This is a genomic window from Desulfobacterales bacterium (assembly GCA_028704555.1).
Lineage (GTDB): Bacteria > Desulfobacterota > Desulfobacteria > Desulfobacterales > JAQWFD01 > JAQWFD01.
The window spans coordinates 1-115343 of the sequence record JAQWFD010000002.1 but is presented as its reverse complement, the minus strand read 5'-3'; the positions used below and the strand labels follow the sequence as shown (position 1 = coordinate 115343).

At 49.9% G+C, this 115343-nt stretch carries 100 protein-coding genes and 1 pseudogene (1 of these 101 running past the window's edge); 43 read left to right on the top strand and 58 right to left on the bottom strand.

Annotated elements, in window-relative coordinates; all coding sequences use genetic code 11:
- A protein-coding gene (locus tag PHQ97_01575) for a PAS domain S-box protein (protein ID MDD4391422.1) crosses the window boundary here: on the top strand, positions 1-299 show its end. Its footprint begins 1810 nt before the window's first position; the window shows 299 of its 2109 coding nt (coding positions 1811-2109); its start codon lies off the left edge, out of view; it ends in the stop codon at positions 297-299.
- Between the two features lie 349 nt (positions 300-648).
- Here PHQ97_01575 and PHQ97_01570 read toward each other — a convergent pair whose 3' ends face one another.
- The 3 genes from PHQ97_01570 to PHQ97_01560 all read right to left on the bottom strand — a co-directional run bounded on the left by PHQ97_01570 (position 649) and on the right by PHQ97_01560 (position 4347).
- Positions 649-2295, bottom strand: coding sequence for an AMP-binding protein (locus tag PHQ97_01570; GenBank protein ID MDD4391421.1), 1647 nt, complete (start codon positions 2293-2295; stop codon positions 649-651).
- Between the two features lie 22 nt (positions 2296-2317).
- Complete coding sequence (locus PHQ97_01565) at positions 2318-2887, bottom strand: cupin domain-containing protein (GenBank protein ID MDD4391420.1); 570 nt, start codon at positions 2885-2887, stop codon at positions 2318-2320.
- Positions 2888-3627: 740 nt separating this feature from the next.
- A complete protein-coding gene (locus PHQ97_01560; GenBank protein ID MDD4391419.1) occupies positions 3628-4347 on the bottom strand; it encodes a single-stranded DNA-binding protein in 720 nt (239 codons plus the stop codon).
- Between the two features lie 377 nt (positions 4348-4724).
- On the opposite strand from PHQ97_01560, the gene PHQ97_01555 reads away from it, so the two are divergent.
- Positions 4725-5075: a response regulator gene (locus tag PHQ97_01555; GenBank protein ID MDD4391418.1), complete on the top strand. Its 351-nt coding sequence runs from the start codon at positions 4725-4727 to the stop codon at positions 5073-5075.
- Between the two features lie 17 nt (positions 5076-5092).
- On the opposite strand, the gene PHQ97_01550 is transcribed toward PHQ97_01555, so the two are convergent.
- From PHQ97_01550 to PHQ97_01530, 5 genes are all read right to left on the bottom strand, one after another.
- Positions 5093-5335 (bottom strand): hypothetical protein, encoded by a 243-nt coding sequence (locus PHQ97_01550; GenBank protein ID MDD4391417.1) that lies wholly within the window; start codon positions 5333-5335, stop codon positions 5093-5095.
- 172 nt (positions 5336-5507) lie between these two features.
- Positions 5508-5804 carry a hypothetical protein gene (locus PHQ97_01545; protein MDD4391416.1) on the bottom strand — a complete coding sequence of 99 codons (297 nt, stop codon included), beginning with the start codon at positions 5802-5804 and terminating at the stop codon, positions 5508-5510.
- Positions 5779-7101, bottom strand: a complete 1323-nt coding sequence (locus PHQ97_01540; protein MDD4391415.1) for a (Fe-S)-binding protein — start codon at positions 7099-7101, stop codon at positions 5779-5781. The genes PHQ97_01545 and PHQ97_01540 overlap by 26 nt, the downstream gene beginning before the upstream one ends.
- 20 nt (positions 7102-7121) lie before the next feature.
- Positions 7122-7763, bottom strand: a complete 642-nt coding sequence (locus tag PHQ97_01535) for an FAD-linked oxidase C-terminal domain-containing protein (protein MDD4391414.1) — start codon at positions 7761-7763, stop codon at positions 7122-7124.
- Positions 7681-8250: an FAD-binding oxidoreductase gene (locus PHQ97_01530; protein MDD4391413.1), complete on the bottom strand. Its 570-nt coding sequence runs from the start codon at positions 8248-8250 to the stop codon at positions 7681-7683. Before PHQ97_01530 ends, PHQ97_01535 begins: the two co-directional genes overlap by 83 nt.
- Positions 8251-8355: 105 nt before the next feature.
- On the opposite strand from PHQ97_01530, the gene PHQ97_01525 reads away from it, so the two are divergent.
- A complete protein-coding gene (locus PHQ97_01525) occupies positions 8356-8622 on the top strand; it encodes a hypothetical protein (protein MDD4391412.1) in 267 nt (88 codons plus the stop codon).
- Positions 8623-9233: 611 nt separating this feature from the next.
- Here the strand turns inward: PHQ97_01525 and PHQ97_01520 are convergent.
- From PHQ97_01520 to PHQ97_01500, 5 genes are all read right to left on the bottom strand, one after another.
- A complete protein-coding gene (locus PHQ97_01520; protein MDD4391411.1) occupies positions 9234-10220 on the bottom strand; it encodes a divergent polysaccharide deacetylase family protein in 987 nt (328 codons plus the stop codon).
- A gap of 95 nt (positions 10221-10315) precedes the next feature.
- Complete coding sequence (locus PHQ97_01515) at positions 10316-11698, bottom strand: S41 family peptidase (GenBank protein ID MDD4391410.1); 1383 nt, start codon at positions 11696-11698, stop codon at positions 10316-10318.
- 310 nt (positions 11699-12008) lie between these two features.
- Positions 12009-13433, bottom strand: a complete 1425-nt coding sequence (locus tag PHQ97_01510) for a peptidoglycan DD-metalloendopeptidase family protein (GenBank protein ID MDD4391409.1) — start codon at positions 13431-13433, stop codon at positions 12009-12011.
- Positions 13397-14278: a permease-like cell division protein FtsX gene (gene ftsX / locus PHQ97_01505; GenBank protein MDD4391408.1), complete on the bottom strand. Its 882-nt coding sequence runs from the start codon at positions 14276-14278 to the stop codon at positions 13397-13399. The genes PHQ97_01510 and ftsX overlap by 37 nt, the downstream gene beginning before the upstream one ends.
- Positions 14279-14287: 9 nt before the next feature.
- Positions 14288-14977 carry an ATP-binding cassette domain-containing protein gene (locus PHQ97_01500; protein ID MDD4391407.1) on the bottom strand — a complete coding sequence of 230 codons (690 nt, stop codon included), beginning with the start codon at positions 14975-14977 and terminating at the stop codon, positions 14288-14290.
- A 537-nt stretch (positions 14978-15514) separates the two neighbouring features.
- On the opposite strand from PHQ97_01500, the gene pyrE reads away from it, so the two are divergent.
- A complete protein-coding gene (gene pyrE / locus PHQ97_01495) occupies positions 15515-16096 on the top strand; it encodes an orotate phosphoribosyltransferase (protein ID MDD4391406.1) in 582 nt (193 codons plus the stop codon).
- A gap of 49 nt (positions 16097-16145) precedes the next feature.
- Here pyrE and queD read toward each other — a convergent pair whose 3' ends face one another.
- Complete coding sequence (gene queD / locus PHQ97_01490) at positions 16146-16517, bottom strand: 6-carboxytetrahydropterin synthase QueD (protein ID MDD4391405.1); 372 nt, start codon at positions 16515-16517, stop codon at positions 16146-16148.
- A gap of 40 nt (positions 16518-16557) precedes the next feature.
- Positions 16558-17673 carry a molecular chaperone DnaJ gene (gene dnaJ / locus PHQ97_01485; protein MDD4391404.1) on the bottom strand — a complete coding sequence of 372 codons (1116 nt, stop codon included), beginning with the start codon at positions 17671-17673 and terminating at the stop codon, positions 16558-16560.
- Positions 17674-17858: 185 nt separating this feature from the next.
- Between dnaJ and ubiE the strand changes: the two genes are divergently transcribed.
- Complete coding sequence (gene ubiE, locus PHQ97_01480; protein ID MDD4391403.1) at positions 17859-18554, top strand: bifunctional demethylmenaquinone methyltransferase/2-methoxy-6-polyprenyl-1,4-benzoquinol methylase UbiE; 696 nt, start codon at positions 17859-17861, stop codon at positions 18552-18554.
- A gap of 14 nt (positions 18555-18568) precedes the next feature.
- Here the strand turns inward: ubiE and nadB are convergent, their stop codons facing one another.
- Positions 18569-20212: an L-aspartate oxidase gene (gene nadB / locus PHQ97_01475; protein ID MDD4391402.1), complete on the bottom strand. Its 1644-nt coding sequence runs from the start codon at positions 20210-20212 to the stop codon at positions 18569-18571.
- A 227-nt stretch (positions 20213-20439) separates the two neighbouring features.
- Positions 20440-21087, bottom strand: a complete 648-nt coding sequence (locus PHQ97_01470; GenBank protein ID MDD4391401.1) for a TIGR04211 family SH3 domain-containing protein — start codon at positions 21085-21087, stop codon at positions 20440-20442.
- Positions 21088-21630: 543 nt separating this feature from the next.
- Here PHQ97_01470 and PHQ97_01465 point away from each other — a divergent pair.
- A complete protein-coding gene (locus PHQ97_01465) occupies positions 21631-22044 on the top strand; it encodes a DUF1178 family protein (GenBank protein MDD4391400.1) in 414 nt (137 codons plus the stop codon).
- A 112-nt stretch (positions 22045-22156) separates the two neighbouring features.
- On the opposite strand, the gene PHQ97_01460 is transcribed toward PHQ97_01465, so the two are convergent.
- The 11 genes from PHQ97_01460 to tkt form a co-directional block, all read right to left on the bottom strand.
- Complete coding sequence (locus tag PHQ97_01460) at positions 22157-23284, bottom strand: sodium ion-translocating decarboxylase subunit beta (protein ID MDD4391399.1); 1128 nt, start codon at positions 23282-23284, stop codon at positions 22157-22159.
- Positions 23285-23320: 36 nt separating this feature from the next.
- Complete coding sequence (locus PHQ97_01455) at positions 23321-23758, bottom strand: OadG family protein (GenBank protein ID MDD4391398.1); 438 nt, start codon at positions 23756-23758, stop codon at positions 23321-23323.
- A gap of 66 nt (positions 23759-23824) precedes the next feature.
- Positions 23825-24286 (bottom strand): cyclic nucleotide-binding domain-containing protein, encoded by a 462-nt coding sequence (locus PHQ97_01450; protein MDD4391397.1) that lies wholly within the window; start codon positions 24284-24286, stop codon positions 23825-23827.
- A 913-nt stretch (positions 24287-25199) separates the two neighbouring features.
- Positions 25200-25505 (bottom strand): HNH endonuclease, encoded by a 306-nt coding sequence (locus PHQ97_01445; GenBank protein MDD4391396.1) that lies wholly within the window; start codon positions 25503-25505, stop codon positions 25200-25202.
- A gap of 79 nt (positions 25506-25584) precedes the next feature.
- Positions 25585-26493 carry a GTPase Era gene (gene era, locus PHQ97_01440; GenBank protein ID MDD4391395.1) on the bottom strand — a complete coding sequence of 303 codons (909 nt, stop codon included), beginning with the start codon at positions 26491-26493 and terminating at the stop codon, positions 25585-25587.
- Between the two features lie 2 nt (positions 26494-26495).
- Positions 26496-27101 carry a ribosome biogenesis GTP-binding protein YihA/YsxC gene (gene yihA / locus PHQ97_01435; GenBank protein ID MDD4391394.1) on the bottom strand — a complete coding sequence of 202 codons (606 nt, stop codon included), beginning with the start codon at positions 27099-27101 and terminating at the stop codon, positions 26496-26498.
- Positions 27102-27261: 160 nt separating this feature from the next.
- Positions 27262-28413 (bottom strand): pyridoxal phosphate-dependent aminotransferase, encoded by a 1152-nt coding sequence (locus PHQ97_01430; protein MDD4391393.1) that lies wholly within the window; start codon positions 28411-28413, stop codon positions 27262-27264.
- Positions 28414-28457: 44 nt separating this feature from the next.
- Positions 28458-29333 (bottom strand): ATP phosphoribosyltransferase, encoded by an 876-nt coding sequence (gene hisG / locus PHQ97_01425; GenBank protein ID MDD4391392.1) that lies wholly within the window; start codon positions 29331-29333, stop codon positions 28458-28460.
- A complete protein-coding gene (gene hisI / locus PHQ97_01420; GenBank protein ID MDD4391391.1) occupies positions 29330-29710 on the bottom strand; it encodes a phosphoribosyl-AMP cyclohydrolase in 381 nt (126 codons plus the stop codon). Before hisI ends, hisG begins: the two co-directional genes overlap by 4 nt.
- Before the next feature lie 452 nt (positions 29711-30162).
- Positions 30163-30453, bottom strand: coding sequence for a TMEM165/GDT1 family protein (locus tag PHQ97_01415; GenBank protein ID MDD4391390.1), 291 nt, complete (start codon positions 30451-30453; stop codon positions 30163-30165).
- A gap of 61 nt (positions 30454-30514) precedes the next feature.
- Positions 30515-32539 (bottom strand): transketolase, encoded by a 2025-nt coding sequence (gene tkt, locus PHQ97_01410; GenBank protein ID MDD4391389.1) that lies wholly within the window; start codon positions 32537-32539, stop codon positions 30515-30517.
- Between the two features lie 544 nt (positions 32540-33083).
- Between tkt and PHQ97_01405 the strand changes: the two genes are divergently transcribed.
- Positions 33084-33266 carry a hypothetical protein gene (locus tag PHQ97_01405; protein MDD4391388.1) on the top strand — a complete coding sequence of 61 codons (183 nt, stop codon included), beginning with the start codon at positions 33084-33086 and terminating at the stop codon, positions 33264-33266.
- A 371-nt stretch (positions 33267-33637) separates the two neighbouring features.
- Positions 33638-34093, top strand: coding sequence for a CBS domain-containing protein (locus PHQ97_01400; GenBank protein MDD4391387.1), 456 nt, complete (start codon positions 33638-33640; stop codon positions 34091-34093).
- Positions 34094-34116: 23 nt separating this feature from the next.
- Here the strand turns inward: PHQ97_01400 and gmhB are convergent, their stop codons facing one another.
- The 4 genes from gmhB to PHQ97_01380 all read right to left on the bottom strand — a co-directional run bounded on the left by gmhB (position 34117) and on the right by PHQ97_01380 (position 38478).
- On the bottom strand, positions 34117-34683 hold the full coding sequence (gmhB, locus tag PHQ97_01395; protein MDD4391386.1) for a D-glycero-beta-D-manno-heptose 1,7-bisphosphate 7-phosphatase: 567 nt from the start codon (positions 34681-34683) through the stop codon (positions 34117-34119).
- A 24-nt stretch (positions 34684-34707) separates the two neighbouring features.
- Entirely contained in the window at positions 34708-35478 is a 771-nt protein-coding gene (locus PHQ97_01390) for a septal ring lytic transglycosylase RlpA family protein (protein MDD4391385.1), read from the bottom strand.
- A 103-nt stretch (positions 35479-35581) separates the two neighbouring features.
- Positions 35582-37927: an endopeptidase La gene (gene lon, locus PHQ97_01385; protein MDD4391384.1), complete on the bottom strand. Its 2346-nt coding sequence runs from the start codon at positions 37925-37927 to the stop codon at positions 35582-35584.
- A 104-nt stretch (positions 37928-38031) separates the two neighbouring features.
- Positions 38032-38478: an Hsp20/alpha crystallin family protein gene (locus PHQ97_01380; protein ID MDD4391383.1), complete on the bottom strand. Its 447-nt coding sequence runs from the start codon at positions 38476-38478 to the stop codon at positions 38032-38034.
- A 297-nt stretch (positions 38479-38775) separates the two neighbouring features.
- Between PHQ97_01380 and PHQ97_01375 the strand changes: the two genes are divergently transcribed.
- The 5 genes from PHQ97_01375 (at position 38776) to PHQ97_01355 (ending at position 43596) form a co-directional block, all read left to right on the top strand.
- Positions 38776-39228, top strand: coding sequence for an Hsp20/alpha crystallin family protein (locus PHQ97_01375; protein MDD4391382.1), 453 nt, complete (start codon positions 38776-38778; stop codon positions 39226-39228).
- 259 nt (positions 39229-39487) lie between these two features.
- Complete coding sequence (locus tag PHQ97_01370) at positions 39488-40678, top strand: major facilitator superfamily domain-containing protein 6 (protein MDD4391381.1); 1191 nt, start codon at positions 39488-39490, stop codon at positions 40676-40678.
- Between the two features lie 35 nt (positions 40679-40713).
- Positions 40714-40935 (top strand): hypothetical protein, encoded by a 222-nt coding sequence (locus tag PHQ97_01365; GenBank protein MDD4391380.1) that lies wholly within the window; start codon positions 40714-40716, stop codon positions 40933-40935.
- Between the two features lie 514 nt (positions 40936-41449).
- Positions 41450-42412: a DMT family transporter gene (locus tag PHQ97_01360; protein ID MDD4391379.1), complete on the top strand. Its 963-nt coding sequence runs from the start codon at positions 41450-41452 to the stop codon at positions 42410-42412.
- Positions 42409-43596: a hypothetical protein gene (locus PHQ97_01355; protein MDD4391378.1), complete on the top strand. Its 1188-nt coding sequence runs from the start codon at positions 42409-42411 to the stop codon at positions 43594-43596. Before PHQ97_01360 ends, PHQ97_01355 begins: the two co-directional genes overlap by 4 nt.
- A gap of 50 nt (positions 43597-43646) precedes the next feature.
- Here PHQ97_01355 and PHQ97_01350 read toward each other — a convergent pair whose 3' ends face one another.
- Together PHQ97_01350 and PHQ97_01345 are read right to left on the bottom strand one after the other, a co-directional pair.
- Complete coding sequence (locus PHQ97_01350; protein MDD4391377.1) at positions 43647-45128, bottom strand: leucyl aminopeptidase; 1482 nt, start codon at positions 45126-45128, stop codon at positions 43647-43649.
- 75 nt (positions 45129-45203) lie between these two features.
- Complete coding sequence (locus PHQ97_01345) at positions 45204-46853, bottom strand: radical SAM protein (protein MDD4391376.1); 1650 nt, start codon at positions 46851-46853, stop codon at positions 45204-45206.
- Between the two features lie 634 nt (positions 46854-47487).
- Here PHQ97_01345 and fdnG point away from each other — a divergent pair.
- From fdnG to PHQ97_01310, 7 genes are all read left to right on the top strand, one after another.
- Complete coding sequence (fdnG, locus tag PHQ97_01340; protein ID MDD4391375.1) at positions 47488-50565, top strand: formate dehydrogenase-N subunit alpha; 3078 nt, start codon at positions 47488-47490, stop codon at positions 50563-50565.
- A gap of 15 nt (positions 50566-50580) precedes the next feature.
- Positions 50581-51300 (top strand): 4Fe-4S dicluster domain-containing protein, encoded by a 720-nt coding sequence (locus tag PHQ97_01335; protein ID MDD4391374.1) that lies wholly within the window; start codon positions 50581-50583, stop codon positions 51298-51300.
- A gap of 100 nt (positions 51301-51400) precedes the next feature.
- A complete protein-coding gene (locus tag PHQ97_01330) occupies positions 51401-52279 on the top strand; it encodes a formate dehydrogenase accessory protein FdhE (GenBank protein ID MDD4391373.1) in 879 nt (292 codons plus the stop codon).
- Positions 52280-52649: 370 nt separating this feature from the next.
- Entirely contained in the window at positions 52650-54896 is a 2247-nt protein-coding gene (locus PHQ97_01325; GenBank protein MDD4391372.1) for an adenylate/guanylate cyclase domain-containing protein, read from the top strand.
- 22 nt (positions 54897-54918) lie between these two features.
- Positions 54919-56502 carry a SpoIID/LytB domain-containing protein gene (locus PHQ97_01320; protein MDD4391371.1) on the top strand — a complete coding sequence of 528 codons (1584 nt, stop codon included), beginning with the start codon at positions 54919-54921 and terminating at the stop codon, positions 56500-56502.
- 84 nt (positions 56503-56586) lie between these two features.
- Positions 56587-57492, top strand: a complete 906-nt coding sequence (locus PHQ97_01315; protein ID MDD4391370.1) for a hypothetical protein — start codon at positions 56587-56589, stop codon at positions 57490-57492.
- Between the two features lie 28 nt (positions 57493-57520).
- A complete protein-coding gene (locus PHQ97_01310) occupies positions 57521-58288 on the top strand; it encodes a FecR family protein (GenBank protein MDD4391369.1) in 768 nt (255 codons plus the stop codon).
- Positions 58289-58511: 223 nt separating this feature from the next.
- Here PHQ97_01310 and ahcY read toward each other — a convergent pair whose 3' ends face one another.
- The 3 genes from ahcY to panC are packed head-to-tail and all read right to left on the bottom strand — an operon-like array spanning position 58512 to position 61885.
- Positions 58512-59768 carry an adenosylhomocysteinase gene (gene ahcY, locus PHQ97_01305; GenBank protein ID MDD4391368.1) on the bottom strand — a complete coding sequence of 419 codons (1257 nt, stop codon included), beginning with the start codon at positions 59766-59768 and terminating at the stop codon, positions 58512-58514.
- 34 nt (positions 59769-59802) lie between these two features.
- The gene (gene metK / locus PHQ97_01300) at positions 59803-60972 is read right to left on the bottom strand and encodes a methionine adenosyltransferase (protein MDD4391367.1); all 1170 of its coding nucleotides are present in this window, start codon (positions 60970-60972) and stop codon (positions 59803-59805) included.
- Between the two features lie 58 nt (positions 60973-61030).
- A complete protein-coding gene (gene panC / locus PHQ97_01295; protein MDD4391366.1) occupies positions 61031-61885 on the bottom strand; it encodes a pantoate--beta-alanine ligase in 855 nt (284 codons plus the stop codon).
- A 280-nt stretch (positions 61886-62165) separates the two neighbouring features.
- Between panC and clpB the strand changes: the two genes are divergently transcribed.
- Positions 62166-64748 carry an ATP-dependent chaperone ClpB gene (gene clpB / locus PHQ97_01290; protein MDD4391365.1) on the top strand — a complete coding sequence of 861 codons (2583 nt, stop codon included), beginning with the start codon at positions 62166-62168 and terminating at the stop codon, positions 64746-64748.
- 110 nt (positions 64749-64858) lie between these two features.
- Here the strand turns inward: clpB and PHQ97_01285 are convergent, their stop codons facing one another.
- Positions 64859-65284 (bottom strand): hypothetical protein, encoded by a 426-nt coding sequence (locus tag PHQ97_01285; protein MDD4391364.1) that lies wholly within the window; start codon positions 65282-65284, stop codon positions 64859-64861.
- Between the two features lie 264 nt (positions 65285-65548).
- Here PHQ97_01285 and PHQ97_01280 point away from each other — a divergent pair, with 264 nt between their 5' ends.
- Positions 65549-67294, top strand: a complete 1746-nt coding sequence (locus tag PHQ97_01280; GenBank protein MDD4391363.1) for an ArsB/NhaD family transporter — start codon at positions 65549-65551, stop codon at positions 67292-67294.
- Positions 67295-67418: 124 nt separating this feature from the next.
- On the opposite strand, the gene PHQ97_01275 is transcribed toward PHQ97_01280, so the two are convergent.
- Positions 67419-67853 carry a hypothetical protein gene (locus PHQ97_01275; protein ID MDD4391362.1) on the bottom strand — a complete coding sequence of 145 codons (435 nt, stop codon included), beginning with the start codon at positions 67851-67853 and terminating at the stop codon, positions 67419-67421.
- 399 nt (positions 67854-68252) lie between these two features.
- Here PHQ97_01275 and PHQ97_01270 point away from each other — a divergent pair, with 399 nt between their 5' ends.
- Together PHQ97_01270 and cysK are read left to right on the top strand one after the other, a co-directional pair.
- Positions 68253-69200 carry a serine acetyltransferase gene (locus PHQ97_01270; protein ID MDD4391361.1) on the top strand — a complete coding sequence of 316 codons (948 nt, stop codon included), beginning with the start codon at positions 68253-68255 and terminating at the stop codon, positions 69198-69200.
- Between the two features lie 56 nt (positions 69201-69256).
- On the top strand, positions 69257-70177 hold the full coding sequence (gene cysK, locus PHQ97_01265; GenBank protein MDD4391360.1) for a cysteine synthase A: 921 nt from the start codon (positions 69257-69259) through the stop codon (positions 70175-70177).
- 14 nt (positions 70178-70191) lie between these two features.
- Here the strand turns inward: cysK and PHQ97_01260 are convergent, their stop codons facing one another.
- The 8 genes from PHQ97_01260 to PHQ97_01225 form a co-directional block, all read right to left on the bottom strand.
- Entirely contained in the window at positions 70192-73440 is a 3249-nt protein-coding gene (locus PHQ97_01260) for an efflux RND transporter permease subunit (GenBank protein ID MDD4391359.1), read from the bottom strand.
- A gap of 1 nt (position 73441) precedes the next feature.
- Positions 73442-74596, bottom strand: coding sequence for an efflux RND transporter periplasmic adaptor subunit (locus PHQ97_01255; GenBank protein MDD4391358.1), 1155 nt, complete (start codon positions 74594-74596; stop codon positions 73442-73444).
- The gene (locus PHQ97_01250) at positions 74596-76161 is read right to left on the bottom strand and encodes a TolC family protein (GenBank protein ID MDD4391357.1); all 1566 of its coding nucleotides are present in this window, start codon (positions 76159-76161) and stop codon (positions 74596-74598) included. Before PHQ97_01250 ends, PHQ97_01255 begins: the two co-directional genes overlap by 1 nt.
- A gap of 12 nt (positions 76162-76173) precedes the next feature.
- Positions 76174-77358: a flavodoxin domain-containing protein gene (locus PHQ97_01245; GenBank protein ID MDD4391356.1), complete on the bottom strand. Its 1185-nt coding sequence runs from the start codon at positions 77356-77358 to the stop codon at positions 76174-76176.
- 105 nt (positions 77359-77463) lie between these two features.
- On the bottom strand, positions 77464-77625 hold the full coding sequence (locus PHQ97_01240) for a rubredoxin (protein MDD4391355.1): 162 nt from the start codon (positions 77623-77625) through the stop codon (positions 77464-77466).
- A 227-nt stretch (positions 77626-77852) separates the two neighbouring features.
- A complete protein-coding gene (locus tag PHQ97_01235) occupies positions 77853-78233 on the bottom strand; it encodes a desulfoferrodoxin (protein ID MDD4391354.1) in 381 nt (126 codons plus the stop codon).
- A gap of 413 nt (positions 78234-78646) precedes the next feature.
- On the bottom strand, positions 78647-79486 hold the full coding sequence (locus PHQ97_01230; GenBank protein MDD4391353.1) for a protein-glutamate O-methyltransferase CheR: 840 nt from the start codon (positions 79484-79486) through the stop codon (positions 78647-78649).
- Positions 79487-79891: 405 nt separating this feature from the next.
- Positions 79892-80749: an amidohydrolase family protein gene (locus PHQ97_01225; protein ID MDD4391352.1), complete on the bottom strand. Its 858-nt coding sequence runs from the start codon at positions 80747-80749 to the stop codon at positions 79892-79894.
- A 336-nt stretch (positions 80750-81085) separates the two neighbouring features.
- On the opposite strand from PHQ97_01225, the gene PHQ97_01220 reads away from it, so the two are divergent.
- The 4 genes from PHQ97_01220 to PHQ97_01205 all read left to right on the top strand — a co-directional run bounded on the left by PHQ97_01220 (position 81086) and on the right by PHQ97_01205 (position 83028).
- Positions 81086-81634 carry a pyruvate kinase alpha/beta domain-containing protein gene (locus tag PHQ97_01220; protein MDD4391351.1) on the top strand — a complete coding sequence of 183 codons (549 nt, stop codon included), beginning with the start codon at positions 81086-81088 and terminating at the stop codon, positions 81632-81634.
- A gap of 43 nt (positions 81635-81677) precedes the next feature.
- A complete protein-coding gene (locus tag PHQ97_01215; protein MDD4391350.1) occupies positions 81678-81899 on the top strand; it encodes a hypothetical protein in 222 nt (73 codons plus the stop codon).
- A gap of 114 nt (positions 81900-82013) precedes the next feature.
- Positions 82014-82403, top strand: a complete 390-nt coding sequence (locus tag PHQ97_01210; GenBank protein MDD4391349.1) for a hypothetical protein — start codon at positions 82014-82016, stop codon at positions 82401-82403.
- Positions 82404-82410: 7 nt separating this feature from the next.
- Entirely contained in the window at positions 82411-83028 is a 618-nt protein-coding gene (locus tag PHQ97_01205; protein MDD4391348.1) for an HAD family hydrolase, read from the top strand.
- Between the two features lie 80 nt (positions 83029-83108).
- Here PHQ97_01205 and fdhD read toward each other — a convergent pair whose 3' ends face one another.
- Positions 83109-83897, bottom strand: coding sequence for a formate dehydrogenase accessory sulfurtransferase FdhD (gene fdhD / locus PHQ97_01200; protein MDD4391347.1), 789 nt, complete (start codon positions 83895-83897; stop codon positions 83109-83111).
- 725 nt (positions 83898-84622) lie between these two features.
- On the opposite strand from fdhD, the gene rplU reads away from it, so the two are divergent.
- The 15 genes and pseudogenes from rplU to PHQ97_01125 all read left to right on the top strand — a co-directional run bounded on the left by rplU (position 84623) and on the right by PHQ97_01125 (position 99674).
- Complete coding sequence (gene rplU / locus PHQ97_01195) at positions 84623-84946, top strand: 50S ribosomal protein L21 (protein MDD4391346.1); 324 nt, start codon at positions 84623-84625, stop codon at positions 84944-84946.
- A gap of 206 nt (positions 84947-85152) precedes the next feature.
- On the top strand, positions 85153-85407 hold the full coding sequence (gene rpmA, locus PHQ97_01190) for a 50S ribosomal protein L27 (GenBank protein MDD4391345.1): 255 nt from the start codon (positions 85153-85155) through the stop codon (positions 85405-85407).
- The gene (gene obgE, locus PHQ97_01185) at positions 85404-86405 is read left to right on the top strand and encodes a GTPase ObgE (protein ID MDD4391344.1); all 1002 of its coding nucleotides are present in this window, start codon (positions 85404-85406) and stop codon (positions 86403-86405) included. Before rpmA ends, obgE begins: the two co-directional genes overlap by 4 nt.
- Entirely contained in the window at positions 86398-87543 is a 1146-nt protein-coding gene (gene proB / locus PHQ97_01180) for a glutamate 5-kinase (GenBank protein ID MDD4391343.1), read from the top strand. The genes obgE and proB overlap by 8 nt, the downstream gene beginning before the upstream one ends.
- Before the next feature lie 93 nt (positions 87544-87636).
- A pseudogene (locus PHQ97_01175) lies at positions 87637-88893 on the top strand (glutamate-5-semialdehyde dehydrogenase).
- A gap of 27 nt (positions 88894-88920) precedes the next feature.
- Positions 88921-89586 (top strand): nicotinate-nucleotide adenylyltransferase, encoded by a 666-nt coding sequence (nadD, locus tag PHQ97_01170; protein MDD4391342.1) that lies wholly within the window; start codon positions 88921-88923, stop codon positions 89584-89586.
- Positions 89583-89981 (top strand): ribosome silencing factor, encoded by a 399-nt coding sequence (gene rsfS / locus PHQ97_01165; GenBank protein MDD4391341.1) that lies wholly within the window; start codon positions 89583-89585, stop codon positions 89979-89981. Before nadD ends, rsfS begins: the two co-directional genes overlap by 4 nt.
- Positions 89974-91518, top strand: coding sequence for a 2,3-bisphosphoglycerate-independent phosphoglycerate mutase (gene gpmI, locus PHQ97_01160; protein MDD4391340.1), 1545 nt, complete (start codon positions 89974-89976; stop codon positions 91516-91518). The genes rsfS and gpmI overlap by 8 nt, the downstream gene beginning before the upstream one ends.
- Before the next feature lie 396 nt (positions 91519-91914).
- Positions 91915-93603 carry a hydantoinase/oxoprolinase family protein gene (locus PHQ97_01155; GenBank protein MDD4391339.1) on the top strand — a complete coding sequence of 563 codons (1689 nt, stop codon included), beginning with the start codon at positions 91915-91917 and terminating at the stop codon, positions 93601-93603.
- Between the two features lie 30 nt (positions 93604-93633).
- The gene (locus tag PHQ97_01150; GenBank protein MDD4391338.1) at positions 93634-94956 is read left to right on the top strand and encodes a histone deacetylase; all 1323 of its coding nucleotides are present in this window, start codon (positions 93634-93636) and stop codon (positions 94954-94956) included.
- Complete coding sequence (gene epmA / locus PHQ97_01145) at positions 94953-95888, top strand: EF-P lysine aminoacylase EpmA (protein MDD4391337.1); 936 nt, start codon at positions 94953-94955, stop codon at positions 95886-95888. The genes PHQ97_01150 and epmA overlap by 4 nt, the downstream gene beginning before the upstream one ends.
- 238 nt (positions 95889-96126) lie before the next feature.
- Positions 96127-97548: a sigma-54 dependent transcriptional regulator gene (locus PHQ97_01140; GenBank protein ID MDD4391336.1), complete on the top strand. Its 1422-nt coding sequence runs from the start codon at positions 96127-96129 to the stop codon at positions 97546-97548.
- 817 nt (positions 97549-98365) lie between these two features.
- Positions 98366-98572: a zinc-ribbon domain containing protein gene (locus PHQ97_01135; protein MDD4391335.1), complete on the top strand. Its 207-nt coding sequence runs from the start codon at positions 98366-98368 to the stop codon at positions 98570-98572.
- A 101-nt stretch (positions 98573-98673) separates the two neighbouring features.
- On the top strand, positions 98674-98832 hold the full coding sequence (locus PHQ97_01130; protein ID MDD4391334.1) for a hypothetical protein: 159 nt from the start codon (positions 98674-98676) through the stop codon (positions 98830-98832).
- Between the two features lie 236 nt (positions 98833-99068).
- Positions 99069-99674, top strand: coding sequence for a DUF2179 domain-containing protein (locus tag PHQ97_01125; GenBank protein ID MDD4391333.1), 606 nt, complete (start codon positions 99069-99071; stop codon positions 99672-99674).
- A 48-nt stretch (positions 99675-99722) separates the two neighbouring features.
- Here the strand turns inward: PHQ97_01125 and PHQ97_01120 are convergent, their stop codons facing one another.
- From PHQ97_01120 to PHQ97_01075, 10 genes are all read right to left on the bottom strand, one after another.
- Positions 99723-100913 (bottom strand): MFS transporter, encoded by a 1191-nt coding sequence (locus tag PHQ97_01120; GenBank protein ID MDD4391332.1) that lies wholly within the window; start codon positions 100911-100913, stop codon positions 99723-99725.
- Between the two features lie 333 nt (positions 100914-101246).
- Entirely contained in the window at positions 101247-103658 is a 2412-nt protein-coding gene (gene hdrA2, locus PHQ97_01115; protein MDD4391331.1) for a CoB-CoM heterodisulfide reductase HdrA2, read from the bottom strand.
- Between the two features lie 72 nt (positions 103659-103730).
- Positions 103731-105329: a hydrogenase iron-sulfur subunit gene (locus PHQ97_01110; protein ID MDD4391330.1), complete on the bottom strand. Its 1599-nt coding sequence runs from the start codon at positions 105327-105329 to the stop codon at positions 103731-103733.
- Positions 105330-105478: 149 nt separating this feature from the next.
- Entirely contained in the window at positions 105479-108880 is a 3402-nt protein-coding gene (locus PHQ97_01105; GenBank protein ID MDD4391329.1) for an FAD-dependent oxidoreductase, read from the bottom strand.
- On the bottom strand, positions 108877-109452 hold the full coding sequence (locus PHQ97_01100) for a 2-oxoacid:acceptor oxidoreductase family protein (GenBank protein ID MDD4391328.1): 576 nt from the start codon (positions 109450-109452) through the stop codon (positions 108877-108879). Before PHQ97_01100 ends, PHQ97_01105 begins: the two co-directional genes overlap by 4 nt.
- 49 nt (positions 109453-109501) lie before the next feature.
- The gene (locus PHQ97_01095; protein MDD4391327.1) at positions 109502-110353 is read right to left on the bottom strand and encodes a 2-oxoacid:ferredoxin oxidoreductase subunit beta; all 852 of its coding nucleotides are present in this window, start codon (positions 110351-110353) and stop codon (positions 109502-109504) included.
- A 3-nt stretch (positions 110354-110356) separates the two neighbouring features.
- On the bottom strand, positions 110357-111502 hold the full coding sequence (locus tag PHQ97_01090; protein MDD4391326.1) for a 2-oxoacid:acceptor oxidoreductase subunit alpha: 1146 nt from the start codon (positions 111500-111502) through the stop codon (positions 110357-110359).
- 71 nt (positions 111503-111573) lie between these two features.
- Positions 111574-111831 (bottom strand): ferredoxin family protein, encoded by a 258-nt coding sequence (locus PHQ97_01085; protein ID MDD4391325.1) that lies wholly within the window; start codon positions 111829-111831, stop codon positions 111574-111576.
- 479 nt (positions 111832-112310) lie between these two features.
- Positions 112311-114698, bottom strand: coding sequence for an ABC transporter substrate binding protein (locus tag PHQ97_01080; protein MDD4391324.1), 2388 nt, complete (start codon positions 114696-114698; stop codon positions 112311-112313).
- A gap of 421 nt (positions 114699-115119) precedes the next feature.
- A partial coding sequence (locus tag PHQ97_01075) for a heterodisulfide reductase subunit F (GenBank protein ID MDD4391323.1) occupies positions 115120-115343 on the bottom strand: 224 nt, incomplete at its 5' end.

Sequence of the window (115343 nt, the reverse complement as noted above, 5' to 3'; positions counted from 1 at the left end):
TGAAGGATGTGGAGTCTCCCTGGCCGTTGGCGGAGATCGTCTATCAGCATCATGAGCGGATGGATGGTTCCGGCTACCCGAGACATCTGAAGGGGGAAGAAATTCTCATCGAGGCCCGGATACTGGCTGTAGCCGACGTGGTGGAAGCCATGGCTTCGCATCGACCTTACCGACCTGCTATCGGATTAAATGCGGCGCTGGCAGAGATCGAGAACAATAAGGGAAAGCTTTATGACGCAGATGCGGTCAATGCCTGTCTGAAACTATTCAACGAGAAGGGTTATCAGATGCTCGGTTAACAAAATATTGTAAGATGTATATGATCAAAAAGGAGCATACCCCATTAGTACTCGGTTCAATTGACGATGAAGAAACGGCTCTAACGGTCTGGAAAGGTCATTATGGAAGAGACTGAGCATAAGGGGCCGTAACGAAATGGTTAGAAATGTAATGGTTATTTCGTAACGGCCCCGAAGATCGGTCTGTTTCATGGCCATTGTCATGCTTTTTACCACAGAGTTCACAGAGAATCAGAGCGTTAAACGCTGAATTCCGTCGATCAGTTGCTTGAAGTTGATCAGCAGGCCCGTTTCAATCTCCATCCTCTGCGCCTCTGCGGTGAATTTTCCCGTTTCGAACAATGTAATTTTAAGCCTCCGGAAAAAGCCGGCCGCCCATCTGCCTCAACTGGTATTTTTGAACCTTGCCGCTTGCGGTCAGTGGGTATGACTCGACAAAGACAATATATTTTGGGATTTTGTACCGGCTGATCTTGCCTCGACAGAAGTCTTTTATATCGCTTTCGGTCAGATCGAATCCTTTTTTAGGGATGATAAAGGCGCCGACCTCTTCCCCGAATTTTTTACTGGGGACACCTGCCACCTGTACATCCGCAACCCCTTTCATTTGATAGATAAATTCCTCGATTTCCCGTGGTGAAATGTTTTCACCTCCCCGGATGATCATGTCTTTATGGCGGCCCGTGATGGAAATATAACTGTCTTCACCCATGACGCCCAGATCGCCGGAATGCAGCCATCCGTCTTTATCTATGGCTTTGGCGGTTTCTTCGGGCATGTTGTAGTAGCCTTTCATGACATTGTATCCCCTGCAGCAGATTTCGCCGACCTGACCTGCCGGTACCTCTTCGTTGGTTTCGGGGTCAACGAGTTTCACCTCGATTTCGGGCATGGGGCGGCCCACCGTGCGGACTCTCAATTCCAGAGAATCGGTGGTTTTGCTCTGTGTAATTCCGGGGGATGATTCGGTCAGGCCGTATACAATCGTTATTTCCCGGGCGTTCATTTTTTCAGCTACCGCCTTCATGATTTCGATGGGGCAGGGGGAGCCGGCCATGATGCCGGTTCGAAGCGTGCTGAAATCAAACTTGCTGAAAAGCGGATGTTCCAGAATGGCGATAAACATGGTCGGCACCCCGTAAACGGCCGTGCAGCGCTCCTGTTCGATGGATGACATGACCATGACCGGATCATAGCCTTCCAGAATCACCATGGTGCTGCCATGGCTGACCGCGGCGGTGCTTCCCAGCACACAGCCGAAACAGTGGAACAGCGGGACGGGAATGCACACCCTGTCGTTTGACGTGAATTTTTGATTCTCGCCGATCCAGAAGCCATTGTTGGCGACATTATAGTGAGTCAGCATGACGCCTTTCGGGAAGCCTGTCGTTCCGGAGGTGTATTGCATGTTGACCACATCATGGCAATCAATCTGCGCCTGTCGGCTCTGGTAGGCTTCATCGCTGGTCATGGCGCTCAAGGCCATGACTTCCGGAAGGGAATACATGCCGCGGTGCTTTTCCTGGCCGAGGAAAAATACCCGTTTGAGATAAGGAAAATTTTTGCTTTTCAGATGGCCCCGTTCCTGGGTTTTGAGTTCCGGCACCAGGTCGTAAACTGTTTGAACATAATCGGTATCGCGAAATCCGTCGATAATGAACAGATTTTCGGTATCCGATTGTTTGAGCAGATAAGAAAGTTCCGTGATTTTATAATTGGTATTGACCGTCACCAGGATGGCTCCCATTTTGGCCGTGGCGAACTGCAATGCAACCCAGTAGGGAATATTGGTTGCCCAGACTGCGACTTTTTCGCCCTTCCCAATGCCCAAGGCCATCAGCCCCTTTGCCAGCGTGTCGACCACCTGCCCAAATTCACGATATGTCAGACGAAAATCCCTGTCCACATATATCAGGGCATCATTGTCCGGGAATTTTTCAATGGTTTCGTCGAGCATCCGGCCGAAAGTGTACGATCTTATATTTGTTTCCGTCATTTATATTCCTCCCGTTGATCTGTTATTCCGGAAAATACAGGACCGCGTATATGGATGCTTTTTGCTCTCCCTTACAGCTGACACAATGCGGCACGATGGAATTGTAGTAAATGCTGTCCCCTTCTTTCAGTGAAAGCATTTTCTGCCCGTAAAGAACTTCGACTTCTCCTGAAAGCACCACGATGAATTCTTCGCCCTCATGGGAGGAGAGAGATTTTTCTTTTGCCGACTCCGGCAGAATCTCGACATAAAACGGTTCCATATGCCGGTCGCTTTTGCCTTTACCGAGAGAGTAGAAGTTCAGTGCCGCGGGTTTGCCCTTGCCGGAAAGCATGCTCAACTCTTTTTGCCGCTCATGACTGCGGATCACCAGAGGGTCCTGAGTGATCTGGTCATCTAGAAACGTTCCAAGCCGGACGCCCAGCGCCCTGGCTATTTTCAGCAGGGGGCCAAGAGACGGGTATATGTCGTCTTCCTGAACCGACAAGATAAACTCTTTGCTTAGACCTGTCTGCCCTGCAAGCTCATCAATGGTCAGTCCTCTTTTTTCGATTAAATTTTTAACACGTTGGCCGACCTTTTCGATTTTCATCTTTCCTCCTTTATAGCGGTTTTCGGATTGGGGCTCCGGCAAAAATAAATTGTACTGTTTTGACTGTTTTTTGTCCGCCCTCCTCGGTGTCTGAAAGGGCATATACCACAATTATGCACTCTTTCACACGCCTTGAAGACGAACACAAATCCCGGTTTATTTTTGACGATGCCCGAAAGTGAGTATCAACGGATTCGGTGATGCATATATCAAGTCATCGCGTCATGGCTTTTTTGGAAAAAGTAAACGCATGTCTTGAGCATGAAAAAGTAACGTCAGGAGCATATTGCGCTGACAGGTAAACAAGATCGCCCGGATGCCAGAACTCATGACGGTCTGCTGCTGTTTTGTCAACTGATGATAACACTGAAATATGACGAATGAGAGCCTTCCTGCGCTATTGTGGCGCTGGATACGGCTTTGCCGTTTATGCGCTCGCACCGTTTATTCATTCATGCCCACGCGATTTGACTGCAGTATCACTATCCGGCACACTGGTTTGTGGGCGAAGGTATTTATCCTTAAGCGCGTTGAACGGAGAAAGTGACTTAGTCTGTCGACAGAACTTGTCCGAATATTTTGGCATTGATTTTAAAGGAACAGCAAAAAAATCCGGCTGATTTTATAGTCGATATGAGGAGGTCACGATAATCAACCAACGCCTGACGATATGTTTCATATATGGCTGAGTTTGACTTCCTATCTGTCTTTGAGATAAAAATCAACTAGTTTTTTATCGATTACAGGTATATGCCTAACCGGGACAGCTCCGTGTCAATTAGCGTTTCCCATCCCCTGTTGGCTTTGGGGTTTGCCGGGCTCGGATGTGTGATGCGGCCAATGGGAATGCCGAGTCCGGCCAGCGCTCTTGCGGCCCGTTGTTCGGCAAACGCCCCGATTCCGATAACATATTCGGGAGAGATGACCTGGATGGTCCGGCGCAGTGCGCGGTCACAGATGTCGATCACTTTGGCCCGCTCAACGATACGAAGTGAATTCGGGGTTTTGTTTCGGCCGCTTGCTTCGATGAAAAGCAGGGGGCAGTAATTGAGGACTAAAAACCGGGCAAAGAACCGGTCAGGGCGGTTAAATTTTTTTTGTGCCCAGCCCCACAACCGTTTTCCGCTGATTTCGGAGCGGTGGCAGGAAAAGCCGGTTACCGGCCGTTTGGGATGGATGTGTTTCGGAGATCCAACGGCAGCTTCAATTTTCAGCCAGTCTCTGACTGCGTTGACCTCGCCGAAAGGGATGCCTGTCTGGGCCATTCCCCAGGGGCCCGGATTCATTCCGATGAAAACAGCTTCCTTTGGAGGCGTTGCAAAGCGTTTCAGATAGAGGCGATAGGGCTCTCTGGCATATTCAAGCGGGTTGTACACATGTGAGACCGGAGGGGTAAACGCCAGGGTGTTGAGTTCGGCAATCAAATCATCGGTGATGGTGTTCAGTTCGTTGAGACACATCGTGTTTAACCCGGTATTTTTATTGTTTTGGATGAGTGAAAAACGCAAGCGCACTGGCGTGCGGTAAATGTTGTTGCGTCTGGCGCAGAAAATGTGGAAAGCAGTGCCACCGGACGCTACCATAACAGTCGGCAGGGTTGTTCGCAAGAATTAAGATGCACGTGTGGCATGAACGGTGTGTGAGAAGTTCAAATCGGGTGTACGCCTGTTTTTTCAATTACTTTATGGTATGCTTATAATGGCTTGAAACAGATGGCTGTCGTCAGATGGTTTTTCTTTTGATTTTTTCAATAAAAACTGATATTTCGACCTGATATCGATAACGCTTTGAACGGGTGAATTTTCCGGCATGATATGAACGGCTTGCAGAGGGTGTAATGAAAATACTCCTGGTTGAAGATGAAGAAAGTATACGGTTTTTTATTTCTTACTACTTCAGGAAAAAAGGCCAGTCCATCGTTGCCGTAAACGATGCGGAAAGCGCTTTGGGCTTTGTGTGCAGGGAGATCTGGGATGTCGTGATTTGCGATTATGACCTTCCGCGAATGAATGGGATTGATTTTTTAAGGAAAGTCAGCCGGACACAACCCGGGAGTGTTAAAATCCTCATTTCGGGATATTCAGAAGCCGAGCTGGGGTATGACTCCGACGAAGCGGGGATCGATAAAATGATTCGGAAGCCTTTTAATGCAAAGGAGCTGGTAGATTGTATCAAGGCGCTGAAATGAGGCCTGATGGCCGGATGTTATTTTTTTGATTCGAGAATGTTTTCCACTTCATTGAGCATATCGTATATCCGTGAAAGTTCTTTAGAGAAGGCATGGCCCAATCGTTGGCGCAATACGCTGTCTCTGAATCCGGTCAGCTGTCGCGCAAACCAGATGAACGGATAAGTTTTTTCATCGATGGTGCGTTTTTCCGCATACAAGTCGTCCATTTTGTCCAGCAGTTCGGTAAATTCGGGGGAAAAATCCGCCAGCATTCTCATAGTAGTTCTCATTTTCCTCAGTCATTAGATCAAATCTGAGATGCTGCCCGGCATAAAGAGGCGTTATAACAGGTTTCATACTATTGTTTATTCAAGATCAGGGTTAAACATGGATTTTTGAAAAATTATGTCCGTTCGTTGAAAAAAGCCATGACACATTGGATGTGCGTCGTCATGGCGTCAAGGGCCCCCGGGGGTCATGCCGTTTGATGGCGTTGAAAATGTCGATGTGATGAGCCAGGCTTTTTTCAAGACATTCCAGATCCGTGTCCACGGCTCTGCGTGCCGCCCAGGCAGCGGCATTGCATTCAAGCCCCAGACGAACCTCAAGCAGATCTTTGAGGCTGACATCGCCGGGCATGAGTTTTTCCCCGGCCTTGAGCTGACCGCGGAAAATCAGCTCCCGGAGCTGATCAAATACCTGGTCGGCAACCAGTTTGGGTTTAATTGGATTCAGAGACAGTGTCATGATGTTTCAACATCTCCGCATAGATTTCTATGGGGTGCTTGACGGCGATCCGGTCCCCTGCCTGAGACAGCATATCTGAGATCTGGAGCATGCAGGCCGGGCATCCGGTTGCCACAACCGACGCACCGGTTGCCGAGATGCTATCCCGTTTTCGTTTTCCGATCGATGATGACAGGCCGTAATAGAGCAGGTTAAAGCTTCCTCCCATGCCGCAGCAACGGTCCGATTCGGACATCTCTTTCAGACAGTAATCGGGATTGGCCTGAATCAGCTGCCTGGGCTCGGACGATACCCCCAGAGATTTTTTTAAATGACACGGATCGTGGTACGTGAGGATCTGAGGATTCCGGGATGAATCATCGGCAGCACGCTCAAGTTTTAACTGGGTTACCATAAACTGGTTGATATCCAAAGTTTTTTCTGCAATCAGCGCAATTTTTTTACGAATATCGTCACTGTCCTGATTCGCCATTTTGGGCCACAGGTTTTTGATCGTCGATGTGCAGGTGGCGCATGCGGTAACCAGATAATCGAATTTCTCGGGGTCGAACCGCTCAAGATTGTGACGCACCAGTTTGTTGAACGTGGCGGTATCTCCGGAAGACAGGGCGGGAATCCCGCAGCATCCCTCGTCTCTGGCGATATAGACCCCGACCCCGTGATGGTTGAATACTTCCAGGGCGGCTTGGCCGATATGGGGAAAAATCTTGTCAATCAGACAGCCGACAAAAAAGGCGATTTTAATACCCGATGAACCGGGGGCCGTATCCAGCGCCGGTATGCTCCGGTGAAACGGGGTATCTGAAAGTGCTTTGAAGTGCCGGTCTCCCAACGGCGATACAAACCGGCTGCACGATGTCCCTGTCAGATCATCGACCGGTCTGGTAAATATGTGTTGAAATTTTGCGCCCCATTCCATCAGGTGATCAAACCGTTCGGGGTGGGCCAGCATGCCTCTCAGGATCATTTTCTTGGCAGCGGAAAGTCCCATGAAGCCGGTCAGAATGGCGCGGGCCTTCAGAAAAATCTCTATCACGTTGACACCGCTGGGACAGTTGGCGCTACAGCTTCCGCAAAGCAGACATTTGTTCAGGCGGTCGTTCACGCCCTTGGGGTTCTCGAACATTTTTTTCATCAGTCCGTCCAGCAGCGCGAGCTTTCCGCGGGCCACATCCGATTCAAGGCCGGTTTCCGCAAACAGGGGGCAGACGCCCTGGCACATCCCGCAGCGCATGCACACGGAAAGGCTGTCTTCCAGTTCTTTCATCAGTCTGGTGAGCTCTATCATACGATTCATATGGGTTATCCTTCCAATGGTTATCCAATAATTTTTCCGGGATTGAGAATGCCTTCAGGATCCAGTGCCTTTCGGATTTTTCGTGAACAGGTTATCGTGGCGGCCGTGGTTTCTTTTTCCATAAATCCGGATTTGGCAATTCCGATGCCGTGTTCACCCGATAAGGGGCCGCCCAGCTTCAGGGCGTTGTGAAAAATATCCTCAATAGCGGCTTTCACCCGTTTCCATTCGGTTCTGTCCCGGCGATCGGTCAGTATGGTGGGGTGAAGGTTCCCGTCTCCCGCATGGGTGTAATCCTCGACGGCCCGGATGGTGAAATTGCCCATGAATTCGAGGGTTGCCGGAATGATACGGATGGCGACAATACCGGCAACGGTTTCCGATGCATCCGCCATGCTGTCAGAGATGGCGACCATGGACTTTCTGCTCTGCGGCGGCGGGATAAGCTTGAGAATGATGCCGCTGAACACGCCCGATGTGCCTTCAGAGCCTGTCACCAGTCCGGCCAGATTGTATCCGGTTGCACACTTTACGGTTCTGGAACCGGTTTTTACGATCTCTCCGCCTGTGTCGAAAAATTCAAGTCGCATCGCACAATCCCGGGTCACTCCGTATTTGAGCCCCCTGAGTCCGCCCGCGTTTTCCGCTACATTGCCCCCGATAGTTGATACGGCCTGACTGCCGGGGTCCGGGGGGATAAAAGAGCCCTTTTTTTTCGGCGGCTGCAGCCAGTTTTGCCGTGATCACCCCGGGTTCGACTACGGCATACATGTCATCGGCATTGATATCAAGGATTCGATTGAGCGCATGGGTCAGTACCACCACAGCGTTTTGTGCCGGAATGGTGCCGCCGCTCAGGTTCGTGCCGGCCCCGCGGATCGTAACGGGCAGCCGGTTCTCATTGCACAGCCGGATGACGTTTCCCAGCGTCCCGCAGGTGACGGGTCGTACCTCCAGAGAGGGTACAACGGATTCCAGTACGGCAGCATCGTAAGAGTAAGTCACTCTGTCGGTATATTCAAGAAGGATATTTTCTGAACCGGCGAGGGGTGAAAATTCTTTGATCAGTACGTTGTTCATGATCTGATCGGACGTGCCTCCCCTGCTCCGGCTTCTGACCGGATCGGCTACCGGCCAGCTGATCACCACCTATGTGAACATGGTTACCTCTCCCCGGAAAAACGGGGAAAAGGCCGGTCCCGCGGTTTGCAAAAAAGAGCCGGCATGAACTGGCTCAAAAGGAAGGAATAGCAGATGAATAAGACAGACCGGGATCGAATTTTCTCAAATCTGGTTTCAGCGCTCGGAGACGGCGCCAGTGAGATTTCCGAAGCGGCCCCTGTTCCGGTGAAAGTCCTGGGACAGGACGAAAAGATCAAACAGCTTACGCACCTGCTGGAGGCGGTTCGTTCGGAAGTGTATTGGGTGCGGGCCGATACCTGGATGGATCAGTTCAAACAGATTCTGGTTAAAAAGGGGGTAAAGAGCCTCCTGTATGCCCCCTGGACCGGGCGGGATTGAACTGACGCTTGCCTTTGGCGTTCATGGTCCCAGACAGCTGCTCGTACGGGTGGTGGCGTTGGAATGACAATCTTTCTCAAAGGGGGTACGGGCTATAGCCGCCGCCTGTCGTCCCGGATAACCAGCAGACGCATATTCATGGCCATTTCATGAAGTAATCAAAACCAGACCCGGTTAGGAGTTCAAGTCGTTAAACTAATGCGGTCCGTGCCCGCAACCCGATTTCCATGGAATTGCCGTTACAAAAAACGCTTTAATTTTCTACCGTCCGTTCGCTTCGCTTTCTTGAGGCACAGAGCTCGCAGAGACCAAAACCGCTGTTTCGAGGCTCTGCGTTCTTCGCGTCTCGAGCGAAGCGGGCGGTAACTATAACGGGAAAAATTTTGTTTTTTTTGACAGCGTTTGAGGGATAAGACACCAATTGCAAAAACAGGACTACCCCTGCGATTGTAAAAAAAGGCGCTCATGATTTAATATACAGGGCAACGGGGGTTGATCTCTCCGGGAGGTGAAGATGATAAAGCTCAGGTCGTATGTCAAGCGCAGGCGTTTGGGTTGACGAAATTAAAGACTTGAAGGCGGTTCCTGTTCCGGATGAAATGATTGCCCGTCTATTCGATAATACGAGTGAGCGTTGATGCCGAAACGATCGTAAGATGCTTTTTCAGTTCAGGCAGACTTTCCCGGAGAACGGTGTAGGTTATGGAATGGGGATGAGCAATAGCGACGGCCGTACCGTTTTTCTGCGCGATATGAATCAGTTGATTGATTTGATTGCGGATGAAAGTCGCATCCTGTTTGTGATCCAGAAATACGTCTCTCTGGGCAAACGGAATCTGGAGCAGTCGTGCCGATGGATTGCAAAGTGAAAGCGACGTGGTACGGCTGTCAATAAAATACAGGTTCTGCTTTTTCAGTATCGTAAAAATCTGGTACATTTGAGTCGATACAGAAGTCATTTTAGATCCCATATGATTATTAACACCTTTGATTCCGTTTACGGCATGAATATCCTTGAGGAGCTGGTCGATGAGTTCATCCGGATTCATAGAAGTCAGAAGTGCTCCCGGGCCCGGATCAATCCGCGGATATTCGGTCGGTTCCATGGGCAGGTGAAGCATTATTTCCGTGCCTTTCGCATGGGCGGAACGAACAATACCCTTTTGAAACGGGCTGAATGGCAATATGGAGATCGTTAACGGGATATCAAGTTTTAGAAACTTTTCCGCGATGGCTTTGTCATAACCGATATCGTCTATAATAATGGCAACTTGAGGTTTCATTGAAACGCGTGACGGCTTGGATTCGGGTATGAGATTATTCGGACGTGCGTTATCCTGTGGATAGATTTTATATGCCGGAGGCTGGGGCGTTTTATGCGCCTGATGGATCGGTGCAGCCGGAGAAGTCTGCGGTGCAGGGCGCTTGGGAGAGGGCGCCTGCCGGATAAAATGACGGATCGCGATGGCAGATACAGCCACAACAAGGATTAGAATCCCTATCGCCATCATAATCTGTTTTATCTGATCGGTGAATGATCTCGAGACTGACGGGGAATCGCGTTTTTTGGATTTTTTCTTTTGGATTTTTTTTGCCATGGGTAATCCATGCAACACGTGACTGATTCGGTTGCCCGCCGGAAAAATTGCCGGATCACTTCCGGCAGGCAACCGGGATTGAAGCGTATGATGAATCAGTTGTTCATATGTTTCAATATGTCATAACTTTTCAATATTTCAAGCGCTCTTATGACCTGATTGTCCGTCTGAAGGTTCTCAACATCGATCGGTCCGTTTCGGAATTGATGTCCGGGGCCGGGCGTTTTTGGGTCTGCGTCGTCTTCCGGAGTGGTTTCCGGGGGCTTTTCGCTCTTTTTTTCGGGCTTGATGACTTCAAGATGATTTTTTAAATCCTTTTCCTTCAGCATGTGTGCTTCGGTGTCTGATGAATCAGCCTCGTCTTTGTCCAGGACGCGATTTTTTACTGTAATGTCCGGCGTGATTCCCTGTGCCTGGATGGACCGCCCGCTGGGGGTATAGTATCTGGCAACGGTTAATTTCAGCCCGTAGCCGTCCCGAAGGGTTTCAACGGTTTGTACCGATCCTTTACCAAATGAGGTGGTTCCCAGAATCAGGGCACGGTGATTGTCCTGCAGCGCGCCGGCAACGATTTCGGATGCGCTGGCACTGCCGCCGTTAATCAGTATGACAATCGGATAGGTTCTTCTGTCGGTGTCCGGATGGGCCCTGAAAATTTTTGTATTACGATTATCCCGGCCTTTGATGGAGACCACAATGCCATCTTCAAGGAATAAATCCGACACCTTGATGGATTGATCCAGCAGTCCGCCCGGATTGTCGCGAAGATCCAGAATAAGACCTTTTAAGGGGGGCGCTTCGGATTCCATCTGCATGAGGGCGTTTTCAAGATCCTCAGTGGTGTTGTCCCTGAAATTAGTAATCCAGATGTATCCGTATCCGGGCTCTATCATTTTGGCTCTGACGCTCTCGATGGGTATCAGATCACGAACGAGCTTAAATTCCAAGGGCTTCTGCTCGCCTTCTCGGACAATGGTAATTACGACACTTGTGCCTTTCGGCCCTCGCATTTTCTTCACGGCTTCCCACAGCATCATGTCCTTGGTGGGGGTATCGTCTACCTTTATGATAATGTCGCCGGCTTTTATTCCCTCACGGTATGCCGGTGTGCCTTCAATGGGTGAAATAACCGTCAGCACTCCTTTTTGCAGGGTGATGACAATCCCAATCCCGCCGAACTCGCCGTGAGTATCAAACCGGAGTTCATCGAACGCTTCTGGCGGCAGAAATGATGAATGCGGATCCAGGCTGGTTACCATGCCCTGAATCGCTTTTTGAATCAGGTCCCTGCTTTCCACATCATCGACGTAGTTTTTTTCGATGATGTCGATGACATCCGAAAACAGTTTTAATCCTTTATACGTTTCTTCATTATTTGCGGACGAATCATGAAAAAAACCGGTTCCCACCGTCCAGAAAATAACGGCGATGGTCATGACCAGCCACAGCCTGGTATGGCGCTGTTTTTTATATGTCATTGTCGGTTAGCCCCCCCTATGTGTTGAAAAAAATGGCGGATATGGTCCTTTGTTTATTTTGCGGTTTGTCCGGATATGAATAAACCTTATGGCGGTGAGGTGCAGAGTCGTTTCCGGATTGCTCCGATTGTCATTGATGGTTAAGGGCGTTTGCAAAAATAATTTCACATTATAAGCGCCGGTGCATCCTGCGGCGCTGAGTTGAAAAAGCTCGGAATATGCCGGATTGTGAGGTTTCGTGTCCTGCCGGCCGGCCGTTTCACAACTTAAAATTGTGAACAGGATGTTCAATGCTTTTTCATGGCCCTGATCAATGATGGGCGCTGGTTATCTCCGGAAAATCTTCATGGCGGATCCATTTCAGAGGATCCAAGGCTTTCCCGTGATGGCGAATTTCAAAATATAACTTCGCTCCGTCGATAGAACCGGAATCACCAACTGTTGCGATCACTTCCCCGGCGTCCACCCGGTCGCCAGTGGCTTTAAACATTTCTTCAGTATGCGCATAAACGGTATAATAATGATCCCCATGATCAATTACGATCATATTACCATAATTTTTAAGCCAGCTGGAATAAATAATTCGACCGGCGCTTACAGCGGTAACCGGTTCGCCTCTTTCAGCCTGTATATCAATTCCGGATCGGAAAAGGTTGCTGTTTAATGACGAATGTTTATACGGTCCGAACAAATTTTTGTTTTTACCCCTTACGGGTGTTTTAAGCAACCCCCTAAAAGAGGAAAACCGATCAATTGAAGGGGTGTTCTGTTGAACCGACGTGTTGAAGGACTCAATTATCTGCTCAAGTTTCAATGCTGCCTGCTTTCGCGATTCGACCGCCGCCAGTTCCAGAGACCTCCGGGTTTTGATTTCAGATAAAATATCTTCCCGCCGAGCTTTTTCCCGGCTCAGTGTCTCCAGCCGGCAGTTATATTCTTTCTGCATTATCAGCTCGTTTTTTTTTCCTGATTCAAGTTCAAGTAAAAAATTTGCAAAATTTTTCTTATCAGCAATCAGTTTGGTCCTGATCCGGTCGTCATGGGTGAGAATACGTTTCATGTATGTTTTCTGCTGAAAAAGCGTCGTAAGGTTGCCGGTCGCAGCCAGTGCATTCATGCTGCCCAGGCGGGTGATGGCGTACAGGGCTTTCAATCGGTTGGATGCATAGCGCTCGTTGTCCGTGATTTGCTGTTTCAGTGCCTGGCAGATGGTTTCGGTTTCGTTGATCCGTTGTCCGATGTTTTGGATTTTTTTGTCGATGTCTCGGAGCTGATTTCGGGTATCAGCAAGCGTAAGCTCAATTTTGTTCAGATTTTGAATCATATCGGATTCCGTTTGGGTATACGAACGAATTTTTTCTTTTGAGGCGCTGATCTGCTGATGGAGACTGTCAGCCTTCTGCCTGAGCGCGGCAGGATCCCGGGGGAATTTTTCCACCTCTGAAATATTTACATACCGTTTCCGGTTAATGATATAGCCAATCGTATCTCCATCGGTGACTTTGATCCATTCATCGTCGGGTGAAGACAGGACCGTCAGGGAGGTGCCTTTTTCCAGGACACTGAGAGGTGTTGCTGTGGTTCCGGGCCCTGTCCGAAGCGTCAGTCGGTCTGCTGAAATAACGGCCGTCAATTTTTTCTCTTCCCCGAAGGTGCGCATGGGCATCAGGCTCAGTGCCATGACCGTTGCGATGAAGACTATGCGTTTAAAAACTGTTTCAGTGAAAAATAACACCCCAGCCATCCTGCACCCATGCTGCCCGTAAATATGGCAATGATATGGTTCAATGGTAGAAAGCGGATATGGAAAAGACCTGCGGACAAGTTGCTGTCGATCTGGCCCGTCAAGTATCCATATACGGCGTACAAGGCGCAAACCCCTAAAACGGCTCCCCCCGCGCCATGGATAACGGCCTGAATATAAAAAGGGGTTTTGATGAACCGGTCTGTGGCCCCGACCAATCGCATGATTTCTATTTCCCCGGCTTTGGAATAAAGCCCCAGGCGCATGGTGTTGGCTACGATAAATGCGGCGGCCATAAAAAAAAGACCCCCCATGGCATAACCGGCCAGACGCACCAGATGAAATACATGAAATACTCGTTCGATCCACTCCCTCCCGTATTCAACTTTTTCCACCGGATCAAAGGATTCGATTAATGTTGCGATGGTTTCCACCGGATGATCCGATTGTAATGCGTCGCTGATGTGAATTTCGAAAGCATCGGGCAAAGGGTTTTCAGTTAAACCGTCAAAAAAAGACGCCTGATGAATCATCTGCTCTTTCATCTGTACAAGCGCTGCTTCTTTAGATATGAACCGCACGGAATTCACCCCTCCAATGGCTTCAATTGAACTCTGCGCAGCGCTGATATTCGCCTCGGTTACGGCCGGTTTTAAATAAACCATCATGTGAAATCCCTGTTTCCATGAATTCATGAACCCCTGTGCATTGACGGAAAACAGGGTGAACGCGCTGATGATCAGAATGGAAAATGCAATCGTGGTAACGGTGATGGCGTTAAGAAAGGGATTTTGAATCATGTCACGGAAGGCCCGTTTTATAAACAGAATCATCATGTGCCGCTTTCAGAAATTCATGTGCTGAATACATCCGTTGTTGAGTTGAATTTCCCGCCCGCCGGTTTTACGGATCAGCCCCTTGTCGTGAGTTGAAATAATTACAGTGGCCCCGCGCATATGAAACCGGTGTAACAGATCCATTATCATATCGGCTGATTCACAATCCAGACTCCCGGTAGGCTCATCGGCAAGGATGATCTGGGGATTTCCGGCAACGGCTCTGGCAACGGCTACTTTTTGCTGCTCTCCGCCCGAGAGGTATGGGGGGTAGGCATAATGCCTGTCTTCCATGCCGATAATCCTCAGGAGAGTGGTTACTTTTTTACGTATTAAACGGTTGTTGGTCTCGCCGGAGGCTTCAAGAACCAATGCGATGTTTTCAAATACGGTTTTCGTCGGTATCAGCTGATAATTTTGAAAAATAATTCCGAATTTGCGTCTGAGAAAGGGGATCCGTTTCCGGGAAATTCTGGACAGGTTTATTCCGTCAACCAAAATCTGGCCTTCGGAGGTCGGCTCCCCGAGATAGAGCAGTTTTAGAAGGGTGGATTTTCCGGCGCCACTGGGGCCGCTGATAAAAAAAAGTTCATTTTTCGCTATGTCCAGGGAGATATCCATCAAGACGTGTTTTGATCCATACCGTTTGTGGACATGAAACATACGGATAATGGAACTGAGGTCGCTGCCGGTTGTCATGGTCATAGTTTCCATTGTCTGATGATGCAGAATTTGGCGTCGCTCCGGGTGCCTGGCGAATTTACTGGCGGGCATAAGCTGTTTGTGCCCCAAGTAATAAAAACTTATCCCGATAGGGTGCAAAAGTCAAGGAAGCTGAAAATTCATGGCATTATGGGCAATGTTTCAGCGATTGGCCGCAAGTCGTTTACCGTGTTGGCGATTTATTTTTCACCATTTTGTTTATGCAACGACGGGGTTTATTTTGGTTTGACCCTGTTACGTATAGCTGTTATACATCGGTTGAGTTCAGGGAGGGCTGGCAACAGTTTTTCCTGCTTAAGCCTCCACGGGTTCCCAAAATGCTTCTTCCATCCATGTGGAGGCTTTTTTATATGATTAGACGGCTAAAATCAACAGATTGTTAACTCCGGTTCGGGGAAGATGCATGTTCACTGGTTATCAACTGCCTTTCGTTCCGGGTACACCGTCATCTCCTCCTTGTGTTTGATGTGTTAACCTTTGAAGCCAGCCGTATGGCAGATTCTGGTGATGGAAATGACAACAGAAGGTAATATGAAACAGCGCATGAAAGAAGAATTGATTAGTATCCTCTGCAAAAAATCGTTTAAATACAGCCCGGATTCCATATTTAAACTGGTTTCCGGGAAGACGAGTTGTTTTTACGTAAACTGTAAACCGACCACATTAAGTCCAAGAGGAATGTATCTGGTGGGGCATCTGGTCTTTGATTCCATTGCACATTTGCACGTTGACGGTGTGGGCGGCCTTACGTTTGGTGCCGATCCGATTGCCATTGCGACGGCCTTTGCATCGGAGTTGAACGGCAAGCCGGTCAACGCGTTTTCCATACGAAAAGATCGGAAGGATCACGGAATTTCCAAATGGATTGAAGGCGACATGCTGCCGGGCCAGCGGGCGGTTATTATCGACGATGTTGCAACGACCGGGGGATCCACCATCAAGGCGATCGAGCGGGCACGATCAGAAGGCATAGACGTTGTCAAGGCGGTGATACTGGTGGACCGTCAGGAAGGTGGCATCGAAAATATCCGTCACCATGTGGATGATGTCACTGCGATAATCACTAAAGATGATTTGATCCGGCACTGCAAATAGAAGCAAACCGGTTAAGCTACCGTGTCGAAATTATAACTTAACCGGTTTATCAGTCAACGATATATGTGGCACAGGCATCCTCGGATTCCCAGGTGGCTACACGGCTGACACGAATGGATGGATCATCGATGGCCTTCTGAAGCGTTTGGGCGATATATTGCGAGATGATTTCCGAAGACGGATTTTTTTCCTGAAAGTAATTCAGCTCATTGAGAAATTTATGATCGAGCTGTTCCATGATCGATGAGACATGCTTTTTGAGTTGTCCAAAATCGATCAGTACACCGGCCGAATTCAGCGTTTTACCGGTTATATATACCTCGACTTTCCAGTTATGCCCATGAAGATTTTCGCATTTTTTTGATACCATTTTCAGCTGATGGGCCGCGGCAAAATGGGTAACGACTTTTAATTCAAACATGTAAAGCGGTTTTTCCTTTCGTAGTCAAAGCGATCAGTCGCTATTTGGCCGCTTTTGCCGGCTGGGTGTGGAGAATATTTTTTAACTTGGTGGACAGTTTTTTCGATTCAAGCTTCGCAAATTCTTTCAGCAGAGCTTCCTGCTTTTTATTCAGGTTGGTCGGCGTTTTAATCATGATCTGAATAATCTGATCGCCACATTTTTCATTTCTAAGGGAAGGAATGCCTTCGCCGGTAAAATGAAAAAGGTCTCCGGGTTGTGTCCCTTTCGGAATTTCGAGCTGCTTTTCACCTTTAAGGGTGGGTACGGCGATGCTGTCTCCCAGAGCTGCCTGAACAAAGGAAATCGGTATCTGGCAGATGACATCGGTATCGCGACGGTGAAAAAAATCATGCGGCTCAACATGGATGAATACATACAGATCCCCATGGGCTCCGCCATACACCCCCGCTTCACCCTCTCCGGACAGGCGAAGCCGTGATCCGGAATCAACCCCTGCCGGAATTTTTACGCTGACTTTTTTGGTGCGTTTTACCTGGCCGCGTCCTTTGCAGGTTTTGCAGGGATGGGAGATGGCCTGGCCATTTCCGTGGCACTGCGGACATGTGGTCCGGACGGTAAAAAATCCCTGCGAGCGGGACACCTGGCCCGTCCCTTTGCAATATGAACATGTTTCAGGCTTTGTGCCCGGCTCACAGCCGCTGCCGTGGCAGTCCGGGCATGCTTCCATTTTTTCAATATCCAGATCGGTTTCGGTGCCAAAGGCGGCATCCATAAAGCTGAGTGCCAGATCGTAGCGCAAATCAGCTCCTTGTTGCGCCCGGCTTCTCGGTCGTTTTCCCGAACTGAATCCAAAAACATCTTCAAAAATGTCCCCAAAGCTTGAAAATATATCCTCAAAACCTCCGAATCCGGAAAAGCCGGAACCCTCGAGTCCCTGATGGCCATATTGATCATAGAGTCTTCGCTTCTGCGGGTCTCTGAGTGCATCATAAGCCTCGGCGGCTTCCTTGAAATTTTCTTCCGCCTCCTTGTTGCCCGGATTCCGGTCCGGATGATGTTTCAGTGCAAGCTTGCGGTAAGCCGCCTTTAATTCAGGGTCTGAGGCATTTTGGCTCACACCGAGAATTTCGTAATAGTCGCGTTTGGTAGCCATTTAACTCCCTGCTTCATTGTTCATGCATATTGCTATGACAGGTTTGATGTGATAATAAAATAAAAATCTTTTCTAAACATCTTAAACAGTTGAATGCCGGTCCGGTCCGTTTTGATGCAGCCGGTTCCGGGCAATAGTCAAAACCAACTCAATATTGCAATTTAATACAAAAATCAGGGTTGTCAATGAAGAATGTGGAATTGCCTTTTATAAAAGATATGTTTGATACCATAGCGCCGACCTACGACTTTCTAAATCGGTTGCTGAGCTTGAGGCAGGATGTGTACTGGAGGAAAAAACTGGTATCTTCTCTGGCGCTTCCCGATGGGGCATGTGTGCTGGACGTTGCCTGCGGCACAGGGGATGTGATGATGGAGATTGCAAGGCAGAGGCAAAATGCATGGGTTGTCGGTGTGGATTTTGCATCGAACATGCTCGAGCTGGCCGGGAAAAAAATTTATCCTTCCGTTTCGGCCGGTCTGGCGGCAGCCAATGCGCTGCATCTTCCGTTTGGAAGCCGTACGTTCGATGCCGTCACCATAGCGTTCGGCATCCGGAATATCGGGGATAAACTTACAGCTCTCCAAGAATTTTATTCGTGTTTGAAGCCGGGCGGATGTCTGGGGGTGCTTGAGCTGGCGACCCCTGAAAACCGCCTGTTGCTGTCCGCTTATCTGACGTATTTTCAAAAAATTCTTCCGGCTATCGGTGGTTTTTTTTCCAGACAGATCAAGGCCTACCGGTATCTGCCCGAATCGGTTGTGAATTTTCCCAAACCTGCTGTCTTTGCCGGCCTGATGCGTCAGGCCGGCTTTATGCACATTCGCTGGCAACCCATGACGATGGGTATTGTCAATCTGTATATCGGCTACAAGGCCTGAGGCGAATGTGTCCGTTATCCTAAAAATGCCCTTCGAATTATCGTGTCTTTTTTCCACCATTTATCGTCCCGTTCCGGATATTCGATGGTGTAATGAAGTCCGCGGCTTTCTTTTCTGTGCATGGCGCATTTTATGATCAATTCGGAGACAATGGCAATATTTCTCAACTCGATCAGATCTGCTGAAATTTTAATGTCCCAGTAGTATTCCTCGATTTCTTTTTGAATGTTTTCTATACGCCGCTTTGCTCTGTCCAGACGTTTGTTGGATCGAACGATGCCAACGTAATTCCACATGAATCTGCGGATTTCATCCCAGTTATGAGATACCATGATGGCTTCATCGCTCTGGGTGGTTCCGGTTTCGTCCCAGGGCGGCGCCTTTATAGGTGTTTCAAAATCCATGGTAGATATGTCTTTGACCGATTGTTTGAAAGCCGTGTCCGCATAAACCAGAGCTTCGATCAGGGAGTTGCTGGCCAGTCGGTTGGCCCCGTGAAGACCGGTGCATGCAGTTTCTCCGATTGCGTAAAGTCTCCGGATGTCCGTGCGGCCGTGAATATCCGTTGTGATTCCTCCACACATATAGTGAGCGGCAGGCACGACGGGAATCGGATCTTTTGTCATGTCTATGCCAAAGGAGAGACATTTTTTGTAAAGGTTTGGAAAACGACGTTTGATAAATTCAGAATTCTGATGGGAAATATCCAGGAAAACCGAATCATCCCCGCTTTTTTTCATTTCCGTATCAATGGCGCGGGCAACTTTGTCCCGGCACGCCAGATCCTTCATGACGGGCTCATATTTTTCCATGAACGCGTGTCCAGCTGAATCGATCAGGATTGCGCCTTCTCCCCGGACCGCTTCAGAAATCAGAAAGTTCTTTGCGTCCGGGTGAAACAGACAGGTCGGGTGAAACTGGACAAATTCAAGGTTGGCGACCGAAGCTCCGGCTCTGTAGCCCATTGCGATACCATCGCCGGTGGCTATATCCGGGTTGCTGGTGTATAAATACACTTTGCCGGCTCCTCCCGTGGCAAGCAATGTGATTTTTGATGTGAAGGTATGAACTTTATCCGTTGTTCGGTCAAGAACGTAGGCGCCGCCACAAAATCCCTTGAGTGTCGTAGTCACCATTCCGCGGTTCAGGCGGGTGGAGTAGGTAATCAGGTCGATGGCGATATGATTGTTATAGACGGTTATGTTTTTATTCCGCTGAACCTGATCAGCTAAAACGCTTGCAACCGCAAGACCGGTCATGTCCTGAGCATGAACAATGCGTTTATGAGAATGGCCTCCTTCCCGTCCAAGGTCCAGAGACGGTGATCCGGAGTCATTTTCCTGGGTTTCGCTCAGGTTGAAGTTGACCCCCATGGCAATCAGTTCCCGGATTCTTTCCGGTCCCTGTTTGACAACCATTTCAACGACTTCATTTTTGCAGAGTCCTGCTCCGGATTCGTGCGTATCATGGATGTGATTGTCAAATGAATCCAGGCTGCTGAAGACAGAGGCAATTCCTCCCTGAGCCTGTGTGCTGTTACTGTCCATGAGCTCTTTTTTTGTGATCAGGACAACTGTACCGAAATCGGCCGCTTTTAAAGCAAAGGAAAGTCCTGCAACGCCACTGCCGATAACTAGAAAATCACTTTGTATCTCCATAAAAGATCTCTTTCATGTAATCAATTAGATTGATCAGCGCCTGACCGGGATTCCGATAATTTTTTCAGATTCAAGTCAGGCCTGCATTTTAACCGAAGGTATGCCCCTGGTATGTTGAGGTTTAAAGTTCCGACCCGGCACATAAATCCGGAAAATTATCAGTTGTCTGTCAGGTACGGTGTGGCGGCTGTTCAAATTCGACACAGCCTGTTCATCAAGCCCTCGGATTATAGTAATGAGCTTGAACGTCGACGTTTAGAGCTGACGCCGATGATAAAGCCTGCCAGTAAAACACCGGCCCCGGTTAAAAACCATTTGATATTGCGGCTGAGTTTTAACTTGATCAGTTCGGATTCATATGTTTCCACTTTCTGAGATTGTTCGGAAAGCTGTATGGTTGTCTGTTCATGTTCTGATTTGAGCTCAAGAAATTGAGCGGATTCCTTTTTCAGCGCTTCATAGTCGGTGCGGGTTTGATCCAGCTCTTTTCCGATTTTCGACAAATCGTCGATCAATGTTTTGTTTGCTTGTTTGAGTTCAGTGTTTTCACTTGCCAGTACCGAAGCCCTGGATTGCAAACCGGCATGTTTTTCCTGAAGGTTTTTCAGGGTAAGGCTGTCGGGGATTTCCGACGAAAGATAACGGCTCAGGACCCACCCCTCATTTCCCGTACCGAGACTGACTTTGGACCAGTCCTTCCCGGATTCAATCAGGTCAACCTGCTGACCGGATTTCAGTAAGGCAATAATCTTGTGGTCAAGCCCCCGCCCCGTTCTCATGGTAATCTCCCTGATGTCGGAAATATACATGGTGTCCGCGTGGGCATGAGAAATGAATGCTGTCAGAAAGCACATGGCTAAAAGAAAATATTTCATAGAAGAACACTCCTGCAGTGAATCAGGTTATGATATTAAGTTCCATCGCTTTTCGATGGTTAGTTCAGATGCCCGGTTTGTCCGGTTCCATCCATAACGTGGTTATTTCCCGGAATTTGCCTGTCGGGCCTGAGGACAAAATTCCTCGATTCGGAGATCTGTTCAGGGGTTTAATCCTTCGCGCTGTGACCATACGTAGACGATTTCATCTCTGTATCGTTACCTGTTTCGAATAGGTCAATATTATTTTTAATGTCAAATAAAAAAAGCGGTTTCGTAAGTTTTTGGCAACTAATTTTTAGTTTGAGTTTAAAAAAAAACTGTTGTCAATAATTTCTTTTAAATTTTATTATCCTATGATAATTTAAAAAAGTTGTTTGTCAATGTAAAGCCACCGCTGGCGACCGCCTTGAGTTGAAAGCTTCTACACGGGCCGGATCTATTGTGTCCAATGATTAGCGGATATGGCTTCAGGGGGGGATGTCCCGTGGTAATGAATTCTGTCCCCCGGAAAATGCAGGCAAAAGGAAAAAAATTACAGATATGATAGCGCTTGATTTGCAATGCAACAACGGACATAGATTTGAGGGATGGTTTGAGGACAGCCAGGCCTTTGAAGAACAAAAAGAAAAAGGGCTGATAGGCTGCCCGGTATGCAGCAGCACCGATATTGCCAGAATTCCTTCGGTGTTTGCGATTAAGTCTGCTCATCCGGAATCGAAGGATTATCTCGATCAAAAAAAACAGTCCGAAATTATCACCAGAAGCATTGCCATGTATATTGATAAAAATTTTGAGAATGTGGGCTGTGATTTTGCCAAAGAAGCATTGAAGATGCATTATGGGGTTTCGGAGAAAAAAAATATCCGGGGTACCAGCTCTGATGAAGATGAAAAAATGCTTCGGGAAGAAGGTGTGGAAATTTATAAAATTCCTCTGCCCGACACCGAATCTTAGTCAAGTCCCCCGTTTTAATACGATCTGGTAACCGAACGCGAAAGCCCATCCTGTCGCACTGTCCCAGCTGGCAGCGTCTGACAGGATGGGCTTTTTTACAGAAGATAATCTGTTACTGCATAAAACTCCACAAAATGCCAGCCCCAATGGCAGACCCGATCACTCCGGAAATGTTCGGGGCCATGGCATGCATCAGCAGAAAATTGGTCGGATCTTCGGATTGTCCCACGATCTGAACGACCCGGGCGGAGTCGGGTACCGCCGAAACACCAGCCGCTCCGATCAGTGGATTAATTTTATGTCGCAGGAACAGGTTCATGATTTTGGCAAAAATGACTCCGCTCGCTGTTGCAATGGCAAAAGACACGGCGCCTAAGCAGAAAATGCCTATAGATTGAGCCGTCAGGAAAACATCGGCCTGAGTGCTGGCCCCGACCGTTATTCCGAGCAATATGGTTACCGTATCGATAATGGTTGATCGGGCGGCCTGGGCAAGGCGCTCGGCGACGACACATTCTTTCAGCAGATTGCCGAAAAACAGCATGCCGAGCAGTGGCAGGGCCGCCGGAGCCAGAAAGCAGCAAAGAAGGAAGGCGATGATGGGAAAGATGATTTTTTCGCGTTGGGAGACGGTACGGGGCTCTTCCATTTTTATCAGTCGTTCTTTGCGTGTGGTCAGCAGTCTCATGATCGGCGGTTGAATAACCGGAACCAGTGCCATGTAGGAGTATGCCGCAACGGCAATCGGGCCGATGAGTTTCGGGGCCAGTTTGGCGGTCAGAAATATGGCGGTTGGTCCGTCCGCTCCCCCGATAATCCCGATAGAGGCAGCTTCATTCGGAGCGAAGCCCAGGGCCAGCGCGCAGAGAAATGTTAAAAAAATTCCCATTTGCGCGGCGGCTCCCAGCAGCATCAGAAGGGGCCTGGCCAGCATCGTGGAAAAGTCGGTCATCGCACCGATCCCCAGGAAAATCAGCGGGGGGTAAATGCCGGAAGTAACGCCGAAATACAGATAATGCAGCACGCTGTTGTTCTCATAAATGCCAAGGCCGAGTCCTTTGAAAACCGGAATGTTGCCGACCAGGATTCCAAACCCGATAGGTACCAGAAGCAGTGGTTCATAGTGCTTTGCAATGCCGAGATATATAAAGATTATGCCGATAACGATCATGATGCAGTGCCGGTAATCCGCCAGCGCAAAACCGGTGTTGGATAAAAATTGCAGTACAAGATTTTCCATTTTACAGTTCCAGCTCCTCTATTCGTATAACGACCGTTATTTTTTGGTTTTTAAACGAGTCGGTTCTTCCCAGAAAAAATACCCCTCTCCGTCCGGTTTGATGATACCTTTCTGAATCAGGCTGTTAATGGCGGCAAAGGGATGATCCAGACCGCGATTTTTTGCCAGTTCAAGAAGTTTTGGAAGCGGGAAAGGTTCTTCAAGTGTATCAATCAGCATTTTGTACTGTCGGATGATTTCCTGATGAATTTCAGCCGGAGATCGTTCAGTAACTATCGGGGACCGCGTATCTGACGATAAAAAATGCGTTTTGATCCGTTGAAGAAATTTCGCTTTTTTATCCCAGAGATCAAGGGCCTTGTGCAGTTGTGAAATAAAAAGAGAGAGAACTGTGAGTCCTGTGAAAACGATGGTAATTCCCAAAAAAGATATCACCCATCCGTTGTGTGCCGATATTGCTTCTAAGCCAAACAAAATATCCCTCCATACTTGTCGGGTCGATTTTCAAAAGACTTTCCGGGTGCTGGCACCCTTTTCAGATCAAGCGGAAGGCTCTGAGGCAACCTCATGCCTGGATAAGGGGTTGGCGTATATAAACTGGAGTCTGTCTAAAATGATCGAATTTATTTTTTCTAAAAACTGGGTGGCCAGTTCAGCATTTTCCTGAATCAGCCCCTGCAGTTTGCGAGAGTGAATCGATAACACTTCGCCATCGGTTAAAGCCACAGAGGTGCCTTTGTATTTGAAGGGAGTTATAAATGAAGACCAGCCGATGATATCCCCCCGGTCATGCAATGTGTAGCCCCTGCCATCTTTGAAAGATACCATGAAGTTACCGGACATAATAATGTAGAGAGAATGGGCGGGATTTTTTTTCCGGATCAGCACCTCCTCTTCGCTCACTTTTACCGGATAGATTAAGGAGGAAAGTTTGTGCAGGTTGCTGGAGCAAATGTCATCAAAGATACTGATTGATTTAAGGATATTGACGTCAACGGCCATAGGTTCGTCCTTTCGGTGGCTGTCCGGCTGTAAGAAAGTTTTTTTCAATCAAAATAAGCCGGGCGGACATATACCGGGTTTGAGTTTATTTAAATCGTGTGGAAACGGAAAAATTCCGGCTTGCTCAGGCGCACCGGACTCAAATTTTAATTTCCGACACATGCACTGTCTTATGGTTTGTATTTTAACCCGCCGGGAACAGAGAAAAATGAAATCGGATTTTCCGTTCGGGCACTAACCGGAATAATTATAAATCAATGCGGCAATCGCATGAACGTATTGCAGAGGGAAAACTGATCGAACTATTGGTTTTTGCCGGTGTTATAGCAACCGGGTATATAAGCTGAGCAAGCTTACGTTTTAACCCAATTCGACATACCCACTTGTATGGCAAATGTCTGTCAGATGACAAGCAGGGATGGAAAAAGAAAAACCCGGACCGAATAAAAACAGGTAAGCCCGGGCGTCAGGGTGCGCAGCTGAATTGCGGCAACGCCGGCAAGACGTGTGAGCAGACGAATCTGCCTCATGAGATGTTTGCAGGGATGTGCAAACCGTCTTTGCATCTGTGTTAAAATTTATGGTTCCGCTTCAGGTGTTGCTGCATGCGACATGCATGACCGGATAGGCAACCGGATGCAATTTGTCTTATTCCGTAGCCTGCTATTTGCTATATGGCATTCGCCAAATGTTTAAAAAAATATATTATATAAAACAATTAATGACTAGAATGTCAAGGATTAATTTGGGACGTTAGTCATTCTGGCAACCCGGAAAAAACGATCCGGCTGCCAGTCCCTCTTCCGGCTGTTCAAGTCCTCATGTATTTTTGTTTCGAAGTTTTCAATAAAAACGGCGGGATGGTCAACGGGGATATTTTCAGTGTATGCGCTGTGGGGTGAACCGTGCCGGATCAGTCTTCCGGTTTAAAGCCGGATTCGTTCAGATACTGATCCCATTCCATGGGGAGCAGTTGCTGCTTTTTGTTATTGCAGTCTTTACAGGCCGGAACAATATTGCCCTTGGTGCTTTTTCCCCCCCGGGATATGGGCACGATATGATCCATCGTCAACTCATCCGGGGGAACCCGGCGTTCACAGTAATAACAGAGGCCTTTGGCGCAGCGACGCTTCCACCACTGTGACCACCTCAGCTCTCTGGCCTTCCGGCGTTCCCGCCGGATGTCTTCTTCCTCTAAATATAGCGCAAATGGTTCCATATAACCCCTTGATTTCCGTATCGTGGTTACTGTGTAGCATCTATTTACAATATGTCAAAGGCTATGGGCGGGACAGGCCTTAGTAGCCGAATCTGTTCAAAGCCCTTGAATCCTTGCTCCAGCCTTTCTGAACACGGACAAACAACTGGAGAAATACCCTGGTGCCGAGCATCCGTTCAATATCCTTACGGGCCGCTTCACCGATGGCTTTCAATTTGCTGCCCTTTTTCCCGATAATAATGCCTTTCTGCGAATCCCGTTCAACGTGAAGGGTGGCGCTGATATGGACAAGGGCCTTGCCGGAATCTTCCTTGAACGAATCTATCGTGACAGCGATTGAATAGGGAACTTCCTGGCCGGTTAACCGGAACGCTTTTTCCCGGATCATCTCTGCGGCTATAAACCGTTCGGGTACATCTGTCAGGGTGTCTTCCGGGTAATAAGCGGGGCCGAAAGGCAGAAATTCTTCAAGCGTCCGGGGGATTTCTTCCACCTGGGTCCCGTTTCTGGCCGATATCGGTATGATGGCTTTGAACGGATATTGATTGGCCCACTGATCAATGAGCGATAGCAGATTGGGTTTTTTGACCAGATCGATTTTGTTCAGGGCCAGAATAACCGGCTGTTTCCGCTTCCGGAGATTTTTGATCAGAATGTCTTCCGATTCAGGAGCCGGTGATGATGCATCTGCCATTAAAAGAACCGCATCCACGTCACCCAGAGCGGAAAGCGCCTGCTCGACAATTCTGACATTCAATAACCTGCCGGCTTTGTGCACGCCGGGGGTATCGATAAAAATCAGCTGTGCTCCGGGTCTGTGTAAAACTCCCAGAATTCTGTTACGTGTGGTTTGGGGCTTTTCAGATGTGATGGATATCTTCTGCCCCAGCATTCGGTTTAGCAGCGTGGATTTGCCAACGTTCGGCGCTCCGATGATTGCGATAAATCCGGATCTGAAAGCATTATATGTCTCAGGGGTTTGGTTCATGGTTACGTCTTGTCTATGACTGATTGGACGGTTAATAGTTTTTCGACAGCGTTCCAGACATCCGGCACGCCCTGTTTGGTTTTTGCGGAGAAAACGATGAGATTCTCCTGATTTATTGACAGCGTATCTGCGATCATTGCTTTCTGTTTTATCTGGTTGGTCTTGGACAGCTTGTCTGATTTGGTCAATACCGGAATGATGGGTATACCAAGCTGATTGAGCCAGCGAATCAGGCTGAGGTCTTCAGGGCTTGGAATGCGGCGCATATCCAGGATCGTTACGACTCCCCGCAGCGTTTTTCTGCCGGATAAATATTTTTCGATCATCGGGCCCCATGTCTTTTTGATGCTTACCGGTACTTTTGCATAACCGTATCCCGGAAGATCGACAAACGAAAATACGTCATTGATGACAAAAAAATTGATAAGCTGAGTCCGTCCTGGGGTAGAGCTCGTTTTTACCAATCGTTTCCGGTTTAAGATGGCATTGATCAATGATGATTTTCCTACATTTGACCGTCCGGAAAAAGCGATCTCCGGCAGGAGCTCCGGCGGATATTGTAATGGTTTGACAGCGCTGGTTACAAATTCAGCTGTTTTTATGATCATGTCGGTAACGATTGTATATTAAATGGTTTCCGATGCCTGAAATGAAGGCATCGGCCGGAGCGGCGGACACAGAGCGCTTAAACAGGCTGCGGACGTACTTTTGCCCCGGATGTAAGCATCTCGGAGTGCTGGTTTCCGGCAATCCGATCGGCTCATTTGGTCAGAGGCTTTTAAAATAAAGTTCCAGACGGTCCATGGCCTCGGCGATGTTTTCTATGGAATTGGCATATGAGAACCTGAGATATCCCTCGGCATTTTTCCCGAAATCCACTCCCGGCGTTACGCCGACGCGGGCCTTGTCAAGTATGTCAAAGGCCAGATTGTATGAGTCTCCGGAGATGTGCTTGACATTGGCAAAAACGTAAAACGCGCCGGTCGGCTCGACCGTAATGCCCAGCCCCATTCCTTTGAGCCGTTGGATCATATATTTTCTCCGCTCGTTATAGATGTTTTTCATGCGGATAATATCATCGCCGGCATATTTTAACGCAGCCAGCCCCGCCATCTGGACAACGGAGTTTGCCGAAATGAAAAAATTCTGCTGCATCTTCTGGATGGGCCGCATAAACGGCCGGGGGGAGATCAGGTATCCCAGGCGAAGACCCGTCATGGCATAGAGTTTTGAAAAACCGTTCAGCACAAAGGCGTTATCGGTAAATTCCAGAATGCTGTGCTCCCTTCCCTCGTATACAAGGCCGTGATATATTTCATCCGACATGATATACGGGCCGGTTTCTGAAGACAGCTGGGCTATCTGCTGCATTCGGTCTGCCGACAGGAGGTTCCCCGTCGGATTGGAGGGAGAATTGATGAAAATACCTTTGGTTTTTGCCGTGATTTTCTCTTTGATGGCCTCCGGCCGATATTGAAACCCGTCTTCTTCATAGACCGGTACGGTAACCGGTACAGCTTCAACGAACTTGATGAAGTTGGGATAGCACGCATAGTGAGGATCGGAAATGATGATTTCATCCCCTTTTTCGGTAACCGCTGAGAGCATAAGAGATATGGCCGGTGATGTACCGGAGCAGATCACAATCTGATCCGGAGTAATCGTTACATTATAGGTACTGGAATAATATTCACAGATGGCTTCTCTGAGTTCAAGAAGTCCGAGGCTGTGGGTGTAGTGCGTATGACCGTCATTGAGGGCTTTGATGGCCGCGTCCCTGGCACATTGCGGGGTGTCAAAATCGGGTTCCCCGACCTCGAGATGAATGACCTTTATTCCTCGATGTTCCATTTCGCTGGCTTTTTCCAGCACATCCATAACAATAAAAGATGAAATGTCCTTTGTTCTGCTTGAAATCATCTTACGCCTTTTTTGATACCTTTCCGTACTTTTTTGTTACTGTTTTATATCACTTTATTCAGTGGATATTCAATGATTCCTTCGACACCGTGCCGGATCAGATTCGGGATCAGATCTCTGACCGCATGGTTCGAGACAACGGTTTCAACGGACAGCCAGTCTGACTGATAAAGATGGGCAACCGTCGGGGCTTTGAGGCTCGGCAGCGTCGACATCACCTTTTCAAGGGCATGCTCCGGTACATTCATTTTAAGCCCGACCTGCTTTTCAGCCAGCAGGGCCCCTTTCAGCAGCAGGGCGATCTGTTCGATTTTCTGCCTTTTTACCGGATCGTTCCATGCGGTGTGGCTGGCAATCAGCTGGGTGTTGGTCTGCATCAGTTCGTGAATGATGCGCAGGCCATGGGCCTTTATCGTGCTTCCGGTTTCCGTGACTTCCACAATCGCATCCGCAAGCCCCGATACGACCTTGGCTTCCGTAGCCCCCCATGAAAACTCCACAGTCACATCAATGTTTTTTTCAGCGAAATACCGTTTGGTAAACTGAACCAGCTCGGTGGCGATTTTTTTCCCCTGCAGGTCTTCCAGGGTTTTGATGGGGGAGTCATATCCGACCGCGAGTATCCATCTTGCCGGCCGGGAGCTGACTTTTGAATATATCAGATCGGACACGACATGAACATCGGAATTGTTTTCAGCAATCCAGTCTTTCCCCGTCAATCCGGCATCGAACGTGCCGTTTTCCACGTAGCGGGACATCTCCTGCGCCCGGCATATGGCGCAGTCAATGGACTCGTCATTGATTTCCGGAAAATAATTTCTGTCGTTGACGTTGATGGTCCAGCCGGACCGTTTGAATAACAAAATCGTCGCATTCTGGAGGCTTCCCTTTGGAATTCCCAACTTCAGAATCTTTGTCATTTTTTATAAACCTCCTCGGGGTTGAATACAGGGCTCCCCGTAATCGTAATCGTATGATCCGATTCGACTTTTTGGAAAAAGCAGCTTTTGTACCCTTTATGACAAGCCGCGCCGCCTGTCTGATCCACTTTAAGGAGAACCGTGTCATTGTCGCAGTCGATTCTGATTTCCTTGACAATCTGGGTGTTGCCGGACGTTTTCCCCTTGACCCACAGTTCCTGTCTCGATCGGCTGTAATAGGTGGCCAGGCCTGTAGAAAGTGTCGCGTTCCAGGCGGATTCATTCATGTACGCCAGCATGAGTACTTCACCCGTATGATAATCCTGCGCTATGGCAGGAATCAGTCCGTTGGTTTTGCTGAAATCAAGTGTTATCATCTGTTCTCCCTGCGGCCTGGGTGCACCGCATGCATTTTTACGAATCAATGGGGGCTTATCGCAGCATTTTTTCGATACCGTAAAGACAGGTCTGCAAAAAACCTGTCAAACAAGATAAATGGTATGAGTAACCATAACCTGATGGAATGTCAATTCATTTTTTAGCAAATCCGGATTGCTGATGCCGTAATCACGGTATGGCTGCGGATAAATTCGGGCTGGCTTCAAGGAGGATCGGGTGCAATGGTATCCGATCGGACGGCCGGAAAATTTTTTATGCGGGCATCGTTTTTATGACACCTGCGTTTCGGCGAAAATGACCCCGCCATGATCCTTTTCATACCGGATCTGTACCGACCCCCGGTATGCGGTCAGACGGTCAGAATGAGGTGAGGCTGATCGACATCACCACCTCACCCTGACCGGCAGATTTTGTGGTTCAGCCAGACCGCTCAGAGAGAGCAGATGGTCCGGTTGGCTGAAAACAGGGTCCAGATTCCCACTACGATAAAAAAGATGCCCGCACCCGTTTTGATATACACCGGCGGGATAAACCGGCTGATTGCCGTGCCGAACAGTACGGCAATCAGGGAGCTTAGGAGCAGTGCGCCGGCAGATCCCAGAAATACGGACAGTCTGGAATTACAGTCGGCAGCCAGGCAGAATGTGGCCAGCTGTGTTTTATCGCCGAGTTCAGCCAGAAATATCATGCCGAAGGTGGTTAAAAGCAGTTTGTAATCCACAATATGTCTCCTCCCATTGATGAAATCATAACCGGTCCACAGCGTATAAGGGGTTTATGTCCTATTTTTTCAGCAGGGACAGGGCTTTTTGGACGATATTGTCTTCCGTAAAGCCGTATTTTTCCATCATGACAGCGCCCGGTGCGGAAGCCCCGAAGGTATCGATGCCGATCATATCTCCACCGGTTCCCACATAGCGTTCCCATCCGGTGGTAATACCGGCTTCTATGGAAATGCGCTTTGTGACATCCGGCGGCAATACCTCCTGACGGTAGGATGCCGGCATTTTTTCAAACAGCTCCCGGCTGGGCATGCTCACGACCCTGACAGCAATGTTTTGTTCGGCCAGACGATCAGCGGCAGACATGGCGAGAGTGACTTCCGAGCCGGTGGCAATCAGGATGATATCCGGCCGGCTGATAGCATCCGACAGAATATAGGCGCCGTTTTTGAGCCCCTCGGCGGCGGCATAAATGCTGCGGTCGATGACCGGAAGATTCTGCCGGGTCAATATCAGGGCGGTGGGGCTGTCGGTCGACGCTATGGCGATGCGCCATGCCTGCACGGTTTCAGCAGCGTCCGCCGGGCGGATGACCGTCAGACCCGGTATGGCCCGCAGGACGGCGACATGCTCCACCGGCTGATGTGTAGGGCCATCTTCACCGACGGCGATGCTGTCATGGGTAAACACGTAAGTGACCGGCAGTTTCATCAACGCGGCCAGCCGGATGGAGGGCCGCATGTAATCGGCGAAGACCAGAAATGTGCCGCCAAAGGGTTTAATCCCTTTGTGAAGCGCCATACCCGAGAGGATTCCGCCCATGGCATGTTCCCGGACACCGAACCGGATGTTGCGACCGTCATAACTGTTTTTTTGAAGATCATGGGAGGATTTGATCAGGGTGTTGTTTGAAGGCGCCAGGTCTGCAGACCCGCCGATCAGCGACGGCACCCGATCGGCAATGGCGTTGATGATTTTTCCTGAAACCGCCCGGGTGGCTATCGGGGCATCGGATGCCGAAAATAGCGGAAGGCTCTCTTCCCAGCCGCTGGCCGGGATTCCGGCGATGGCATCGGCAAACGCCTGAGCCAGATCCGGACACGCTTTTGAATACGCGTCAAACAGCTGCTTCCAGGTTGATTCGGCGGCCCGGCCTGTTTCAACAGACTGTCTATATGCGTCAAGCGCCTGTTGGGGAACGAGAAAGGATTCGTCCTCGGGCCAGCCCAGATTGCGTTTGGTCAGACGGATTTCTTCTGCACCCAGCGGCGCCCCGTGGGCCCCGGCCGTGTCCTGTTTATGGGGACTGCCAAAGGCGATATGGGTTTTGAGTATGATGATAGACGGCTTTGCGGTTTCGGCTTTGGCTGCCTGGAGTGCCTGATATATGGCGTCGGTGTCATTGCCGTCCTCGACGATCTGTACATGCCAGTGGTATGCCTTGAACCGGAGGCAGACATCTTCGGTAAACGCGATCGACGTGGAACCCTCGATGGAGATCTGATTGTCGTCGTAAATGCAGACCAGTCTGCCAAGCCCCAGGTGGCCAGCCAGAGATGCCGATTCAGAGCTGATTCCTTCCATCATGTCGCCATCGCCGCACATCATGTACGTGAAATGGTTGACAATTTCCAGGCCCGGACGGTTAAAACGGGCGGCCAGGTGCCGTTCGGCAATGGCCATTCCCACGGCATTTGAAAATCCCTGTCCCAGGGGGCCGGTGGTCGTTTCCACACCGGGCGTATGACCGTATTCCGGATGTCCCGGGGTTTTGCTTCCCCATTGCCGGAATTGCTTTATATCATCAAGGCTTACGTCATATCCTGTCAGAAACAACAGGCTGTAGAGAAGCATGGATGCATGCCCGCCGGAAAGAACGAACCGGTCGCGGTCCTGCCACTGCGGGTTTTCAGGGTTATGTTTCAACATCCGGGTCCACAGCACGTAGGCGGCGGTTGCCAGCCCCATCGGAGCACCGGGGTGACCGGAGTTAGCCTTTTGAACCGCATCCATGGCAAGTGTTCGGATGGTATTTACACACAGATTTTCAATGGATGACTGGCTTTCGGAAAGGCCGGTAGTCATAATATTTCTCCTTTTTAACAATGTATTGAAATTGAGTCCCAATCTGGTGGATTTGATACATGCGTTTTAAGTTTGTTGCAATGGTTTTCTCGGGAAAAATTCACTTCACAGCGCCCGGCGCCATTCCGGCTGTAACGGGACAGCACCGTCTGTCGGCCGGCGATTCCCATCAGAACCGTGACCGAGAGCTTGCTCCCGGTGTGTTTTGCCGGATGCCGGATGGCTTGTACGATCCCGGTCAGCCGAAAAGTGCATTCTAATCAGGTTTTCAACCGGGCGCAACCTTCAAGCAAAGTGGAACTTTAATTTGACATCGAAACCGTTCGACAGATATATATGATGATAAAGAACAGTATATGGCCGTTGAAATTTCATGATTTTCCCCCCCCCAAAAAAAAATTGATTTAACCCGCTGGAATAGACATTAATTTTTTATTGAATGATTTTTTCTGCCTTCAATTTATTATTCCAGTGAGCTGAGGGATCGTTTCCGACACGGGCATTCTGTCCTGATGACAGCTCGTCCCGTGAAAGGAAATTAACCATGACGACACCTGGCGCCCACGGGCAGGTCAAGCATATCGCAAGGCGCAGATATGGCAGAAAATCCGATTTCACGGTCATCGACTCTGCCTTTAAGGATCGAGCCTGCCGGGATTTTATTCAGGATATCAGCGCGGGCCGAACCTTTATTGAAACACGCAATAACTTTCCGGTCGGCAGTTGATTTCCATGACATTTCCCATTCCGGGCTATTCCAGACAGGTGAAGGTCAAAGGATTGGTCGTCAGAAGCACTTCACATGGAATGGGTGTAACGTTTTACCCGCCTTTCTGAAGTGTCGGCCTGCGATTAAAAGCGTTTGTTGAATTGCTTTAATCGCGGCAGTGGTGTATCCGTAATATATCAGATGAGGTATGACAAGCGGTGCGTTCTGCAACGTCTCAAACAGTTGCCAGCCAGCTGGTGGTTTTGATTGAGTGCTATGACGGTAACCGGGTGCAGTGAAAAACGCTTCGTCAGGTTCGAGTTGCGCCGGGCTGAAGCGGTGTGCCTGTTCATGTAAATTCTTAAAAGGGTATCTGAGCGGGGTTTGGAATGAGAGTAAAGGATATTATGACGCAAGATGTGATCACGGTGGCGCCGGAGACGGATATTGCCTATGCGGCAAAACTTCTTCTGGAAAACCACATCAACGGTATTGCTGTAGTCGATCCGTCTCGTCGGCTGGTAGGAATTTTGTGCCAAAGCGATCTGATCGTTCAGCAGAAAAAATTTCCAGTACCGTCCATATTTACACTTCTGGATGGTTTTTTTCCGTTAACGTCGCTCAAACAACTGCAACAGGAGGCGCAAAAAATAGCCGCTACCAAGGTCTCTCATGCAATGACCCCTGATCCCGTCACGGTTTCTCCGGATATGAGTATCGAACAGATTGCCGATCTCATGGTGGATAAAAAATTTGGTACCCTGCCTGTTGTGGATGCGGACAATAAACTGGTGGGAATTGTCGGGAAAGAGGACTTGCTGAAGATGCTGCTGGAAAAGCCGTAGGGCCGGGCCCTTAAACTGTTCACTCAGGAGCCATAGCGGCTGCTCCGGATGATCCAGTCGGCGGCATCCAGAAGGTTTTCGGCCACATAATCCGGCAGGATATGCTTTTTTTGCAGTATTGCCTCGGCGTGCATGCCATTTCCGGTTTTAATCAATACGGCTCGGCCACAGCCTGCATTTACAGCGCATTCGATATCTTTGGCGCTGTCGCCTGCCATGACGGCGGATGCCAGATCGATATGATACCGGTTCTGTGCGCGTAAAATCAGGCCCGGTTCGGGTTTGCGGCATTTGCATCGATCTTCGGGCAGATGCGGGCAGTAAAAAATATCCGTTATTTTTCCGCCCGTGGATTCGACAGCGCGGTTCATCATCGAGTGGATATGCTCAAGGCCGTCTCGGGTAACCATATGCCGCCGGATTACCGACTGATTGGTGATTAGGATGATTGAAAATCCGTTCACGGTGAGCTTTTTTATGGCTTCAAGGCTGCCGGGAAGGAATTTGAATTCCTTCCAGCATTTGATGTAATCGGGGGAATCATAATTGATGACCCCGTCTCTGTCCAGAAATACAAATTTTTTAAGCATATCCCCCCGCGGTTTCCTGCCAGTCTACTCTTCTGCCACCGCAAACGCATCGGGAAAACCGTTCTGGATTAAATTTCTTTCGTCGTCATAGGCCTGTCTCAGGCTTGAACACCTGCCGACACGCACCCGGTAAAGGGTGTCGTCTTCACGGTCACAGGGTGCAATGTGGACATTCTTATACGTCTGATTCAGTTGGTTGACCAGCCGTTGAGCATTGCCGTAATCTTTGAATGCGCCGATCTGAATGACAAAATTTCCCTGATCGTAGCTGTCCGGAATGATGCTGCGCGGGTCAGTGCCGGCCGTCACCGGTTTTACAGTGCCCGGCCGCAGCGCCTCGATCTCAACCGGTGCGGTTCCCGGGCCGGTAATGTCCAGCTGCCTGGCGGCGGTATAGGACAGATCGATGATTCTTTTCCGGACAAAAGGGCCCCGGTCATTGATTCTGACCACCACCTGCTTTTGATTGCTCAGGTTCCGGACACTGACCAGGGTGCCCAGCGGAAGGGTCTTATGGGCCGCTGTCATGGCATACATGTTATAGGTTTCACCGTTGGCTGTTTTCCTGCCATGAAATTTTTTTCCGTACCAGGACGCGAGGCCGCGTTCACGAAAGGCCTGAGCATCGGGCAATGGATGGTACCATTTGCCTCCGATCCGGTAAGGTTTAAAGGTACCGTCCCGCGCCGGCACAGGCGATTTCGTGCTGCAGCTGCAGATCAGCATCAGAAGCACCGCCGAGATTGCAAGGGATGTGCTCACAGACGACAGCGTTGATTTCGGTGTCATTGGCATAAACCAATACGATCCTGTTTGCTCGTTATAATACGGTTAACTATCCGGGAGCCCGGCGGGCTGCCCGGAGAACCGCATCGGTGCCGGCCGGCAGAATTCCGTATTACGGAATAGCGATTTTTAACACTTCCAGCATTTTGTCTACGAAATGAAATTCAATGGATTTTTGGACTTTTTTGGGGATATCTTCAATATCTTTTTTGTTCCATTTCGGCAAAATGATGGTTTTAATGCCCGCCCGATGGGCTGCCAGAATTTTTTCCTTAACCCCTCCGACCGGCAGCACCTGTCCCCGTAACGTAATTTCGCCGGTCATGGCCATATCTTTCCGGAGGGGCTTGTTGGTCAGCAGGGATACCAGTGCCGTTAACATGGTGACGCCGGCAGACGGGCCGTCCTTGGGAATGGCTCCGGCCGGCACGTGGATGTGAATGTCGTGCTTTTCAAAATAATCTTCATCAATACCGATGGAAGTAGCATTTGCCCGGATAAAACTCAGGGCCGCTGCCGCCGATTCTTTCATCACGTCTCCGAGCTGGCCGGTCAGCGTCAGCCCCTTATTGCCTTTCATGGCAGTTGCTTCAATAAACAGAAGCTCGCCACCGGCCTGGGTCCATGCCAGTCCCATGGCAATGCCTGGTGTTGAAATTCTGGTCTTGGTTTCCGGCATGAGGCGAACCGGCCCCAAATATTTGGACACATTGATGGCTTTGATTTTAACCGAGGTCGCAACGCCTTCTGCAACCTGACTGGCGACCCCTCTGCAGATGGTGGCAATCTCGCGCTCCAGATTTCTCAGCCCGGCCTCGCGGGTATACCCGGAAATGATGTGTTTCACCGCCCCGGAAGAAAAATTGATCTGATCCGCATGAAGCCCGTGCGCGTTTCGCTGTCTGGGGATCAGAAACCGGTTGGCGATCTTGATTTTTTCATCTTCCGTATATCCCATCAGATCGAGCACTTCCATGCGGTCTCTGAGCGCCGGCGGGATGGTATCCAGGATATTGGCGGTGGTTATGAACATGACATGTGACAGGTCAAACGGCACATCCAGATAGTGGTCCGTAAAGGAAAAATTCTGTTCGGGATCCAGTACCTCCAGGAGGGCCGATGACGGATCGCCCCGAAAATCACTGCCGACCTTATCGATTTCATCCAGCATAAAAACCGGATTGTTTGAGCCGGCCCGGCGGATTCCCTGAATAATACGGCCGGGAAGCGCTCCGACATAGGTGCGCCGGTGGCCCCTGATTTCGGCTTCATCCCTTACTCCGCCCAGAGAAATGCGGAAGAATTTTCGTCCCAGCGCACGGGCGATGGAGGCGCCCAGCGAGGTTTTCCCGGTACCCGGGGGGCCGGCGAAACACAGAATCGGTCCCTTTGAGTCCGGCTTGAGCTTTCGAACCGCCAGGTATTCGATGATTCGTTTTTTTGCTTTTTCCAGTCCGTAGTGGTCATCGTCAAGGACTTTTCTGGCTTTTTTAATATCCAGCACATCTTCTGTGCGTTCATGCCAGGGAAGTGTGGTGAGCCAGTCCAGATAGGTAGATGCCACAGTGTATTCGGCTGATGACGGATGCATCCGGGACAGTCGATCCAGTTCCCGCTGCGCTTCTTTGCGGGCTTCTTCGGGCAGGTTTTTTTCTTCGATTCTGGTTTTGTAATCTTCGACCTCAACGGTGGCCTCATCTTTTTCGCCCAGCTCCTCCCTGATGGCTTTCAGTTGTTGACGAAGGAAATACTCGCGCTGTTTTTTATCCATGTCCCCTTTGACCTGAGACTGGATTTTATCGCCCAGTTCGAGAACCTCCAGCTGGTAGTTCGTCAGACGAGATACCTGCCTCAGCCGTTCTTTGACATCTTCGATTTCCAGTACGCTCTGTTTTTCTTCGTTGGTGGAGTTGAGCAGGGATGCAACCATGTCCGCGAGCATACCTGGATCCTGGATGGACTTGATCATGCCCGCCACTTCCTGGGGCAGGGCTGGCGACAGCTCGACAATGCGGGCAAACTGGCCGATAATATTGGACGTGATCGCATCGGTTTCCTTGTCCTTTACGGTCTTGTCCTGAAGGTGGATGACACGGGCCGTGAGATAGGGCTTTTCCTGAATCAGTTCTGTTAGTCTGAACTTGCTGAGGCCCTGAACCAGCAGCTGAAGTCTGTTGGGTTCGGTTTTGGCCATTTTCAGAATCAGGGCGCTGGTTCCTACATCGTAAATATCTTCCCGGGTGTAGTCTGTCTTGATCGTATGCGATTTGGATACCACAATCCCGACAATCCGGTCCCGACTCATGGCGTCATCGATCAGCTGAATGGATTCGCTTTGCATGACCACAAGGGGCAGAACCATTTTAGGGAAAAGGATGGAATCGAATAACGGCAGGATAGGCAGCGTCTCAGGGAATTTATCGGGGTTTGACTCCTGGGATATTTGCTGAACAATCATGATTGCCTCCAATAAACTGCTCGTGTAACTTTTGTTCAATGCAAACTGTAATTAATCCGACAACCGAAGGTAAAGATCCGGGAATACGCTTGTGCGCAAGGAAGCTATCCTTCATGGATTGGAATTTTATGGGTCACGTTCACAGGCAATTTGGTCAGCCGGAGCTGGAGAAATCCATTCAAATGGGCCGCGGAGACTTTGTCCGTATCAATGGGTGAGGGGAGAAACAGTACCCGTTCAAACCGGCCGTATTGGATTTCCGCAAGCCTGTATGTGGTATTTTTCATGCGGGGTGGTTCGGCACGAACGCCGAATATTTTGACGGCTTTGCTGTTGATTTCAATTTCAAGATTTTCTTTTTTGACTCCGGCGATTTCTGCCAGTATGATAATTTCATCGGGGGTTTCGTAAATATCCATCTGTGGCTTCCATTTTCGTTCAGAAAGGTTGAACATGGGGTTCATGGAACGAAAAATGTCATCTATGGATTCCTCGATTCGTGAAGCCATTTGATTAAAATCGTTGTCAAATCGTATTTTGATATAATCCATTTCCAGCTCCTGCATGTTAAGGAAAAGGAACCGGAATAAAATAAATTGAACAACCAGTTGTAATAGTAGCTCAATTTTATTAAATCCCCGTTCCTGAGGAAAATTGTATAAAGCCCCTGCGTGTTCAATTTTACTATTTAAAAACTATCATATCCGGTAAAACTTTGTAAAGAGACTATTTCAGGTATGTCTGCATAATTCGATAGCCGGCAAGGGCCTTTATTCCCCGTTCGGCAGGAAACGGACCGTGATTATTTCTCCATTTCAATAACCCGCAAAAAAAAAGGAGGTATAACAATGGCATTGTTAAAATGGGATCCTTTCAACCGAACCGTGACAACCCTTCAGGATCGAATCAATCAGGCGTTTGATGAATCGTTCGGATCTCGCCGTGCGATGGAGGACGAGATGTCTATCTGTGCCTGGAAACCGGCGGTGGATATTTATGAAACCGATGAATCGTATGTGCTTAAGGCCGAAATTCCCGGTGTCAGCAAGGAGGACGTGGTGGTTGAGCTCAAAGACAATATCCTGACCCTTTCCGGGGAACGGCTGGCGGATAAAAAGATCGAAGAGGAACGGTATTATCGTAAAGAAAGATGTTTCGGGACTTTTTACAGGGCCTTCACGCTTCGGGACAGGGTCAGTCCGGAAAAGATCAAAGCAAAAACAAAGGATGGAATTCTGGAAATCGAAATTCCGAAGGTGGCGGAAGAAAAGCCAAAGTCAATTAAGGTCAGTGTGGAGTAGTCTATTGAATCTCCTCATAGTTCGAAAAGCCCGGTATAAACCGGGCTTTTTTGTTTTTTTCTAAGGTGTCCGGTCACCCCCTGTGTCAGGATGGCCGCCGGATCCGACTTTATCACGTTGATTTTTTGTTCGTTTTTATCTAGAATCCAAACAGGTGAGAATCGAAATCTCAGTATTGCGGCCCTGCGGGGAAACCGAGGGGAAGGCGTTGACCGCATCCGGATAATTCGCAACAAGTAAAAATATCATATGGGTCGGCATGAAACAAGTGAAACTCCAAATGGTCAAGCCTGTTTTAGGCAGTCAGTATTTTCTGTATTTTGGCGTGATGGGCATGGTGTTGCCCTATTTCAACCTGTACTGTTATCATATTGGATTCAGCGGATTTCAGATCGGCACGCTGTCGAGTCTCAGGTCTCTGGTGGTGGTGGTGCTGGCGCTGGCATGGGGAACTGTGGCGGATCGGTTTCAAATCCGAAAGCCGGTTTATATCTTATGTAATTTTGCCAGCGCCACGGTCTGGGCATTGTACCTTCTGACCGACGATTTTCATCTGATGCTGATGATCACCCTGTTGTATTCCGTTTTTTACGGCCCGATCATTTCCTTTCTGGAAGCATACACCATGGATGCACTGGAACAGGAGAAGAAAAGTTACGGCAGTGTCCGGGTCTGGGGCTCTGTCAGTTTTGTCCTCACGGTGGTGATCGTGGGAAAACTCATCGATGTATATTCTGCCCGAATTATCCTGTGGTTGATTCTGGCCGGCGCGTTGCTTCAGGCGATGATAGCCCTTAAAATTCCTGGTCATCTCCCTTCAGCCGATCCAAAGCCCTGTCGCAGCTTTCGGGTATTTACAAAAAAACGGGTGGTGGTATTTCTGTGTTCGGCCTTTCTGATGCTGGTCAGCCATGGGACCTATTACGGCTTTTTTTCGATTCACCTTGAAAATCTGGGTTTTGGAAGCACCTTTATCGGGATGTCATGGGCGGTGGCATCGATTGCCGAAATCGTTGTGATGATGAACTCCACCTGGCTGTTCAGGAAATATTCTCTGGAAAAGGTGCTGATGGGTTCATTTGCCGGGGCGGCCGTCAGGTGGATGCTGCTGGCGGTATCGACATCGGCCGGGGTCATTGTGTTCTCGCAGTTGCTGCATGCCGTGACGTTTGCGGCCTTTCATGTGGCCAGCATCCTGTACATCGACCGGTTAAGTCCCCGGGAGAACAAGACCTTCGGCCAGGCAGTCAACAATTCGGTGACATATGGCCTGGGAATGGCGGTGGGGTTTTTGCTCAATGGAATGTTATTTGAACGGATCGGAGCGGTTTTGCTCTTCGGGGTGAGCAGCGGAATCGCACTTTGCGCGGGATTGCTGTTCGGCTGCTTCCGGTTGGCACGTTTCCGGCGCTGGCAGCGCATGAGCGTAAAAAACAGGGCCCGGGGCTGATGCTGGCATTTTGAAAATATCAGGGAAAAATATCGATGAATATTCGGGTAGAATGCTGCGCCGGATACAGAGGGGAAGAAACGCCCCGCTGCTTCTGGCTGGGTGAACGCAAAATCCGGGCGTTGGAAGTAGTTGACAGATGGATGGCGCCGGCCTGCCGTTATTTTAAAATTATCGGTGACGACGGGGACCTGTATATTATCCGTCACGATATAGAAACCGGGCAATGGGAGTTGACGTTTTATAAACATCTGTAGGGCCTTGAAATTTTTGCCTTCCTGCCTTTTGCCTCAAACGAATTGCTCCTCCAGCGATAGCGTTCCTCCGTCCGTCCGCAAGTGCGTTATTTCAAAATGGGGCTTGATCATAACTGCGGCCACCATGTCATGGGGTCCGTCCCGCCCATTGCCGGCTTCTCCAGCACGATCCGGGGGATGCCGGGCCCATGAAGCTAAAGCGCAAAAACTCGGCACGCCTCAAACAGTTTGGGCTTCTTAACGCTTCATGGCCCCGACATCTTTTCCCCGGATCGCGCCATGTCGTACGCCGGCAACGGGCGGGACTCCGAGGCTACGCACAGCAAAATATGGCCGCAGTTATGATCAAGCCCTCAAAATGATTAAAACCGGCGCCGGTGCATCTGCCTTCTTGAAAAGCGGTTGTATCTCTGATAGAACCTGATTTAAAGCGTTTCCGGCTTATGCGGGGAAACGCTTTTTAAATTCTTTAAGGGGGTATCGACAACGTTTAAGAAACAAATATCAGGTGGCAATGAATCTGAGCAAATCAGCCGGCATATCCGGCAAGGGATATCTTTTTGTCTTGATGGCGGCTGTTCTGTGGGCAGCGGCCGCGACAGGGTCAAAATTTTTGTTCAGCACCGGCATGTCCCCCTTTCAACTGGTTCAGCTTCGAATTACAATTTCAGCCGGTGTATTTTTCTTATGGCTGTTGATTCGAAAACCCTGCCTGATGAGAATCTCACGGAAGGATATCCTCTATTTCGTCATGCTCGGTGCTGTCGGCATGGCAACCATGCAGTCCTCGTATCTGTTTGCCATCAGTAAAATCAATGTGGCGGCTGCCATCTTGCTTCAATATCTGGCTCCGGTGTTGATCGTGTTGTATTCGGTAACGGTAACCCGGGAAACACTCGGCCTGATGACGGGAATTGCGGTTGGCGGAACTACGGCTGGATGTTATCTGGTGGTCGGCGCCTATAATCTGGATTTACTGCATATGAATTTTCAGGGTATTGTCAGTGGCGTTGTTTCAGCAGTGGCATTTGCCTGGTATACGGTAAAGAGCGAATACGGCATGCGCCGATATCATCCCTGGACCGTACTGTTTTTTGCGATGGTGTTTGCCTGCTTATCGTGGAATATTTTTCACCCCCCGCTGGAAGCGTTTATGCATGCCTACAGCCCTGCGGCCTGGATGTGGATTCTGTTCATAGCGCTTCCCGGAACGCTTTTGCCTTTCGGATTTTATTTCAAGGGTATTTATCTCATACGGGCCACCCATGCCAGCATCACCGCCACCTTTGAGCCGATAGCCGCCGGAATCATTTCGTACCTGTTTTTAAATGAGGTGATGAAACCGCTGCAGGTCGTTGGCGCTGTCATGGTCATAGCGGCAATTATTTTGCTGCAGATAGCTCATCGACCGGAAGGAAATCTGCTCTCCGGTCCGAAAAAACATGTTTATCCCATAGATGCGAGTACTGAAAAATGATGGTTACGCCATTTTTAAAGCGAATCAAGCGGCATGTCACCGGCCGGGCCCATTCCTTTTTTGCAGTGACTTCTCCCGGCCTTGAAGACGTATGCTTCCGGGAACTGATGGCGCTGCCGCTTTCCGGAAAAGAGGCGGCTGTTGTCAAAGGGGGAGTTGAGTTTGATGGCCGGCTGTTTGACTGCTGGCTGGCCAATCTGTATCTGAGAACAGCAACCCGCGTGTTGATGCGTCTGGATCAATTCAAGGCGAGCAATTTCAGGCAGCTGAGCCGGCATGTATCGGACTTTCCATGGGAGCTTTTTCTGTTTTCTGACGCAGGACTCAACCTCCGTGTGTCTGTAAAACATTCCCGGCTGTATCATACCGAGGCGATTTGCGAGTGCCTGACAGCCGGAATTGAAAACCGGCTGAGTCAAACCGGCATGAGGCGGCCGGAGAATGACCGGGTCCTGCAGGAGCAGACACTCTTTGCCCGGGTCGTGGATGACCGGTTTACCCTGTCTGTCGATTCCAGCGGCGCCAATCTGTATAAACGGGGAATCAAGACTCAGGGCGGCATCGCTCCGATCCGGGAGACGATTGCGGCTGCCGTGCTGACACTCGGCGGGTATACCGGTCAGGAGCCGCTGATTGATCCGATGTGCGGCACGGGGACCTTTTCCATTGAAGGGGCCATGATCGCTCAGCGAATACCGGCCGGCTGGTTCAGGGAGTTTGCGTTCATGCAGTGGCCATCATTCAATCCGAAGCGCTGGTCTGCTATGAGGGGTGAAGCCCGCCGGCAGTTCATAGAGATTTCCGGAGCGCTCATTTTTGCTTCCGACAAAGATGATCAGGCAGTTTTAAATTTTTCTCAGATCACGTCGCAGCACCCTTTCTGCCAGATCATCAATTCGTTTTGCGAGGATTTTTTTGATATGCTTCCGTCCGAATACACCGATACGGCGGGGCTCGTGGTGATCAATCCGCCCTATGGCGTGCGCATCGGCACCCGGTCCCAGAGCGGCAATCTGCTTGATGATATATGCGGCAAACTGCAAAGGGATTTCAAGGGCTGGAGAGTTGCCCTTATCACTCCGGAGCAATTTTCATCCCGCAATATTTCCTTCCAGCATTCGTCAAGGCCATTGTATCATGGGGGATTGCAGCTTACGCTTATCACAGGAAAAATTTCGTTCTGATGAAAATGGAGCAATTGGACCAGGCCATCGCTCCCCCCTTTGGTTATCGATTAATGGGCCGATGGCAGCTTTTCCAGCAGATCGCACAGCAGCCTTACCCCGAATCCCGTACCCCCGGCGCCGCAGTAGTCCGTTTCCTTTTTTACGTATGCGGGTCCGGCAATATCCATGTGCGCCCAGCGGGTGTCCCCGACAAATTCCGATAAAAACAGCGCGGCGGTAATGGCACCCCCCCATTTGGAACTGCTTATGTTGCTGATATCCGCAAACTCGCTTTTCAGCAGTTCTTTATAGTCCTCCGGCAGCGGCATTCTCCAGCAGCGTTCATGAGTTTTTTCACCGGACCGGATCAATGCTTCGGCCAGTTCGTCGTCAAAGGAAAACACCCCGGCGATTTTTTCACCCAGCGCCACGACGCATGCACCGGTTAATGTAGCCACGTCAATCAGAATATCCGGGGTATAAAGTTTCACTGCATAGGCCATCGCATCGATCAGAATTAACCGGCCCTCGGCGTCGGTATTTCCGATTTCAACGGTTTTGCCTTCATATGTTCGGATAATATCTCCGGGGCGGGTGGCATTGGCTGAGGGCATGTTTTCAACCACCGGCATAATGCCGATGATTCTGTTGGGATACTTGAGTCTGGAAGCCGCAATCACGGCTGCCGCTACGGTCGCAGCGCCGGCCATGTCCATTTTCATGTCTTCCAGCGACGCTGCCGGTTTCAGGTTGATGCCGCCGGAATCAAACGTAACGCCTTTTCCCACAAGGGCGATCGTCTGCCCGGCGCCTTCAGGGTTGTAGTCCAGAACGAGCATGTTCGGGGGGCTCTGACTGCCTGCCGATACCGCAAGAATGGCTCCGAAGCCTTTGTCATTGAGCTGTGCTTCGTCCAGAACCGTGACGGATATCGGTTCTGTCCCGGCCGCACTTACCATGGCCTTCGTGAAATCTGAGGGTCGTTTGTGGTTCGATGGGGTGCTCACCCATTGCCTTGCCAGGGCGGTGCACTGGCAGACCGATTCCACCTTCAAAGGAAGCCGCCGGTATTTTTTTACGAGTTCGGGTTTCATCCAGAAATGGATACTCTGCAGCGGGGAGTATTTTTTTGTGGTTTTGTATAAATCAAACAGCTGGTTCCCGAGGAAAGCGCCTTCCAGCATGGCTTCGAGAAGCAGTGATGTATCGATATGAATGAGGGTTTCGTCCGGCACGATGATCAGTGTCTGAGATATCTGTTTTTGGATGAATTTTTTTACGGCTTTTCCGGTTATTGAACGCAATGTGTCCGGATTGATCTGTTTTAATTTTCCCAGGCCTGTAAGAATTACGCGATCAAAATGCGTATCGGGCGGATCATAAATTATTAATTCCTGATCTTTTTTGCCTGTAAATTCCTGGTATTTTCTGGCGTTTGATATCAGGTTCAATATGGCCGGGGCATCATGAATGTCTGAATCCTCACAGACAGGAATAACGACACTCTGCATTTTGGTCTGATTAAGATCTGATGATGTTAAGTGTAACACGGGTGCTCTTCCTCTCGTTACGTCGTGTAGGTGATAAATTTTAAACTTTGCCATGAAAGTGAATCGATATCAATGTTATTCAGAATAAAGATTCAACAGGCTGAGATAATGCTGTATAACGCGAACCTGATCATCGTATTGGCCTTGCGGGGCGTTTTGAAATATATTTTTCAGCAATTGCTCTGAAATTGTTTGAGCGGATTTGAGGCGATTGTTTTCCGTTAATTTTTTAAATAAATAATCATAGATGGTCGTCTGGGCGGGGATATCGCAGGCAAGAAATTTTTTTACCGCCTGACTCCATAAGCCCTGGTCTGCCAGATACGCTACAGAAAGATGCTGGTGCATTCGGGTATCGATTCTGTTACCAAATGCCATGGGGCTGGGCAGGGCCTTATCAATATATGATTTAAGCGCCAGAGGACTCGACGGGGAACAGTAAAAGCAGGGTTCAAGATATCCATGGGTTTTTCGTCCGTAGGTTTGTCCATCGGCGTTGCCCGCTTCAACCAGTCGGCACAGCGGGGTGCCGTTGTAAATCCGTCCGCCAACCGTATATTCATATCGCCTTAACCGGTTCTCGCCATAGGTCAGCATCGCCTCGAGCGTAAGGTCAACGGTTTCAAACGTTTCACCGGGAAGGCCGAAGATCAGATTCACCGTGCAGTCTATCCCGTGCGTTTCGCACAATTCAATTGTCGCGGTTATGTCGTTGTTTCGGTATGACTTGTTGTTCATCTCCAGTACGGTGTCGGAAAAACTGTCGCAGGTTAAAATGACCGAAAATCCGGCATCTGCAAGGAGTTTGGCAAAATCGGCGTCAAACGGCCGCGGCAGAAACTGGGACGAAAACCGAAAATATCTGTTCAGGCCGGATTCCATAATGTGTTTAATCAGTTGCAAGGGATATCGCAAATCCGGTATATTGAATTCGGTATCTACAAAAAAAATCGACCGGACGCTTTCGTGAATTTTTGAAATGGCTTTCAATTCTGAGATGACATGATCCGGTTCCCGAAAACTGAACGTGCGGCCTTCGATCAACGGCTCGACACAGTAGGAGCAGTTCTGATTGCACCCCCGTTTTACCTGTACCGGCATTCCCGCCGTTTCAAACGCGTAATTAAATTTGCTGTCACGGCTCAGAATAGGGTCGTTGCCTCTGAATGCATATGCTTTTCTGGGGTTTATCCGATAAGCGGCTTTATCTCTGTACACCAGATTGGGGACACTGGAAAGCTTTTGTCTGTCGGGAACGGCTTCAAGAAACCTGAGAAAGGGTTCTTCACCCTCACCGACTACGCCATAGTCAATGTCGAGATATTGCAAAATGGGAACCGGCGATATGCTGAAGCCGCCGCCGCCTGCAATCAGCGGAATCTCAGGTCTTTGCCGTTTGATGATCTCTACGATGCGGCGTACATCGGGAAGAAAGAAAAATGCACTGAAATCCGGACATGTAACGTCGCCGTATTGTTCGCAGGCCATCGTTGTATCCAGATTCCGGAGACCGAGCCCGATCACATCCGGATTGGTTTTGTCTAAAATATCTGACAGATTTTTCTCGATATCTGTCTGTGTCAAAAAGGGGTATTCAATCACGGCCTGATAACCCGATTGCCGGAGATAGTTAGCGATCAGGTCCAGGCCGAAAGGATAAACCTGCTTGACGACATAATATCTGTCCGTATAAAGGAGCAGTACGTTTCTGTATGTTTTTCCCATAAGATTTGATCAGCCATATATGCGGTAAACGGGTTGTGAGTATATAGAAAGTGTAATTTTTATCTTTTATTCTTATCCTTAACTTGCGCTTTAGTCAATTGCCTCCGGGTTGACTGATTTTCAAGCGACAGGCCATAATGTCAATGGCCTATGGCAGAAATCATTATGCCATAACGATGTATAGACAATTAACCCGCATCAGTCAATCCTGCTCACGAGCATCCAGACATCATTTTTCCATGCGGATGGTTTACCGCCGGCTCCCTTATCAAGTCTTTTATTAAAGAAAAGCGCTTTTTGTCAAATTTAAATCTGACGGCTGAAAAAAAGGATTTTATTATGTTTGTTTTAGCGGTTTTTTCTTGACAACATGGAAGCCTTTGCTTTAGATATCGTACAATATAAAACCTATAAAATGAAATATTTGTCATAAGAATACTGGGTTGCATTACTCCTGTGCTCTGATGTCTATTTGCGCTCCTTCTGTTTCCTCCAACTCAGCTGATTTAGCTTCTAAAGGTGATTCATGTCCAAAGAACATAGCAATGTAATTAATACGTGTAAGTTATCGGTTGTAAGCCTTTAGTCGTATACCACCTTGTCATTTTAACCATAATGAAAGGAGAGTGTTTTTATGAATGTAACAAGGAGGGAATTTGTCCAGATCACAGGGGCGACCGCAGCGGGTCTTGCGGTAAGCGGTCTCGGATTTGGTCTGTCGCCTGTCAAATCGCATGCACAGATGCTCAAGACCAAATACGGTAAAGAGACCACTACCGTCTGCTGCTACTGCGCGGTCGGTTGTGGTGCTATTGTTCATACCAGCAAAAAAGGGGACGGGCGTCTGCTCAATATCGAGGGTGACCCGGATCATGTGATCAACCGGGGTGCGCTTTGCGCAAAAGGCGCTTCTCTGTTGCAGCTTTGCGAAAATCAAAACCGTCTGCTGGAACCCATGTACAGAGCCCCTTATTCCCATGAATGGAAACAGGTCTCATGGGAATGGTCGTACGAGCAGATTGCAAAAAGAGTCAAGGAAACCCGGGATGCCTCGTTTCAGCATAAAAATGAAAAAGGGCAGATCGTCAACCGCACCATGGGCATTGCCTCGGTAGGCAGCGCCGCCATGGACAATGAGGAGTGCTGGGTATACCAGGCGATGGTGCGTGCCTTGGGGCTTGTTTACGTCGAGCATCAGGCCCGTATTTGACACAGCGCAACTGTTGCGGCTCTGGCAGAGTCGTTCGGACGTGGCGCTATGACCAATCACTGGATTGATATCGTTAACAGTGACTGTATTTTGATTATGGGCAGCAATGCTGCCTCCAACCACCCTATTTCTTTCAAGTATGTCACCGAGGCCCAGAGAAGAGGCGCCACGCTCATCAGCGTTGATCCCAGGTATACGCAGTCGTCCTCCAAGGCAGATATCTATGCGCCGTTGCGGTCCGGAACGGATATCGCGTTTTTGGGCGGGATGGTCAAATACATCATGGACAATAAGCTCTATAATGAAGTGTATGCGGCCAACTATACCAATGCGTGTTTTCTGGTGAGCAAGGAATTTAAGTTCAAAGACGGCCTGTTCTCAGGGTACAGTACCTTGCCTGAGGGGCACGTCAAAGGAAAATATGACAAGAGTCAGTGGGCGTTCCAGATGGATGAAAACGGCGTCCCGAAAAAGGACCTCACCCTGAAAGACAGCCATTGCGTCTTTCAGCTGCTGAAGAAACATTACAGCCGTTACAGCACCAAGATCGTATCCAAGATTACCGGAACCCCGGAAGACCTTCTGGAAAAAGTTTACAAAGCATACAGTGCTACCGGCGCCACGGGAAAAGCCGGTACATCCATGTATGCCATGGGCTGGACCCAGCACACGGTTGGTGTTCAGAATATCCGGTGCATGGCCATCATCCAGCTGCTGCTCGGTAACATGGGCGTTGCCGGCGGCGGAATCAATGCGCTTCGCGGGGAGTCCAACGTGCAGGGCTCCACGGACCACGCTCTGCTGTGGCATATCTGGCCCGGTTATCTGAAGACTCCGAGAGCGTCAAATGATTCTCTGGCATCCTATCTTAAAAAGTGGACCCCGAAAAGCAATGATCCGCTAAGCGCCAACTGGTGGCAGAACACTCCCAAGTACATGGTCAGTCTGCTGAAATCCTATTTCGGCGACAATGCGGTTCTGGCCAATGACTTCGGATATAACTGGATGCCCAAGGTCGATGATGACAAGGACTACTCCTGGATGACCCTGTTTGACGAAATGTTCAAGGGCGCGTTCAAGGGCTTTTTTGCCTGGGGCCAGAATCCTGCCTGCAGCAGTTCCAATGCCAACAAGGTCAGAAGAGCGATGGCAAATGTTGACTGGATGGTCAATGTCAATATTTTTGACAATGAAACAGGCTCATTCTGGCATGGCCCGGGTATGAATCCCTCTACCATCAAAACCGAGGTATTCATGCTGCCCTGCTGCGTATCCGTTGAAAAAGAAGGCAGCATTATTAACAGCGGCCGGTGGATGCAGTGGCGCTACGCAGGGCCAAAGACCCTTGGGAACTGCAAGTCCGATGGTGATATCATTCTGGAGCTCATGGACAAGATCAAGGAACTGTATCACGAAGGCGGTGCATTCCCCGAACCTATCATGAACCTCAAATGGGATTATATGACCGACGGGCTGTATGATCCTCACAAGGTCGCGAAGGAAATCAACGGTTATTTTCAGAGAGATGTCACAATTAACAACAAGCTCTACAAGAAAGGCACCCTGGTTCCCAGTTTTGCCTTTCTGCAGGATGACGGCTCTACCTCATCCGCCAACTGGCTCTATTGCAACAGCTATACCGAAAAGGGAAATATGTCCGCAAGAAAAGGTACCCAGGATGCACCGAACAATATCGGTCTGTATCCTGAATTTGCATGGACCTGGCCGGTCAACCGCCGGATCATCTATAACCGTGCATCGGTTGACCTCAGCGGACAACCCTGGGACAAGGAGCACTGGGTTATCAAATGGGACGGCAGCAAGTGGCTCGGTGATGTGCCTGACGGCGGATGGCCTCCGATGCAAAATGCCGACGGAACCCCCAACCCCAAGAGCAGGTATCCGTTTATCATGCACAAACACGGTTATGCCCAGATTTTCGGTCCTAGCCTGAACGATGGTCCGTTCCCTGAACATTACGAGCCGTTGGAATGTCCGGTTGAAGCCAACTATATGAACCCGAAACAGAAGATGAGCCCGGTGGCACCGGTTTACGGTACGGAAGCAGATCCGCATTCTTACCGTGAAGGGGTCTGTGATCCGAGGTATCCGATTGTGGGCACTACGTATCGGGTTGTTGAACACTGGCAGACCGGTCTGATGACGCGGCCGCAGCCATGGCTGCTGGAACTCCAGCCCCAGGTGTTTGTTGAGATGAGTGAAGAGCTGGCGCAGCTCAAAGGCATTGATAACGGGGAACGGGTGATGGTGTCCACTCCGCGGGGAACGCTTGAATGTACTGCGATTGTCACCAAGCGGTTCAAACCGTTTAAGATCGGTAATAACATCGTCCACGAAGTGGGCGTGCCATGGCATTTTGGATGGCGATGGCCGGAAAACGGTTCGGAAGATTCTGCCAACCTGCTGACACCGCCGACCGGGGATGCCAATACCCGTATACCTGAAACCAAAGCATTTATGTGTAACGTCAGCAAAAAATAGAAGGGGGTGATCTGAATGAGTAAAGCATTTTTCATTGATACGACTGTTTGCACGGCATGCAGAGGATGCCAGGTTGCCTGCAAACAGTGGCACGATCTTCCCGCGGAAATTACCAAAAACCGCGGTACATATGAAAATCCGCCAGATCTGTCCTTCAATACCTATAAAGTGGTAAGGTATCGCGAAGAAGTGGTGGATGGCAAGCTGGAGTGGCTGTTTTTTCCGGAACAGTGCCGGCACTGCGTAGAGCCGCCCTGTGTTGATACGGCCGAAGATCCGACCGCAATTTTTAAGGACGAAAAGACCGGTGCGGTAATTTTTACGGCAAATACCAAAAACCTGGATGCCGATGCCATTATTGAGTCCTGTCCGTATAACATTCCGAGAAAAGCCGAGGATGGCACACTCGCGAAATGTGACATGTGCAATGACAGGGTGGAAAACGGTCTTCTTCCGGCATGCGTACAGTCCTGCCCGACCGGTGCGATGAATTTCGGTGATCGGGATCAAATGGTGGCAATGGCCAAAAAGCGCCTTGCCGAGCTCAAGGCAAAGTACCCAAAAGCCCAGCTGCTGGATGCTGACGATGTCGATGTCATTTATCTTGTGGCATATGACCCGGCGCTGTATTCCGAGTTTGCAGTGGCTTCAACGGGTGCCTTTGACGTGACACGGCAAATGGCGCTCAGAAAGATGTTTCGTCCATTTAAAAAAGCAGTATCTCATCTGGTATAGATAAGATCTGTTGAAAAAAAAGGGGAGAAGACCATTCTTCTCCCCTTTTGTACTGGTATTGATTTTGATATGCGTAAGCAACACGGTTAAAGGAGATTACATGTCAGAAAATATGGCCCATACGTCAGATCAGATAAATCAGGCGGTGAATTTTATTTTAAAATTAAGGCCCTCGTATGCAACGATTCTTGAGTTTTATGGAAAAATTTTTTCAGCTCAGGAAGATATGAAACCTCATCTGAATATTAACCCCGTCATTATTTCAAAAGACTTGATACAAATAAAAGCCCGAGATAAATTTCCTTTGATCAGCATATCTGAGTTCGGCATTGACCAACAGGCGTCCAAAGAACTGTTTAAGAGAATTTGCAGCATTTCAGCGGATTCAAATGATTATTTGGCCGATTCTGCCAGAAAATTAATCCGACTGCTGGATTTTGATCAGATTGATTTTGAGGCATTGGTGTCTTCTTTACTCAACAATGATGATTCATTTTTTGAGAGAAATTCAACTCAATTTGACCTGGATAAAAAAGTCCTTGCATTTATCACATACAACAGCATCAAACCCTGCTTATCGGCATGTGCTGATCAACTGGCATCCTATCTGGATAAAAATGTCGAATGGGGAAAGGGCTATTGCCCGATATGCGGAAGCGCTCCGGGTATTTCCATGTTTCAGGGGCAGGGCGAACGGTTCCTTTACTGCAGTTTCTGCTGGCATAAATGGACGGCCAAACGAATATATTGCCCGTTTTGCGATAACCGGGATACCGAATCGTTACAGTATCTTTTCAGTGAAGACGAAAAAGAATATCGGGTGGATATCTGCGATAAATGTAATAAATATATTAAAACGGTGGATACAAGAGCAACAGAAAGGCTGATATACCCGCCTTTGGAACAGGTGGCAACGCTTCATCTGGATATCAAAGCGAAAGAAATCGGTCTGCTGAGCGGTGTTGAACTGTTCTTGTAACGCAGAAAAGAACCGGTTCAGCCGAATCGGGGATTATCAAAAGGACGCTTGAATCGGTTTCACGTTCTGCGGGAACAGCGTTGGCTGAAATTTCAGATCGAGCGCCATCTGTAAACGGCTCGTTTTGCGAAGCCGGATCTTCCGAGATGCTAATCGGCAGGTTCGGCTTCTGTTTTTGTAATGGCCGACGGACAATGCGTTACAGGCCTATTTTAAGCAGACACTGTCTGAAGACCGTTTTAATCCGGCTGTAATTTTTGAACGTTGACTTCAGTGGCAGCATATCCTATAGAAAACAATAAAATTTATTTTGCTCAGATGGCAATAGCACAGGGAGTCGTTGAAATGGATCTCTTTAGAATGCGCTGCTATGAAAAAACATATTAAGCTTCTCCCCCTTCTCATTTCAGCTGTTATTGTCGCTTCTGGAATCACCGCCTATCTGACCGGAATTTCTTTTCTGGATATCATGGAATTGAAAACCATAGATTTGAGATTCCAGTCACGAAAAACCATTTCGCCGACTCCTGAGATCGTGATCGCTGTTGTGGATGAGAAAAGCATCGCCAGAGAAGGCAAATGGATCTGGCCCAGATCGAAATTTACCGATCTGGTAACCCGGCTGTCCGATGCCGGCGTCAGGGTCATTGCCTTTGATATCGGGTTTCTGGAGGCGGATGAAAGGCGTGTGCTCAATGCCATAGACCTCATTCATCATACCTCTGAAACATACGGAATCCGTCATGATCGATTCGATCAATACCTGGGGCAGCTCAAAGGCCTTTTCGATTACGATCAGCAGCTGGCCGATGCCATTTCAAAATCCAGCGCCAAGGTGGTGCTGGGGTATTTTTTTCAAATGGATTCAAGGAGCGCTCCTTCCATAACCGAAGAGGAATTTGAACAGCATCAGGGTAATGTCCGGGGCGGTGTCTGTCAGTACGTCCGGGTTTTGTCCGGAGATCCTCGGAACATCCCCCTGCGCGAAGCCTGCTATCCACAATCCAATATTACAAAAATTTCAAATGCAACGGATTATGCCGGTTATTTTAACATGTTTTCTGATACCGATGGGGTTATTCGCTGGATGACCTCCGTTATCAGATGCAATGACCGACTCTATGCTCCCTTGGCCGTCATGGCTGCCAGCGCGTATCTGGGCAATCCGGTTTCTCTGAAAATTTCGGAATACGGGGTTGAAAAGCTTCAAATCGGCAGATTATCCATTCCCACGGATGAATACGGCCGGATTTTAATCAATTACAGGGGGCCGGAAAAAACGTTCCCGCACATATCGGTAACCGATATTCTTCATGGCGAAGTTTCAGATACGTTTCTGAAGGATAAAATAGTGCTTGTCGGAGCCACTGCGGTGGGCATTTATGATATGCGGGTCACTCCCATGGGCGAAGTGTTTCCCGGGGTTGAAATCCATGCCAATATTGTTGACAGCATTTTATCCAGAGATTTTATTCAAAAACCGGGCTGGAGCGTCCTGTTTGATATTGCCGCGATTCTTCTGTCCGGGCTGTTTTTCGGAATCGTTCTGTCACGGGCGGGTATTAAAACCGGCAGCATAACCGGTTTCGTTCTTTTTTTCGGCTATATAATGATTTGCCAGTATCTGTTTTCACAAAAAGGCTGGATTCTGAATCTGGTTTATCCGCTTTGCGTAATGATCCTCGTATATGTCTGCTCCACCGTTTATAAATATCTGGTCGAATCGAAACAGAAAAAATTTATCAGGGGAGCGTTTTCAACCTACCTGGCGCCGTCTGTTGTGAAACAGATTATCGATTCTCCTGACAAGCTGGTACTCGGGGGGGAGCAACGAACCATAACGGCATTTTTTTCAGACGTGCAGGGTTTTACGAGTATATCCGAAAAACTCTCCCCGAATGAACTGGTCGACCTGTTGAATGAATTTTTGACCGAGATGACCGATATTATTCTAAAATATGAAGGCACGGTAGACAAGTTTGAGGGCGATGCCATCATTGCGTTTTTCGGAGCGCCGAACGAATTGGAAAATCAGGCCGAGGTAGCCTGTATGGCCTGTATTGATATGCAGCGGCGATTGGCCGGGATGCGAATAAAATGGAAAGAACAGGGAAAGCCCGAACTCAACATGCGGATCGGAATGAATACCGGGCCGGCCGTCGTGGGAAACATGGGTTCAAAAAACCGTATGGATTATACCATGATGGGGGATACGGTCAATACCGCTGCCCGGCTCGAGGGGGTCAATAAAGTGTACGGTATTTATACCCTTGTCAGCGAAACCACCTTTAAGGCGGCTGCCAGTTCCCGGATCGTGGCGCGTGAAGTAGATGCCATCAGGGTGGTCGGTAAAAAAGAGCCGGTCAGGATATATGAACTCATGGGATATACAACCGATATCGATCAGGCGGTCCGCGAGATGCTCGATTGTTACGCCAGTGGGCTGGCGGATTACAGAAAACAGAATTTCAGCCGGGCTGCCAGTCACTTTGATGCGGCCCTGGCGCTCGTACCCGATGACAGTCCCAGTATGACGATGTTGAACCGATGCCGGGAATATCAGGCCCATGCTCCGGGCGAAGACTGGGATGGGGCATTTACCATGAAAACCAAATAATCTCCGGGATGGTTCTTTTAATTTGACAAAATTTTTCAGACATCTGTCAGCATACCGGTTGGTGCTGATATTCTTTCTGGTCAGCCTTTTATGGTGTTATTTCCAAAACGGATCATGGTCTTCTGATTATGAGGACAATGGCTTTGAAATCGCCTCAGATCTGTTGAATAACGGCTTATACCCTGAAGCAATCGGGGCTTACCAGAATATTGTCGATAATTCGAAGCATGCTGGCGATCGTGCAAGGGCGCTTCTGTTTATCGCAAATACATACCGGCTGTATCTGAATCAGTATGATTCGGCGCTGAATTTATACCAGAGGGTTATCCGTCAGTATCCGAATGCCCTGGCGGCTGAGGATGCATTATATAATACGGGCGTCGTGCTGTATGAACAGGGAAAATTTGACGGGGCCCATTCCATTTTTTTGAAATTTATAAAACGGTTTCCCCTGAGCATGCGCAAAAAGTCTGCCGAGCTGTGGGGCAACAGTGCCGCGCTTCTGGCCGGGACCGGCCCGGCACTGCATAAGCCGTCCGATCGATTGAACCCGGTCGATACGCAGATCCGGGTTTTGGTTAAAGAAAATGCAAAATCGATCCGGATAGCCGGCAGTACGATCACGGTATCGGATTTATTATCGGGACATGTCCTTTTCAGCGGCGGGGGACCTTTTGTATTTACACAGGCAGACAATCATCTGGCTGTCAATGGCCGGGCGGCAGGCGTTTCCGGCTGCCGGATACAATCCGCCGATGGTATGCTTCAGCTGGACGCCTCCAGGTTCAGAGGTTATGTGACGATATCAGCGGGAGGCGATGGCCTGTCCGTCATTAATCATGTGCCATTGGAGCAGTATCTTTACGGGGTGATTCCGAAAGAAATGTCCTGTGACTGGGAGTCGGAAGCATTAAAAGCTCAGACGGTTGCTTCCAGAACCTATGCGTTATATGTCAAGAGCAAAAGTTTTCAAAAAGCCTATGATGTTACTGCAACGACTGCCTCGCAGGTTTATGGCGGACTGGATGCCGAGTCCCCCGCAACCAATGCGGCCGTTGATGCTACCCGCGGCCAGGTATTGATCCATGAGGGGGAGTTGATCATTGCCTGCTTTCATGCGGACAGCGGTGGGTACACCGAAGATGCAGAAAAGGTCTGGACCGTTGAGTTTCCGTATTTAAAGGGCGTACCGGATACATACAGCTGCAGCACGGATGATAGTCAATGGCAATATTTCATCACCTATGCCGATCTGAGCCGGAAACTGTCTGCGTATGGTCTTGAGGCCGGCAGGCGTGTAAGAATTATACCCGGTGAAAGGTCCGCCTCCGGGAGGGTAATCACCGTTAAGATTATAACCGATGATCGGCGGATGGAATTTACCGGCAACAATTTTAGAATAATGGCCGGGCCGACAAAGCTCAGAAGTACGTTGTTTGAAATGCTGCCCTCTGAAAAGGGCATTCTGTTCATGGGCAGAGGATATGGCCACGGGGTTGGAATGAGTCAATGGGGCGCTGAACAGATGGCTCGTGCCGGATTCAGCTACCCGAACATTTTGAAGCATTATTATCAGAACGTGCGACTGGTTAATATTTGCCGGTAAATGCCTTGCAAAACAGCCGCGTGTCTCAGCCTGTCGAGGCCCGTATGTCTGATGCTTGACCGTCTTATTTTTAAAGGGGGTTTTATGAAACGTTTTTCGTGGCCGGGGCATTTTTTCTGCCTCATGTTCCTTCTTTTGCTGCCGGCCGCATGGTGCAATGCAGAACCGGAACCGTATGACCTTGTGGAACATTTCAAAACCGGCGCTGTCAACTGGAGCCGGGGGCTCATCACGGCGACGGGAACCGGCTCACCCCTTCGCAGCAGTCTTGAAAAACCTGATGCCAGGCAGCTGGCCATCCGATCGGCAAAACAGAAGGCCATTCAAAATCTTCTCGAAACCGCAAAGAACGTCAGAATTAAATCCGATATGCGGGTCGGCGCTTTCGACGAAGATCATGATAGGATCATGGCAAAACTGGAAAATATGGTCAGAGAGGCACAAATTGTCAACCGTGGATATCTATCCGATGGGACGGTTGAAGTGACCGTTCAGCTGAGCATTATCGGGGGGTTTGCCCAGTTGTTGCTGCCACGGGATATCCGTCAGATTGAACCCGTAAGACCGGTCGGACCGGCGGCAGCGCCCCCGGTTCCCGTTTTTTTAACGGAGCAGACATCCGCACCACAAGGCGAATCGAAGCGGTTTACCGGCATCATCGTGGATGCAAGAGGACTGGATGTCCTACCCTCCATGGCCCCGCATATAGTGGATGAAAGCGGCCAGGAAGTGTATGGCGCCGCATATGCCAGTCGGGAGTATGCGGTTCAGTATGGAATGAGCGGCTATTTCAAAGATATTGACAGTGCTCAAAAAAGTTCCCGAATCGCCGACACCCCGTTAATTGTCAGGGGGCTGAATGCCGGAGAAACGGGCCGGTCCGATATTGTTATCAGCAATTCAGATGCCTCAAAAATTCGAAGTGCGTCTGAAAGCCTTTCATTTTTAAGAAAATGTCGCATTATCATTGTGTTGGACAGATTGCGTTGATCAGCGATCCGGGATGGCGTCAGCTTTTATGAAACGAATTTTTCAATGGCATATTCTTTTTTTATTGATGGTCACGGCAGGGCTTCTGACCCCTTGCCGTGTCCACGGCGGTGTCGAAACGGTCGGCGGGCAAGGTGACAGCGGCTCGCAAATAACGCTGCTGCTGGGCCATGCGGCTGTGATTGACGACTATCGCTCAACGATCCGCGTTCTGTCTGGCGGTGAGCGGGTTCGCCAGGGTGAGCGGATACAAACAGCCAATCAGTCCCGGATTGAATTAACGCTGCCCGATAAAAGTTATGTTCGTTTTGATGAACATTCCATTTTTGAACTCGCTTCTGTTGAAATGGACAGGGAAACATCACGGCGTCATGTTTCTATATGGCTTGTCTCGGGCAGAATATGGGCAGGGGTGTCGAACTCCGGGCTCGGTAAAGGAGAATTTTCTATTGTTTGTCATTCGGTTGTAACCGATGCATGGGGCGCTACGTGCCGGGTGGATATCCATCCGGAGGGGGCGGTCATTGTCAAGGTGTATGACCAAGCCATAAAGGTCAGCAGCGATCCGGAACGCTCAATTTCCCTCGTGGCACCACTTCTGACCGGCGTGACGCCCTCGGTTGAACGAGGTAAATCCGTTGTTTCTGAAAAATGGAGCTATCTTGTCCGTCCGATGCAGGAGATGATCGTGAGCCCCGGGGGGGCAGCCACAAGACCCTTCCGCTTTCCGGCGAAAACCGATATGGACGACTGGGTGCTCTGGAATCAGAAGCTGGATGCCAGCCGAAGAAAATGATTGTTTCAGAGCCGTGTGCGCAATCCATTTCAGTGCCATCTGACATGATCTTCCATCATGCCATGCAGCCAACTTTCTTACGGGAATGGCAGAAGGTGTCCGGCACCTTCGCCGGAGGGACAGGGTTTGTGTTGAAACTGAAATATGAAAAAAGCTGCCAGCCGGCGTAACAACAGGCCCCGGATGGCAGCTTTTTTATTACCATGTTTTTTCTGTCGGTCTGTCAGGTCCCCATGGTCCATGATGCAAGATATTTTTTCTGCTCAGGGGTCAGGGTGTCGATGTCGATTCCCATGGCGGTAATTTTTTCTCTGGCAATGGCGATATCGATCTCTTCGGGAACGGGGTATACCTTTTTTGTCATTGAATCATAGTTTCTGGTCATAAATTCAATACTCAACGCCTGGTTGGCAAAGCTCATATCCATTACGCTGGAAGGGTGTCCCTCGGCAGCCGCAAGATTGATCAGCCGGCCCTCTCCCAGCACATTGATCCGGTTACCGTTTTTAAGGGTATGCTCATCGACAAACGGTCTTATCCTTTTTTTGGATGTGGTGATGGCGTCCAGGCCGGTTAAATCCAGTTCGACATTAAAATGGCCGGAATTGGATATGATGGCACCGCTTTTCATCCGGATGAAGTGCTCTTGTCGGATGACATGGATATTACCGGTGACGGTACAGAAAAAATCTCCGAGTTCAGCGGCCTTTGCGATTGGCATTACCGAAAATCCGTCCATAACCGCCTCAAGCGCGGCAACCGGATCAATTTCGGTAACAATGACATTGGCCCCCATCCCGCGGGCTCTCATGGCAAGTCCCTTCCCGCACCAGCCATAACCGCAAACCACAAAACTCGAGCCGGCTATCAGGCGGTTGGTTGCGCGGATGATGCCGTCCAGCGTGCTTTGTCCGGTACCGTATCGGTTATCAAAAAAATGTTTGGTCTGCGCATCATTGACTGCGATGATGGGATATTTTAGCACGCCACCGGCAGCCATGCTCTTGAGCCGGATCACGCCGGTGGTGGTTTCTTCCGTGCCGCCCATGACGTACTCCAGGATTTCGGTACGTTCGGTATGGAGGGTGGAAACCAGATCCGCGCCGTCATCCATTGTGTACTGTGGCCGGCTGTCCAGCGTCGCATTCAGATGCTGATAATAGGTGTCATTGTCCTCGCCTTTGATGGCAAATACTGGAATCTGGTCATAGTGAACCAGGGCTGCCGCCACGTCATCCTGGGTGCTCAGCGGGTTGGATGCACAGATGACCACGTGGGCCCCCCCGGCTTTCAGTGTCTGCATCAGGGACGCCGTTTCCGTAGTGACATGCAGGCATGCGGCAATGCGGACGTCTTTCAGGGGCTGTTCGGCCTCAAACCGCTGCCGGATCCGATTCAGCACCGGCATGCTCTGATTGGCCCATTCGATACGGCGGGAGCCATATTCGGCAAGGCTTATATCTTTGATATCATATTCCATTGGATGTGGATCTCCTTTGATAAGTTATGAAAGATTACAGACCGGCCTTTTCTCTCAGTACATCGGCCATGTTGGTTTTTTCCCAGGTGAATTCGGGTTCGGATCGGCCAAAATGACCACAGGATGCGGTTTTGGCATAAATCGGGCGAAGCAGATCAAGGTATTCGATGATGGCTGCGGGCCTCAAGTCAAATGTCTCATTGATAATTTCCTTGACCCTTTGCTTGGGGACCTTTCCGGTTCCCATCAGATCGACCATTACGGAAACGGGTTTGGCCACGCCAATGGCATAGGCGAACTGAACTTCACATTTTTTGGCAATTCCTGCGGCGATGATATTCTTGGCAACGTGTCTGGCCATGTAGGATGCACTTCGATCCACCTTGGAAGGGTCTTTTCCGGAAAAACACCCGCCCCCATGACTGCCCTGGCCCCCATAGGTATCGACAATGATCTTTCGGCCCGTCAGGCCGCAATCTCCCATGGGCCCGCCGACGACAAAACGGCCGGTCGCGTTGATATAATACCGGGTATCCCCGTCGACCATCTCTTTCGGGATCACTTTTTTGATCACATCTTCAATGATGGCTTCCTTTAAATCCTCATGGGATATATCCGGCTTGTGCTGGGCCGCGATTACGACCGTGTCCACCCGCTTGGGGCATCCGTTTTCATATTCGATGGTTACCTGGGATTTTCCGTCAGGCCTCAGAAAATCCAGTGCACCGTTTTTACGGACGGTCGCCAGTCTTTTGCACAGCTTGTGCGCATACATGATGGGCATCGGCATCAGCTCGGGTGTCTCATCCGTGGCAAATCCAAACATTAGTCCCTGATCTCCGGCGCCCTGCTCCTTGAACAGGCCCTCGCCGGCGGTGACCCCTTGGGAAATATCCGGTGACTGGCGGCCGATGCTGGTCAACACGGAACAGGTCTGCCAGTCAAAGCCCATCTGTGAGGAATGATAGCCGATTTCCCGGATGGTTTCTCGTACGATTTCGGGGATATCAACATAACAGTCGGTGGTGATTTCACCGGCGATAAAGGCCAGTCCGGTTGTTACCAGCGTCTCGCAGGCGACCCGGCACTGTTTGTCCTGCGCAATGATCGCATCGAGAATGGAGTCGGAAATGGCATCGGCAACTTTGTCAGGATGCCCTTCGGTCACGGATTCTGATGTAAACAAGAAATGCTCTTTACTCATAAAATTTACTCCTTTTCATGTGCCGTAAAATTTTTTCAGGTATTGGCATATGGGCTGTCTATGGATTTAGTATGGCGTTATCGATCAGGCGGGATTTTCCGATTTTTACGGCAAGCGCCATGATAACGGGGCCTTTTATGGTGTCGACATTTTTCAGCGTTTCAGGATCGCACAGTGAAATATAATCAACCGTTGCTTCCGGGCAGGATTGTATCAATAATTTTGTGCGGTCAACAATCCGGGCGGTATCGGTTACGCCCTCCGTAACCATGGCCTGAGCGTTTTGAAGCGACTGGTACAGGCAGAGCGCATCACGTCGCTGCACCGGGGTCAGATACAAATTTCGTGAACTCTTTGCAAGCCCGTCAGGTTCCCGAACCGTGGGCGATCCGACAATATCAATGTCAAAATTCAAATCCCTGGCCAGCCGGCGGATAATAACCAGCTGCTGGTAATCTTTCTGGCCGAATACAGCCGTGTGCGGTTTGACAATATTAAATAATTTGGTGACCACCGTGGCCACCCCGCGGAAGTGAACGGGTCTTGATCGGCCGCACAGGTAGCCGGGTAGCTCCTGAAGGGTTACGTATGTCTGGAATCCGTCAGGATACAGATCCTTTTCTGACGGAGCGAAAATGAAATCGGCCCCTTCGTTTCCGGCCAGTTGTACATCCCGCTCAAAGCTTTTGGGATACGACGCCAGATCTTCTCCCGGGCCAAATTGCGTCGGGTTGACAAAAATGCTGACGACGAGAATATCCGCCCGTTGACGGGCCAGACGCATCAAAGACAAATGCCCTTCATGAAGGTATCCCATGGTTGGCACCAGGGCAAGGGTTTTGCCGCCGGACCTCAAACGGTTTGCTTCCTCCTGCATCTGGTTTGCGGATCTTATAATTTTAACTGCTGTCATATTTAAAACTTTCTTTCGCATCCGATCAGGTGAAAATGTCTCGATTCACAAGGGATGAAACAGGGTTGGAATGGTTACCTCAGGATAACGGCTTCAGATAATTGCTTATCTATTACTTTTTCAAGTAAGATCAACATAGTATATTTTCTTTTGGAATTCAAGGAATTGTTGCCGGCTCCAAATGGTTTGATGGGCGGTTGATTCCTGAAAATGCGGTTTGACACATCGATGGCCGTGGTTATTATATAAAATATCATATAACAGCCATAAGGAGGTATATATGCGTTTTGATAAATTTACCATCAAATCCCAGGAACTGATTCAAAATGCTCATAATCTTGCTTCACAGCATCAGCATCAGCAGATTGAACCGGAACATTTTCTGCTTGCCATGCTGAATGAGCCGGAAGGCATGGCACGGACCATGCTGCGGAAGCTCGGTGTGTCCCCGGGTGGGGTGGCTCAGGAGCTGACCGTTGCCATTGAAAAATATCCAAAGGTCAGCGGGGCTGCAGAGGTCTATATCTCGTCAAGAGCAAAATCTGTTCTGGATGCCGCTTTTTCCGAGGCATCTAAAATGAAGGACGAATATGTCAGCATCGAGCACATGCTGCTGGCCATTTCGGATGAAAAAGAGGGGGATGCCGCAAAAATTCTCAGGCGGTATCATGTGACCCGGGAGGCCATTCTAAAGGTGTTAATGGATATTCGTGGTTCCCAGCGCATTACCGATCCCAATCCGGAAGAAAAATATCAGGCACTGGATAAATTCAGCCAGGATCTGACCGATCTGGCCCGACTGGGAAAACTCGATCCGGTCATCGGCCGTGATGAAGAAATCCGGCGGATTATTCAGGTGCTGTCCCGGCGGACGAAAAACAATCCGGTTCTTATCGGAGAGCCCGGGGTGGGCAAAACCGCCATTGTGGGGGGGCTTGCTCAGCGGATTGTCCAGGGGGATGTGCCTGAAAGCCTGAAAAACCGGCGGCTGGTCTCCCTGGATATGGGCGCCCTGATTGCGGGTACCAAGTACAGAGGGGAATTTGAAGACCGCCTGAAGGCAGTGCTCAAAGAAGTGGAAACCGCCGAAGGAGAGATCATCCTTTTTATCGATGAGCTTCATACCCTGGTTGGTGCCGGGGCCAGTGAGGGTTCGATGGATGCCTCCAATATGCTCAAACCGGCCCTTGCCAGGGGTACGTTGCGCTGTGTGGGTGCCACCACCCTGAATGAGTACCGAAAGTACATTGAAAAAGATGCGGCGCTGGAACGCCGGTTTCAACCGGTAATGGTTCCTGAGCCGACGGTGGAGGATACCATCTCCATTCTCCGGGGTTTGAAGGAAAAATATGAGGTCCATCATGGTGTCCGGATCAAGGATTCGGCCATTGTCGCCGCAGCCACGCTGTCCCATCGCTACATTGCCGACCGGTTTCTTCCGGACAAGGCCATCGACCTGATGGATGAATGTGCATCCAAACTTCGGATTGAAATTGACAGTATGCCCGAGGAGATCGATGAAATTCAGCGCAGGATCACCCAGTGCGAAATTGAAAAAGAGGCCCTGAAAAAGGAAACCGATCCGGTCTCCGTCGAACGCCTCCAGAAGCTGGAAGCGGAGCTGGGGGGGCTGAATGAAAAAATTCATGAAATGAAAGCGCACTGGCAGCATGAAAAGGATCTGATCGGGAACCTTCGGAATATCAAGGAAGCGCAGGAGCGCCTGGGCATTGAAGAGCAGCAGGCCGAACGCGAAGGCAACCTGGCAAAAGTGGCTGAAATCAGATACGGCAGAGCATCGGAGTTGAGAAAACGTCTGGATGAGGCCAATCAGAAACTGACCCAGCTGCAGGCAGGTCGTAAAATGCTCAAGGAGGAAGTCGATGATGAAGATATCTCCGAGGTCATATCCAAATGGACAGGCATTCCCGTAAGCCGGATGCTTGAAGGCGAGCGGCAGCGGCTGCTCACCATGGAAAAGCGACTGGCACAACGGGTTGTCGGCCAGGATGAAGCCATTACCGCCGTATCCGATGCGGTCCGCCGGGCACGGTCCGGGTTGCAGGACCCCGATCGGCCGATCGGATCGTTTATTTTCATGGGGCCTACGGGGGTGGGAAAGACAGAGCTGGCCAAAGCGCTGGCCGAATTTATTTTTGACAGCGAACAGGCCATCGTGCGGATCGACATGTCAGAATTCATGGAAAAGCATTCGGTATCCCGGCTGATCGGTGCGCCTCCGGGGTATGTTGGCTATGAAGAGGGCGGATACCTCACTGAAGCGGTCCGGCGGCGGCCCTATTCGGTCGTATTGCTTGACGAGATTGAAAAGGCGCATCCGGAAGTGTTCAACGTCCTGCTTCAGATCCTCGATGACGGACGGATGACGGACGGTCATGGCAGAACGGTTGATTTTAAAAACGTTATCATTATCATGACCTCCAATATCGGCAGCCAGTGGATTCAGGAGTTGGACGGCTCCAGGCGGGAAGAGATGAAATCCAGGGTGCTCGAAGCCCTGCGGGCCAGCTTTAAACCGGAATTTTTAAACCGGATTGACGAGATCATTATTTTTCAGAATCTGCAGCCGGATCAGATTCGTAAAATTGTGGAAATTCAGATGCGGCAACTGGTCAAACGGCTCTCAGACCAGCATATCCGGATCGAGTTGTCGGAAGCGGCGGCCTCTTTCCTGGCAACGAAGGGATATGACCCTGTGTATGGCGCCCGGCCGTTGAAACGCGCCATCCAGCACTATATCCAAAACCCGCTGGCAATGCAGATTCTGAAGGGCGATATCCGGGAAGGGATGAATGTCCGGGCCGAAAAAGAGGGAGATCAGATCGTGTTCAGTGTCCGGTAGCCGTTGTCAGCATTGCAGGCATTATCAATCTTTCATATCCGTGAGTCCATGAGCGGGCGTAACATCCGCTCATGACTCACGGCACCATTCTCATAATCCGATCGCCGGGATTAGCCCGGCCTCTCACCGTCTATGGCTGCGCCGATGGCGGTCAGCAGTTCATAATCGGTCCTGCCTCGGACCTTCATGCTCTGATGCTCTCCGATCTGAATATAATACAGGGTCCTGATCCGCCGGATTCCGCCCATGTATTTTTCCACCTTCCAGGGGCTGTCCACGGGGAGCACCGTATTTCTGACCGATAAAATACCGTAATCGATATGGATTCCGTCAGGATTGACGCCAACGGCACTGAATCCGAAAAATCGGCTGTTGAAAAACCACAGCACAATCAGTACCCACAGGCCCCATGCGATCACCTGACGGATATTTTTTTTCCGGATGGCTGAAACTAGTAATACAACTACCAATCCCAATGCAATCAGCATGATGGAATTTTGTATGAAAAGCGATTTTATGATAAATTTCTGTTCCATAATGAAATGGCTGATAGCATATAATTCCCAGCACTGTCAATACATCAGTCCTGATCACTAACAAAAAGTATTCTGTCTTTTGGAAAGGCTTGTCATTCTTTTCTTGACAGTAAAGACACCATTTGATAGATCGGCATTTTATAGGTGGCTTGGATGCGTGCAGGATTACTTAATATTATCCTGCTTTTAAGTTACAGAGTGCCGGATGCTTTTTCGCAGCCGGGCTAGTGAATTTCATCGATAACACGCAAGAGGAGGAATTGTATGCGACGGATGAAGCCCTTTCTTATGATTCTGGGTATTTTGATGACCGCATTGTTTGCGGCGACCGCGTTTGCCGGCCATGGGGGCTCAAGCGGCGGTCATGATGCAGTGGTGATTGAAGGTGGGGATACTATCAATATCGCCGGTATCATCAAGGATAGTCACGGTGAACCCATTAATGAGGTCGGGGTTACGGTCCTGGTCAACGGTGAAAAAATTGATCAGACCGAAACGGCTCACAATGGCAAGTATGTATCCCGGTTTATGCTGGAAAAAGGCAAAATTGAGCTTTCAAAGGTCACGGTCGAGGTCTACAAGGCAAGTTTTGCAAAGACCGGGATTGAATTTGAAGGCGCTGAACTGGCCCGGCACGGGGACCATCTTTACATCAGTGAAGACATTACAGTGCCCCGCGTTCTGGGACCGGCCTTCTGGATTTCTACCATTGTGTTTATCCTGGCCTACGCGCTGATCACCTTTGAGCTGCTTCACCGGACCATCGCTGCCATGCTGGGCGCTTCCCTCATGATGGCCATCTCCTACACCATCGGAACCATCAATCCGGAATATCATATCTTTTCGTTTGAATCAGCGATCGGCTCCATTGACATGAACGTCATCTTCCTGCTCATGGGCATGATGATCATCGTGGGCATTCTGAAAAATACCGGCGTGTTTCAGTGGTGCGCATATATCACGTACAAGCTGGCCAAGGGAAAAGTGTTTGTTCTGGCCATCTACCTGATGATCTTTACCGCGGTAGCCTCAGCGTTTCTGGATAACGTGACCACCATGCTGCTGCTCACCGGTGTGGCCATCGAGATCTGCGTGTCTCTGTCCATCAATCCGCTTCACCTGCTGATTCCCCTGGTACTGGCCTCCAACATCGGCGGTACGGCTACCCTGATCGGTGATCCGCCCAACATCATGATCGGCTCGTTTGCCGGACTGACCTTCATGAATTTTGTGGTCGCATTGGCGGGCATCTGCGTGGTCTCCATGATCGCACTGTTCTTTTATTCAAAGATGGTTTGGGGCAAAAGTTATGCTTCTGCCAAAGTGGAAAATGTTACCGATTATATTGAAGAGCTGAAGAAAAAATACCCGATTACCGATTCCACCCTGCTCACCTACGGGCTCGGGGTGCTGATTTTTGTTGTTGCCCTGTTCCTCAGCCATGGGTACTGGCATATGGAAGTCTGTATTGCAGCGCTCCTGGGTGCTGCCATTTTATTTACCATCGCCCTGGTTACCAAGAAGGTGAATTTTCTTGAGCTGGTCGAAAAAGACATTGAATGGCCGACCCTGATGTTCTTTATCTTCCTGTTTATCCTTGTCGGTGCGGTCGAGTCTTCCGGCCTTCTGTCCCTGATCGCTGACTGGATTCTGAACCTGTCTCAGGGGAACTTTGTCATTGCCTGCAGTCTGATTCTCTGGGTGGCTGCGATCATGTCCGCATTTGTCGACAATATTCCCTTTACTGCTACCATGCTGCCGATTGTCGCGTATCTGAGCCAGGTTATTCCGGGCGCAGAAAACACCCTGTGGTGGGCACTGGCGCTGGGCGCATGTTTCGGTGGAAACGGTACCATGATCGGCGCGTCCGCAAACGTTGTGACCGTCGGCATTGCCGAGTCCAGAGGATACAAGATCAGCTTCATCGGCTTTATGAAGGTTGCCTTCCCGTACATGATCATTTCTATTATTATTGCTCATGTATGGCTGCTGATGGTCAGACCTGTTTGATGAATTCAGTACGAGCTTAAAAAAGCATAGCACGCTGATAAGTTCAGCGTAAACAAAAAGCCCTGCCGTATTACTGGCAGGGCTTTTTTTATTCCACCGCGCGGTTTGTCTTTCATCAGCTACCTTAAAATGCGCCCAGCTGGCAGGGTGAAATTTTGATTTTCAGGGATTCACATATTTTTGCTGCTGTGAGCCTTTTTTCGCCGGAAGCGTCGGCAATATCCCAGCAGAGCTTGCATGAAATGCGGTTATTGACAGCTGCCTGACGGATTTTTTCCTCGAGTTGGGGGAAGCTGCCTTTCAAAGGGAGGGTAATCGGTTTTTCAGCGTCATAACCATACATACCAAGCTGGCATTTTGAGAGCCGGTATTCCATCAGATCGATGGTGATGCCAACTTCGGATGGTGATATGTTTAATTGATCTGCAACCGCATGGGCGGCGGCGCAGGAAATTTTTCCATCGGTTTGTTTGTTCTTGAGCGCCTCGGCAATTTCCGGTTGCAGCGTTGTGCCTTCAGGATGTTTTTTTGCATAGTGTCCGGCATCTTCATGCGTCATGAGTTTGTTCTCCATATGTTAAGGGTTATGTCAGATAAACGCTGACTTTTAAAATTCTCATTTCCGGATTGGAACCGCCCGGGAATGGCCATTTTTTGAAAGCCAGATTTATGAATAGCCATTAACTATAATCATATCTCCCCACAGTTTCAACCTGCAATAGTGAAATCCGGTTATCCGCTATTGAATCCCCGGAGCACGGGATGCCGTTAAAGCGGCTTGAATATTTTAAAGAGCGACTTTATAATGGAACAAAAGCATTCTGTCCGATCGGTTTTACATCCTCTATTTTCCCTTCCGGCTTTTTGGCGTATGCGTTTCCAGTCTGAATGGCGTTATCAGACCTCGCGGGTGAAAGCGTTTTTTGAAATCATGACCGCAAAGGAGTCTTACCGGCCGATGAACCAGGAATACGATTTTGAGATGATCTGTAAATCAGAGGCGGAATCCGTTGAGCAGTTCAGACGGCAGATTCCGGGGGTTGCCACCGGTATCGTCAAAAGCTTTCATGCCTCCGGCACGTTTACCCACATCGATTATGAACCCATCCCCTCAAGAGCGACGGTGATCGATATTATTGTCCGGCTCAGGGAACTTCTGTTCCCGGGATACTTCACCGGAAAGAAGCTGGACGCCCATAATCTGAGCTGTATGACAGAACAGTCCGTGTTCCGGCTGGCAGACATGATTGCCGAACAGATTACGCTCAGCTTTCGTCACGACTGCTTCCGATATCACCGCCCCTGCATCCGGTGTATTGAAAAAGGCCATGCCATTACCGTTGCATTTTTAAAATCCATTCCGGCCATTCGTGAGATTCTGGCCACAGATGTCCGGGCTACCTATGAGGGCGATCCTGCGGCACAAAGCTATGATGACATTATCTTCAGCTACCCGGGTCTGTTGGCGGTTACCGTGTACCGGCTGGCCCATAGCCTGTTTGAACTCGAGGTTCCGATTCTTCCGCGGATCATGGCTGAATATGCCCACAGCATTACCGGAATCGATATTCATCCGGGAGCGGATATCGGCGCCCGGTTTGTCATCGATCATGGTACGGGCGTGGTGATCGGTGAAACCACCCGGATCGGAAACAATGTGCGTATCTACCAGGGCGTAACCCTGGGGGCGCTGTCTCTGCCGAAAGATGCCGGGGCGCATCTCAGGGGGAAAAAACGCCATCCCAGCATTGAAAACGATGTCATTATTTATGCCGGCGCCACGATTTTAGGCGGGCAGACGGTCATTGGAGCGGGAGCCGTTGTGGGTGGAAACGTGTGGATCACCGAATCGATCCCCCCGGGGACCACCGTGGTGATGGACGCCCCCCGGTTAATATATAAATAGTGCCTGAACGAGCCTCCGATAAGGTTATTACTGATAAAAAATATAAGGGTAACGATATGCGAGTGTTTTCCAATATTAATTTTACGATCGGCTCGACCCCGCTGGTCCGTCTTAACCGGATATGTGAAAATTTTGAGGGGCGGCTGTATGCCAAACTTGAATTTTACAATCCCCTGAATACTGTTAAAGACCGGATCGCACTTTCCATGATTGAAGCGGCAGAGCGGCACCATCTGATCGGGCCTGAAACCCTGATTGTGGAGCCGACCAGCGGAAATACCGGGATCGCGCTGGCGTTTGTCTGCGCGGTCAAGGGGTACCGGTTGTGTCTGACGATGCCCGAAACCATGAGCCTGGAAAGGCGGAAACTGCTATCTCACATGGGCTCTGAGCTGGTGCTCACCCCCGGGGAGCGGGGCATGAGGGGGGCGATCGAAAAAGCCCGGGAAATTTTTGTTTCAAACGATTCGGTGTTCATACCGGATCAATTTTCAAATCCGGCCAACCCCCAGGTTCATCGGGAAACCACCGCAGAGGAAATCTGGCGGGACACCGAGGGCCGGGCAGATATACTGGTATCGGGTGTCGGTACCGGCGGGACCATCACCGGCGTATCGCAGGTCATCAAGGCGAGAAAACCGTCGTTTAAATCGATCGCGGTGGAGCCGGCCGCCTCACCTGTGCTGTCAGGTGGGGTTGCCGGGCCCCACAAGATACAGGGAATTGGCGCTGGATTTGTGCCGGAGGTTCTGGATCAGACGATGATTGATGACGTGGTGACCGTCTCCAATGAGGATGCGTTTGAAACCGCCAGACGGCTGGCGAAACTGGAGGGAATTGCCTGCGGGATTTCATCCGGTGCAGCGGTCTGGGCAGCGCTGGAAGTGGCACGGCGTCCGGAAAACAGGCAAAGCTGCATCGTGGTGATTATTCCGAGTCAGGCGGAGCGCTACATCAGCACCGAGCTTTTTCTTTAGGGCCTTGCCGGCGATCATTCGGAAACTGACACAGCGTCTGCCGATTTCCGGTAAAGCGCATAGTAGGTTACCGGAATAATGATCAGGGTGAACAGGGTCGATGCACCGATGCCAAAAATCAGGGCCCATGCCAGGCCGGAGAATACCGGATCCAGCGTGATCGGCCAGGCGCCCAGGGCGGTGGTCAGCGCGGTCAGAACAATCGGGCGCATACGGATGGCACCGCTCTGTAAGATCGCTTCTTTGAGCGGTATGCTCCGGCCGAGGGCATCCTGAATAAATTCAATCAGGATCAGGGAATTTCGGATCACAATTCCGCCCAGGGCGATCATTCCGATCATGCTGGTGGCCGTAAAAAACACCGGATTGTAATATCCGCCGATATGACGGCCGACCATCAGATTGAGCAGGTAAAAACCGGGCATGATGCCCAGCAGCGTCAGGGGAATGGCCATCATGATCAGCAGGGGCATGAAAAATGAATTGGTCTGGATGATCAGCAGAATGTAGATACCGATCAGGGCCGCACCAAAGGCGATTGCCATATCGCGGAATACCCTGAGCGTGATTTTCCATTCGCCCTCACCCGCCCACTGGACCCGGATGCCGGGGGGCATTGGATGAAGCCTGATCTTTTTTTGCATGTCGATGACGGCTTCGGCAGGGCTGCGTCCGGCCATTTCAGCTGTCACATAGACGACCCGTTCCAGATTTTTGTGATAAATCGGCTGGTCTTCCGGAATATTTTCAATACGGGTCAGCTCCGCCAGCGGCACCAGACTGCCGGAGGCGGTCCGAATCGGAATCTGTGACAGACTCGTCATGTCGGACCGGCTGATTCGGGGTAAAATGACATGAACCATCAGCGGCTGACGCTCCCCGGATATATGAACCGTGGCGGGTGACATTCCCCCTATAGCCATTTTCAGTGTCTGGATGACCGTGCGGGTATCCACCCCGTGAAGCGCTGCTTTTTCTTTGTCCAGTATAAAATTGATTTTGTCCCGGGCGGCTTCTGCCATGACATCGATATCCACGACCGACGGCTCGTTTTTCATGAGTGCCTTGATTCTGAAGGCGCTTTCGATCATTTCTTCGTAACGCCGCTCCGGGGAGGCGTAAATTTCCGCCACAATTGTTGACAGAACCGGCGGGCCGGGTGGAATTTCAATCAGTTTGATATCTGCGTTCAATGAAGCGGCGATACGGTTCAGATCGTTTCTTATCCGGAGGGTGATATCATGACTTTGCTGCTTCCGTCGGTATTTTTCCGCGAGATTGATCCGGATGTCGGCAAGATGGCTTCCTTTTCTCAGATAATAGTGACGGACCAGGCCGTTAAAATCCATCGGAGAGGCCTGCCCCACATAGGATGACAGAGATGTGATTTCAGGAACCGTTCTCAGGTACCGTTCAAAGGATCTTACCACCCGGTCAGTCATTTCCAGCGTGGTTCCCTCCGGCATGTCGATGACGATCTGAAATTCGTTTTTATTGTCGAACGGAAGCATTTTCAGCGGCACAAAACGAAATACAGCCAGCGCAATGGACAGTATCAGCAGAATGATCACTCCCGCCAGGAGCAGGTAGCGCTTCAACCGGGATTCCAGAAAGGGGGATACCATGGCGTGATACACCCGGGCAATCCATCCGCTGGGGGGGGTAACGATGGCCTCAGACGCGCGATGATCCGGTGCCTTTTGCAGATGTTTCAGCAGGCCGTGAGACATCCATGGGACAATGGTCAGGGCGCACACAGTGGAAAATATGACCGTCAGGGGGACATTGGCCGCCATCGGCGCCATATAGGGGCCCATCATGCCGGTGATGAAAAACAGCGGTACAAAACAGACGATAATGGCAAGGGTGGACATGATCACCGGCGGGAGCACTTCCTCCACGGCGGTGAGGATTGCCTTGAATGAACCGGACCGGCCGGAGAGAAGATGCCGCTGGATGTTATCCACGTTGGTAATGGGATCATCGACCACCAGCCCCAGCGACAGGATCAGTGCAAACAGGGTCACCCGGTTGATGGTATAGCCGAACAGGAAGTTGACAAACAGGGCCAGACAGAAGCTGACAGGGACCGCAAAAGCGACGATCAGCGCTTCACGCCATCCTAACGTAACCGCCAGGAGCGCCACCACGGTGAGGATGGCAAAGACCAGAGAACTCAGCAGATCGGTCACTTTTTCCTGGGCCGTCCGGCCGTAGTCGCGGGTAATTGCTACCTGAACACCGTCGGGCAGGATGCGTTGCCTGAGTTCGTCCATCCGGTTCAGGATATCCCGGGATACCTTGACGGCGTTGGTTCCTTTTTTTTTGGCCAGGGCCAGGGTTACGGCCGGATAGGAAACAGGAGCCTTTTCCTGACCGGTTTCCTGTCGGAAAAAATGAGAGAAGCTCAGCCGGGTAAGGGTGTCGGTTTCCCGGGGGCCGTCTGAAACAGATGCGATATCGCGCAGATAGACGGGCCTGTCCTCATGGACGCCCACCATGAGCGCTGCCACTTCATCGGCTGATGCCAGAAACGAGTTGCTGGTGACCGTAAATTCGGTGTTAAACCGGGAAAACGTGCCGGCCACGGCAGAGGCATCGGCATTTTTCAGGATCTGGTACACCTCCGGCAGCGCGATGCCCAGTCCTGCCATTTTCTCCGGCGACAGCTCCACCCGGATCTGCCGATTCAACCCGCCGACAATGTCAGTCCGGGATATGTCCTTTACTTCCGAGAGCCTTGCCAGAACTTCTTCCCCGATCCGTCGCAGCTGGTAGGCATCATGACGGGCAGAATACAGCGTCAGATTGACAATGGGGACATCGTCAATTTCAACCGGCTTGATCACCCATCCTTTGACGATCGGTGCGGCCTGGTCAATATTCATGCTGATTTTGTTGTGAAGTTTGACCAGAGAATTTTCCCGGTCTTCACCGACAAAAAATCGAACCGTAACGATGGCCATATCCGGTCGGGACATGGAATAGACGTATTCCACACCGTCGATCTGCCACAGGAGCCGTTCAAGCGGGGTGGCTATCAGGTCCTCAATTTCCGCTGGAGCAGCCCCCGGGGCCTGAACATAGATGTCGGCCATGGGGACCACGATCTGGGGTTCCTCTTCCCTCGGAGTCACCAGTATGGCCGCTGTTCCGAGACAAAACGCGACGATGATAAGGATGATCGATAAGCGGGAAGACAAAAACCGGTATACAATGCCGGAAATCAATCCCCTGGGCAGATCGCGCGGGTCCTGGTTCATGTCAGCGCTCCACCCCGATCGTTTCAGTTCCTTCCAGGCCTGACAGCACTTCAACAGCCGTGTCAAATGATCTGCCGGTTTTGATCAGGCGTTTTTCCCACTGGCCATTGCTGCTCACCATGACCAGTTCCAGCTGCCCCACATGCCTCACTGCGTGATCCGGAATCAGGACCACCTGGTGCTGGCTGACCGGTATCAGGAGCTTTCCGTACATGCCCGGATACAGATCCGGATACAGGCCCTGCAGCCCGGGCAGAGAGGCTTTGACCAGAAAGGTTCTTGTCCGGGGGTCTGCATAGGGCACAATTTCCTCAACAATGGCATCTACCGGTTTTTCCAGCGCAGTGATGGCTGCCTTAAGCGATGTGCCTGGCCTGACTCTGCTAATCAGTCCCTCTCTGACAACCGCTTCCAGTCGCAATATGCCGGTGGTCTGAAGCAGTATCAGGGGTTTTCCCGGCAGAGCCAGATCACCCGGCTCAACCAGGCGCTTGAGGACTTCTCCGTCTTCGGGCGCTTCTATCCTGCTGTATCCGAGTGCGATCGTCGCCTCGTTGATCATTGCTTCGGCCTGGCGGATGCCCGTATCGGCTGTTGTCAAAGATTCCCGGGCGCGGTTGAGTTCAGCTGTGGCCTGAAGATACACTGCCTCAGCCTGCTCCATATCCTGAGCAGTAGCGGCCTCCGATTGAAAATAAGTTTTCGTCCGTTTGTATGCCGACGCTGCCTGAGTAAACGCGGCAGTAGCGGCATGGATCGCCTGCTGAACCTGTATTTTTCCTGAATGGACTGATGTGAGACCCTGCCTGGCCTGGTCGAGCCGGGATAACTGCTGCCGGTCGTCCAGCAGCACCAGCAGCTGGTGTTTGGCGACCTTGTCTCCGGGGCTGACTTTCACATCGATCACCTGTGCGGCAATCTGAGCCTCGATCCGGGCTTCGGTTTTCGGCCGGATGGTCCCGACCGCCTCGTACCACTCGGTGATGGTTTTCACAGACGCCCGGATGGTATGCGCCGGAATGAATCCAGGCGGTTCGTCCCCCTGAACGCTGCCGGGTGCGATTTTCTCCCGGTTCAGCATTCCGAACAGGATAACTGCCAGTATCACCCCGACCAGTAGTATCCCTGCCGCTGCAATGAGTCGGTTTTTCGTCATCAGCCCCTCAAGCTCAGTCGTGAGTCGCGTGAGTCGTCAGTCGTGAGTCGTGAGCCCTCAGTCCCTTGATCTCTGACCTCTGATCTCTGTCTTCTGACCTCTGTCCCCAGTTCTTCCGTCCAGTACCCCGTGGCCCGGCCTGTTTCCGAAATTGCTTTTGCCGTGTCGTAATAGGCGGCAGTCGCTCGAATCCTGGCCTGGTTCCGGTCAAGCTCAGCCTCGAGATACCGGGTAATGGTGGCGCTGCCTCCCTCGTGCTGTATGTTGACCAGCCTGAGGGATTCCTCAGCCGCGGCCACACTGGCCTGTGCCACCGTGTACCGCGCCCTGGCTTCGGACAGCTTCAGATAGGCTGTTTTTACATCGAGCGTGACTGACAACATCGTCTTCCGGTCGGCTTCCATTATTTCTCCGAAAATGGCCGTTGTTTTTTGAATCTCTGCGGCGGTGCTGAATCCGGTAAACAGATCCCAGTTCAACAGGAGACCCAGCGTCCAGTTATCGCGCTGCGTGTTAAAATTCACGCCGGGGTCATCCAGATAGTATCTGGCTACCAGATCCACCCGGGGCAGATACGCAGTTTTCGACATGGCCACTGCCATCTTCGACTGAATGACCTGCTTTTTGATTTTGATCAGTTCAGGCCTGTGCGCCATGGCATATGCCAGAGCCTCGGTGTAGTTTTTCGGTATATCCGCAGAGGTTAAATCGGGGGATGCCAGCACTGCTGCCGGTTGAGCCGGGCTCACCCCCAAAACAGTGGTAAGGATCGCCAGCGCGGTTTCATAGCGGTTCTGGCTGCGCAGCACATCTTCCCTGACCTGTGCCAGTCGCACCTCCAGGGATAACATATCGGATTTTAAAGCGCCTCCGGCTGAAAACCGGACCGTCATCGCTTTGAGCCGCGATTCAACCGTTGAAACCGATTCTTCGGCAATCCGGATAAATTCTTTTGCCGTCAATACATCGTAATAGGAATTGATCACGGATGCCACCAGGACGTTTTCAACACCTTGGCGGTCCGTTCGGGCCATGTCTACCGCAAGTTGAGCCATGTCCTGATTCAGTACATCCCGCCCCCCGTTATACAGATTGAATCGGCCGGTTAAACCGATTTCAACGTTTTCAAACCAGCCCGGATCATTGAAGTTGACCGCGGGAGGGAGCAGCCGCTGGTCTATTTTTTTAAACAGATACCCCGAAGGGGAATCTCCCTGAGAATACTCCGTGAAAAATCCGATGGAAGGATAGAATGCGGCCCTGGATTGTCGCTTTATGGACTCGGACTGGAGAATTCGTTGCCAGGCCATCGCGTGGTCCGGATTATGTCGCAGGGCAATGCCGATGGCCTCTTCCAGAGACAGCGGACTGCTCAGGCTTAAATTAATCGGTTCCGGCGCCGGAACCGGTGTTTGGGGCGATGACGGCCGGGGAGCCGTTTGTGCAGGTGCAGGTGTACTCCCGGGCGGAAAATACGGCTGCGCCGTCCGGCATCCGGCAACGGTGAGAAAACCGGTCAGTCCGGCCACCGTCATCATCACGGCAATCCATTGATTCAGCTTCATCGTGTGGTCGCCTTAACCGTTAATTGCTTTTCCGATTTTTCGGCCGAACGCAACACACTGATCAAGGGCCTTACGATCCGGCACGTAGCGGATACTTAAGGCCGGCTCTATGGGGTCGCAGCCCATGGTTTCAAGTTCCTTTTCGATCAGCTTGACAGCTTCACCACTCCACCCGTAGGAGCCGAAGGCCGCTCCGATTCTGTGCTGAGGTTTCAGCCCCTTCATGTAGGCTAGAAAATCTGCGATTGTTGGAAACAGGCCGTTGTTGAGGGTGGGAGAGCCGACAATCACGGCTCTGGCATCCAGCACCTCTGTCATGATATCACTTCGATCAAACGAGCGAAGGTGAAAGGGCCTGACGGCGATACCTTCTTCGTTGAGCCCTTCGGCGATTGTCTCAGCCATCCGCTGGGTGCTGTGCCACATGGTATCGTATACAATGACGGCTTTACAGGCGGTGTCCTGCCTGCTCCAGCGGGCATAGGCATCGATGATTTTGCCGGGATCGTTTCGCCATATGATCCCGTGATCCGGGCAGATCATATTGAATTCAAGCCCGAGTTGATGAATCTGATCGAGCAGTTTGAGAATCAGCTTCGAATACGGAAACAGAATATTGGCGAAATATTTTTTGGCATGCGGCATGATGGCATCGCCGATGCGGTCATCAAATATCTCGAATCCGGCATAATGTTGTCCGAAGGCATCGCTTGAAAACAGTATTTTATCTTCCTTCAGCCAGGTGAACATGCTGTCGGGCCAGTGAAGCATCCGGGTTTCCAGAAAAGACAGGCTCCGCCCTCCCAGGCTCAGTTCATCTCCGCTTTTTACCGCCTGGTAGTTCCAGTGGCTTTGAAAATGGGCAGGAAGGCTTTTGAGCCCCATGGAAGAGCAATACAGGGGGGTGTCTTCTCCGATGAGCTTCATCACCTGGGGAAGCCCTCCCGAATGATCCATTTCCGTGTGATTGCTGATGACATAGTCAATCGTTTTGGGATCAATCACCTGTGAAATCGTGCCGATGAATTGATCGACGAATTCTTTTTTCACGGTGTCGATCAGGGCGATTTTCTCATCGATTACTAAAAACGCATTATAGCTTGATCCCATATGGGTGGAATACCCGTGAAAATCCCGGATATTCCAATCCCTGATGCCTACATCAAAAACGCCTTTTGCAATTTCAGTCGGCTTCATGGCTTCTCCGTTCCATGCGTTGAATAGATGAGGGGGGGGGATAAGGGCTGCGGCCCTGAACGGGCATGATTTCGCAATCATGCCCGTTATCCTTGCGGTCGGCCGTTATTTTTCCTTTTCAAAATCGTCCTTGCCGGCCCCGCATACCGGGCATACCCAGTCATCGGGGAGATCCTCGAACGCGGTTCCCGGGTCAATGCCGTTGTCCGGATCGCCCTTGCCCGGATCGTAAACATATCCACAAACGATGCATACATATTTGTCCATTTTGATTCTCCTGTACGATGTTGTTAAGAAATGATGACCTGAATCCCGTTGGCCCTTATTTCCCATGGCAACGGTTTCAGGGAGTCGGGCCGCTGGACTTGCCTTCAACTTTCTTTTCGCGATGGCAGGCCCCGTACCTTGTGAATTTTTAATCTGCTTTTGCCGCTAAACAGAGCGAGCGGCTCCGCGGCCTGATTTTCCTGCATGATGCGGATACGCAGAACCGGTTATCCGGCAGCTGTCCATAACCCGTGCAGATTACAGTACGCTCTGGCGGTTATCTGACCGGCCTCGATGGTAAAAACGGCTTCCGGTGATTGGCCGGGAGCCAGAAACTGGCGGTACGCCTTGCCATCGGCAACCAGTTCGATCCATTCGATATAATGTTTTTCCTCCATGGGATGGGCTACGCTGCCGACCGTGACGGTAATTTTCCCTCCGGCCTTTTTCATAACCGGCACATGCTTTTCCTTTGCTGCATCGACCGTGTTTCCGATCATCTGTTCCATCGGCTCTCCGCAGCATACCAGTTCGCCTTCGCCTCCGTGAAGAACTTCAACGATGTTTCCGCAAAGATTGCATTTATAAACTTCCAGTTTTTTTGCCATTTGTCCTCCTTTGTAAATCATGAAAAATGAAAGGTGTGTGATGCTGTAGAACGATGCTATGACGGTGAAAATGCCGAACCGGAATGGTCCGGCGAATAAATCCGGCCGGCCCGGGGGATGAATCATATGTTAATACTCAAAATACGCCATGTACTGAGGTTAACCTCTTTGTTTCCTTTGTATTTGAGAAAACTATCCAATTTTTGGATGGACACTGACGAGGGCTTTAAGAAAAAGGTGCTGCTACAGGCAATAAAGAAACACGGGATCACGACGGCCTGGTTAAAATCACATAAGATATGTATATCATAGAAAAACGACAGAGAAAAGTTCGGAATCAATTGCGTTTCTCAAAAAATAGCCGCGCGGGTCTGCATGCCGGTGATGTCATTCAGGCGCAATAGACTTGTCGATCAGTCGGTATTCTTGAGATATATGGTTGGTTGGACATATTTAAACCGGTGTTTTGTGCTCATAAGACTTTCGGAATGACCAATAAACAGATACCCTCCCCGTACCAGGTGTTTATAAAATTTGTCAATTACCGTCTGCTGGCCTTTTTTGTCAAAGTAAATCATCACATTCCGGCAAAAAATGATATCAAACGGCTGATGGAATGAAAACGGTTCCATCAGATTCAGACGCCTGAATTCAACCATATTCCGGACAAAGGCCTTTATTCGGTAATGGCCCTGCCATTTTCCGAGTCCTTTCTGGAAGTATTTTCGCAGCAGTTCTTTGGATATGGTTCCGGTTTGCGCTTCCTGATAAATGCCACCCACAGCGGTCGACAGTACTTTTGTGGAGATGTCGGTTGCCAGAATATGGATATCCCGGGTCGCTGCTGATTTTAAATATTCACATAACTGAATGGCTATAGAATAAGGCTCTTCACCACTGGAACAGCCCGCGCTCCATACGCGTAACGGCCTGCTTCGATCAGACGGCAATCTGGACGCATACGACGGGAGTGCTTCTTCGGTCAGAAAGTCAAAATGCTTTGATTCTCTGAAAAAACTCGTAAGATTCGTTGAAATGGCATTGAGCATTTCGATAAGCTCATCGCCCGTGTCTTCTTCAATCAGGTATTTATAATACTGGCTGAATTTTTTGAAATGGGTCTGTCGCAGTCGTTTACCCAGTCTGGCACGAACCAGTTCTTTTTTCCCCTCATGGAGATTGATTCCGCATTTTTCATACACAAGGGATCTGAACAGGGCAAAATCTTTATCGGATAGTTCTAAATAATACATAACTTATTCAAATGCCAGGGGCTTGTTTGCTAATGCCACACCACACGATGGCGTCCGGAACAATATTTACGTATGGCTGGTGAATTTATGCATGGCGATGCCGATGATTCATCAATGGCCGGTTTCTGATTTCTTCGGCAGAAATTATGTAACCCGCTCCTTTTACCGAACTTCATAATATAATACAATGGATTGTTTTCCGAACAGGGTAATTCCGTAAAAAGGGTTTGATCATAACTGCGGTCACAATGTCACGGGATCCGTTTCGCCCATAGCCGGCTTCTCCAGCACGATCCGGGGGATGCCGGCAATGGGCGGGCCTCCGAGGCTACGCACAGCAAAATATGGCCGCAGTTATGATAAAGTCCCGTAAAAACGCCGGTATACGGTTTTACCGTCAGGCCGTCAGCATCTGATATCGGCCGTCCGGCCAAGAAGCCTGAGAGCATTCAACCCGCAGATATTGTCCAGATCTCCGGTTGACAGACCGGCCTGTTCCATCTCGGTTAAATACCTGGACGGACTCAACAGCGGGAAATCACTTCCAAACAGAATCTTCCGGCTGCCGATAATACGGGATGCGATCTGATAGATTCCGGAATCATACAGAAAGGGGGATGCGGCCGTATCCAGATACACATTGCTGAACTTGTCTTTCATTTCCCGTTTCAAAAGCATGAAAAAAAACAGTCCCCCCCCCCAATGGGCAAGAATGAGGGTGTTGTTTCGGAATCGGCTGATCAGCTGATCGATGTCCTTTAAACCGACGGGCATTTTGCCCGGATAGTGATGGCCGACCGGCTCATTGGTGTGGATCAAGACGGGAAGATGGTTTTTACGGCAAAAGGACATGACCGGTTCCAGTTCGGTGACTGCCTTCATCGAGATTCCCGTCTGATAAAAGGCAAGCTCACCCACGCCCTTCATCCCACAGCGCCTGCACCGGTCGATTTCTTCTACTGCCTGCGGGTGAAATGGATCTACGCAGCAAAAACCGGTCAGACGATCCGGAAACGCAGCGACCGATTTCAGGATATAATCATTATGCTTTTTGCACAGGTCCGGGTTTTTCCATGGGAATCCGAATATGACGGAACGGTCCACCCGATGGCGGTCCATGGAATCCAAAAGCTCCCTGCAGCTGGCCATTTTCGAACCGGGCAGGCTGTAGAGCAGTTTAAATTCCGGTTCGGCGGCGAAAAATTGTTCCCGATGGTCACGGATCTCTTTTGGAAATATATGTGTATGAAAATCAATGAACATAGCGAAGGTTCCCGGTTGAATGAGATTCAAAAGTATTGACTGAAAAAGTTTTTGTAATACAATATAAGGGTCCCGGCAAGAATAAATTTCAGACGGATAAAAAGACAGGCCGGGCGGTGAAATTCATCCTTGCCGAGGCCCTGAAGTTATTATAAACGATAATGAACAGATATGAATCTGTTGAAGCGTCTGCGGCAGTAAACGGTTTTTTTTATTCAGCTGTTTTACCGTGCTTGTCCAAAAATCCGGTCTTTACCGGATAATTTCAATTGATGATAACTGGTATCTGGCTGTATTTTATTGATAAATCTGTCCGGATACCTGAGGAGCGGTTACATGTATTTTGAAGCAGCAGGAAGTGTCAATACGGAGAAGACATTGATGTGTGCTTGTCAGCGGGCAATAGAGCTGGGCATCGATGAGGTGGTTATTTCGTCTACAAGGGGCGGCAGCGCCCGCAAGGCGCTGGACATCTTCAAGGATGTAAGGATTGTTGCCGTAACGTATCACTGCGGCGTCATCAAGCCCTTTGAATCGGTCATGCCCGCCGAGGTCCGGGAGGACCTGACCCGAAAGGGGGTTACGATTGTTTCGGCTACCCATGCGCTGTCGGGTATTGAACGGTCGGTGGCTAAAAAGTATTCGGGGGCCTACCCCGCGCTTTTGATTGCCGATACCTTAAGGCTGTTCGGGCAGGGCACGAAAGTTGCTGTTGAGGTGGCGATCATGGCCGCGGACGCAGGGGCATTGTCAGGGAAAAATATCATCGCCATCGGGGGAACATCGGGCGGTGTGGACACCGCACTGGTGTTAACGCCTGCTCATCAGTCCAATTTTTTTGATATGAAAATACACGAGATCATCTGCAAACCGAGACACTTTTAACCCGCGGAACACGGCCGATCCCGTTAAAATCAAGGAGCTGCTCATGAAATTGAGAGTATGCCATGCGGCTATATTTTTTTGCTGTCTGCTGATTGTTGAGACGGTCTGTTCGTTGGCACAGCAGGCGCCGTCTCCGGCAGCCAGTTTTTCAGACACCCGTTATGAATTCCGGACGACACCGGATGGCCCTGAGATTATGCATGATTTTATTGTAAAAAATACCGGTGATGCCACGTTAAATATTCAGAAAGTCAAAAGCGGCTGAGGCTGCACCACTGTCTTTTATTCACGACAGATCCCTGCCGGCGGCGAGGGAAAAATTATAATTAAAGTCAATACCAGAGGCTATGGCGGAAAAAAACTTACAAAAAATATCGCGGTGAAGACGGATGACCCGCAGCAGCCTTCCCGCACGCTGACGATCACCGGCATGGTGGAAAACGTGGTAACCATCAATCCGAAAATTGTCCGGTTGGTCGGCGCCGCGGACACGGAGATCAGCGCGCAGGTTTCGATTGTTCCTGAAAAAAAATATGCGTTCAAAATTACGGGGCTGAGGGCAAAGGATGGCAGGCATGTCACGCTGGACCTGAAAGAAACGATAGAAGCGGACATAACCAAATATGTGCTGACCGTCACGAACAAAAAGCAGCAAAAAGCCCGATACTATGATCTGATCTATTTAAAAACCGACAGCCCGGTCCGGCCTGAACTGGTTATCAATGTCTATGGCAATATTCTGGAAACCGTGCGGGGAAAAGTCAACTGAGGTAAAAGTGAATTCGACGAAAGTGATTGCGTTTGACTGTGACGGGGTGCTGTTCGACTCGGCAAATGCCAACAGAAGCTATTTTAACCATATTCTGAACCATTTCGGCAAGGCGGATATGACAGACGGCCAGTTTGCCTATGTGCATATGCATACCACGGATGAAGCCATTTTTTATCTGTTTGCAGGAGATCAGCGGGTGGATGAAGCCAAATCTTACAGTAAAAAAATGGGCTATGAGGCCTTTATCCCGCATATGAAAATTGAGCCTTATTTAAGGCCTCTGCTTAAACGACTCCGGCCGGATTTCAAGACCGCCATCGCGACCAACCGGACCGATACCATGCGCCGGGTACTCGAAGCGTATCAATTGGAGGACTCGTTTGACCTGGTGGTCAGCGCCATGGATGTCGTTTATCCAAAACCTCATCCGGAAGCGTTGCTCAGGGTTTTGAATTTTTTTAATATTCAATCCGATCAGGCATTGTATGTCGGAGATTCCCTGCTGGATGAACAGGCCGCAAAAGCAGCGGGTATCCCCCTGGCGGCATACGGCAATCCATCTTTGTCCGCCGATTATCATATCAGCAGCTTAAAGGAACTGGAAACCATTCTCGATCTCTGATTCATCGCGGGTTAAACAGCGGCTGATTTCCTGTCATCGGCTATCGGCGTATCGGAATCCGGCGCGATGCATTGCGTTTATTACGAATCGGTCAGGCGGTGATGTCCGCAAAAGATATAAAGACCCGGTCCTTTGGCAAGGCAGGCCAGTGTCATATTCAGTTTTGAGGCAAGTCTTACGGCAAAAGCGGTCGGCCTTGAAACGGAAATGATTGTCGGAATATGTGCCCTGGCCGCTTTTTGAACCAGTTCAAAGCTGATACGGGAGGAAAGCGCCAGAAATGCCGTCTGAGGAAGTCCGCCGGAAAGCAGCAGCTTCCCGATCGATTTATCCAGCGCATTATGCCGCCCCACATCTTCGGAAACCGACAGCAGGTCATAGTGTGAGCTGTATGCCGCAGCGGCATGGGATGCTCTGGTAAACCGGCGCAGCTCCTGATGGTCCGACAATGTATCAATGCATTCAAACGCGCGGGCAATGTCGATGGGATGATTGTCCGAAGCTGGTCCAACGCTTCGGAACAGCTCATCGATCAGCCGCTCTGCGCAGCCGCGGTCAGGTTCATGAACCTCAAACCCTTCTTTGTACCGACCGCCGGTTTTTCCCCGGGCAGAAGATTTTAATGTGACGTTGACGAGATTGGGCGCTGTTTTGTCGTCAAAGTCAAACGATTCGACATCGTCCGGGTGGTTTATGATTCCCTGAGACAGACAGAAACCGGCAGCAAGGGCAATTTCATCGCCGGGGGTTCGCATGGTCGTGTAAATGGGGCTGTTGTGAAGGTGGATGAACAAGGGCTCTTCAACCACCAATTTATGATATTCATGTACCTCGGAATCCGGGCGCCAGAATGTAACCTGATGATTCATGAAGATATCCAACGTAGCCTCCTTTATCGTAATATAAGAAACCGTATGTATTCAAGAGCCGTTTAACAGGCTGCTGAACGATTCATCGTCCCTGCCGCTGGCATGAACAGGGGCTGTTGCTCTTGTAGAATTTTCAGATCGAGGTCGCAAGCAAAATAACCGGCAGGATCGATGCGGCTGTCTTGATCGGCTCCGGAAAGAAGCACAGGGCGCACACGCCCTTTGCCCGGGTAGCGTAACCACCTGCTCGGGTTGAACAAACGCGTGCAGTACGCCGGTCATAAAAAAACGAAAAGCATATATATGGAAGATTCCCGGAAAATCGACCATGAAATGGTCAGGATCTCTAAGATAATATTCATGAAACCCTCTATGTTAACGGTATCGCAAAACAATCGTTACAGCTTCGGGCCGGATAGCCGGTGGATAAGAATAAATCGGCTCATTCAGGCACTAAGCTATACATGGTTTTCAGGGGGGAGTCTACCGGGAACCCATTTTTTTATAAATATCAATTGATTTCATGGGCAATTGAATTTAAAATAGATCGTTTCATGATTTGAAATGCCGTTTGGGCAATACGATTGAAAATTTTCAGGGAAAGGGAGTTTTCTGCGAAGAGGGGAACTTATTTTTTTCTTGACAATTTTTTTGGAATCAGTGATTTTTTATGTTTTTTGGATTTATTTATCTCAATCATTTTTATATGACAGGAGGGACAGAAAATGTACGCGGTAGTTAAAACCGGCGGAAAACAATATAAAGTTGAGGAAGGCGAGACGCTGCGAGTCGAAAAGCTTGCCGGGGATGTGGGAAGCTCCATCTCATTTGATAATGTCCTTTTGCTGGCTGACGGTGAAAATCTGTCTTTAGGTCAGCCGGTGCTGGAAAATGTTCTGGTTCAGGGGCATATCGTCGAACAGGGCAAGAGTAAAAAAATTATTGCCTTCAAGTATAAGTGTCGAAAAAGGTATCGCCGGAAAATAGGTCACCGGCAGATGTTTACAGCAGTTAAGATTGACAGCATTCAACCCTCGATGAGTTTGTAAGAGGTTCGAATCGGGTGGTAACGTAAAAAAGACTCAGATCCCGGTGTACACGGTCCGGTCCGGCTGTCGCGGAAATTGGGAAAATTCCCTGTTTTTTCAGAAGGATATCGGGTTTGTGTGATATTAAAAAGCCCAGATGACCTGAACACCGGACATTTACGAAGCCGTCAACTATCATACCGAAAGGTTTGTAAGGAGTTATAACCATGGCACATAAAAAAGCGGGTGGAAGTTCAAGAAATGGTCGCGACAGTAACGGTCAGCGACGTGGCGTTAAATGTTTTGGCGGCCAGATGGTGACTGCCGGCAGCATTCTGGTCCGTCAGGTGGGCACCCGGATTCATCCGGGTGAAAATGTCGGCCTTGGCAGGGATTATACCCTGTTTGCCAAAATCGACGGGGTCGTAACTTACGAACGATCCGGCCGTTCACGTAAGAGAGCGAGTGTTTACGCTGAGTGAAATTCATTGATGAAGCGACAGTGACGGTTCAGTCCGGCAACGGTGGAAGAGGCTGCGTCAGTTTCAGACGGGAGAAGTTCATTCCCCTGGGCGGACCGGACGGAGGTGACGGCGGCGATGGGGGAAGTGTCATATTTGTGGCAAGTCTCCGGAAGCGGACGCTGTATCATTTCCGATATCAAAAGGTTTTCAAGGCTCAAAATGGGGGCTATGGCCAGGGGAAACAGAAAACCGGAAAAAAGGGGGATAATATCGTAATTGAAATTCCTCCCGGAACCCTGGTCACCGATGTCGGTACGCAAGAGGTCATCAAGGATTTTGTCGAACCCGGAGACACCCTTGTCATTGCCAAAGGCGGCAGAGGCGGGCAGGGAAATCTGCGTTTTAAAACGTCTACAAACCGTGCCCCCCGTTTTGCCCAGCCGGGCGAATCCGGCCAGACACTGATTCTCAATCTGGAGCTGAAGCTGCTGGCCGATGTCGGAATTGTCGGATTGCCCAATGCCGGCAAATCCACACTGATCAGCGTTATTTCTTCTGCAAAGCCGAAGATCGCCGAATATCCGTTTACCACGATCACTCCGAATCTGGGCGTAGTAAAACCCGGTCAGGGTGAACCATTTGTTGTTGCGGATATCCCCGGGTTGATCGAAGGCGCTCATACGGGGATCGGTCTTGGCATACAATTTTTGAAGCATATTGAGCGGACCCGCATACTGGTACATCTGATTGATGCCGCCGCCATAGACCCGGCCGCCCCCCTTCATGCCTATGATATCATCAATACCGAGCTGCTGAAGTACAGCCAGTTGCTGGTGGAAAAGCCCCAGATCGTCGTGTTGAACAAGCTGGACGTGCCCGGGGCGGAAGTCGGGGCGCAACGGTTCAGGGACGCTTTGAAAGACAAACCGGTTTTATCAGTCTCGGCGGCCACCCGACATGGAATTGATGCATTGCTATCCCAAATCGTTCTAATGCTGGACAGGCTCCATGAATAACAGTCGAAAACGGTGTTTTGAAAGCGCAAAACGTGTTGTAATCAAACTGGGAAGCGGCGTTCTTTCCGAAAAAAACGGATTAAACCTGAAGTTGATCCGGTCGGTCAGTCATGAGATCTGCCAGTTGATTGGCGGCGGGCTGGAGGTGATTGTGGTGTCCTCCGGCGCCATGGCGCTGGGTGTAAAAAAAGTGGGGCTTCCCGGAAGGCCGGATGAGATACCCAGGCGCCAGGCGGTATCCGCGGTGGGCCAGGCCGGGCTTATTCTGGAATACGAAAAGGCGTTTGCCCGTTACCGGAAAAAAACCGCTCAGATTCTGTTGACCGGAGAAGACCTGAGCAACCGGAAACGATATCTAAACGCCCGTAATACTATCAATACCCTCCTGTCATGGGGCGTGATTCCGGTTATCAACGAAAACGACACCGTTTCGATTGAAGAAATCAAATTCGGCGATAATGACAATCTTGCGGCAATGATTGCCATTTTGATGGATGCCGATATCCTGATCAATCTGACCGATATCGACGGTGTGTATACCAAAGATCCCCGAAGTTTCCCCGAAGCGGAACTGATCTCCTATATTCCTTCAATTACAAAAAATATTGAAAAAATTGCCGGTGAAATACCCGGCGCTCTCGGTACCGGCGGTATGCTGAGTAAAATTAAAGCGGCCAGAAAGGTCACCGCGGCCGGTATCCCCATGGTGATTGCAAAAGGAACGGAGCCGGATATCCTGACGTTGCTTTTTTTAGGCCGGGAATACGGAACGTTTTTTCTTCCCGGAAAAGGAAAACTGACCAGCCGCAAGTGCTGGATTGCGTTCAGTCTGAAACCCAAAGGCATGATCTATATTGACAGCGGTGCAGCCGAGGCCGTAGTGACAAACGGTAAAAGCCTTCTCTCCAGTGGTATTCTCGATGTCGATGGTGATTTTGGTGTCGGCGATCCTGTGGCGTTCAAGGCGGCAGACGGACTGCCACTGGGAACCGGTCTTGTCAATTACGGCTCGGAAGATATCCGAAAGATCAAGGGCCTCAAATCTTCGGATATCCAACAGCGTCTGGGCTCTAAACCCTACGATGAAGTCATACACAGGGACAACCTGGCGATCATTTCCGAATGCATTCTGCCATGACGGATCTCCTGGCGAGGTATTCATCGGAATCCGGCGCTTGCCGGGAAATTGGCACTTTTCGTTCAGACACTACCGCAATAGAGGAGTAAGGATATGTCGATTGAATCGACCATCGTAACTATGGCAAAGGCCGCCAGACAGGCGTCAAAGGAAATTGCCGGTTGTTCTTCCGCCCGGAAAAACGCGGTTCTGGAACAGATTGCGGATAAGCTGGAGCAGGAGGCCGTTTATATTCAGGAGGAAAACCGCAGGGATCTGGTCAAGGCAAGGGAAAAAGGCCTTTCCAGTGCCATGATCGACCGGCTGACGGTGACAGATTCAACAATAGCATCGATGGCCGGCGGGCTGAGGGAGGTCGCCGTTCTGGATGATCCGGTCGGCGCGATGAGCCGTGCCTGGATAAGGCCCAATGGGCTTCAGATCTCGAAAATGCGGATTCCGCTTGGCGTCATCGGAATCATCTATGAGTCCAGACCCAATGTCACCATCGATGCGGCCGGCCTTTGCCTGAAAGCCGGCAACGCGGTGATCCTCCGGGGCGGGTCCGAGGCGTTTTATTCCAACCAGGCACTTGCCGGCATTATCAGCTCTGTGCTGAGTCAGTCCGGTCTGCCCGGAGAAGCGGTTCAGGTCGTTCCGGTCACCGAACGGGAGGCCGTTAAATGCCTGCTGAAACAGGATGAATATATTGATCTGATCATTCCCCGGGGAGGAGAGAGCCTGATTCGGTTTGTCGTGGAAAATTCCAAAATTCCGGTGTTGAAGCACTATAAAGGGGTGTGTCACGCATACGTGGATGACGGAGCAGACCTTCAAATGGCGGAGGATATCTGCTTTAATGCCAAGGTTCAGCGGCCGGGAGTCTGCAATGCCCTGGAAACGATGCTGGTTCACTCAGCCGTGGCTCCGGGGTTTCTACCCCGCATGGCCGGACGGTTTGCGGCAGCAGGGGTTGAAATCAGGGGCTGTCCTGAAACGTGCCGTCTGGTTCCCGACGCCAGGGCGGCTCAGGAATCTGACTGGCCCGCCGAATATCTGGATCTTATCCTGGCCGTAAAAGTGGTCCGGGACATGAATGAGGCCATCTCTCATATCGCCCGGTACAGCTCAAACCATACTGAAGCCATCGTGACATCAGATTAGCAGCGCGCCAGGCAATTTGTCCGCCAAGTGGATTCATCGGTGGTTATCGTCAATGCCTCCACGCGGTTCAATGACGGCGGGGAACTCGGGCTGGGTGCCGAAATCGGTATCAGCACATCCAAGCTGCACGCCTTCGGTCCCATGGGGCTTGAGGAACTTACCACCACCAAGTTCGTTGTCCTGGGTGAGGGGCAGATACGATCCTGAATTGAACTGTTTTACGGATATATGACTATGCGTATCGGGCTGTTTGGCGGAACCTTTAATCCGATTCATTTCGGACATCTTCGTGCGGCGTTGGAAATTCACGAGGGATTTTCACTTGACAGCTGTTATCTGATCCCGTCGGCTATTCCGCCTCACAAAAGCCCGGATGGCATCATAGATGCGCAAAGCCGCCTTGAGATGGTCCGCCTTGCTGCATCAAACACACCCGGGTTTGCTGTGTCCGATATTGAAATCAATCGATCCGGTCCATCCTATACCATCGATACGGTTCGTCGCTTTAAATCCATGACGGGTAAGGATACCACCCTTTTTTTCATTGTTGGTCTCGATGCCTTTCTCGAAATTGATACCTGGAACTCCTGTATGGAGTTGTTCCGGCAAATTTCTTTCATCGTTATGACACGGCCGGGAGCGGGCTGTGAAGCCTTTCAGTCAAAGAATGTGATGCTCGAGGCCTTTTTGAAGGAAAAAATTTCCGGTGCTTACCGGTATTCTGCGTCCCGTTCATGCTTTGTTCACCCTGAGATGCACCGTGTCTTCGGGTTTGAGGTAAGTTCTCTGGATATCTCATCCACCCGGATACGGAAACAGATCAGGAATGGAAAATCCATTCAATTTCTCGTACCTGAAAAGGTTCGCGCTTATATAAAGGCCAGAGGATTGTATACATGACAACAGATGTAGCATCATCCGTTGAACCGTTTGTCAGAGCTGCCCGGGGCAGAAAAGCGCTGCAGCTGGTTGCGCTCGATGTCCATGCACTGACGTCTGTTGCCGATGCATTTGTCATCTGCAGCGGCCGGTCCAATCGTCAGGTTTCCGCCATCGCGGAACATATTGTTCGGGATCTTAAAACCCAGGGCATCAGGCCGCTGAGTGTGGACGGGTTGAAAGAAGGTCACTGGGTTCTGATAGACTACGGGTATATCATTGTCCATGTGTTTTACGAGCCGGTCCGCCAATTCTATGATCTGGAAAGTCTCTGGAGTGATGCAGGGCGAATTGTCATCGAACCGGATGCCGCCGACATCTCTGAAAATTTCGAAGAGGAGGATATGGATGACTGACAGGGCCCCTGTAATGCTCATGATTCTTGACGGATGGGGAATAAGTCCTTTGGAAAAGGGAAATGCCGTATTCCGGGCAAATACCCCTTTTCTGGATATGCTCAAAGCACAGTATCCCCATACCCATCTTTTGTGTTCGGGCGAATCGGTGGGGCTTCCGGAAGGCGTTATGGGAAATTCCGAAGTCGGGCATCTGAATATTGGCGCCGGACGCATCGTGTATCAGGATCTTCTCCGGATTAACGTTTCGATCCGTGAAGGCACTTTTTATCAGAATGACGCATTTAACCGTGTCATATCCCGGGTCAAAGAGCGTCAGTCCACGCTTCACCTGATGGGCCTTGTCTCTGACGGAGGGGTTCACAGTCATCTGGATCACTTGTTTGCCCTGCTGGATCTGATCCGGACAAAGGGCATCACCCGGGTGTATGTTCATGCCATCATGGACGGTCGTGATACCGCACCGGACAGCGGAATCGGTTATATCCGGGAGCTTCAAAAGTATATGTCCCGAAACCGGTTCGGCACCATCGCTACTATCTGCGGGCGGTTCTATGCCATGGACCGCGACAGGCGATGGGATCGTGTCGAGAAGGCGTACCGGCTTTACACGCAGGGGACCGGTATCCGGGAGACCGACCCGGTCGAGGCCATCGCGCATGCCTATACTGAAAATGAAACCGATGAATTTATCCGTCCCGTTGTAATGACCGATCATGAGGGGACACCGGTTCGGCCGGTAAGCGATGAGGACGGGCTTATCTTTTTTAATTTCAGGGCGGATCGCGCGCGCGAGATCAGCCGGGCATTTACAGAAAAGCAATTTAGTGGATTTGATCGTAACTGTCTGCCGAAACTGTGTGATTTTGTCTGCATGACCCGGTATGATGAAACATTGGATCTGCCGGTTGCATTTCCTCCGTTTCGTATGAAAAATACGCTGGCAGAAGTGATCAGCAACCGGGGATTGAAACAGCTTCGAATTGCTGAAACGGAAAAATATGCCCATGTCACCTATTTTTTCAACGGCGGCGAGGAGCAAAATTTTCCCGGTGAACAGCGGTGTCTCATACCTTCACCGCGAGAGGTGGAGACCTATGATCTGAAACCTGAAATGAGCGCTGAAAGCGTCAAAAACGAGGTAATCTCCAGGCTGCAGACCGGTGAATATGATCTGATCGTGGTCAATTTTGCAAATATGGATATGGTCGGTCATACCGGAATTCTGGATGCCGCCGTCAAAGCCTGCGAAACCGTGGACAACTGTGTCCGGGAAATCGTGCCCCGTCTTCTGGCGCTCGGCGGGGCTGCCATCATCACCGCAGATCATGGTAACGCCGAGATGATGACTGACACAGACGGCCATCCCCACACGGCGCATACCTGCAATCCTGTTCCGTTTATTCTGGTCGATGAGAGCCGGCGAGGTATGCGTTTAACCCCGGGTATCCTTGCGGATATCGCCCCCACCATCCTGGATATCATGAACATTGACTTGCCGGAGCAGATGTCCGGCCGTTCTTTGCTTATCCGGTAATCCCGACCAATCCCCCTGCCGGGCTTGACCATAACTGCCGCCATAACGTCGTAAGGACCGTTCCCGGCTTCTCCAGCACGATACGGGGGAACGGCCGAGACTTCGAAACTACACGTAAGAGAATATGGCCGCAGGTATGATCAAGCCCAAATTTACGATCCTTTCTGCGGCATGCCCCCTGTCATTAATAATTTTTTATTTTCCAAAAAATGGTTTCCCCTGTTATAATCCGTGAGATTTATTGACAGTACTGCGGTTTTTCGTTAAAGTTCAGACATAAACCTTTAAAAATTCAGAGCAAATTTTATGGATTGCCGATAATGTACACGATACGCGGCATGGTTTCAGGTTATCTGTGATTGTCCTATCCATACTTATGTATTTCAGGGATAAATTATGATTATCGGGTTAGACGTCGGCGGTACCCATACGGATGTGGTGCTCTTGGGAGATAAAGGGCTGCTCAGGGAAATTAAAGTCGTCACCAATCATTCAGATCTTTTCAGCACCGTGTTAACGGGGCTTGAGAAAATTACTGAAAACATTGATTCCTCGAAAATCAAGCGGGCAGTCCTCAGCACAACCCTCACGACGAACGCCATTGTTCAGCGCAAAATTCCTCAGGTGGGCATGATCGTATCCAGCGGCCCCGGGATCGATCCGGAACAGTTTCGTACCAATTCGTATTTTTTCACCGTATCCGGGTCGATTGACCATCGGGGCAGAGAGATCAAACCCATCGATGAAAAACAAATCGTCAGCATTGCCGGATATTTGAAAAAAGAGGGAATTCGTCATGTCGGGATTGTTTCAAAATTCTCGGTCAGAAACCCGGCGCATGAATTAAAGATCAGACAGATCATCAAGGATGAGTTTGAGATGGTCTTTCTCGGGCATCAGATATCCGGCAGCCTGAATTTTCCACGACGGATTTCAACCACGTATCTAAACGCCGCGGTCTATCCCCTTCACAAGGATTTTTTCAATGCGGTTCAAAAATCATTGAAGCAAAAAGGCCTTAAAATTCCCATCCACATTCTTAAAGCTGACGGCGGTACCATGAATTTTGAAGCCTCTATCGATTTTCCCGGCCAGTCGATTCTTTGCGGACCGGCTGCCAGCGCCATGGGTGCTATGGTATTTGCTCCCGGGAACAAGGAGGTGCTGGTCATGGATATTGGCGGAACCACAACGGATATGGCCGTATTGCTCGACAAGGTGCCGGTGCTTGAACCCCTCGGCATCCAAATCGGCGGGTATAAAACACTGATTCGTTCGTTGCAGACACATTCCATCGGATTGGGGGGTGACAGTGTCATCCGGGTATCGGACGGCCGACTGGAAATCGGACCCGACAGGGTCGGACCGGCCATGGCTTATGGGGGATCTGGTCCCACACCTACCGACGCGCTGTTTGTCCTGAACATTATCCGGGACGGGGACAGACAAAAGGCGCTCGAGGGCATACAGCAGATTGCCGCCGCGTTACAGGCGGATGCCGAAGAAACGGCGCGGCAGATTGTTGACACGGTCTGTGCCACGATTTTACGCGAAGCCCGGCATCTGATTGATCAAATCAACAGCAAGCCGGTGTATACGATTCGTGAACTGCGGGAGGGATGTTTTGTCCGGCCTGAAAAGATACTGGTGCTTGGCGGTCCTGCGCCATTTTTCGCCGAACGTCTGAATCAGGTTTCCGGATATGATGTCGAAGTGGTTCCCAAATGGCAGGTGGCCAATGCCATTGGAGCGGCCCTCGCACGGACGACATGCGAAGTGACCCTGTTTGCCGATACTGAGCGGGAAATCGCAACCGCACCCGAAGAAAATTTCGTGGCAATGGTCAATAAAGATTTTTCGAGACAGGATGCCCGGGAAAAAGCGTTTGAATTGCTCAGGGAAAAAGCGCTGGGAAAAGGGGCATCGGCTGAAGACCTGGAAATGGAAATTATAGAGGATCAGCAGTTTAATATGGTCCGTGGATTTTATACGACCGGTAAAAATATCCGCATCAAGGTCCAGGTCAGACCCGGATTGATCCATGGATATGAAGGGATTGCCGGTGAGCTTTTATCGCATGAATAATAAAAAATCCCCTTCTGATTGGAGCCAATGATGTTGCATGCAACGTATAAAACCGGACTGGTTTTCTTTCCGGCTTTTGACTGGGCGATCAGCCCCACGCATCCGGAACGGGAGGAGCGGCTGCTTTACACGCAGGATCAGGTTTTTGAAGAAGGCCTTCTGGACATAGAAGGCATCAGGGAATTCAAGCCGGAGCTGGTTACGGTAGCCGATGTCCGGCGGGTTCATTTCTGCGTTCCGAATGAAAACCGGGTCATGACGGAATCCCATTTCATCAGTGCCGGTGGCGCAAAAACCATCGGAAAAGCCGTGATGGACAAAAGAGTCGATAAGGGCTTTGCCCTTGTCCGGCCCCCGGGCCATCATGCCATGCGAGTGGTACACGGTGCCAGAGGGTTTTGCAATGTCAATATCGAAGCCATCATGATCGAGTATCTTCGCAAGGCCTATGGCATCCGCAAAGTCGCTATTGTCGATACCGACTGCCACCATGGTGACGGCACACAGGACATCTACTGGCATGATCCTGACACCCTGTTTATTTCGCTGCATCAGGACGGACGGACGCTTTATCCGGGTTCCGGATTTCCGGATGATCTCGGCGGGCCCAATGCGCTGGGAACAACGCTCAATATTCCCCTTCCCCCGTTTACGTCAGAAGAGGGTGTTTTGTATGCGGTAAACCATGTGGTGCTTCCAGTCCTGGATGAATTCAAGCCGGATATCATTATCAATTCGGCCGGGCAGGACAATCATTTTACGGACCCCATTACCAATATGAATTTTTCCGCCCAGGGATATGCCCGGCTGACAACGCTCTTAAAACCCGATATTGCGGTGCTCGAAGGCGGATATTCCATCGAGGGTGCGCTTCCCTATGTCAACCTCGGCATCATACTGGCCATGGCAGGCATTGACTATTCAAAGGTTACCGAACCCAACTATGATCCAGAGGCTATCCGTCAAACCCCTCAAATATCAAGGGCCATTGAAAAAACCTGTGAACAGGTGCTGGCCAATTGGAACAACCGCAACGCCATCAGGGAAAAGCTGTACGGCTCGTCTGAGTATGCCGACAGGAGCCGCTCCGTGTTTTACGATACGGACAATCTGATCGAAACCCAGCACGAGCAGGTTCGAATCTGCAGGCAGTGTGGCGGGGCCTTGAAAATTGATTCTTCATCGGATAGAGGCCTTCACGTTCTGGCCGTTCATGTTCCGTCAAATGCCTGTGATGAATGCAGGCAGACCGCATTGAAATGGTATGACACGGCGGATGTGAATCGATATGACATGCTCTTCCTTCAGGACCGGACAGAGGATAAATTTTTAATAAAAAGTGCTACCGTATGAAATCTGATCTACCGTTTTCTGAATTCAGACAAACCTTTCTGAAACGTAACCTGCAGTTGAGGGCCCGCATCATCCAGGCGATCCGCGGGTTTTTTATCGAACAAGCTTTTTTGGAAATCGAAACGCCCTGCCGGATTCCGGCACCTGCCCCTGAGCTGCATATCGATGCTCCGCCATCCGGGCAATGGTTTCTGCATACATCTCCGGAGCTGTGCATGAAACGTCTGCTGGCAGCCGGCTACGGTCGCATTTTCCAGATTTGCAGATGCTTCCGCCAGCAGGAACGGGGAAACCGGCATTTGCCCGAATTTACCCTCCTGGAGTGGTATTGCCAAGGGTTTGACTACCAGGATATGATGGCCCAGTGCGAGGCGCTGATCTGTTTTGTGGCCCGGCAAACCGTTGCTAAGGATTCGTTTGTGTATCAGGGCCGAAACATCGATCTTACCCCTCCCTGGCACAGACTCACGGTTTTGGAAGCCTTTGACCGGTATGCCACGGTTTCCATGGAGGCCGCGTTGCGTACCAACCGTTTTGACGAGGTCATCGCGTTTGAAATCGAGCCCTGTCTCGGGATGGACAAGCCGCTGTTTCTCTACGATTATCCGGCATCCTGCGGAGCCCTTGCCAGGCTTAAAGACGGCAATCGTTTCGCAGAACGGTTTGAAATGTATATCAGCGGGCTGGAATTGTGTAATGCATTCAGCGAACTGACTGATCCGAAAGAGCAGCGGCAGCGGTTTGAAAAAGAGGCCGGCGAGCGCATCGCATCCGGGAAATCGGCATATCCATCACCCGAGAAATTTCTGGCGGCCCTGAAATTTATGCCGGAGTCGTCCGGAAATGCCCTGGGGGTCGACCGTCTGGTAATGCTCCTTGCCGATTGTAGCCGGATTGACGATGTGGTGGCATTTACCCCGGAAGAACTGTAAGGCCCTCAGCAAATAACCCGAAAATAGAAATTTTCCCACAGTATTCCCCGTTAATCCTAAATAATCCCGTTTTTTATGTTGAGGTCAATATCTTTATTGAGATATTTATCTTGATTCTATAACGGTACGCTAATACTATCAGCTTACCCTGTGGTCAAAGAAGCCGTATGGCAAATAATACAGAAAAAACAGGACCAGCATCAGGGGTCATCCTTAACCTTGGTCAGGTATCAGAAATATGAAAAAACCGGTAAAATCGTCCATTCTTGTTGCGACAGCGAATGTAGAGGAATTTGTCTCCATTCGGAATTTTTTTGAGGCGACATACCACATAGACTATGCCCCCGATATCGACCATTGCCGGATGCGCTTCCAACAGAAGTCATATGAATTTATGTTTATTGATATCTCATTTCTGATGAATCCCGATGGCAGCCCCGCTGACATTGGCCATTACAAACAAGCGCTGATCCTGTTCTGGCAAAATCCCGGCATGCACATTGTTGTCCTGTCTCCTCAGGAAAAAATCCGGGAAGCCGTTTATGCCGTAAAGGCCGGCGCAGATAATTATCTGACCTATCCGGTTAACCGCGATGAAATTCATTTTTTTACGGAAAGCATTCATGAGGATAAAATAAAACAATCCGAGCTGGATTATCTTCGGGATCAGTTCTGGGAGAAAGAATCCCTGGATTTTATTAAAACCCAGAGCGATATTATGAAAAGTGTCTTCAGCAAGGTTCGTTCGGTTACCGCAACGCGCACCACGGTATTGCTTCATGGGGAAACCGGTACCGGAAAGGGCGTTATGGCCCGGCTGATTCACCGGCACAGCAATCGAAAAGACAAGCAGTTTATTACGGTTCACTGCGGTGCGATTCAGGACACATTGCTGGAAAGCGAGCTTTTCGGTCATGAAAAGGGCGCTTTCACGGGAGCCATCAAACGAAAACTGGGAAAATTTGAAATCGCCCACGGGGGAACCATTTTTCTGGATGAAATCGGGACCATCTCGGCAGCCGCACAGATCAAGCTGCTGCAGGTTCTTCAGGACAGAACCTATGCGCGTGTCGGTGGGGAAGAAATGCTTGAAACCGATGTCAGGATCATCGCCGCCACGAATACGGATCTGAAAGAAATGTGCGCGGCCGGCAGCTTCAGAAAGGATCTGTTTTACCGGATCAGTGTTTTTCCCATTGAAATTCCCAACCTCCGCGATCGCATTGAAGATATTCCCATTCTTGTGGATATTTTTCTGAATCGTTTGAACAAATTCAATTCAAAAGAGATACACGCGGTTCATCCGATGGTCATGGAGGCATTTGCCCGTTATGCCTGGCCCGGCAATATCAGAGAACTGGAAAACCTGGTGGAACGTGGCTATATTCTTGAAACCAGTTCGGTTCTGACCCCGGAAAGCTTTCCCCTCGAACTGTTCCAAAACGATGCCCCCCTTGCGCATCTCCAACTCGATTCATCTCAGGCTCTGGCCGAGGTCAGGCGAAGAGGCATTGAGCATGTTGAACGGCAATATCTAAAAAAACTTTTGACCGACACCAAGGGTAAAATCAATCAATCCGCACTTGCCGCCGGAATCAGCACCCGCCAGCTTCATAAACTGTTAACCCGTTATGGTATTCGAAAAGAAGACTACAAATAACGCTCGCGACCCTATCCACCCTGTTTAATTAATTTTATGTCTTCGGATTATATTTTTTCCCACAGTTTACGCAGATTACACGCAGTATTGTTAATATTTTTAAATAGGATTGGGATTTCCATCGTTTGCCTCAAACGAAGTGCTCCTCCAGCGATAGCGCGCCTCAGCCTGCCCGCAGGGCGCTGATTCAATCTTATGGTGGCAGGGGCGGCAAAAATCGGAACTTTTTGTTCTTCTATTCGGTCCGAAATAAGGAATAACCGGTTCTGATCTGAACCGAACCAGCTTCAGATAATGGAACCGAACACTTACCGAATTTTTATTCTCCTCAGCCCCTTTCTGGGCGGATATTTTCGTTTATTCTTCCATCAACAGGAACTGATTATTCTGTTTTTAACCTCATTGAATCCGCTCATGCCCCTGCTATTCCTGCAGATTGTAAGGCTGGCACTTTAATTGCTTAACTTGAACCAAAAGTGTGCTTTGTCGCTTTATAGTCCGCATCAAACAGCGAATCAGAAACGACGACTATATCCGTCTGATAGGGCCTCGATAAAAATTAATTGCGCATATGAGCAGAATTTTTGTTCGTTTTAAAGGCGAATCAAAGCGAGTACGCTTTGATACAACGCGGAAGACAGACAAAAAGACAAGCAAGACGGTGTAATTTAATTTTCCAGAGGTCTTTCTGTATGGCTGACCGATCGGGTGGATCCTCCATGGGAACGGCAGCAAACGGTTTGGCCGGCATCAAAGCGATTTTGTAGAAACCGAGGGTCGTATAATCTAATAAAATATGTAAACAGAGACATCAGCAATGGAAGAAAAAGTTCTAATTTGTATTCAATGTAATAATCCGTTTGTATTCAGCCTGGAAGAGCAGAATGAATTTTATGCCAAAGGATTTGATGAGCCCAGACGCTGCCCGGCATGCCGGAAAAATAAATCCAGATCGTGCGGCTCAGGAACATCCCATAAGCATTGTGACAAAAAGAAGTTTTTCAGAAAAAAATACGATGAATAGCCTCTCAGTATTGGGGAAAAAGCGGGGGCAATATCTCAGTTGATGCCATCTGTCAGACAGCTCCGGGAGGCACCCCCGAAAATGCGTTAAGGAGAATGATCATGAGAAATGATGATTCAGTTTATCAGGGTGACGAAGACGAGTATGACGAAAGCACTGAATATGATCTGGATGATTATGTTCAAGACATCTTTGACACCTTCATGGGCAATGAGAATATGGACCTTTTGCCGGATGATTATGAGGATTTCTGGGATTGATTCGGCCCCCTCACCTGACCGGAAAAGATCAGTAAGCTCAGATTTACACCGCTTTTGCAAAGAAACAGGACCTTTGGAAAATCAGCGTATCGCGTTTTCCAAAGGTCCTGTTTTTTTTACCTGTTTTCTGTGCCCGCTCCACCCGGATGTTCGAAGGGATCGGCAGGGTGAACAATACGAATAAGAAATAGTGTTATCCTTTTGAAAGGATGTGAAAAAAGGAGGTTCCACCTGTAATGAACGTTGATATGTTAACGGACGGTTCCATGGTTACTTATCTCATGGTCCCCTTTTTAATCTGTCTGTCGCGCATCTGCGACGTGACCCTGGGAACGTTGCGCATTGTGTATATTTCCAAGGGGATAAAATCTCTTGCAGCGGTTATCGGATTTTTTGAAGTTGTGATCTGGTTGTTTGCCATCGGCCAGATTATGCAGAATTTAAATAACGTGATCAATTATATTGCCTATGCGACCGGGTATTCGATGGGTAATTATATCGGGATTTTCGTTGAAAACAAATTGTCGGTAGGCACCCTGATGCTAAGGGTATTTACAAAGAAAAACGCCGATGAGCTGATGGGGGCTCTAAAGTCATCCGGTTACGGTGTTACCCTGGTCCGGGGCAGCGGTATTTACGGACCGGTGGATATCTTTTATACGATTATCCGGCGAAAAGACTACAATGATATCATCAATCTGATTAAAATTTTTAATCCGCAGGCGGTGTTTACGGTTGAAGAAGTAAAATACGTCAATCATCAGCCGTTTTCGATGGGACAGCATATTGGAAACGGCTTTTCGAATCCATTGAGAGCACTGGTGAAACGGCCGGTGTATTGAATGTCCATGGTCAGGGGGTGAGCGGCTGCTATCGTTTTTTCCCGTGTATTATGAAGGGGGCGCTGCTTCCGGTTCCCGGATCGGATGGGTACAGAACATAAAGATCACCGTATTGAGACCGATAATGACTGCGCCGGATACGAACGCGCACCGGAGGTTCAGCATGTCCATAATGATCCCGCCCAGCAGCGATCCGACGAGCATCCCCAGGCTGTGGGCCATCATGATCAGGCCCATGATACTTCCCATGGCACCCGCCCTGTTGCCCTTGATTGTGGCCATTGCCGTCAGCGCCGGCATGGAGATCCCGCCACCGAATCCATAGCACAGATTTGCCAGTACCAGATCCCCGAATCCATGGGCAAACTTATATGAAAACAACGCGAAGACGGTAATGGCGCCGCCTGCTATGACCATTGCCCGTTTATTGATTCGGTCGGCCAGAAAGCCCATGGGTGCGTGCAGCAACCCGCTGATCAATACGGCAAGGATGACGAGGATGCCGATCGAGGAACTCGACAGTGAAAATTCGGTATCCGCAAATACGGGTAAAAATCCCCATATGATTCCGATTCCGGAGGCATAGCCGAACCGGAACAGAAAAAGACCTTTCATATGCCGGTCGGTCAGCAGCTGCGTCCAGGAAACCGGTTCTTTTTTATTGGTGGCCATCTGTTCGGTATCTGTAGGCGGCAGGAAGAATAAACTCAATAAACATCCGATAATCGACAGAACGCCCATGGAGATAAAGGCACCCTGAAGGCTGAAAAGCTCATTGATATATCCGCCAATCAGTGGGCCGATGCTCATTCCGACAAACAGCGAGATATTAAACAGGCCCATGGTGATGCCTTCGTGGCCTTCGGGTGTGATATCGCCCACATAGGCCTGCACCACGGGCATTATCATTGCGGATGCGATCCCTTGAATAAACCGGATCGCAATCAGGGACTCGACATTTGTCGAGAAAATGTAGGCCAGAGATATCAGGGCATACGCCAAAAGACCGCAGACAATAAAGGGTTTGCGGCCTTTTTGATCTGAAATTTTTCCAAAATAGGGGATAAGCAGGGTTCTTGACAGTGAAAATGCGCTGAATATTAACGCGATGTAGATTCCGCTGGCTCCCAGATCATGGGCGTAAACCGGCAGTAGCGGTACGACAATACCGACTCCGGTAACTGAGGTGAAAATGGAAAATGAGAGTGTGCTGAAAACTCTGGTATTAAATTCCTTCATGTATCCTTCCGCAGATTCAACTCACCGGGTTAACCTGAAGCTCACGATACGACTTAACAGCCTGTTGAAGTAAATCTAATACCATTGTGAATGGGACTGAACAAGAATCTTCTGAAAAATATTGCAACCTGTAGTCATATCAGATGACCGAGGGCTGAGTCGAAAGGAAGGAAACGAACAGGTTCGGGTGGCAGCCTGAGGGAGAGTCAACGGCATAAACATACCTTCATAAAGGAGCGGACGAAACAAACGTGTTTCTCCGCTCCTTTAATCCGGCAGAAAATAGACTACGGTTTGATGCGAAAGGGGGATAAAGCTTGTCGCAAATGCAGTCTATCTTTTTTGCTTTTTTAATATCCGAACGGTTTCTGCGATCTCTTCGGGAGTAACGCCCTGACGGATTTTTTCTACGTTTTTCATAACCTCAGCAAATCGGACCCCTTCAGCCGCACTGATCCACTTCAACTGCAGCCGTTCAGGTCGGATACCGAGTTTTTCCATATTTTTGTGAATTTTTTTAATTCGTTTTTCGGTCCAGTGATTGGCATCGATGTAGTGGCAGTCGCCAATGTGACAGCCGCTGACCAGAATTACCGGTGCCCCATGCCTGAATCCGTGCCAGATGAATTTTTCATCCACCCGGCCCGAGCACATGGTCCGGATGAGACGCGCGCTTGTCGGGTACTGAAGCCGGGAGACACCGGCATAGTCAGCCCCTGCATAGGAGCACCAGTTGCAGGCAAACGCCAGAACTTTTTCTTCGGCATTCTCCTCCAGCATGGCATCGATCTGGCTGGTAATCTGCTCATCGGTAAAATGATTCATTTCGATTGCGCCGAACGGACATTCCGCTCCACAGGTACCGCAGCCCGCACAGGCGGCCGTATTGATTACGGCCGGGGTTTTTTTCTTTACATCTACCGTTATGGCGTTGTAAGGGCATACTTCCGCGCAAATTCCGCAGGATTTACAATGTTCGGCAATTACTTTGCAGGTGATGGCCTCTGTGGTAATCTCTCCCTTGTGCATCAGCCGGATGGCCCGGGCAGCGGCCGCCGATGCCTGGGTAACACTGTCTTTGATATCCTTGGGGCTTTCCGAACATCCACAGTAGAACACGCCCTGGGTAGCGGCATCCACCGGCTGAAGTTTCGGGTGGGCCTCCAGAAAAAATCCGTCGGAGGTCAGCTGCAATCCCAGCATTTCCTTAATTTTCTGAGTGCCCTGAGCCGGCCGGATACCAACGGCCAGAACCAGCATATCCAGATCGAAAAATTCAAGCTTGTTAGTGGCCGTATTTTCAACCGCTACTTTGAGACTCCCATCGGGCAATTCTTCGACCGTCCCGGGCAGGCCCCGGAAATAATGAACCCCTGACCGGCGGCTTCTCATATACAGGTCTTCAAATCCTTTTCCAAAGGCACGGATATCAATATAAAACACCTTGATATCCATATCCGGATAATGCTCTTTGAGAACCAGGGTGCTTTTGATCGTGTTCATGCAACAGATATTGGAACAGTACGTGGCGCCTTTTCTCGAAGATCGTGATCCAACACACTGAATAAATCCCACGGATTTGGGCCTTTTTCTGTCTGTGGGACGAATCAGCTGGCCTTTAGACGGTCCGCCAGCATTGACCATGCGCTCAAATTCCATGCTCGTGAGCACGTTCTGATACCGGGTATATCCGTATTCATCGTGTTCCGTGGGATCATATGGCTCAAGACCTGTCGCGATGATAATCGTTCCGACCTTCTCCACGATCTCTTCATCGGACATGTTGAAATTGATACAGCCCTTGTCGCAGACGTCCACGCATTTGGAGCAAACCGAAGGCGTATGCCCCAGACATTCATGGATATTGATCAGGTACGAGGACGGTACTGCCTGAGGAAACGGCTTATAAATCGCTTTTCTGGAAGACAATCCCATCTCGAACTCATCCGGTCGTACTACCGGACACGCGTTGGCACATTCTCCGCACGCTGTGCATTGATCTATATCTACATACCGGGCTTTTTTGACGATTTTTACGTCAAAATTGCCTACAGAACCTTTTACATCCACTACTTCACTCAGGGTGTGGAGTTTAATCCGGGGATGTCGACCGACATCCGTCATTTTTGGCCCGAGTATTCAAATGGAACAGTCCATGGTAGGGTATGTCTTGTCAATCTGGGCCATAACGCCGCCTATGGATGGTTTTTTTTCGACCAGAATCACATCGTAGCCGTTATCGGCAAGATCCAGCGCAGCCTGAATTCCGGCCACACCACCGCCGATGACAAGAGAGCGTTTGGTCAGCGGTACGGTATCCTCGGTCAGCTCACACAGCAGTCTCACCCGTGCAATGGCCATTTTGGTCAGATCGATCGCCTTTTCCGTTGCCTTTTCCGGTTCATGCATATGAACCCAGCTGCACTGTTCCCGAAGATTTGCCATTTCTATCAGATAAGGATTCAGGCCAACAGACTGAATCATCTGGCGGAATGTAGGTTCGTGAAGTCGTGGGGAGCAGGACGCCACCACAATTCGATCCAGTCCGAGTTCGGCGATATCGGCTTTCATTTCCTGCTGACCGGGTTCGGAACACGCATAGACAATATCTTTGGATACGACGACATTTTCAAGTCCGGCAACGGCTTCAGCCACTCTCGCGCAGTCAACGGTCTGGGCAATATTCAATCCGCAATGGCAGACATAAACACCAATTCGCGACGTATTTTCAGCTGAAGGTGCCATTTGTTTAAAGGTACTTATTTCCATAGAATTTCCTTACGTTCTATTCATATCCGGAGGATGGCTCCGGATCATCTATTCCCAGAAAATGGTTCTGGCGATCAGGGTTGTTAAATCCATCATTTCCATCTCGATGTCTTTGCCGAGAAACGGATCTTCCATGGCGCATTTCAAATGAATCTGGCATTTGGGGCATGCGGTTACCAATAGATCGCTTCCGGTCTCTCTGGCCTCCCGTAAGCGGTTGGTCTGAAGCGCTTTGCTGTATGAATCGCAACCGGTCCAGGCACAGTTCCCGCAGCAGATCGATGCGCTTTTATTATGGCGCATTTCCTGAAAGCCCGCGGTCTTTAGATGCTTGATGAGCCTTCGCGGCAGATCGGCTTTATCTTCAAAGCGGCTCAGTCGGCATGGATCTTGAAAAGTTATTCGTTTATCTATTTTTTTAAAATTGACAGCCCCTTTGTCAATTTCCGTTTCTAAAAAATCGTACAGATGGGTTACCGTTGCATTGAGTTTAATACCGTTTTCGGGATAATCATGGGACAGGGTTCGATAGCATTCCGGACAGGCGGTAATGATTTCTTCAACCCCGAGTTGATTAATCATATCTGCATTGAGTGTTGCCAGTTTTTTGAAATTATCCTGATCACCGGACCAGAGCAGGTCGTGTCCGCAGCAGCGTTCGTTATCCAGTACGGCCGGTTGAATATCAAAAAAATTCAGCAACCGCAGTCCGTCAAAGATAATGTTTGTGGTCTCGATCCCGAGATGTCTCCCAAAAAATACATCAAAATAAGGCGCACAACCTCCAAAGAAAAGTACCTTGCTTTGTGCGTCCGTTCGAATATCCGCGGGCAGGTGGCTCCACCGCCTGGTTTTCAGATCCGGCGAGGTCATGGATCTCATCAATGAGTGGAAAAATCCTCCGTGCGCAGGCAGACTGTCAACGCCGGTTTTGCTGATCAGGGTCCGGATATCGCGGATAAACTCCGGAAAATTGACGGCAGACGGGCATCGGTCATAACACAGCCCGCAGGTCAGGCAGGACCATACATGCTTTTGAACCGATGGCGACTCAATATCCCCGGCAATAATGGAAGTTGCCAGGGCTCTGGGAGAAAAGGGCTTTCCGGCCAGCGCCAGAGGACAGGATGAGGTACATTTGCCGCAGTCCTGGCAGGCATAAATATCATGTCTGGAAATGATTTCGGCCAACGCCTGCTTGTCTATGGGCCCGATCAACTCCTTTGCACGGGTTACGACCGGGCTTTTGCCCAGCGCTTTGATGTCGGCGGTAAATTCCTGGAGAAATGTAAGCAGTTCATCCGATTCATCCGGAAGGAATGTCATCAGGCGCAACCGTTCCTTTCCAAGACCCAGATACTCGAGAATATTTCGGGTATCCTCTATATTGTTCTGTGCGGTTAACGTTCCGCTTCCATAACGGCAGGTGCCGGGTTTACAGCCGACCAAAGCTACGCCGTCGGCGCCCTTTTCAAAGGCTTTGAACAGCAATGATTTGCTGATTCGTCCGGTACACGGGATCCGGATCATCTTGACGTCAGGCGGAATATCTGCTCTCTGATCCTGAAGCGTCTGAAATGCCGTGTGGGGTCCCCAGTTACACAAGAATAAAATGATATTGAAATTACCCATGATTACCTTTTGCATATGTTCAGCTATCGTAAAATTATCGGCCTGTGACGGTCTGATTGCTTTTTGTTTTTTGCCTCAAACGAAGTGCTCCTCAAGCGATAGCGGTCCTAAGTCCGCCCGCAGGGCGCTATCCTGGATACCGCGGCCGCTGCCTGGTCAGGATATCAGGATATGGCATTGAACATCATATCGTCTGCATCTGTAGTGTTTTTCCCCAGAAGTTCCTGCAGGGTCTGCTCCAGCATTTTCTGACTTCGATAGGGGCTGTCTGCCGCATTGGACGGACAAACGGAAATGCAGTTTCCGCATCCCTTGCACAATGCTTCGTCAACCGATGCACACCAGCCGCCGATCGCGTTACGGTTCAACGATACAGCCTTGTAAGGACACGCCCGTAAACACCGGCCACAACCCCGGCACAGCGTTTTGTCGATGACGACGGTAAATCCTTTATTCTGGCGAGGTCCCCTCGGCATGACTGCCGCAGCCAGAATAGCGGCTGCCGCGCCTTTCTTTCGTTTAGATACATTAACTCCCGGCGGATCTGACAAAAACAAGCCCGGTATGGAAGTCGCACCCGGATAAAAAAACGGAATGTCGGGAACCCCTTTTTTTTGGTATGAGACCTTGATTTGAACCGGAAGCCCCGCAGCCTGTCTAAAGGGGATGGCCTTGCGGGATTTTTCGCCCAGAATAACGGCGCCCACCTGAAAGGTCTGATGAAAGTCTCCGGATTCCATGTGAATCTGAAAATTGCCAAGGACACCGCTCATTGATTTAACGGCGGACTTATCAAATACGTGAATGTTGGGACGTTCCAATTCTTCGAGCACGGGTTTGCCCGGTAATGTGAACCAGAATACTTCTATACCGATTTTTGCCAGAGACAGAACGCTGTTGACCGATGATTCCGACCCTCCGATAACGGCTGTCGTGAAATTGTAATTTCTGGCCGGAGTGGCCAGCGCTTTCAGTGTTTTTGAACGGCGAATTGAACGCTCGATAAATCCGGAAAACCGTTTCATGGCAATCAGCGGATTGTTCTTGATCAGGCTGAGGACCTCTCCCCTTAAATTACAGGTTTCCACCATGGACCGGCTGATTCCTGTTCCGTCAAAAAGGAAATGCTTCAGACGGCTTCTTTGATCCGTGCATGCGCTACAGACAAAATTCAGAGGGCAGCATACACACGAGGCCAGAACCAGACGGGTGATTCCTTTTTCCCGGACGGTTCTCAATATCTGAGTTGAACCTTCGGGTGTGCAGGCTGCCGGAAGCTCTTCGGCGTGAATCACATCCTTCATGGATGTTAAATTGCCGATGTATTCGCTCATGCCATCCAGCCATCCCATGGAATCATTGCACCGGCAGACAAACACGCCGATTCGAATTTCTGGTGAAAGTCCGGGGTCCGGTGGGGAAAAGGAAATTCCATGGCCTTTGGGCCGGTGAGTTGTCTGCCCCAAAAGCGCCATGGCACCGGCTGCTGCCGCAAACCCTCGAATCATCATGGAATAAACATCCTGCGTTGATGTCCTGGGCCCGTAGGCACGGATGATATCTTCACCCTTGACGTTGGGAATGATGTCCGGATCGGCGATGATAAGGGCGCCGGCATGTTCGATGATTTCTTCAGGCTGCTGCCGATGATTGATTGCGCCGATCGCCTGACATACATCGACACACTCGAGGCATTCGGAACAGATGCCGCACTGAAGACATCTCTCTGTTTCCATGAGTACCTGAGGCTGATTTAACCCCAGCTCGACTTCGCAAAAGTTGGTTGTTCGCACACCCGGCTGACGTTCCGACATCATCGGGCGTGATTGAAACGGAATGTCCGTCGCGATTTCAGGAAAATCTCTGTCTTCAGGGCGGAGTGTCTCCGGCGCGCGCAATCGTTTTCCGCTCAGGTCTTGATGAACAATGCTGGCAGCGTTTTTGCCCATTGCCATAGCGTCGACCACAGAGGCCGGCCCTGATACCGCATCGCCGGTTGCATATATCCCTTTAATCGGGGTGCGAAAAAATTCGTCAACCTCAAACAGGCCCTTGCCGTTAATGGCTATTTCCTGATCAACATCGTCTCCGGTTAATGTGCCCTGCTGACCAATAGCGATAAACGCCCGGTCGAACGGCAGTCCCATCGGCGGGTTCTGTCTGTCGATTACCGGTTTGGGAATACCACGCCCATCGGGTTCACCCTGCAGGGTGGGCAGACACTCTATGGCCTTCAGCCTGCCATCCTGGCCCTTGAAACCGATGACCTGGGTGCAGTCTTTAATCTGAACGCCTTCTTCTATTGCCGATTTGATTTCTTCCGGATCAGCTGGCATATCCTGCTGTCGGCGTCGGTAGACAATGGTGGGGGCAACTCCCAGACGAACCAATGCCCGGGCCACATCTACCGCCGAATTTCCGCCACCGATCACTGCCGCTGTTCCGCCGCTGGGTTTTATTTCCCCGTTGCAGACGGCTTTGAGAAACGGAAGGCAGGCGTTAACGCCTTCAAGCTCCTCGCCCGGGGCGCCTAGTGTCTGATCCGCCCATGTTCCGATAGCGCAAATAACCGCTTTGTATTCCTTGCGGAGAATATTCAGCTCCGTTTTTAGATCGATTGAACGGCCGGTCACGATATTGACGCCGAGCTTACGGATGTAGTCGAGTTCAGTATCGAGGATATCTCTGGGAAGGCGGTGGGGGCCAATGGCATATCGCAGCAGACCGCCGGGCTGGTCTTCTTTTTCAAATACGGTGACCTGGTATCCGAACCTCGCTATATCCGCCGCAGCCGCAAGCCCCGAAGGCCCGGAACCGATGATGGCAACTTTTTCAGTGCGTTTGGTGCTAATGACTTCCAGCTCAATTTCAGCTGCGTTTTTCAGTTCATAATCAGCCAGAAATCGTTTGATGCTGCGGATGGAAACCGGTTCATCCAGATCGCCTCTTCGGCAGGCGTCTTCACACGGATGCGTGCACACCCGTCCGCAGATACCGGGCAGTATGTTATCTTTCCGGATCAGTTTCAGCGCTTTAGCAAACCGGCCGGCATGTGTTAACGCAATATAGCCTTGGACGTTGACGCCCAGCGGGCAGCTTCCCTGACAAACCGGCTGGCGGCGCTTGTCAATGACGGCTCTGCCCGGCAGGCTGCGCCGGCTGTTAATTTTGATGGCTTTTTCGCCATTGGAGAGGTCAACCGGACAGATCTGCACACAACGTCCGCAAAGCGTGCATCGATCCGGATCGACAAAGGTCTGAATCTTGTTGATCCGTACCCGAAATCCCTGCGGGGTATGCTTGATCGATGTCACTTCCGCCGGCATGATACAGTCGATCTCCGAATTTCGAATCATGCGGATCAGTCCTGGCCGATGTGCATGATTAAAGGGAAGTCCGGACTTAAATATCCAGTCCTTATTGGAAAGCTTCAGGTCCATATCGCAGTCGGTGTCCACCAGCGTTACCGGAACTCCCAGTTCTCCGAGTTTGTTGGTCGCAGATATCCCGGCCGGGGTCGCACCGATGACGATGACTTTATGAAGCCGGTCTTTGGATCGTTTCATGAAATGGCTCCTGTTTGGCCTGCTGCCTTCTTTTCCTGTCCCTTGAGCTTGGCTATGCCTGAATCCCAGCCTTTGTTAAACGCCTTGAGGTTTAAGTCCTCAGTGCCTTTCGGGACCGATTCGATAACGGTCTGACGGGCGGCTTCCAGAGAAATCGCCTGGGTCACTGCGGTCGTAAATCCGACCATAATGATGTTGGCCATCATTTTATGGCCCAGTTCTTCAGCGATGCGTGTTGCCGCTATGCTGAAAAACCGTTTTATCCTGCGGGGCCGAACCAGGTCCTGATCGATGACCAGGGTTCCTTCGGGGTTTAACTGGCCGATAAATTTGTCATAGCCGCCCTGAGACATGCAGATGAGGATATCTGCCGTATTGATATACGGATAGTGGATGGCGTCATCGGAAATGATTACCTGAGCGCTGCAGGCGCCTCCCCGGGACTCGGGGCCGTAGGACTGAACCATTGTACTTTCTTTATGGTCCCCTAAAGATGCGGCTTTGCCGAGGATGCGTCCGGTCAGAATAATCCCCTGGCCGCCAAAACCGGTGATAATAATTTCATTTTTCATATTTTCTGAACCTGTGCCTTGGTCATGTGGTCATATTTCGATCAACGGGTCAGGACTGGACGTTATCGGGTCGACAGATTTTATCGTACTGTTCTGTATGGGTTTTTCTGTCTACATCGACAAATTTGCCCAGCACTATGCTTTTTTCCAAATCAATATCCAATTCGAATGGTGAGGCGCCGTTTTTGATGATGCTTTTTTCCTGGTACATTTTTAAGGTGTCCAGCGGTTTTTGTTTGTTGCGCCGGCCATAATTGATGGGGCAGGGGGAAAGCACCTCGATAAAGGAAAACCCCGGTTTCAAAAGGGCCTCTTCTACAGAATTGGTAAATTCACGCGTGTGCAGGGTGGTCCATCTGGCCACATAGGTGGCGCCAGAGGCAATTGCCAGCAGCGGCAGATTAAACGGGCTTTCCGGATTGCCTCTGGGCGTAGTGGTCGTTTTGGCCATATGGGGCGTGGTTGCCGCTGCTTGTCCGCCGGTCATGCCATAGTTGAAATTATTGACGCAAACTACGGTAATATCCACATTGCGGCGGGCCGCGTGAATGAAATGATTGCCGCCGATGGCAAACAGATCCCCGTCTCCGCTGAACACAATGATATTAAGCTCCGGGTTGGCGGTTTTCAAGCCGGTTGCAAACGGAATGGCTCTGCCGTGCGTGGTATGGAATGAATCCGTATTGATATAGCCGGCGGCGCGCCCCGAACAACCAATTCCGGAAACCATCACCACCTTTGAAAGGTCAATGCCGCTGTCCTGGATAGCTGTCAGACAGGATGAAAATGCGGTTCCGATTCCGCAGCCCGGGCACCAGATGTGCGGGATACGGTCCTTTCTCAGAAGGTAATCCAGAGGATGGCCGGTTTTTTTGCTGTCAACACTTACCTGTTCGGACATGGCTTAAAATGCCTCCTTTAATGTCTGGAGAACCCGTTCCGGAGAAATAATCGTTCCGCCCGGATGCCCCACTAAAACGGCGGGCGCCTTTCCGCCGGCGCATCGCTGGACTTCCAGGTGAATCTGGCCTAGATTGATTTCCACGGTCACCAGTCCTTTGACCTGCTCAGCCAGTTCCCGGATCAGGTGTTCAGGGAATGGCCATACGGTAATCAGTCGCAGCAGGCCTGCCTTTATGCCCTGGGCCCGGGCCATATCCACGGCCGCCATGCTGGTTCGGGATGAAACCCCGTACGAAATGATTGCGTAATCAGCATCTTCCAGTTGATAGCGCTCGGTCCGGATGATATCATCCAGATTGTTCTGGATTTTATCGACTATCCGGGTCATCATCTGCTCCTGACATTCCACACTCAGTTCCGGATACCCGCGTTCGTCATGGGTTAAACCTGTTACGTGCACTTTATAGCCATCACCGGCAGCTGGCATGGGAGCCACCCCGTTCGGGCCGGGCTCGTACAGCTTGAACCGGTCCTTTCGTCCCCGGGGCTTGGGGCGTGAGCGCAGAACGATCTTTGAAGCATCGGGAATAACGACCCGTTCGCTCATATGGCCCACAATTTCATCGCTCATGACCAGGACCGGCACCCGGTAGGTTTCGCTTAGATTGAATGCCTCTATGGTTTGATAAAACATGTCCTGCGGTGAGGACGGGGCCAGGGCGATGATTTCATAGTGACCGTGCGAGCCCCATCGGGCCTGCATCATATCCGCCTGAGCCCCCTGGGTGGGCAGACCGGTTGAAGGGCCTCCCCGCTGCACATTGACAATTACGCAGGGGGTTTCCGTACAGACCCCATAACCGATATTCTCGGCCATGAGGCTGAACCCGGGGCCGGAGGTGGCAGTCATGCTTTTTTTGCCGGCCCATGATCCTCCCATCACTGTGGCGATTGCCGCAATTTCATCTTCCATCTGGATATATGTCCCGCCAATCTCCGGAAGCCGTGCGGCCATATGCTCGGCGATTTCTGTGGCAGGAGTGATCGGATAGCCGCCGAAAAAGCGGCACCCTGCCGCTATGGCACCTTCGGCGCAGGCAATATCCCCTGTTATATAATGTTCACCCGTGAGGACTGCTGATTTCATCCCCTACCTCTTTTGTCGTTTAAGCCTAAGGTTTTCATAAAATGAGAGTGCTCCTCAGATTAAAGCCACCGTTATGAGATTGTTTCGGAATAAATGGCAAATTCCGGGCAGATAATCTCGCAGTAATGGCAGTTTGCGCATTCGTCCGGTTTGCTGACAACCGGCGGATGGTATCCTTTTTTATTAAATTTTGAGGAAATCTCCAGTACCTGACGGGGGCAGAATTCGATGCAATATCCGCATCCCTTGCACCGATCGTCAATGATATGTACTACCCCCTTGGCAACCCGTATTTTGTCCACATCAAGTGGAACCCGCCAGAATTCCATAACCCTTTTCCTGTTTTTAGATATGCGGTTTCAATCTATCCTGTTTTAAACAACCAACGATTATATTCATACAAGAGCACAAGTCAAGTCAAAAATATGCGGCAGGTTAAAATAGGAAGATACCCCAACAGTTTGGGCCGGGGTATGAAAGGTATTTAAGGTGGCATTCATTGGGGATGGCTTTTTTATAGAGGGGCCCGGGGGGCAGGTTTCAAAGGATGCATTCAATCATCGTCTGCCGTGGAATGAATTTCATGATACCGCGAGGGTTCCAAAGGGGGTGTTCTTTTATTTGAAACAAAAGGGAGAATTGCGTCAGGTAGAGCCATTCGTTCGAAACGGAAAGATTTGCCAGGCAAGACGGAGCATTCAGTAAACAGCATAAAAAAGAAGAGGGTACGGGGTTTACGGTACAGCGTACCGGGGCGAGTTCCTGTGATTATTTTTTGGCCAAACGCGGAAATCCGTTTGCTTGAATATCAGCACACCTTTCGCATGTTCTCATTTTTGAAAAATGCTGTTTCTTCAGGCAGGTCATCACCTTTCAGACGGTTCGGCCAGCAAGCCCGGATCGTCACACCTCTACCGGGCGTTGAATCGACCGAGAAGGCTCCCCCAAGAAATTCAGTGCGTTCCTTCATGCTGGAAAGGCCGATCCCTTTGACGGAGTTTTTTCTGGAGTCTTTCGCATCAATGGCGAAGCCCGACCCATTATCTTTGATTTCAAATTCAACGGCTTTTTGTGTTTTGATCAGGCGAATGGATACAAAATCCGCCTGGCTGTGTTTCAGAATATTATTCAATGCCTCCTGAAATATCCTGAAGATAGTTATCTTCAGGATATCCGGGACTTCGGACTCCAGGATATCCATGTATTTGTCAATGTGAATTTTCGTGCAGGTTTTTTCAAATTCCCGACAGAACCAGTCCATTGCCGTTAGAAGCCCCAGATCGTCAATAATCGGGGGGCGTAAATCGCAGCACATCCTGCGGATTTTTTCGACCTCCTCTTTGATCATTGGAACCAGGTCGTGCAGGGAATTTGATGCTTCGGCAGCCTCACCGTTTTTGATATTTCCCGTTACATTCATAATCCCGATGATGAGAAAATTCAGGAACTGTCCGATACTTTCATGAAGTTCCCGCACAATTTTTTTTCTTTCCTCTTCCTGAATCGTCAGAAGCCGGCACGATAGAAATCGAAGCTCCGCCTCAGATTTTTGTAACGCCTGGCCCACCGATTTACGCTCTTCTATCTCGGTTTTCAGCCGATAATTGACGTTCATCAGCTCGGCCGTTCGGTCTTTCACCCTGAGTTCCAACTGGTCATGCGCTTTTTTAATCCCCAGCTCAGCCTCTTTCTGATCGGTGATGTCAAGGAAGGAAGCCACCAGACCGGCGACATTTCCGTCGGCGTCATGGTAACAAGCCTTGATGAAAATGCCGTCCCTTGGTCCCTTTGTGATATGCGGCAACCGGTGTTCATAGACCTGCATCCCGCCTGTTTTCATTAACTCCGTATCTTTTTTTTGGTAAATTCGGGCATCCGCAGGCGGCCAGCATTCAAAAACGGTTTTACCCGCTATTTGATGATCAGGGATTCCGATAAATTTGGCAAACGCATCGTTAACGATTCCGTATCGGCCCTGTATGTCTTTTGAAAAAAACGCTATGGGAATGGCCTTGATGGCGGCACTGAAAAGATCTCGGCTTTGTACCGCCGCTGCTTCCGCCCGCTTTCTTTGAACCACGTTGAATGAAAGAATACAGATCGTAATCGCAAGGCCGGTCATGCAGACAACAGTGATCCAAACCGTTTTTTTGTATTCGCTGAACAGACTCATGGGTTGATTGATTACGATACTGCCTTTTGGCAGGTCGGAGACGTGAATATTAAAACGGTGCAACTGTTTGTAATCGAACATGTATCGATTCGGACTTTTTTTTACTACCGGAATGCTTTGAACACTTTCTCCCGATAAAATCCGTGCGGCAATTTTTGCGGCGGACGCTCCTTGATATTGGCCGCTGATCAACAGTCCCCCCACGATTCCATCCCCGAGGGAAAAATCGGTTATTCCATAGATGGGCACCCGGCATATTTCGGAGATTATGGATAAATTTCGGTCGTATTCGAAAAAAGTGCCGGATGCATCGCGGAAAAAGGGGGTGTATAAAACGATACTTTTGGGGGGCAAATTCCGGATCTTTTCAATGACGACATCCATATTATCAAAATAAGTAAATTTTATTGCATTCTGATATTCCGGAATGATTTTCAGCATGTTTTCATATGTTTTACGTCCGGTTTTCGTTCTATCCATGATAACCGCGATTTGTCTGGTATCCGGATGCAGACGCAGAACTGTTTCAATAGAGGCTCTCAAATTCGGTTGTTCGCATACTCCCGTGAACCGGTCATGGCCGGATAAATCCATGTCTGAAAAATAGTTGACGCCGCAGAAAACAACCGGCGTTTTCGGAAGCAGTTCGTCCCGGTATTCACGCAAAAAATCAAACGCGTCATTATCCACGGAGATAATGACATCAAAATGGATATCGGCGAATTTTATTTTATACAAGTCTCTGAGGATTTTAAAATAATCGGGACTGGTAATCCGTTTGGTATCCATATATTCAACGTATAATTCAACGGGTTCTCCATCTTTATTCAATACGGACCTGATGCCGCTCATCACTTCCCGGGTCCACTTGTAATTGACGTGATAGGAATGAAGAATCAGTACGGTTTTTTCAGGTTTGGCAAATGCGGGATGTGGGCTCAGAAGGCCGAGGACGACACTCTGAATGAGACAGACAAAAAATAATCGCGCAACCATGTTGCTGGAATGTATCTTGACAGGCATCTGAATGATTCTTTCTTCGATTTGTACGCATGGAGAATGCAATATGAAAATCAAGTAAAACCAACAGAAGCTTCAGGTTAACTTCTCAGAGGGAGGATGCGATCAATGTTCGCAGCAGCTATAACAACCCGACAGGCTTTCAGAATTGCTGTTATTCTTTATTCAGGGTTTTTAAAAAAAACAAACTTTATTTATTACAAGCGAATAATAAATGTCAAGTTGAATTTGCAGGTAAAAAATTTCTCCAGCTTCATGTTCTGAGATATGGCCGGAGTCATGATCGAGCCGGAACAAATTTTTTCCGGTCCTGCGGCCGGCGGTGACATTTTATCTGTTTTTAACAAAAAAAAGGGCACGTTATCATCCTGCGATGAGGTGCCCTTTTTTGTTTTATAAAGGGAATATCGCTTTGGCCGGAGCCCTAAAGTTCCGGGAGCATGTCCTTCAACTGATCATAGGTAAAGGCCGGGCCGTCAACGCAGACGTATTTACTGCCGATATTGCAGCGGCCGCAGATACCGATGCCGCATTTCATCCGTTTTTCAAGGGTGGTCAGAATCTGGTTGTCGGCAAAACCCATTTCCTTCAGACCCTGGAGTACGAATTTGATCATGATCGGGGGGCCGCAGGTGACGGCAACGCTGT

What these genes read in the sequence shown, in the direction of transcription:
- PHQ97_01080 (MDD4391324.1), bottom strand. Translation starts at nt 114,698, where the DNA reads ATGCCTGTCAAGATACATTCCAGCAACATGGTTGCGCGATTATTTTTT.
- PHQ97_01470 (MDD4391401.1), bottom strand. Translation starts at nt 21,087, where the DNA reads ATGAAATATTTTCTTTTAGCCATGTGCTTTCTGACAGCATTCATTTCT.
- PHQ97_01540 (MDD4391415.1), bottom strand. Translation starts at nt 7,101, where the DNA reads ATGAATCGTATGATAGAGCTCACCAGACTGATGAAAGAACTGGAAGAC.
- PHQ97_01095 (MDD4391327.1), bottom strand. Translation starts at nt 110,353, where the DNA reads ATGTCCGAACAGGTAAGTGTTGACAGCAAAAAAACCGGCCATCCTCTG.
- PHQ97_01545 (MDD4391416.1), bottom strand. Translation starts at nt 5,804, where the DNA reads ATGACACTGTCTCTGAATCCAATTAAACCCAAACTGGTTGCCGACCAG.
- gpmI (MDD4391340.1), top strand. Translation starts at nt 89,974, where the DNA reads ATGACTGACAGGGCCCCTGTAATGCTCATGATTCTTGACGGATGGGGA.
- PHQ97_01500 (MDD4391407.1), bottom strand. Translation starts at nt 14,977, where the DNA reads ATGACAACCGGCAGCGACCTCAGTTCCATTATCCGTATGTTTCATGTC.
- PHQ97_01285 (MDD4391364.1), bottom strand. Translation starts at nt 65,284, where the DNA reads ATGGAACAGAAATTTATCATAAAATCGCTTTTCATACAAAATTCCATC.
- PHQ97_01260 (MDD4391359.1), bottom strand. Translation starts at nt 73,440, where the DNA reads ATGAACCAGGACCCGCGCGATCTGCCCAGGGGATTGATTTCCGGCATT.
- PHQ97_01570 (MDD4391421.1), bottom strand. Translation starts at nt 2,295, where the DNA reads ATGACGGAAACAAATATAAGATCGTACACTTTCGGCCGGATGCTCGAC.
- PHQ97_01345 (MDD4391376.1), bottom strand. Translation starts at nt 46,853, where the DNA reads ATGGGAAAAACATACAGAAACGTACTGCTCCTTTATACGGACAGATAT.
- PHQ97_01335 (MDD4391374.1), top strand. Translation starts at nt 50,581, where the DNA reads ATGAGTAAAGCATTTTTCATTGATACGACTGTTTGCACGGCATGCAGA.
- clpB (MDD4391365.1), top strand. Translation starts at nt 62,166, where the DNA reads ATGCGTTTTGATAAATTTACCATCAAATCCCAGGAACTGATTCAAAAT.
- PHQ97_01250 (MDD4391357.1), bottom strand. Translation starts at nt 76,161, where the DNA reads ATGAAGCTGAATCAATGGATTGCCGTGATGATGACGGTGGCCGGACTG.
- PHQ97_01330 (MDD4391373.1), top strand. Translation starts at nt 51,401, where the DNA reads ATGTCAGAAAATATGGCCCATACGTCAGATCAGATAAATCAGGCGGTG.
- PHQ97_01275 (MDD4391362.1), bottom strand. Translation starts at nt 67,853, where the DNA reads ATGACGCATGAAGATGCCGGACACTATGCAAAAAAACATCCTGAAGGC.
- PHQ97_01215 (MDD4391350.1), top strand. Translation starts at nt 81,678, where the DNA reads ATGAAATTGAGAGTATGCCATGCGGCTATATTTTTTTGCTGTCTGCTG.
- yihA (MDD4391394.1), bottom strand. Translation starts at nt 27,101, where the DNA reads ATGATCATAAAAACAGCTGAATTTGTAACCAGCGCTGTCAAACCATTA.
- PHQ97_01220 (MDD4391351.1), top strand. Translation starts at nt 81,086, where the DNA reads ATGTATTTTGAAGCAGCAGGAAGTGTCAATACGGAGAAGACATTGATG.
- PHQ97_01280 (MDD4391363.1), top strand. Translation starts at nt 65,549, where the DNA reads ATGCGACGGATGAAGCCCTTTCTTATGATTCTGGGTATTTTGATGACC.
- PHQ97_01155 (MDD4391339.1), top strand. Translation starts at nt 91,915, where the DNA reads ATGATTATCGGGTTAGACGTCGGCGGTACCCATACGGATGTGGTGCTC.
- PHQ97_01255 (MDD4391358.1), bottom strand. Translation starts at nt 74,596, where the DNA reads ATGACGAAAAACCGACTCATTGCAGCGGCAGGGATACTACTGGTCGGG.
- PHQ97_01460 (MDD4391399.1), bottom strand. Translation starts at nt 23,284, where the DNA reads ATGGAAAATCTTGTACTGCAATTTTTATCCAACACCGGTTTTGCGCTG.
- PHQ97_01245 (MDD4391356.1), bottom strand. Translation starts at nt 77,358, where the DNA reads ATGAAGCCGACTGAAATTGCAAAAGGCGTTTTTGATGTAGGCATCAGG.
- hisG (MDD4391392.1), bottom strand. Translation starts at nt 29,333, where the DNA reads ATGACAAAGATTCTGAAGTTGGGAATTCCAAAGGGAAGCCTCCAGAAT.
- PHQ97_01565 (MDD4391420.1), bottom strand. Translation starts at nt 2,887, where the DNA reads ATGAAAATCGAAAAGGTCGGCCAACGTGTTAAAAATTTAATCGAAAAA.
- cysK (MDD4391360.1), top strand. Translation starts at nt 69,257, where the DNA reads ATGCGAGTGTTTTCCAATATTAATTTTACGATCGGCTCGACCCCGCTG.
- PHQ97_01240 (MDD4391355.1), bottom strand. Translation starts at nt 77,625, where the DNA reads ATGGACAAATATGTATGCATCGTTTGTGGATATGTTTACGATCCGGGC.
- pyrE (MDD4391406.1), top strand. Translation starts at nt 15,515, where the DNA reads ATGACAACAGAAGGTAATATGAAACAGCGCATGAAAGAAGAATTGATT.
- PHQ97_01450 (MDD4391397.1), bottom strand. Translation starts at nt 24,286, where the DNA reads ATGGCCGTTGACGTCAATATCCTTAAATCAATCAGTATCTTTGATGAC.
- PHQ97_01370 (MDD4391381.1), top strand. Translation starts at nt 39,488, where the DNA reads ATGAAACAAGTGAAACTCCAAATGGTCAAGCCTGTTTTAGGCAGTCAG.
- rplU (MDD4391346.1), top strand. Translation starts at nt 84,623, where the DNA reads ATGTACGCGGTAGTTAAAACCGGCGGAAAACAATATAAAGTTGAGGAA.
- PHQ97_01270 (MDD4391361.1), top strand. Translation starts at nt 68,253, where the DNA reads ATGAACCAGGAATACGATTTTGAGATGATCTGTAAATCAGAGGCGGAA.
- epmA (MDD4391337.1), top strand. Translation starts at nt 94,953, where the DNA reads ATGAAATCTGATCTACCGTTTTCTGAATTCAGACAAACCTTTCTGAAA.
- PHQ97_01400 (MDD4391387.1), top strand. Translation starts at nt 33,638, where the DNA reads ATGAGAGTAAAGGATATTATGACGCAAGATGTGATCACGGTGGCGCCG.
- ubiE (MDD4391403.1), top strand. Translation starts at nt 17,859, where the DNA reads ATGAAGAATGTGGAATTGCCTTTTATAAAAGATATGTTTGATACCATA.
- ftsX (MDD4391408.1), bottom strand. Translation starts at nt 14,278, where the DNA reads ATGATGATTCTGTTTATAAAACGGGCCTTCCGTGACATGATTCAAAAT.
- rsfS (MDD4391341.1), top strand. Translation starts at nt 89,583, where the DNA reads ATGACAACAGATGTAGCATCATCCGTTGAACCGTTTGTCAGAGCTGCC.
- PHQ97_01130 (MDD4391334.1), top strand. Translation starts at nt 98,674, where the DNA reads ATGAGAAATGATGATTCAGTTTATCAGGGTGACGAAGACGAGTATGAC.
- PHQ97_01365 (MDD4391380.1), top strand. Translation starts at nt 40,714, where the DNA reads ATGAATATTCGGGTAGAATGCTGCGCCGGATACAGAGGGGAAGAAACG.
- hisI (MDD4391391.1), bottom strand. Translation starts at nt 29,710, where the DNA reads ATGATAACACTTGATTTCAGCAAAACCAACGGACTGATTCCTGCCATA.
- PHQ97_01430 (MDD4391393.1), bottom strand. Translation starts at nt 28,413, where the DNA reads ATGATTTCAAGCAGAACAAAGGACATTTCATCTTTTATTGTTATGGAT.
- PHQ97_01405 (MDD4391388.1), top strand. Translation starts at nt 33,084, where the DNA reads ATGACGACACCTGGCGCCCACGGGCAGGTCAAGCATATCGCAAGGCGC.
- PHQ97_01085 (MDD4391325.1), bottom strand. Translation starts at nt 111,831, where the DNA reads ATGGAATTCTGGCGGGTTCCACTTGATGTGGACAAAATACGGGTTGCC.
- PHQ97_01380 (MDD4391383.1), bottom strand. Translation starts at nt 38,478, where the DNA reads ATGGATTATATCAAAATACGATTTGACAACGATTTTAATCAAATGGCT.
- PHQ97_01090 (MDD4391326.1), bottom strand. Translation starts at nt 111,502, where the DNA reads ATGAAATCAGCAGTCCTCACGGGTGAACATTATATAACAGGGGATATT.
- PHQ97_01360 (MDD4391379.1), top strand. Translation starts at nt 41,450, where the DNA reads ATGAATCTGAGCAAATCAGCCGGCATATCCGGCAAGGGATATCTTTTT.
- tkt (MDD4391389.1), bottom strand. Translation starts at nt 32,539, where the DNA reads ATGACTACCGGCCTTTCCGAAAGCCAGTCATCCATTGAAAATCTGTGT.
- lon (MDD4391384.1), bottom strand. Translation starts at nt 37,927, where the DNA reads ATGATTGTTCAGCAAATATCCCAGGAGTCAAACCCCGATAAATTCCCT.
- PHQ97_01445 (MDD4391396.1), bottom strand. Translation starts at nt 25,505, where the DNA reads ATGGAACCATTTGCGCTATATTTAGAGGAAGAAGACATCCGGCGGGAA.
- gmhB (MDD4391386.1), bottom strand. Translation starts at nt 34,683, where the DNA reads ATGCTTAAAAAATTTGTATTTCTGGACAGAGACGGGGTCATCAATTAT.
- PHQ97_01555 (MDD4391418.1), top strand. Translation starts at nt 4,725, where the DNA reads ATGAAAATACTCCTGGTTGAAGATGAAGAAAGTATACGGTTTTTTATT.
- PHQ97_01225 (MDD4391352.1), bottom strand. Translation starts at nt 80,749, where the DNA reads ATGTTCATTGATTTTCATACACATATATTTCCAAAAGAGATCCGTGAC.
- PHQ97_01310 (MDD4391369.1), top strand. Translation starts at nt 57,521, where the DNA reads ATGAAACGAATTTTTCAATGGCATATTCTTTTTTTATTGATGGTCACG.
- dnaJ (MDD4391404.1), bottom strand. Translation starts at nt 17,673, where the DNA reads ATGGCTACCAAACGCGACTATTACGAAATTCTCGGTGTGAGCCAAAAT.
- PHQ97_01515 (MDD4391410.1), bottom strand. Translation starts at nt 11,698, where the DNA reads ATGACATATAAAAAACAGCGCCATACCAGGCTGTGGCTGGTCATGACC.
- PHQ97_01105 (MDD4391329.1), bottom strand. Translation starts at nt 108,880, where the DNA reads ATGAAACGATCCAAAGACCGGCTTCATAAAGTCATCGTCATCGGTGCG.
- PHQ97_01100 (MDD4391328.1), bottom strand. Translation starts at nt 109,452, where the DNA reads ATGAAAAATGAAATTATTATCACCGGTTTTGGCGGCCAGGGGATTATT.
- PHQ97_01110 (MDD4391330.1), bottom strand. Translation starts at nt 105,329, where the DNA reads ATGCAAAAGGTAATCATGGGTAATTTCAATATCATTTTATTCTTGTGT.
- panC (MDD4391366.1), bottom strand. Translation starts at nt 61,885, where the DNA reads ATGACAGCAGTTAAAATTATAAGATCCGCAAACCAGATGCAGGAGGAA.
- PHQ97_01230 (MDD4391353.1), bottom strand. Translation starts at nt 79,486, where the DNA reads ATGTATTATTTAGAACTATCCGATAAAGATTTTGCCCTGTTCAGATCC.
- fdhD (MDD4391347.1), bottom strand. Translation starts at nt 83,897, where the DNA reads ATGAATCATCAGGTTACATTCTGGCGCCCGGATTCCGAGGTACATGAA.
- era (MDD4391395.1), bottom strand. Translation starts at nt 26,493, where the DNA reads ATGAACCAAACCCCTGAGACATATAATGCTTTCAGATCCGGATTTATC.
- PHQ97_01235 (MDD4391354.1), bottom strand. Translation starts at nt 78,233, where the DNA reads ATGGCAAAAAAACTGGAAGTTTATAAATGCAATCTTTGCGGAAACATC.
- PHQ97_01150 (MDD4391338.1), top strand. Translation starts at nt 93,634, where the DNA reads ATGTTGCATGCAACGTATAAAACCGGACTGGTTTTCTTTCCGGCTTTT.
- PHQ97_01520 (MDD4391411.1), bottom strand. Translation starts at nt 10,220, where the DNA reads ATGGCAAAAAAAATCCAAAAGAAAAAATCCAAAAAACGCGATTCCCCG.
- PHQ97_01560 (MDD4391419.1), bottom strand. Translation starts at nt 4,347, where the DNA reads ATGTGTCTCAACGAACTGAACACCATCACCGATGATTTGATTGCCGAA.
- PHQ97_01390 (MDD4391385.1), bottom strand. Translation starts at nt 35,478, where the DNA reads ATGCCAATGACACCGAAATCAACGCTGTCGTCTGTGAGCACATCCCTT.
- metK (MDD4391367.1), bottom strand. Translation starts at nt 60,972, where the DNA reads ATGAGTAAAGAGCATTTCTTGTTTACATCAGAATCCGTGACCGAAGGG.
- PHQ97_01120 (MDD4391332.1), bottom strand. Translation starts at nt 100,913, where the DNA reads ATGAAGGAATTTAATACCAGAGTTTTCAGCACACTCTCATTTTCCATT.
- rpmA (MDD4391345.1), top strand. Translation starts at nt 85,153, where the DNA reads ATGGCACATAAAAAAGCGGGTGGAAGTTCAAGAAATGGTCGCGACAGT.
- PHQ97_01375 (MDD4391382.1), top strand. Translation starts at nt 38,776, where the DNA reads ATGGCATTGTTAAAATGGGATCCTTTCAACCGAACCGTGACAACCCTT.
- nadD (MDD4391342.1), top strand. Translation starts at nt 88,921, where the DNA reads ATGCGTATCGGGCTGTTTGGCGGAACCTTTAATCCGATTCATTTCGGA.
- PHQ97_01550 (MDD4391417.1), bottom strand. Translation starts at nt 5,335, where the DNA reads ATGAGAATGCTGGCGGATTTTTCCCCCGAATTTACCGAACTGCTGGAC.
- PHQ97_01125 (MDD4391333.1), top strand. Translation starts at nt 99,069, where the DNA reads ATGAACGTTGATATGTTAACGGACGGTTCCATGGTTACTTATCTCATG.
- queD (MDD4391405.1), bottom strand. Translation starts at nt 16,517, where the DNA reads ATGTTTGAATTAAAAGTCGTTACCCATTTTGCCGCGGCCCATCAGCTG.
- PHQ97_01355 (MDD4391378.1), top strand. Translation starts at nt 42,409, where the DNA reads ATGATGGTTACGCCATTTTTAAAGCGAATCAAGCGGCATGTCACCGGC.
- nadB (MDD4391402.1), bottom strand. Translation starts at nt 20,212, where the DNA reads ATGGAGATACAAAGTGATTTTCTAGTTATCGGCAGTGGCGTTGCAGGA.
- PHQ97_01325 (MDD4391372.1), top strand. Translation starts at nt 52,650, where the DNA reads ATGAAAAAACATATTAAGCTTCTCCCCCTTCTCATTTCAGCTGTTATT.
- PHQ97_01525 (MDD4391412.1), top strand. Translation starts at nt 8,356, where the DNA reads ATGAATAAGACAGACCGGGATCGAATTTTCTCAAATCTGGTTTCAGCG.
- ahcY (MDD4391368.1), bottom strand. Translation starts at nt 59,768, where the DNA reads ATGGAATATGATATCAAAGATATAAGCCTTGCCGAATATGGCTCCCGC.
- PHQ97_01465 (MDD4391400.1), top strand. Translation starts at nt 21,631, where the DNA reads ATGATAGCGCTTGATTTGCAATGCAACAACGGACATAGATTTGAGGGA.
- PHQ97_01135 (MDD4391335.1), top strand. Translation starts at nt 98,366, where the DNA reads ATGGAAGAAAAAGTTCTAATTTGTATTCAATGTAATAATCCGTTTGTA.
- proB (MDD4391343.1), top strand. Translation starts at nt 86,398, where the DNA reads ATGAATAACAGTCGAAAACGGTGTTTTGAAAGCGCAAAACGTGTTGTA.
- PHQ97_01140 (MDD4391336.1), top strand. Translation starts at nt 96,127, where the DNA reads ATGAAAAAACCGGTAAAATCGTCCATTCTTGTTGCGACAGCGAATGTA.
- PHQ97_01315 (MDD4391370.1), top strand. Translation starts at nt 56,587, where the DNA reads ATGAAACGTTTTTCGTGGCCGGGGCATTTTTTCTGCCTCATGTTCCTT.